Source organism: Candidatus Mycobacterium wuenschmannii (assembly GCF_030252325.1).
In the GTDB taxonomy this organism is placed as follows: domain Bacteria; phylum Actinomycetota; class Actinomycetes; order Mycobacteriales; family Mycobacteriaceae; genus Mycobacterium; species Mycobacterium wuenschmannii.
The window spans coordinates 2511666-2627008 of the sequence record NZ_CP126981.1 but is presented as its reverse complement, the minus strand read 5'-3'; the positions used below and the strand labels follow the sequence as shown (position 1 = coordinate 2627008).

Sequence of the window (115343 nt, the reverse complement as noted above, 5' to 3'; positions counted from 1 at the left end):
AAGCCCAGCACCATGAATCCGGCGATCTGACCGATGCTCGAGGCGTGGATCGCCGCGAGTTCCTCGCCGCCGTGCCAGCCGATGGCCAGCAGCAGATACATCGTCAGGCCCTGGTAGATCACCTCGGGAAATTCGAAGTCCACCTTGAGCAGCGGAAGCATGAAGCCGAAGTAGAAGAACAGCAGCAGCGGCTTGAACAGGTTGTGCCCGACGTTACTCAGAAACTCATGAAGCAACATGGTCAGCCCCCTTGCCACCGTCGCCGGTCGATTTCACCATGCGTGCACCCGGTTTTGGGCCGGTTCGAGACCAAGCTCGATCAGCAGTTCGGTGGCGTCGGCGGCCTGCTCGCAGACCGTCGGCACCTCGCGACGCTCGCTTGCGCTGAAGTTCTCCAGTACGAACGCCGCCGGATCCTTGCGCCCGGGCGGGCGGCCGATCCCGATCCGCACCCGCTGAAAGTCCTTGGTGCCGAGCGCATTCGCCACCGACCGCAGCCCGTTGTGACCGCCTTCGCCACCACCGATCTTCAGCCGGATCTGGCCGAACTCGATGTCGAGCTCGTCGTGGATGATCACCACGTCGGCGGCCGGTACTGAGTAGAACTTGGCCAGCGGGCCCACCTGGCGGCCGGACTCGTTCATGTAGCAGCGCGGCTTGGCGAGCACGATCGACTGCCCGCCAAGCCGGCCGGTGGCGACTTCCGCGCCGGACTTCTTGTGCACCTTGAAGTTCGAGCCCAGCCTGGCGGCGAGCACGTCGGCAACCATGAACCCGAGATTGTGCCGCGTCTGCGCATAGTTCGGTCCGGGGTTGCCCAGACCCACCACCAATTGTGGGCCGGCCACGGCCTACTCGGATTCGGACTCGGCCTCGGACGCCTCGCCCTCGTCCTCGCCCTCGGCTGCTTCGCCCTCGGCGGCCGGCTCCTCGCCCTCGACCGCCTCGCCGGCGCCTTCGGCCTCGAGGTCCTCTTCCGTCGGCGCGACGACCACGTTGACGACCAGGCTGTCCGGGTCGGCGATCAGGTTGACGCCCGCCGGCAGCAGGATCGCGCCCGCGGTGAACTGGGTGCCGGCCTCGGCGCCCTCGACCGACACGGTCAGCGACTGCGGAATGGACAGCGCGTCGGCCTCGATCAGGATCGTGCTGGTCTCCTGGGTGACCAGCGTGCCCGGGACTGCGTCGCCGACGATTTCGACGTTGACCTCCACGGTCACCTTCTCGCCGCGGCGCACCACGAGCAGGTCGGCGTGGGTGATGGAGCGGCGGATCGGGTGAATGTCCAGCGCCTTGGTCAGCGCCAGCTGCTCCTTGCCCTCGATGTCGAGGGTGAGCACCGCGTTGGTGCCGGAGTGGCGCAGCACGGCGGCGAAGTCGTGGCCGGGCAGTGCCAAGTGCTGCGGGTCGGTGCCGTGGCCGTAAAGGACGGCGGGAATCCAGCCGTCGCGGCGGGCGCGGCGCGATGCGCCCTTACCCGTTTCGGTCCGTACCTTGACGGCGAGCTGGTTCTGAGACTTGGCCATTGGTATTGCTGCTCCTGTGTGAGATACCGAGGCACGGCCAGGAGTCGCGACGAATGTCGGTCCCCGTCGATAACGGCAGCCCGTGCTGAGCCGCCCTCGCCGTGACGCCTGGTCAGGCTAGCGCATCAGCACCTCAGAGCGGAAATTTGGTGTCGGTCAGCCGCTCGGACAGCTCCCACAGCGCACCGGCGGTGGCGTCCCGTTTGGCCAGCGGGCTGCGGCCTACCGCCTTGGTCCGGCCGAACATCCCGAACGCCGGGCCGATGAAGCTATCGCCGGCGACGTCCTGCGAGATCGCGTACAGCGACTGGCGGGCGCCGAAGTCGGCGTCGGTGGCCAGCTTGTTGCCGACGGCCATCAGCGCGTCACCGATCCTGCTGCCGGAATGGCCCTGCAAGTTGGTGTGCGAATAGCCGGGGTGGGCGGCCACCGCGCGCAGCGTCGAGCCGGCGGCCTGCAGGCGGCGTTGCAACTCGCTGGTGAACAGCAGGTTGGCCAGCTTGGACTGACCGTAGGCCACCCACGCCGAGTAAGGCCGTGACGTCCAGTTCAGGTCCCGCAGGCTGACGTAACCCATGTAGTGCATGAGGCTGGACACGGTCACCACCCGGTCGGTGACCTTGGGCAGCAGCAGGTTGGTCAGCGCGAAGTGACCGAGGTGGTTGGTGCCGATCTGGCTCTCGAATCCGTCGGAGGTGACGGCGTGCGGGACCGCCATGATGCCGGCGTTGTTCACCAGCACGTCGACGCTGTCGACCCCCTCGGCGAACTGCCGCACCGACGCCAGGTCCTGCAGGTCGAGCTGGCGGACCTCGACGTCGCCGGTCATCTCGCGGGCGGCGGCCTCACCCCGGCCGGCGTTGCGAACGGCGAGGATCACCTGCGCGCCGGCCCGGGCGAGCTCGCGCGCCGTGACCGCGCCCAGCCCGCTGTTGGCGCCGGTGACGATGGCGGTGCGCCCGGCGAAGGACGGCAGGTCTGCGGCGGTCCAGGTGCTCATGGCACACACAGTAATCCGGCGCGGCGCTACTTTGCCGCGACGGTGAACCCTCGAATGATCGTCTCGATGTCGACCGCGTCGGTCACGGCCTTGTCGGCCAGGCTGGTGATCGCGAGCTGGACCAGGTAACGCTCGGGGTCGTCGCCGTTGCCGTGGGCGATGACGATCCGGTTGATGGTGTGCAGCCTTTGGTCACCGAGGTTGTAGCTGCCCTCGACCATCGACGACGGAAAGCCCTTGAAGTCGGCGTCCGACGACTCGAGCTGCTTGAAGTTCTCCGCGAGGCGGGCATCGTCGTTGCCGTGCTTGACCAATTCCTTGGCGTCGAACTCGCCGCCGAGCTTGAACACGATCAGCATCGCGTTGGGAAACGCGTCGGCCTTGGCGATCAGCTCGGTGGTCGGCGGGATGTTCGGCCGGTTGATCCGCTGCCAGCCCTGCGGCGTCGGGATCGACACGGTCACGTCGGTCAGCTCGGTCGGTTCGACCGGCGATCCCGAGACGCCGGCGCTCGACAGATACTGCGAGAACGGCACCGGGCGACCGGTCGGCTCTGCGCTGGTGGTCGTCGGTGTGGTCGACCAGATCGACTGGTAGTCAGGGTTTTTCGGCCCGCATCCGGACGCCGCCAGCGCAACCGCCGTCAGCGCCGCGGCGAGGCGGGCCGAATACCTCACAGGATCTCGCGGACGTTGTCGACCGGGCGAGCCAGCCGCGTGCCTTTCGGTGTGACAACGAACGGCCGCTCGATCAGGATCGGGTGTTCGGCCATCGCGTCGAGCAACTGGTCGTCGCCGGCGTCCGCCAGATTCAGTTCGGCATAGAGCGATTCGCGCTTGCGCACCGCGGCGCGCACCTCGATGCCGGCGGCCCGGATCATCGTGGCGATCTCCGTGCGTGACGGCGGGTTCTTCAGGTACTGCACGACCTCGGGCTCGATGCCGTTGTCCCGCAACAACTCCAGGGTCTTGCGCGACGTGCTGCACTTCGGATTGTGGTAGATGACGGTGTCCCGAGCCATCTAGGCGTCTCCGTCGAAAAGCCCTGTGACGGAGCCGTTTTCGAAGACGGCACGAATGGTGCTGGCCAGCAGCGGGGCAATGGACAGCACGGTGAGTTGCGGGAACCGCTTCTCCTCGCCGATCGGCAGCGTGTTGGTCACGATGACCTCGCGGGCGCCGCACGCCGCCAGCCGCTCGGCGGCCGGGTCGGACAGCACGCCGTGGGTGGCCGCGATGATCACGTCCTTTGCGCCGTCGTTGTGCAGCAGCTTCACCGCGCCGGCGATGGTGCCACCGGTGTCGATCATGTCGTCGATCAGCACGCAGGTCTTGCCCTGCACTTCGCCGACCACCCGGTTGGACACCACCTGATTGGGCACCCGCGGGTCCCGGGTCTTGTGGATGAAGGCCAATGGCACGCCGCCCAGGGCGTCGGCCCATTTCTCGGCGATGCGCACCCGGCCGGAGTCGGGGGAGACCACGACCATGTTGCCGCCGGCGTAGTTGTCGCCGATGTATCCGGTGAGCAGGTTCTGTCCGCGCATGTGGTCGACCGGGCCGTCGAAGAAGCCCTGGATCTGGTCGGTGTGCAGATCGACGGTCACGATCCGGTCGGCACCGGCCGTCTTGAGCAGATCGGCGACCAGCCGGGCCGAAATCGGTTCGCGCCCACGGTGTTTCTTGTCCTGACGCGCATACGGGTAGAACGGCAATACCGCGGTGATCCGCTTGGCGCTGCCGCGCTTGAGCGCGTCGATCATGATCAGCGATTCCATCAGCCAGTCGTTCACCGGCGCGGGCGCCGACTGCAGGACGAACGCGTCGCAGCCGCGCACCGACTCGTTGAAGCGGACGAAGATCTCGCCGTTGGCGAACTCCCGGGCGGTCTGCGCGGTGACGTGGGTGTCGAGCTCCTTGGCGACCTGCTCGGCCAGCTCGGGATGGGCGCGTCCCGAGAAGAGCATCAGATTCTTGCGGTTATCGGTCCAGTCGTAGCTCACGTGCTGCCTTTACGGATTCGAATCGGATGGCTGCCATGGAAATACTAGGTGGTCTCCGTCGGCGTCGACGTCGACTTATCGTCGCGGGCGCGCTCGGCGGCCTGAGCCGCGGCGCTACCCGGCCGTTTGCGCTCGACCCAACCCTCGATGTTGCGCTGCTGGCCACCGGAGACCGCCAGCGCGCCGGGCGGAACGTCTTCCCGCACGACCGTGCCGGCGCCGGTGTAGGCGCCGTCGCCGACCGTGACGGGCGCGACGAACATCGTGTCGGAACCGGTGCGCACGTGCGACCCGACGGTCGTGCGCTGCTTGGACGTGCCGTCGTAGTTGACGAAGACGCTGGACGCGCCGATGTTGCTGTGTTCGCCGATGTCGGCATCGCCGACGTAGGTCAGGTGCGGCACCTTGGTGCCGGCGCCGATGACGGAGTTCTTGGTCTCGACGAACGCGCCGAGCTTGCCGTCGGCGCCCAGCACCGACCCGGGCCGTAGATAGGTGAATGGGCCGACCACGGCGCCGTCGCCGATGGTGGCCTCGGTGCCGTGGGTGCGGACCACCGCCGCGCCGTTGCCGACCGCGACATCGGTGAGCGTGGTGTCCGGCCCGATCGTGCAGTGTTCGCCGACGCGGGTGCCGCCGAGCAGCTGCGTGCCGGGCTGGATGACGGTGTCGCGGCCGATGGTCACGTCTACGTCGATCCAGGTGGTGGCCGGGTCGACGACGGTGACGCCGGCCAGCTGATGGGCCGACACGATGCGCCGGTTGAGTTCGGCGCCCAACTCGGCCAGCTGCACCCGGTTGTTGACCCCGGCGACCAGCGAGCTGTCGTCGACGTGGCGGGCCTGCACCACCTGGCCGTCCTGGCGGACGATCGCGATCACGTCGGTGAGGTAGAGCTCCTGCTGTGCGTTGTCGGCCGACAGCCGGCTCAGCGCCGAGTGCAGCGCGGCGATGTCGAAGGCGTAGACGCCTGCGTTGACTTCACGGATCTCCTGCTGCGACGGGGTCGCGTCGGCCTGCTCGACGATCGCGATGACCTCGTGGTCCTGGGTCCGCAGCGTGCGGCCGTAGCCAGTCGGGTCGACCAGCGTGGTGGTCAGCACGGTGACCGCCGCGCCGCGCGCGTTGTGCGCGGCGACCAGGTCGGCCAGGGTGTCGGCGTCGAGCAGCGGGATGTCACCGGAGGTGACGACGACGACGCCGTGGAAGTCGTCGGGCAACGCCGACAGCCCGCACAGCACCGCGTGCCCGGTGCCGAGCTGCTGCTCCTGGGTCGCGGTGTCGATCGGCCGGCCCAGCGTCTCGGCCAGCTCGCCGATGGACTCGGCGATGCGCTGGTGGTCGCGGCCCAGCACGACGACCAGGTGCTGCGGCGCCATCTTGGCGATCGCGTGCAGCGAGTGGGCCAGCATGCTGCGACCGGCCAGGGTGTGCAACACCTTGGGAATGTCCGACCGCATCCGGGTGCCGGCCCCGGCTGCCAGGACGAGGACCGCTGATTCGCCGTGGGTCGTCATCCACCCTCCTCGCTGTGCCGCCACCGGTTCAGCGTGTCATTATCCGCACGTCTCCGGCAAAACCGGCCGCCAATGCAGGATTCGGCAATGAACGCCGCGATGGACAATAATCATGTGGTGGACCGACGACGAACCGCGCAGGCCAGCCCCTCGCCGATCGAGGCACTCAAGCAATTGCCCGCCCTGGTTCTGCTGGAGCGGATCCCGGTCCCCACGCTGGCGGTGCTGCAGGACGGCACGATCGTGTTCGCCAATACCGCGTTCGCCGAGATCCTGGGCCGGGCCCCGGAAGAAGTCGTGGCGCTGCGGTTCTACGACATCTTCTATGGCGCGCTGGAGAACGAGTCGGTGCTCGAGTTGGTCGACGGCCTGGCGAACATGGTCGTCGAGCTCGCGCACAAGGACGGATTCTCGGTGCGGGCGCTGATGAGCAAGTCCGCGCTGCGGAGGGCCGACGACGAGATCGCACTGGCGACGTTCCAGGACCTCACCGAGGAATTGTGGGCCAACGAGCAGTGAGTCAGTTCGAGATGTCGTGCTCGACGTGGCGCAGCGCCTCGCGCGCCAGGAACTCGCGGTAGTACCCCAATGACGTCTCGGTGACGATGGCGGGAAAGAGCAGCTCCCACATCTGTGTCAGCCGGCGGACCAGGTCGTTGTCGTTGCCGTTGCCGGTGTTCTGACCCATCATCCGGGCGCCGAAGGTCGCGCCGATGATCGCCTCGCTGACCATCTTCGGGTCGAGGTCCTCGCGAATGTCACCCTCGGTGATCGCGCGTTGCGCCTCGGTCGTCATCGCCGTGATCCAGGCGCCGTAGGCGGAGCTGGCGTTGTCGTTGAACTTGCCGAAGGCGAGCGTCAACTGCTCGGCGGTCCGCACCACCTTGTTGGTGGCGAACAGATCCGCGGTGACGAAGGTGCCGTGCAGGATGTTCTCCAGGGCGGGGGAGAAGGAGTCCGACATCGCGCCCAACTCGGACACCACGAGGTTGGCGCCATCCTCGATGATGGCCGACGCGAGCGCCTCCATCGAATCGAAATGGTGGTAGAAGGCGCCTTTGGTCATCCCCGTGCGCTCGATGATCGCGCCCCGATCGGCCGAGGCGAACCCCACCTCGGTGAACACATCGACTGCGGCGTCGAGGATCTTGCGTCGCGTCGCTTCCGATCGGACTTGCCGGGCCATCGCCTAACACCTCCCGAGTTCGGCGCCAAACCCTAACAGGCTGGTGGACGCCTCACGAATTGTCGACTGCGGGGTGGACCACCTCATAGTCAATTCGAACCCGCCAGCGTCGACGTGCTCCCGATCGCCAGCTTGGTGCGTCGCTTGATGAACTGCCGGAAATAGTCGACCCGCTCGGGCCGGACGAATCCCGGCAGCATCAGCGCCCACATCTTCTCGAAGTCGGTGAGGAAGAGACCCGGTTCGTCCAGGTCAGCGGTCTGTCGCAGGCCCATGTACGACGAAGCCACCAGCCGGCCGACGTCCTCGGGCTCGCACTGCTCGAGCACGTCGCCTTCGCCGATGCCGCGCCGCACGGCAACGGTCAGGTTGTCGATCCAGTGCCGGTGCAGCTTGGTCTGCAGCCCCTCGACCCGGCCGATCGACTCGACGAGATGCAAAGCCGCCCGCGAGATGTCCTCACCGATGTCCCGCACGGCGAGCTGGTAGGAGAAGTCGATCAGCGTCTCGAGACCGGACAGCTTTCGGGCCAGCAGATCCGCGATGGTCTCGTCGGAGCGGGTGATCTGGTCCTCGATGATCGCCAACGCCAGCGCGTGCTTGGAACGGAAGTGGAAATACATTGCGCCCTTGGTCAATTCGGCTTCGGCGAGCACGTCGTCCAGGCCGACCTGATGGTAGGGCAGACGGGCGAACTGACGCGCGGCGGCGCGCAGGATCTGCTGGCGTGTGGAGTCGGCGCGGGTGTCGCTCGTCTCGCTCATTCTCAGCCCACCTAGTAATCCGCCGCGTAAGCCTCACAACGGGCCCCTAGGTCTCGAGGCGTTGTTGGTTGAGCTTAATTCAACAGGTATCCACAAGTCGCGATAGACGCGGCACGCGGACTGGGCGGGCCGTACTGACACTCGTCGGTTTGTGGCCTGTGCAAGCTAGCAGCGGTTGACCGAGTTAAGCAAGTGTTAACGACATTCAGTTTGGCTATGGCTTCACACCATCCAAAAAGTATGCAATAGTCCTCAGATCAAGAACGTGAGTTTGTTCCACCGAGAGCGTGTACGAGATCGATGAGTGTTGGTGAGGAGAGCACATGTCGTACGTAACCACACAGCCGGAATCGCTGGCCGAGGCCGCCGACAGCCTGGCCGGAATCGGTGCCGGGGTGAAGGCTGAGAACTCTGCGGCCGCCGCTCCGATCGTCGGCGTTCAGCCGCCGGGAGGCGATCAGGTCTCGATCCTGACCGCCGCGCAGTTCGTCGCGCACGCCGCCACCTACCAGCAGGTGAGTGCGCAGGCCGCGGCGGTGCACGACATGCTGGTCAACGCGCTGCAAGCCAGTTCCGGCTCGTACGCCGCGACCGAAGCCGCCAATGCGGCGGCGGCGCGCTAGGCCGCGACCATGGATTTCGGTGCACTACCGCCCGAGATCAACTCGGGGCTCATGTACGCCGGGTCGGGGTCGGGGACGATCCTCGGCGCCGCGTCGGCCTGGGACGGGTTGGCCTCTGAAATGCGTTCGGCGGCAGCCTCATACGAGTCGCTGATCAGCGCGCTGACCACCGGCCCATGGCAGGGCCCGTCGTCGCAGGCGATGGCCGCGGCGGCCGCGCCCTACGTCTCCTGGGTCAGCACGACGGCCGAGCAGGCCGAACAGGCGGCCGGCCAGGCCCGCACGGCGGCGGCCGCCTATCACGCGGCGTTCGCGATGACCGTGCCGCCGCCGGTGATCGCGGCCAACCGCGCACAACTGTTCGCGCTGATCGCGACCAACTTCTTCGGGCAGAACACGCCGGCGATCGCGGCCACCGAGGCCCAGTACATGCAGATGTGGGCGCAGGACGCGACGGCAATGTACAGCTACGCCGACAGTGCCACTGCCGCTTCGGTATTCACGCCGTTCAGTGCGCCGCCGACCGTCGCCAACACCGAGGGCCTGGCCAATCAGGCCGCCTCGGTGAATCAGGCCGCCGGCAACTCGTCGGGCTCGGTCACCCAGACCATCACCAACGCGTTGCAGAGCCTGACCTCGCCGGCGGCGTCGACGTCGTCCGACTCGTGGCTGACCGACATTCTCAACGCGCTGGGCCTCACCGGGTCGTCGACGAGCTCGACGGGCAGCGGAATCGTCAACCCGATCACCGGGGCGATCGACAGTGGCTCGCTGATCCAGCAGCTCGTCGCGCAGTACGCGATTCTTCCGGGCTTCTTCGCGATGCAGATGGGCGTCACCGGCCTCGCCCCGATGATCTACACGGGCGAGACCCAGGCCATGACCGCACCGCCCGCGGCGGCAGCCGCCGGCGAAGGTGCGGCCGCGGCGGCCGAGGGCGCCGCGCAGGGCGCGGGTGCGGCCGCCGCCGAAAGTGCGATGGGGTCGGGGTTCGGCGCGCAGGCGTGGGCCGGCGTGGGCGAAGGCGCTCAGCTGGGCCAACTCTCGGTGCCGCAGAACTGGTTGTGGTCCGCGGCCCAGCCGATGGACGCGGTGGTCCCGATGGGCACGCCCATCCTGATGCCGGCCACCGGCGCCGCCGCCGCAGAAGGCGGTTCGCCGATGTTGCTCGGCGGCCTGCCGCGGGCCGCGGCGGTGGGTGCCGCGGCCGGCGCCGGGGCGGCGGCGGTCAAGTACGGAACCCGCTCGAGGGTGATGGCGCGCCCGCCGGCGGCCGGATACCCCGCGGAAGAAGCCGCCCGGGTGGAGCCCGCGGCGTCCAATGGGCAGGCGTCGAACGGCCATGCGCCGCACGGCTATCGCCCGGCGATCGTCTACGTGCCGGCCAACGGCACGGCCCCGGCAAACAACTGATGTTTCGAGAATCTAGGAGAGAGCAATGCCTTCACGTTTTTTGACCGATCCGCACGAGATGCGTTCCATGGCAGGCCGTTTCGACGTGCACGCGCAGACCGTCGAGGACGAGGCCCGCAAGATGTGGGCCTCGAGCACCAACATCGCCGGGGCCGGCTGGAGCGGCTCGGCGCAGGCCACGTCGCACGACACCATGGGCCAGATGAACACGGCGTTCCGCAACATCGTCAACATGCTGCACGGGGTGCGGGACGGACTGATCCGCGACGCCAACCACTACGAGAGCCAAGAGCAGGCCTCGCAGCAGATCCTGTCCAGCTAACCCGTCATCGAAAAGGCTTAGGAGAACACTCATGTCGATCAGTTACCAGTTCGGTGATGTCGATGCCCACGGCGCGCTGATCCGCGCCCAGGCCGCTTCCCTGGAGGCCGAGCACCAGGCCATCGTCCGCGATGTGCTGGCCGCCGGTGACTTCTGGGGCGGCTCGGGTTCGGTGGCCTGCCAGGAGTTCATCACCCAGTTGGGCCGCAACTTCCAGGTCATCTACGAACAGGCCAACGCCCACGGCCAGAAGGTGCAGTCCGCCGGCAACAACATGTCGAGCACCGACTCGGCGGTCGGCTCCAGCTGGGCCTGACGGGCGCAAGGAACGCATAGTCTGCTGAACCGTGTGTTCCGTACCGAAAGTATGAAAAACTGGCTTGAATGGCGGCCCCCGAGATTCTCCGCTCGGGGTTCGCGCCCGAACGGCCTGCCCGGTCTGACGCGGCGGGAGGCGCCGTGACAACCCGGTCGCCGGCTCGCTTTAGGCTCAGGTCAGCATATCTGCGACATTTGCTGGAGCGACGCGTCGACACCGCGGACTTCGGCCGATTCCGGGCCGCGAACCGGTTCGACGCACTCGACGGTCTGCGCGCGCTGAGCGTGATCGCGGTGGTGTGGCACCACACCTCCGGATCGACGGGTGGCACCCTCGCCGCCAGGGGCTACCTGGGGGTGGACTTCTTCTTCGCGATCAGCGGCTTCCTGATCACCACCCTGTTGCTCCGCGAGTTCGATTCGACGCGGCGGATCTCCCTGCGCAAGTTCTACGCCCGGCGCGCGCTGCGTATCTTCCCGCTCTACTACGCGACGCTGCTGGTGTACGTCGCGCTCGTCGCGGCTACCCGCCGCCACGACGCGGACGGCCGGGAGTTCGTCGAACACCTACCGGCGTTCCTGACCTACACGTCGAACTGGTTCGTCGACCTGGGGCACGCGAACTCGGTGATCTTCTACTTCGCCTGGTCGTTGGCGACCGAGGAGCAGTTCTATCTGCTGTGGCCGCCGCTGCTCGTGGCGGCGTTGACCCTGGGTCGTCGGAGAATCTGGCTGCCTCTCGCGGTTCTGGTTGTGCTGGTGACGATTTCGCAGGGGACCGGCCTGATCGCCGACGCGACGGCGCTGCCTGGTCGCATCGCGGCCAGCATGTCGCTGCCGATCCTGCTGGCGTCGGCACTGGCGCTGATCGTGGGTACCCCAACCGGATACGCCGTCGTGGCCAACGTGCTCGCCCGGATCTGGTCGGCCCCGCTCGCGGCCGTGGCGTTGATCGTCGCGGTGGCGCTGGATGCGCCGCAACCGGCCACCCAGTGCCTGATGGTCGCCGTCGTCGTCAGCACCTGCCTGGTCGGCTGGACGCCACTGCATCCGGCCCTGCGCTGGCGTCCGCTGGCGTTTGTGGGAGTGATCAGCTACGGCGTGTACCTCCTGCACATGCTGAGTGCGAACGTCGCGCGCCGCGCGCTGCATCTCGACCATGGCAGGCTGCTCTTCGCCGCCACGCTGCTGCTGGTGACCCTGGCGGCCTACCTGAGCTTCCGGTACTTCGAGAGCCCCCTATTGCGGCTCAAGCGCCGCTTCGAGACCGGCGCGCAGCGGGGCGGCGACGAACTGTCCCGGATCGCCGCCGGGCCGGCCGCGCACTGACTTCTGGGCGACCCCCTCGGTTTGCTGTGGCTAATCCGCTCACGGCCTGTCGAGACCCTCACCTGGGTCTTCCTGGCCCGGCCTTGGCGGCCGCCGCAGTGAAAGTCGAGATGCAGAACAAGGAGTTTGGTATGAACTTCACATCATCCCAAAAGTATGTATACTGCCTTCTATGGTGAAGGTCGGTTTGTGGAAGCCGACTCGGGGAAAGGGTCGACAAAGATGAAGGTTGTCCTGTTCTGCGGCGGTTACGGCATGCGCATGCGAACTGCCGAAGACGACGTCGTGCCCAAGCCACTGCAGATGGTGGGGCCTCGCCCGTTGGTCTGGCACGTGATGCGGTATTTCGCGCACTACGGCCACACCGAGTTCATCCTGTGCCTCGGCTACGGCGGGGCCAAGATCAAGGACTTCTTCCTCAACTACCGCGAGGTGGAGTCCAACGACTTCGTCATGAAGTCGGGCAACGTCGAACTCTTCGACTCCGACATCGACGACTGGACCATTACGTTCGTCGACACCGGCCTGGAGTCGCCGATCGGCGAACGGCTGCGGCGGGTCCGCAAGTACCTCGGCGACGACGAGTACTTCCTGGCCAACTACGCCGACGTGCTGACCGACGCACCCCTCGACCAGATCATCGAGAACGCCACCGCCGCCGACGCCACCGCCTCGATGGTGGTCGTGCCGCCGAAGTCGTCGTTCCACTGCGTCGACATCACCTCCCAGGGCGACATCAAGGACATCGCGCCGATCGAGCGCTTCCCGATCTGGATCAACGGCGGCTACTTCGTGCTCAAGCAGGACGTCATCGATTTGATCCCGGAGAACGGCGACCTCGTCGCGGACGCGTGCATGGCGCTGACCGGCACCGGCAAGTTGATCGGCTACCGACACGACGGCTTCTGGCGGCCGGCCGACACCTTCAAGGAGCGCGCCGAACTGGACGCCAACTACTACCGGGGAGTGCACCCCTGGATGGTGTGGAACAACGACGCTCCCGCGGAGAAGTCCGCATGATGTCGTTGACGCCGATCAACCTCAATTCCGTGGCGGTCATCGGCGCGCACTGCGACGACATCGTCATCGGGGCCGGCGCGACACTCACCGAGATCGCCCGCGACAAGCCGGATCTCGTGATCCACGCGCTGGTCCTGACCGGCGGCGGAACCATCCGCGAGGTCGAGGAGAAGAACGCGTTCGCGGCGTTATGCCCGACGGCGGATGTCCGCCTGACGGTCGCCGATCTGCCTGACGGTCGGCTGCCGGACAACTGGGGAACGGTGAAGCAGACGCTCGCCGACTTCCGCCGCACCTGCGAGCCGGACATGGTCCTGGGCCCGCAGCGCGCGGACTACCACCAGGACCACCGGCTGCTGGCCGAGCTGATCCCGACCGAGTTCCGCGACCACCTGGTGCTGGGCTACGAGATCCTGAAGTGGGAGTCGGACCTGCCGAATCCCACTCTCTACCTTCCGGTTTCGGACGACGCGGCGCAGCACAAGACGCGCATGCTCGCCGAGTGCTATCCGTCGCAGGCCGGCCGCGGCTGGTTCGACGACGAGGCCTTCCTCGGCCTGATGCGGGTGCGCGGCGTGCAGTGCCGCTCTCGCTACGCCGAGGGTTTCACGATCGAAAAAGCCGTGCTGGATACCGAATCCGACTACTCGGTCAACTAGCGGCAACCACGGACGACAAGGGGATACAACAGTGCGCGTGCTGGTCACCGGCATCGAAGGCTACCTGGGGTGCTTGCTCGCCCCCGTGCTGATCGAGGACGGCCACGAGGTGGTCGGCCTGGACACCGGCTACTACAAGACGGGCTGGCTGTGCCGCAGCCAGCTGGCCGGCGTCGCGGCCCCCGTCGCACCGACCACGCTGGTCCGCGACATCCGCCACGTCACGGTCGACGATCTGCGCGGCTTCGACGCGATCGTGCACATGGCCGAGTTGAGCAACGACCCGATCGGCGACCTGATCGGTGACGTCACCTACGAGGTAAACCACCACGGCAGTGTGCATTTGGCGGACCGCGCCAAGCAGGCCGGAATCAGCCGCTTCATCTACATGTCGTCGTGCAGCGTCTACGGCATCGCCGACGGCACGGTCGACGAGACCAGCCCGATGAACCCGCTCACCCCGTACGCCAAGTGCAAGGCGCTGGTCGAGCGCGACGTCAGCGCGTTGGCCGACGACGAGTTCTCGCCGGCATTCCTGCGCAATGCAACGGCTTTCGGCGCCTCCCCGCGGATGCGGTTCGACATCGTGCTCAACAACCTGGCCGGGCTGGCGTGGACCGAGCACGAGATCAAGATGACCAGCGACGGCACCCCGTGGCGTCCGCTGGTGCACGCGCTCGACATCGCCCAGGCGATCCGGTGCGCGCTGCGCGCCGACCGGCAGGCCGTGCACAACCTGGTCGTCAACGTCGGTAGCGACGAGAACAACCGGACGGTCCGCGAGATCGCCGAGACGGTCAGCGCCGAATTCCCCGGTTGCGAACTGTCTTTCGGTCCGCCGAGCGCCGACAACCGGAGCTACCGGGTGGCTTTCGGCAAGATCCGCGAGGTCTTCCCGGACTTCCGTGCCGAGTGGGATGTCGCCGCGGGAGCGGCTCAGCTGCACCGCGTGTTCGACAGCATCGCGATGGACCCCGAGACCTTCAACGGTCGTGGGCACACCCGGCTCAAGCAGATCCAGTACCTGCTCAAGTCCGGACAGGTCGACGAGCGTCTCTTCTGGATGGGAGAGCCGTGATGAAGTACACCCCGACCGACGTCGACGGCGTCATGATCGTCGACATCGAGCCGCACCGCGACGACCGTGGCTTCTTCTCGCGTTCGTTTTGCGCCGACGAATTCCAGGAGTTCGGCCTGCCGCCCGGCGTGGTGCAGACCAGCATCTCCTACAACTACGCCCGGGGAACGCTGCGCGGCCTGCACCGTCAGGTACCGCCGTACGCCGAGGCTAAGCTGGTGCGCTGCACCCGCGGCGCGATCGCCGACGTCGCCGTCGACGTGCGTCCCGAGTCGCCGACCTACGGCAAGCACGTCATGGTGCAGCTGAGCGCCGACAACCGCCGCGCGCTGTTCCTGCCCCCGTTCGTGGCCCACGGTTTTCAGACCCTGGCCGACAACACCGAAGTCTTCTATCAGATGAGCGGCCCGTACCAGGAGGGCGCGGGTCAGGGATTCCGTTGGGATGAACCGGAATTCGCGATCGACTGGCCGCTGCCGGTCACCGTCATCTCCGACAAGGATGCGCACTGGCCGCTGCTGCGCCCGGTCAGCCGACTGACCGGGACGCTGCGGGTCCCGCAGGGCCGGGCCGCGTCATGACGGCCCCCGCGGTGGCGGTGCGCATGGTGGTCAGTGGCAGCATCGTCGAGCGTCGTGACGCCGACGAGGTGCTGTCGATCATCGACTCCCGGCTGCGCTCCGGGTCGTCCACCGGCCTCGCGGTCGGCTCGGTCAATCTCGATCACCTGCACCACTTCCGGACCGTCAGCGCCGCGCCCAGCGGTCAGCTGGAATGGCTGCTGCTCGCCGACGGCATGCCGATCGCCTGGCGCGGCCGAATCCTGACCGCGCGTGATTGGCCGCGGATCACCGGTGCCGACCTGCTCCCCGAGGTGCTCGCGCTCGCCGAGGCCGGCGGCAGCCGCGTCGGCTTCTTCGGCGGCAGCGCCGAGGCCCACCGACGGTTGGTCCAGCGGCTGGCCGAAACGTATCCCGCACTGGCCATTTCAGGCATGTGGTCACCCGACGCGGCAGAGATCGACGCGCGTTCGGAGCTGCTGAAGGCCGAGATCCTTTCGGCGCGTACCGACATCCTCATCGTCAGCCTCGGCAAGCCGCGCCAAGAGCAGTGGATCGACCGGCACGGTGCCGGGACCGGCGCGCGCATCTTCCTGCCCAGTGGCGGCGCCATCGACTTTCTGGCCGGCGGCCAGCTGCGGGCACCGGCCTGGATGCAGCGGGCCGGGCTGGAATGGCTCTACCGGCTCAGTCGCGAACCGCGCCGACTGGCCCGCCGGTATCTACTGCAGGGCCCCGGCGCTCTGCTGCGTGCCGCGCGTGCCCAACTGATCTGCTACCCAGGCGTGTCCTACGGCGGAGTCGAATCGTGACGACATCGACTTCGCCTCTGGCGGGCCAACGTTCGAGGCCGCTGCCCAGGCGCGCGGCCGAGGCCCCGGCCCCGCCGTGCCACTCCCGCCGACCGTCGAGCCGGCCCGGCGCTGGCAGAACTGGTACTCGTCCCGACTGCGCGTCACCGACACCGTGATCGTCTGCGCCGCAGTAGCGCTCGCGCAGGTCGTCCGGTTCGGCGACTCGCCGAGAGTGTCCGGCTATCCGGGCCCGTTGATGACGATCTTCTCGGTCGTCTTCGCCGTGCTGTGGCTGACGTCGCTCGCCATGTTCAACGCCCGGTCGATCCGCATCATCGGCGGCGGAATCGAGGAGTACCGGCGGATCATCAGCGCCTCGTTCTGGACATTCGGCATCATCGCGATGGCCACACTGCTGGCGAAGATCCTGCTGGCCCGTGGCTATCTGGCGGTGGCGCTGCCCGCGGGCACCTTCGCGCTGTTGGTGAGCCGGGTCTGGTGGCGGCGCCACATCGCGGCCCAACGCGCCCGCGGCAAGTTCCAGACCAAGGTGCTCGCGATCGGTGACCGCAAGGCCGTCACCCACCTCGCGGAGGAATTGACGCGCAACGCGGGCGACGGCTATGTGGTTGTGGGCTGCGGGATTCCGGGATACGGACCCTCGCGCGGCAAGAAGCTGATCATCAACGGCCGCGATGTCCCGATCCTCGGCGACGACGCCCATGCGGTCGCCGCGATCGGGCACTGCGGCGCGGACACGGTGGCGCTGACCGGAACCGAACGGTTCGGGGTGCAGGGCGTCCGGCAGTTGATGTGGCGGCTCGAGACCATGGACGTCGACCTGGTGATGGCGCCGGGCGTGATGGACGTGGCGCAGGGCCGGCTGGCGCTTCGGCCGGTGGCCGGCTTCCCGCTGCTGCACGTGGAGAAGCCGCAATACAAGGAGGCCAAGCGATTCCAGAAGCGGGCCTTCGACTTCTGCTTCGCGCTGGCCGCGGTGATCGGCACCTCGCCGTTGCTGATCGCCGCCGCGATCGCGATCAAGCTCACCAGCAAGGGGCCGGTCTTCTACCCCTCCGAGCGCATCGGTCTGGACGGCAAGCCGTTCAAGATGTTCAAGTTCCGCACCATGGTCGACGGCGCCGACCAGCAGATCGATCAACTGCTCGCGCTCAACGAAAGCGCCGGCGGGGTGTTGTTCAAGATCCGCGAGGACCCGCGAGTCACGGCCGTGGGCAAGGTACTTCGCCGCTTCAGCATCGACGAGCTACCCCAGTTCTTCAATGTCCTCACCCAGGACATGAGCGTGGTCGGGCCGCGGCCGCCGCTGCAGCGCGAGGTCGCCAAGTACGACGGCGACGTGAAGCGGCGCATGCTGGTCAAGCCCGGCGTGACCGGCCTGTGGCAGGTCAGTGGCCGCTCGGACCTGTCCTGGGACGAGTCGGTCCGCCTGGACCTGTCCTACGTCGACAACTGGTCGATGACCAGTGACGCGCTGATCATCGCCAAGACGCTCAAGGCCGTGCTGGCCAGCGACGGGGCGTATTGATGACCGACACCGCAACGAAAGTGTCACTGAGCGTGCCGGATTCGGAGATTCCGCACGCCCGCATCGCGCATGCGGTCTCGATCCAACTGGTCTGCCGCGTGCTGGGCATGCTCGCATCGGTGTTCTCGGTCGCGATGACCGCGCGTTACCTGGGCCCGGGGCGGTACGGGCAGCTGACGATCGCCATCGCGTTCGTCGGCATGTTCACCAGCCTGGCAGATCTCGGCACCGGCACCGTCGTGGTGCGGCGCGTCACCTCGGGCCGCGGCGACCTCGAGCGGTTGGTTCGCGTCAACAGCGCGCTGTCCCTAGTCTACTGCGTCCCGCTGGCGGCGCTGGCCACCGTCGCCGGGCTGCTGGTGTACCGCGACGCCGACGTGCGCATCATGTTGGTCGTCTCCTCGGCGCAACTGCTGATGCTCACGCTCACCACGCGATTCGAGCCGATCTTCCAGACCACCGTGCGGTTCTCGGCGGTCGCGCTGTCCGACGTCGTGAGCCGGCTCGCCACCCTCGGCGCGGTTGCGTGGCTGGTCGCTACGCACCACGGGGTCATCTGGTTCGCGGTCGCGCAATTGATTCCGCCCGCACTGCAATTGGCGATCCAGGGGATCGCCGCGGCCCGCCACGTCACGCTGCGGCCGGCCTTCGCGCCGCGCGAGGCCGCCGACCTGCTCCGCGAAAGCCTGCCGCTGCTGGGCGTCATGGTGATCGGGGTGCTGTACTGGCGCGCCGACGGCGTGATCGTCTCACTGGTCAGCACCCACGCCGAGGTGGGCGTGTACGGCCTGGCCTACACCATCGCCTTCAACACCGAGGCGCTCTCGGTGTTCTTCCTCAAGTCGACGCTGTCGACGGCGACGTCGCTGTTCGCCCGCGACGTGTCCGCGTTCAACGGATTCCTGCGCCGCAGTGTCGAATTGATGAGCTTCCTGGCCGTACCGGTCGCCGTGGTCGGCGCGTTGTTGGCAGGCCCGCTGGTCAAGCTGTTCGGCGAGCAGGAGTACGTGAGTCGCGGCGCGCCGACTCTGGCGTTGCTGTTCGTCGCCGTCGCGCTGCGGTTCGTCACCGGCACGCTCGGCCAGGGCCTGTTCGCGTGCCACCAGCAGAAATTCTTCTTCCGCTGCTTCGTGGTCTGCCTGTCGTTCAACGTCGCGCTGAACCTGTTGCTGGACAGCCACTTCGGCGCGGTCGGTGCGGGCGCGTCGCTGGTCTGCACGGAACTGTTCGGCTTCGTGGTGACCAGCTGGTGGCTGCACCGCACCTGCGGCTATCGCACGCCGACGACCTTCATGCTCCGCCTGGCACTGCCCGTGGCGGCCAGTGCCGTTGTGGTGCTGACGCTTTCGGGCTATCACGTACTTCTCATTCTGGCCGCTGCAGCGATCGTCTATCTGGCGGTCAACATGGCGATCGGTCCGGTCGATTGGTCGAGTCTGACCTCGCTACGTCGGAAGCAGGTGTTCGCATGACACGCGTAACCGACCGGGCCTATCTGAAGCGCCCGGACCGCGGTGTGCCCCCGCCGCGGTCCGGGCCCCCCCTCGTGGCGGTGATCGTGACCTACAAGAGTCACGAACTACTCGAGCAGTGCCTGGCCAGCCTCGATCAGCACATGCCGGCCTTGCCCGTCTACGTCTACGAGAACAGCGGCGCGGACTACCCGGGGCGCGAAGAACTGGCCGCCCGCCACCCGGACGTGCACTGGGTGTTCGGCCCGGTGAACATCGGCTACGCCGCCGCGCTCAACGCGTTGGTGGAGCACACGCCGCCGGCGTCGGATCTGTTGCTGCTCAACCCCGATGCCCGCCTGCTCGGGCCGCTGACCCGCACCCCGGAGTTGCTCCGGCAGCCCGGCGTCGCCGCCGTCTCACCGATGCTGCTCGACGAGTCGATCGGCGGACCACAGCCGTGGGACCACGTCAGCCGGCATGCCACGCTGACCCGCGCCCTGGTCGCGGCGACCGGGTACAGCCCCGCGCTGCGCGGCACCTCGCTATCGCACCTGTACGCCCGCAAGCCGGCCGAGTCGCTGAGCATCGACGGCTACATGGCCGGCGCGTGCATCGCGTTCAAGCGCGCGGCGTGGAACCAGATCGGCGGCTTCGACGAGGAGTTCTTCCTCTACGGCGAAGAGGCCGACTGGCAGCACCGGGCCCGCGCGGCGGGTTGGCGTCTGCTGATGGCCGACGAACTACCCGTCGAGCACGGCAATCCGGCGCTCGACAAGAAGGCCGCCGGGCCCGGCGCCACCCACGGTGCCGAGGTGTTGCCCATCGAGCGCCTGCGCAACAACGACATGCTGCGGGCCAATGCCGCGCTGCTGCTGGAGCACCAGCACGGCGTGCACACGGCCGATGTATACCTGGCCGGCACAACGCTTTTGGACCGCATTCAGCGGTCCAAGCGGACCATCCGCCGTGGGGCCATCGCCGCGCAGCGCCGCACCGACCGGCCGACCGTGGTGATCACCACCAACCGCCTGGTGTACGGCGGCGCGGAGCGCCAGAAGGCGCTGCTGGCCGGCGAACTACAGCGTCGCGGTTACCCGGTGACCATGGTCTGCGTCCAGCGTTTCGGCCCGCTGATCAAGGAGATCCCGCACGGTGTCCGGGTGGTGCGGCAGCCGTGGTGGGCACCCGCGCTCGACATTCCCGACGGTCCCGCGGTGCTCATCAGTGGCGACACCAACACCGAGACGGGCTTCGCGACGTTGTGGCGGGCGGGCGGCCGCGGTCGGCGCTGGCTGGTCGCCCCGCATGTGCCACCCGAGCAGGACCGGCGGATCTACTCGCGGCCGTTGACTGCTGCCATGTCCCGATCCGATGCTTTTGTCGTTCTGGCGCAACGTCATTGGGAGATGATGGTGGCGCAGCACCGGCTTCGTGGCCGGCACTTCGTCGCACCCAACGGCGTACCGGCCCCGGAGGTCCCGGTGCGCCCGGTCCGGGCCGCCGGCGAGCCGCCGCATCTGGTCATGCTCTCGCGCATCCTCGAGCACAAGAACCCGCAGGTGCTGATCGAGGCGCTGCACGGGCTGGCCCACCTGCCGTGGAAGCTGTCGATCTTCGGCGACGGCCCCGATCGTGAACGGTTGCAGGCCGGCACCCCGGCCGAATTGGCCGACCGGGTGCGCTGGCGGGGTTGGTCCGCCGGGCCCGGCCCGGCGCTGTCCGATGCGGACTTGCTCTGTGTACCAAGCCGTTCGGAAGCTTTCCCGATGGCGATCATCGAGGCGATGGGTCGCGCGGTTCCGGTGGCGGCCTCCGCGGTGTGTGCGATCCCGGAGATGCTGCACTTCGGCGCTGCCGGCTTCGTGGTGGAGCCGATCACGGTCTCGGCGTGGCGGGCCCAGCTGGCCGACATCCTGACCGATCCCGGCGTACTGCCGGCGGTGGGACAACGAGGGTACGAGCACATGCAGGCGCACTACACCGTCGGCGCCATGACCGACGCCTACGTCGATGCCATCGAGGCGGTGCTGTGAACCCGTATCGCCCGTCATTCCAAACACATTGGCCTGAAAGGGGGGAACTGTGATGTTCCGTTCGCGGTTGACGAAGCTTGTCCCATCGCCGTTACGCAGTGGCAGAGCGGTCGCCGCCGAGGGCCGTCCGACGTTCGAGACGGTGATCTTGGGTGGCGGACCCGCGGGTACCGGCTCGCTGGTGTGGGCGGCGCAGAACAGTCAGCTCGGTGCGTGGCTGAATCGCGGTGTCGCCGTTGTGGAACGGAGCGCCTCCGGGAGTTCGCTGGGTCAGTACGCGCTCAACGCGGACTCGCCCGGGCGCTCGTTTCTGGAATGCCTGGACGGCTCGGAGTGCGAGCCGCCGCTGCTCGAGGTCCGCCGTGACCCGGTCACCCGGGAGATGGAGGGGTGGCGTACCGGCCACCCGCCGCTGGAGTTGGTCGACCGATTCGAGCGACGCGTCCACGCCGCGATCAGCGCGGAGATCGACCGCCACCCCGCCAGCCGCGTCTACGCCGATTCCACGGCCCGCGCGCTCTACCTCCAGCCCGACGGGTCGGTCGTCGTGGTGATCAGTACGGCCGATGGCGAACGCGAGACCATCCATGCCGCAAGCGCTGTGATGGCGTTGGGCGGGCAGCCGAACACGTCCTGGGGCGCGGTCGAGCAGGCCACCGGTGCCGATTTCGAGCGCTGGCGGCACAAGATCATCTCGAGTCATCAGTTGTTGAAGCACGGCGCCGCCGAACAGGTAGGGCAGTTGCTGGTGAGTAAGGACCGGCCGGTCCGCGCCGTCATCGTCGGCGGATCGCACAGCGCTTTCTCGTCGGCGTGGATGTTGTTGGACCGCATGCCCGATGTGCGTTTCGACACGCGCGGTGTGCAGATTCTGCACCGCAGCGAGCCGCGGGTCACCTACTACTCCCGAGCCGAGGCGGAGGCGGACTCCTACCGCTTCGCCGAGACCGACGTCTGTCAGGCCACCGGACGGGTGCACCGGTTGGGCGGCCTGCAGGGCGACGGCCGGCAGATGTGGCGGCGGATCCACGGCAAGGACGGAATGGCGCCGGACAACCGCGCAGTGCTGCGGCCGATGGCGGACCTGCCCCGTGCCGAGCTGGTCGACCTGCTCGAGGGAGCGGACCTGATCGTCTCGGCGTTCGGCTACCGGCTGGCCACGGTCCCGGTGTTCGACAAGGACGGCTACCCGTTACCGCTGGCGAAAACCGGCCCCTCGGTGGGGTCGGACGCACGCCTGCTCGACGCCGACGGACGCGCGATCCCCGGCCTATTCGGGGTCGGGCTCGGCAGCGGCTTCACGCCGTGGGGCGGCATGTCGGGCGAGGCCTCGTTCACCGGTCAGCAGAACAGTCTCTGGCTCTATCAGCACGGGCTGGGAGAGCTGATCCACAACGGATCGCATCAGCATGCGCAGGAGTGGGCGACCGCACACGCCCGCGACGAGAAAGGTTCCCGGGCAACGGTATCCACCGATGGCGACGACGCCGTGCCCATGGATGAAGTGAGGATTCGATGAAGTGCCGTTTGTGTGACTCGGAGCGACTGGTCAGCATCTTGGACCTCGGCGCCACGCCGCCGTGCGAGAAGTTTCTCAACCCCGACGAGCTCGACCTGCCCGAGCCGACCTTCCCGCTGCACCTGCGGCTGTGCGAAGACTGCCTGCTGCTGCAGATCCCCGCGCTCATCACACCGCAGGAGACCTTCACCGAATACGCCTATTTCTCCTCGTTTTCGGACAGCTGGGTGGACCACGCGAAGACCTTCGTCAAGCAATCGGTCAAGCGGCTCGGGCTGTCGTCCGACTCGCTGGTGGTCGAGGTCGCCAGCAACGACGGCTACCTGCTGCAGCACGTGGTCGCCGCGGGCATCCCCTGCCTGGGCATCGAACCGTCGGTGAACGTGGGCGCCACCGCCCGGGGACGCGGCGTCCCCACCGTCACCGAGTTTTTGGACGAGACGCTGGCGCGCAAGGTCCGCGAGGAGTACGGCCCCGCGTCGCTCGTTGTCGCCAACAACGTCTACGCGCACATCCCGGACCTGCGCGGGTTCACCCGCTCGCTCCGCACACTGCTGGCCGACGACGGCTGGCTGAGCATCGAGGTGCACCACGCGCTTCCGCTGGTGCGCAACGCGCAGTTCGACACGATCTATCACGAGCACTTCCAGTACTACACGCTGCTGTCCGCGACGCGTGCGCTCGCGACCGCCGGCCTGACGGTCGTCGACGTCGAACTCTTGCCGACTCACGGTGGCTCCCTGCGGATCTGGGCTCAGCCGACCCGGATCGCCGCACCACCCAGCGAACGGGTGGTGGAGGTGCTGCGCACCGAGAAGGCGGCCGGACTGCACCGCGCGCAGGGATACCAACAGTTGCGTCACCGCACCGAGACGCTGCGGCAGAACCTGCTGCGGTTCCTCTTGCAGGCCCGGGCCGAGGGCAAGCGCGTGGTGGGGTACGGCGCACCGGGTAAGGCCAACACCCTGCTCAACTACTGCGGCATCCGCAGCGATCTGCTGGAGTACATCGTCGACCGCAACCCCTACAAGCACGGTCGCTACACGCCGGGCACCCGCATCCCGATTCGCGATCCGAAGTCCATCGCCAGGGACCGCCCGGACGTGGTGCTCGGCCTGCCGTGGAACCTGGAAACCGAACTGCGCCAACAACTCAGCTATATCCAGGAATGGGGCGGCGAACTGGTGTTCCCGCCGAGCCTGCAGAGCTCGAGCCTGCTGGTGACGAATGGGGCGGGGGCTCTGCTGGCATGAGTGTGTGTCGCGGTTGCGGCAGCACCGACCTGACTCGAGTTCTCGATGTCGGGAAAGTGCCTGCCGCGGACCACTTTCCGTTAGCCACCGAGCCAGTGCGCTCGGAGGAGTCCTCGCATGCGTTGGCGATGGATCTGTGCGGCGGCTGCGGCCTCGCGCAACTCAGCGACGACGACACCGTGACCGACGAACCGCGCGGCATCGAGCCGGAGGCGTTGCGGGACCAGGCCGCCCTGGCCGTCAGGCGGGTCGCCGACGCCGGCTGGCTGCGCGGGGGCACGGTGCGCGAATTCGGCAGCCCGCACGGCGGCACCTGGCTGCCGCTGCTGGCGCAGCGCGGTTTCGCCGAAGTCAGCGGCGGCAACATCGCCGATGTGGTGCTCGATTCGTTCGGCATCATGCACGATGCGGACCAGCGGGAGGCGTTCCAGCTGCGGGCCAAGGCCACCGCGCCCGGTGGTGTATTGCTGCTGCAGTTCCACTCGTTGCACACGATCGTGGCCAAGGGGCAGTGGAATGCTTTGCGGCACGGGCACTTCGCGTACTACTCGATGCACGCGCTGACCAGACTGCTGCGTGCGGCCGGCATGCGCATCGCCACGGCCTGGGAGTTCGATCTCTACGGTGGCACCGTGCTGGTCGCCGCGGTGCACGGCTCGGTCGAACCAGATCGGAGCGTCACCGAAATCCTGCGCCGCGAAAGCGACTTCGGCATCGCCGAGACCGCCGTGGTGGGCCGCCTGCAGCGGGTCGCAGAAAGCCATGCGGCCCGGCTGCGCTACTGGCTGGAGGCTCAGGCACGCAACGGACGCCGGGTCTACGGGTACGGCGCATCGTCGCGCGTGCCGGCCCTGTTCAGCATCGCCGGCGTCGACCGGCGTCTCGTCCTCGGCATCGCCGACGCCTCGCCGGGCAAGCAGGGCCGGCGCATCTCGGGAACCGACGTGGCCATCATCTCGCCGGAACAACTCGTCGACGCGGATCCCGACTGCGTCTTCCTGACCATTCCGGAACTGTACGAGGAGGTAACACGACGGTACTCACAGCTCAGCGGACGTTGGTCCCTCGAACCCATCGCAGCGTTGTGAATCCTCCACGGGTGCTGTGGCTTTCACCTCGGATGCGGCCGCTGGCGCGGGTGCATGCCGAGGCGCTGCGACGCCGGGGCGTCGAGGTGATGCTGGTGACGTCTGACCAACATCCGGAATCGGACGCCCCGCGCGACTACGAATTCGTGGTCGAGCCACGCTTCCGCACCGCCTCGAGTTGGCCGGTCACCGTCGCCGCCTGGAACGAGGTGCGCGACTACCGGCCGGACGTGGTGATCGCCGAGTCGGTCCGCGATCCGCGTTGGATGGCGTTGGGCGCCAAAGCTCCACGCATCCAGCTCGTTCACGACCATCGCGGTCACGATGCGATCCAGCACCGTCCGCTGCTCAAGCGCGCGGTGTTCGACCGATGGGGTGCGCGCTCGGCGGCCACCATCACCTACAGCAGCTACGTGGCCGCGGCCGTGGCCACCCGTCGCGACGTGCTCGGCACCCCGGTGCACGTGCTGCCGCTCGCCAGTGATCTCGACCCGACTTTGGTTCCGCCGCTGGCGGATCCGGAAGCGCGGCGCGACTTCGTCATGGTCGGCCGGCTGAGCCCGTACAAGAACATCGACGTCGTCCTGGAGGCGTGGCAACGGCACGTCGACGGCGGCAGCTGGCGCGGCGACGAGCTGGTGCTGATCGGCGACGGCCCGCTGGTCCTCCAGTCGCTGCCCGAGTACGTGCGGTGGCGGCCGGGCCGATACCGCTACGCCGAGGTGCTGACCACCCTGGCGGCGGCCAAAGGCTCGGTGGCGCATTACCGGCGTGCGTCGCAGAGCGGTGTGCAGGTGCTGTCGATGCAATTGGGCGTGATGCCCATCGTGTCCACCGTCGGCGGTCTGCCGGAATACCAGCCGCCGGGCTGCCCGCCGCTGGGCGTGGACGACGTCGCCGGCCTGACCGCCGCTTTCGACGAGCTGGCCGACCCGTTCACCGCGACGCTGCGGGGCGCCTCGGCCGCCCGGCACTACGCCGACAAGTTCACCGTCGACCTTGTCGCCGATGGCCTGATGAACGTCATCAACGAAGTCCTCTCCAACCGACTCAACTGAATCCGACCCAACCGCAGGAGAACGCCATGAGCTCAACAGCTGGACCATCGACAGCCGACACCCGGACCCTCGCGCAGCGCGTCGTCGGCCGGCTGTCCGACCTGACCATCGCGAACCTGCTGCCGTCGAAGTCGGCCAACCTGCGCCAGTGCGCCCGAGATGACATGTGGGACGTCTACTTTCGCGAGGCCGAAGGGCAGTTTCACGAGCAGTGGGTCGGGACCATCCGGCCGCTGATCGAGGACTTCGATTTCGAGACCGTCCTGGAGCTGTCGCCGGGCGCCGGTCGTAACACCGAGAAGCTGAGCGAGCTCACCTCCAGGCTGATCGCGGTCGACTACAACCAGCAACCGTTGGAGCAGACCAAAGCCCGGCTCGACGCGCTCGGCACCCGGTGCGAGATCACCTACCACCAGAACAACGGATGCGATCTGCGGATGGTGGACGACGCGTCGGTGACCGCGATCTATTGCTGGGACTCGGCCGTGCATTTCGACAAGAGCGTGCTGTCGGCCTACATTCGCGAATTCGCCCGCGTGCTCAAGCCCGGCGGGTCCGGCTTTTTGCACCACTCGGATCTGGGCGATCGTGCGCACAAGAGCATCAAGCGCAACTCGCACTGGCGCAGCAACGTGAGCAAGGAACTCGTCGCCGAGCAGTGCCGGGTCAACGGCCTCACGGTGGTTCGTCAGCAGCCGGTGCCGTGGCCGCCGATCGTGGACTGCGCGACGATCTTCCGCAAAGACCTCTAGCCCAGAATTCACGAACGGCCGAGCGGGGGAGGTAAAGGTGGCACGGCCATTTCGGTTCATCGCGCCGATGCCGAGGTTCGACACACCGGCGACATGGCGCGACGAGATCCGGCGGATCGAGGACATCGGGTTCAGCACGGTCGCTGTCGCCGAACACATCAGCGGCTGGCAGATGGAGCCGGTCGTCGCGCTGACCGCCGCCGCGGAGGCGACGTCGTCGCTGCGGCTGCTGAGTCTGGTGATGTGCAACGACTTTCGACATCCGGTGCTGATGCACAAGTCGATGGCGATGCTCGACGTGCTGTCCAGCGGCCGGGTCGAGATCGGCCTCGGCGCCGGCTGGCTCGACGATGACTTTCGGCGCATCGGCGTGCCGATGGACTCCCCGGCAGAACGCATCGACCGACTCGGCGAGTCGGTGCGACTGCTCAAGGAACTGTTCGCCGAAGGGGCGGCGGACTTCCACGGAAAGCATTACACCGTAACGGAACTCGAAGGACTGCCCAAGCCGATTCAGCGCCCGCATCCGCCGCTGTTGATCGGCGGCGGCGGTCCCCGGGTGTTGCGGCTGGCGGCGCGGCACGCGGACATCGTCGCGATCCATCCCAGGATGGCCGCGGGCGCGCTCGGCCCCGACGTGGCCGCCGACCTCTCTGCGGAGCAGGTGGAGAAGAAGATTCGGCTCGTCGAGAAGGAGATCTGCGCGGTGGGACGCGCGATTGACGACGTCGAGATCCAATTCAACGTCTATCTCACCGATCTCGACGGTCACCCGTCGTCGCGGTCGTCGTTCAACGCGCACCTGCGCGCCGATCCGGATCTCTACGCGCATTCGCCCGCTGTTCTGTCGGGCAGCGTGGACCGCTGCTGCGACCTGCTGGTCGAACGGCGCGAACGGTTCGGTATCTCGTACATCCAACTGAAGTCCGACATCGAGTCAGCGGCGCCGATCGTGGCGCGACTCGCCGGAACCTGAGCCAGATCATGAAGGAGCAACCTGCCGTGGGAGATCTCGAAGAGTTCGCCGAGGAACGTCGCCGCAACATCGCGAGGTTGGGCGGCGACGAGGTGCTCGCCAACGACGCCGTATCCATGACCGAGACGCTGATCCGGCAGCGCTACGTCTTCAACTTCGACTGGCTCGGGTTGCCGATCATCCAGTTCCCGCCGGATATCATTGCGCTGCAGGAGATCTGCTGGAAGCTCAAGCCGGCCGTCGTGATCGAGACGGGTATCGCGCGCGGCGGCTCGCTCGCCCTGTACGCCTCGATGATGCAGCTGCTCGGATCGGACGGCTTCGTGATCGGCGTCGACGTCGACATCCGCAGGCACAACCGCGAGGCCATCGAGGCCCACCCGCTGGCCAATCGCATCAAGCTGGTCGAGGGGTCGTCGACCGACCCCGACACCGTCGCCACGGTGAAGTCGATGGTCGGAAATCGTGGGCCGGTGCTGGTGGTGCTGGACTCACTACACACCAAGGACCACGCGCTCGCGGAGCTCGAGATCTACTCGCCCCTGGTCACACCGGGATCCTTTGTCATCGTGCAGGACACCGCGATCGAGGTGCTCTCCGAGGACGTCTACCCGGACCGGCCGTGGCATCACGGCAACTCGCCGGCCAATGCCGTCGACGAGTTCTTGGCCCGACCGGACTGTCGGTTCGTCGTCGACGAAGACTACGCGTCGAAGCTGGTGTTCACGTCCACGCCCGGCGGATTCCTGCGCTGCGTCGCGTGATGGACTGCAGAACTTAGGATTTGACCGTCTGCAGGTAGACGCTGAACATGTGCCGGTAGAGCCAGCCGAGCAGCGGCAGGGCAGCCGCCGGGGCACCCGGCAGACGATCGCCGATCTTCTGCTGCGAGGAAGCCTTTGCCTCACAGCGCAATCCGTGCCGCTCGATGGTCGCGACGCTGGAGCGAACGGACCGGTAGAAGGTCTCGTCCTCACTGAACCGTCCGAAGATCTCGGCGCGCTCGCGCACGGAGAACTCGGTGAAATATGGTGCCGCCAGGCCGAGACGCAACGCCGCGGAGACCGCGGCACGGCGCAACGGCCCCTTGGGCAGCCAGTGCACCACCGGCGCGCGCAGGTGACTTTCGATGGGACGCCACTTGGCATCCCAGATGTGCAGACCACCGGCGCCGGGCGCCGACACCCGGGCCACCTCGGCCGCGAACGCACCGAGATCGGCGACGTGTTCGAGAACCTGGTCGGATAGCACCACGTCGAACGCGCCGTCGTCGAACGGATAGCTGAAATCGGGGTTCATCGGCCGCAGCCGCGCGGGGTCGGCGCCGACGCGGGTGAGGTACTCACGGCCGCGGTCGATGTAGTCGGCCGAGACGTCGGTGCCGTACGCGTCGAAGCCCGCGTCGCACAGCCAGGCGACGGTGTCGCCGCGTCCGCAGCCGACGTCCAGGACCCGCAGTGCCGCAGGATTGATACCGCGCTCGCGCAGTTGATGTTTCAGGTAGCGCTGGACGTAGTCGGTGGGAACGATCGGCGATTCGATGAGGTGGTTCTTGCTGTCCTCGTCGTGCTCCGCGAAGTTGGGTAGCAGACCCTCGCGCGTGATCGTCATGACCAGGCAACCGGCAGGCCGGCCAGCGACTCCGGTCTGCGCACCGCGCAGAAGTCGTGGACGTATCCGTCCGGCATGGCGAACGGGTGAAACTCTCCCGAGCGGACCATGGACATCTGGTCGCGCTCCACGTCGAACTCGGCGATGGGCCGCAACGCCGTCGGGGTCACGTAGAACACCTGGTAGTCCAGCGCCTCGAGTTCGGCGAACACGCCGCCGATCGGCGCGCTGAGATGGCGTTGCTCGATCTCGATCAGGATCGACGGCCCGCTACGCCGGAAAAGCGATGCGCCACCGCGCAATACCGACAGCTCGTGGCCCTCGACGTCGATCTTGACGAAGTCGACGTCGACATCGATCGCGTCGTCGAGTCGCACGGTCGCGACGTCGATGGTCTCGACGTCCACCCCCTGGCCGTCGAATCCGTGCGACAGACTGGCCTGGGCGGTCACCAGCCGGGACTGCTGGCGGGGTACTTGCAGTTGGGCGTGGCCGGGGGCGTCGGACACCGCCGACGGGCTGAAGTGGACGTGCGGTCGCGCGGCCGCCAGCCTGCTCAGCATCGGGGCATTCATCGGATGCGGTTCAAAGCTGTAGACCCGGCCGGACGTCCCCACCCGGTGGGCGAGGTGATACGTGAACAGTCCCCAGCTCGCGCCGACATCGACGACCGTCGCGCCGCGGGGAGCGCAGCGGTCCGCGAACGCCAGGGCTAGGTCCCGGGCCTGCCGCCGGCGCCAGAGCGCCTCGGTGGTGGCGGCCATCGCCGGGCGGCCGAGGTACCGGCCGATGTTGCGCACCGTTGCATATCTCGCAGCCCAGTTGGCTGCGTCATCGCGCAGCGCACGGTGGTTTGTCACCGACACCATTCTCAGCGCCCTCCCGCGGTAGCCCGTCCGGACGAGGATACCAGAAGTAGATAAAAAGATTGGTAATCATTCAAAAAGTATGTAGACTGCGGAGCGAGTCGGTTACCGGTCTGGGTGAGGACATATGACTTCAGCGAATGCGCTCAGGGTGCTGTGGTTGTCGCCCGGAATGCGCCAGTTGGCGCGGGTGCGGGCGGAGGCGTTGCGCGAACGGGGAATTGACGTCCTGCTCGTGACCTCCGACCAGTACTTCCCGAAGTCGGATACCCGTGACTACGAGCTGGTGCTCGATCCGCAGTTCCGCAAGGCCGCGACGTGGTCGCCGCATCTCGCGGCGTGGCGCCGCGCCCGGCGGTATCGACCCGACGTCGTCATTACCGAGCTGGTCACCGATCCGCGCTGGATCGCGTTGGCCGGCAAAGCTCCTCGCGTTCAGCTGGTGCACGACGACCGCCCACACGACCCGGACGAACAGCAGCCCGCCTACAAGCTGGCGGTGTTCGACCGCTGGGGCGCCGGGTCGGCGGCAACCGTGGCCTTCAGCGACTACGTCGCCACCCAGATCGCCGACCGGCGCGACGTCGCCGGCACCGACGTGCGGACGGTGCCGCTGTGCAGCGACCTCGACGCACACGAGGTGCCGCCGCTTGTTCGTGCCGACGGGCGGCGCGACTTCGTGATGCTCGGCCGGCTCAACCCCTACAAGAACGTCGACGTGGTGCTGCAGGCCTGGGAGCGACACGTCGCCGGGAAGCATTGGCGCGGCGATGATCTGGTGTTCATCGGCGACGGACCGGCGATGAACCGCGACCTGCCCCGGCACGCCCGCTGGATGTCCGGCAAGTATCGCTACAGCGACATCGTCGGGACGCTGGCCGCGGCGAAGGCGTCGCTGGCGCCGCACCGGCGCGCCTCGCAGAGCGGCGTGCAACTGCTGTCCATGCAATTGGGCGTGATGCCGATCGTGTCCACCTCCGGCGCACTGCCGGAGTTCCAGCCGCCGGGCTGCCCGCCCGTCGACGTCGACGACGTCGCGGGGCTGGCAACGGCTTTCGACACGCTGGCGAGCGCCCGGACCGCGGCGCGCTACGGCGCGGCCGCAGCGCGGCACTACGACGAGAACTTCACCATCCATCACAGCACCGAAGGACTGCTGAACGTGCTGACCGATGTCATGACGTCGACGGTTGCGACGTCGGCGCCGGAACCCGTTCGCGCCCAGGTTTAAGGGGAAGACCACATGCCCGTCGCCGTCTCGGCCAAACGTTCGCTCGCGCCATTGGTCAAAGCCGTTGCGCCCCGGCCGTTCTACCGCCGCAAGTACCGCATCCTGCGCGAGCTTGCCGCCTCAAACGCCGAGATCCAACTCGTGCAGTCGCTGTGCGATCCGAACCGCGTCTCGCTCGACATCGGGGCCGACGTCGGCGAATTCAGCATCGCGATGGCGGCGTCGTCGCGCTCGGTGGTCGCGTTCGAGCCGCGGCCGGCTCAGGCCCGTGCCCTCGTTGCCATGTTCGACGCGGCGGCCGCGCCGGTGCGCGTCGAGGCGATCGCGCTGTCCGACACACCGGGTACCGCGGCGATGCGGGTGCTGGAACTGGACCCGGGCCGCAGCACCATCGACACCGGCAACTCCCTGACCGATGCCGACGGCAGCCCGGTGCAGACCATCGACGTGCCGGTCAAGCGGCTCGACGACCTCGATCTGGGCGACGTCGGGCTGGTCAAGATCGACGTCGAGGGCCACGAACTCGCCGTGCTGCGCGGGGCCGCCGGTACGCTGCGTCGCTGCCGGCCGACGCTGGTCGTCGAGGCCGAAGAGCGTCACCACGCCGGTGCCGTTGCGGCCATCACCGAGTTCCTGTCCGGGCTCGGCTACGCCGGCCACTTCACGGTGGCCGGAAACCGCTTGCCGATAATCGAATTCGACGCCGCCCTGCATCAGGATCCGGCCAACATCGCCAGCTGGAAAGACGGCTGGGCGACGCGCGGAACCTACGTGAACAACTTCGTGTTCGCGGCGTCCTGAGGCGCTGGGCTGGCCAGTTCGGTCCACAGCAGGGCGAGCCGCTCGTACCAGCGATCGATCCCGAAGTCGTTGGCCCTACGCCGCGCCGCCGCGGCCAGCGCGGCCCGCTGCGGCTGGTTCCGGACCAGAGCGGACAGCGCTTCGGCGATCTCACCGGGCGAACCGGGTTGCACCACAACACCGTTCACGCCGTCGCCGACGGCCTCGCCGATGCTGCCGACCAGAGTGGTCACCGGGACCAGGCCCCGCGCCATCGCCTCCAGCAACGCCATCGGCAAGCCCTCGTCGTAGCTGGGCAGCACGAAAAGATGAGCGCTGCTCAGCAATTCGTCACGGGCCGGCGCATCCAGCCAACCGGCGACATGAATCGTCTCGCCGAGGCCCGCGGCGGCGACCGCCGCGCGCACCTCGTCCACCTCGCCGTCCCCGGCGAGGGTCACCCGCAACCGGCTCCGGACGTCGCCGTCCAGTTGGTCGACCGCGGTGATCAGGTCGTAGCTGCCCTTGCGGACACCGAGTCGGCCCAGCGCGACGGCATGCACCGACGCCACGCCCTCGTGGGTGACCGGGTGAGCGGGAATCTGAACCGCGTTGTGCAGTACGCCGATTCGATCCTCGGAAAGCTTCAACCGGGCGGTGTACTCCGAGACGTGCCGGTCGCCCAGCACCAACCAGCGGTCCGCGACCAGCAGGCGTCGAACCACCGCCCGACCGGCCGCGGGAAGGCGGTCGAACCAACCGCCGAAGTCGTAGCTGTGGCCGTGGATCACCGACGGCACGCCCGCGCACCGGGCGGCGGCCAGCGGCAACGCCTTGCGGATCACGCTGCCGCCGTGCGCCAGATGGACGTGCAGGACGTCGACCTTGCCGGTCGACACCAGCCACGCCGAGCGCAGCATGCCGGAGAGGCTGGTCGCGAACCGGTACCACCGTGTGCCTTCGACGTAGGTCGGCACGGTGGTGACGGCGAACCGGCGATCGGGTTGCGTGGCCATCAGTGCGATCACCGTCGCCATGCCGCCTCGGCTGGCGGCGCCGGCCGGGGCCGGTCCCACGACGAGCACCCGCAGAGTCATTGCGCCGAACCGGCTTTGAGATCGCTGCGCGGGATGTCGAGCGTGGCGATCGGATACCAGCCCGATCCGTCCCGGCCGTCGCGAGCGAGTCGCATCGGCGGGTAGTTCACCACGTGCGTCGCCCCCGGTTTGTGGTGTCGCCATTCGGCGGCGGCTTGCACGGTGTAGTGCCCGGGGGGCAGGCCGGCCAGTTCGACACGGACCGTCTCGGAGGTGGATTCGGGAACCGGCTGCGAGCTGTCGGTGTCGTCGGAGTGCACCAGGTCTTTCAGCGCGACGTGTGAGGGGATGGTGCGGACGACCGCGCCGGAGAAGTCCACCACCCGGTACCCGGGCGTCCACTTCTCGATCGCGGCGGCGGCGCCGTAGTTGGTCCACGTCGCGGCGATCGTCGCAACCCGGTCGCGCACCGACTCGGATCCCGCCCGCGCCGACACCGAATAGCGGTAGCCCGCAATCACATTGGCCTGCGCCCACTGAAGATACAGGCTCGGGTCCATCGCCTTGTCCGACCGGCTGTCGGGGAAGTTGACGCTCGAGGTCATCGCCACGTGGTACTTCACGATGTCGCGCAGGGACTGCTGGTAGTAGCTCGGCAGGTCCTTCGCCCGGCCGTCGGTCAGGTCGGCCCACTCGGTGATCACCGGCGCCGTCGCGAACCGCTTGCGCACCACGTCGATGAACGGGTTCTTCTGCAGGACGTACTGGGAATAGGGGTTGGTGGCCCATGCCGGCATCGGCGAGTACATCCCCAGTGCATTGGTCCGGATGCCGACCGGCGAGTCCAGTCGCTTGGTGATGTTCGGGTCTTCGAACAGCTCCCGCATGATCTCGGGATTGTTCGAGGTGACGTCCATCTGGGTGTGCGGGAAGGACCGGGCGTGCGCGGCGACGAGGCGACGGATCGAATCGAGTGTGATGGTCTGGTCGCGAAAGACTGCGTAGTAGCCGAGTTCCTTCATGCTGTCTTCTTGCGACGGGCCGGGTGCCTTCAGGGTGTCGCGCACGTAGGAGATGTGGTTCTCGCTGAAGTCGCCATAGCCGGAGAACTCGAACACCGAGAGCCGCTCGTCGGTGTCGTAGCGGCGCCCCAGCGCTTCGATCAACTTCTCGAAGCCGTCCAGGTAGTGCGGGTCGTTCCAGTTCGGGACCACCTGGGTGATCCTGGGCGAGCCGGTGGCGGGTCCGGGATAGCTGGTGCTGGAGCCCGGAAACGCCCGAATCCAGTCCGGGATCTCGATATTCGTGTTGTCCGGGTACTGCGCGTTGCAGCACGAGTTGTACGAGTAGACCTGAAGCATCAGCCGCGCACCGTGGCTGGCCGCGTCCGTCAGCGCCTCGTCGATGACGTGAAAGTCGTACTTCTGCTCGTCGGCGGCGTCAGCGGGCAAGGTGGCCGGATCGATCGGTTGCAGTTGCCGCCAGGACAGTCGCAGGCTCGCGTCGTGGGTTGCGGGCCACGCGGGATAACGCTTGTCCGCGGGGTTGCCCTGCGGGAACAGGGTTTGCTGCAGGTCCTCGTACTGCCCGCGAAGCGGATTGACGACTTCCTGGGTGTCGATCGCGATGCTCGGCGACGCGATGGCGATCAGCGATTCGCGTTGCGCGACATCGTGTGTGTCGCAGCCGCCGACCGCCAGCAGCGCGCAGGCCAGCACGAGCAGGAGGTTGCGTGGACTACGCCGCATCGAGAACCTCGGCGGATTGCGGAAGTGGCTGCAGTTCAATGGTTTCCGCGTTGGCGGCCTGGTCGCGCTTGGTTGCGCGGTCCGCGTTCGCGAACGCCAGTGCCGAGCCCAACGCCATGCCCAGCACCAGCGCGCTGGCCGGCTCTTCGGGAAGCGGTGCAACGTTGCAGATCACCAATAGTCCGAGGCTGACCGCCACGCTGGCCTTGGCGAGGCTGGAGGTGCTACGCAGTCCGCGAATCAGCGGGGTCAGCGCGAACCACACGAACGCGGACATCCCGACCGCCCCGGTCTTGCACAGCCACCAGAGATAGAAGTTGTGCGCGTAGGTGGTGCCCAACGTGGCGGTGAACCAGTTCGGGTCGTTACCGAACGGCATCTGGTACGCGTAGCCGAGCCCGTGCCCGAACACCGGTGCCTCGCCAATGGCGTGATTGAGCTTCGCGTTCTCCCGCAACCGGTCCAGGGTGGATTCGTCGACGGCGAGCGCATCGGTCGACACCCCACCGAGCACCCGGTTGTTGTAGCCGGTGATCTGGGTGCTGAGCCAGGCGCCGGCCGGCGAATGCTGCAGCAGGAACAGGGCGCCCGGCAGCGTGATCGCCAATAGCGCTGCGCCCCAGAGCAACAGCGTGCCGGTTCGGCGCAGGGTCGGCCAGCCCATGTTGGTGAGGATTGCGACCAGCGCGGCCACGCCGATGGCGAGCAGCGTGCTGCGGGCGAAGGTCAGCGCGGTGATGATCAGCGCCGGCGGGAAGAACACGAACCACGCCGCGGTGCGCCCGCGGCCCAGGATGTGCAGGGCGACCAATGTGGTCAGCGCGGCGATCGCGGGCGTCTCCGCGGTGGTGATGATCCGGTTGGTGTCGACGGCGCCCGCCATGTCCGCCATGCTCTCCGAACGACCCGCAAGCTGAATGCTGTGGAACGATCCGGCGATCACCATGCCCGCCGAGAACCACAGCGTCGCCGCGACGGCGTAGATCGTTCCCTTGATGTAGTCGGCGTAGACGATCAGCAACGCGAGCACCAACCCGACGACCAGCTCCACCATGTACATCGCCTCGTGGACGACGCGGTCGGTGGCATTGTCGGCGGCCAGGCCTACCTCGGTGAAGAAGACGATCGTCAACAGAAACATCGCCGGCAGGCGGAACATCGAAAGTTTCGGGCGGACAATGGGAATCAGATAGCAGAGCGCGAGGATCAGCGCCACGTGGTACGCGTACACCGGAATCGGGCCGAAGACCTTGCCGATATGCAACCCCTCGGGCAGTGCCGCGAAGGACAGGAAGAGCGCGACGCTGACCATGATCTGTGGCTTGACCCAGTACAGGACCAGGCAGAACAGCGCGCCGATCAGGAGCAGGCCGTAGACCGTGGTGCGCACCGCGAGGATGCCGAAGACGAAGCAGCCGAACAGGAATGCCGCCACCGTGGCGGTGTCGATCACCCTCCGTTCGCGGCTGTCCCGGACATACAGGATCATGCCGACCCGCTGATGACCAACGCTCGGGACGGCTTGCGGTGGTAGGCCCGGACGGCCGCTTTGGTGTAGCGCGGCATGCGGGCATCGGTCAACACGGTGCCGACGACATTGATCCCCGCCGAACGCATCACGTGCAGCGCGTCGGTGACCTCGTCGAAGGTGGTCCGCCCGGCGCGCACCACGAGCACGGTGGCCTGCGCGGTGTCGGCCAGCAGACCCGCGTCGGCGGTGGCCAGCACCGGCGAGCTGTCGATGATGGTCCGGTCGAAGCGGGTCGCCAGATCCTGCACCACAGTGGCGAGTTGGGTGCTGCGGGCCAGAATGTCGTCCTCGCGGGCGTTGCGCGAGGCGACCATGAAGACCTTGTCGACCGATGTCGCGGAGACCGCGTCCATCGGGGCGACGTCGCGGTCGGCGAGGATGTCGGCGAGGCCGATGCCGGACTTGACGCCCATCACCCGGGCCAGCGCCGGCTTGCGGATGTCGCCCTCGATGACCAGGGCGCGCTCGCCGAGCTCGGCGAAGGCGCTCGCCAGGTTGAGCGCCGTCGTCGTGGTGCCCTCGCCGCCGAACGGCGCGGCCACCAGCACCCGATGGGTCTGTGGCTCGAGCACTTTGAGCAAGCGCGTGCGGAAGGCGCGCACCGCGTCGTCGAAGGAGCCGTCGGCGCCGAACCGGGAGGCGATCTTCGGGCGGGCCGGCAGTTCGGCGAGCGTCGGAACGCCGGACAGCTCTTCGAGTTTCGTGCGGTCGCGGACGCTGCGGTCGGTGGCCTTGCGCGTCAGCGCGACACCGACCCCGAGCAACACGCCGGCCACCAATCCCATCGCCATGTTGCGTGACGGCACCGGCTTGACCGGCACCTGCGGAATGCCCGGGCGCTCAACGACTGTCGCCGTCGCCAGCGGCAGCGGCTGACGTGCCGCGTCCGGCGCCGGTGCCGGTGACTGCGGGGCCGGGATGTCCGCCGCCGCATCGAGTTGGGTGTCGGGGGAGGGGCGCGGCGTGTCCGAGGCGTCGGGGCGCGGCAGCCGTGGGTGCACCGGGGGACGCGGCCCTTCACCCAGCGTCGGCACCATCGCGGCGAACTGGTCGGCCATCGCGCCGGCGAGCGCGGCGACCCGGACCGGGTCGGTGTCCATCACGGTCAGGTTCAGCAGCATGGACTTCGGCGTCGATGCCACGTGCGTCTGGCTGACCAGGGTGTCGGGGTCGACCGGGACGTGGAGCTGGCGCACCGCACGTTCGGCGACCGCGTGCCCGCCGGCAACCTGGCCGTAGGAGGCCAGCCGGTCCTGAGCGGCCTGGGTGGCGTAGTAGACGTCGGTCAGGTTCTGCGCACCCGAGAACGAGATCAGAATCGTGGCCGACGACTGGTAACTCTTGGTCTGCACCGCGGTCAGGAAACCCGCCCCCACCAGGCACGCGAGTAGCGCGCCGACGACGAGTTTCCAGCTTCCGACAATCGTGCCGATAAAGGTACGGAAATCCATGCCTTGCCCCTAGATCAGTATGCTACGAACTGATACACATACATAATGACCGGATCTAAGGTTAAAAGCAAACTTTTAGAATCATTCCGACCGATATAGCAAGTCTGCAGTTTGTTGGCTCGGTTGCCCGGGGTTTAGATGACGGCCCGGGTGAGGGCCTCTTCGTCGGTGAAGAACGGCATCGGGACCCGACGTGCCGCCAGCAGCGCTTCCATGGTCTCCGCGGTCACCGGCCGGGAGAACAGGTATCCCTGCGCACGCCGGCAGCCGTGGTGCATCAGCGCCTTCGCCGCGGCGGGGGTTTCGACGCCCTCGGCGATCAGGTCGAGATCGAAGGCCTCGGCCAGCCCGATGATCGCACGCACGATCGCCAGGTCGTTGACGCTGGAGCCAAGGTCGCGGACGAAGCGCGGATCGATCTTGAGCGCGTTCACCGGCAACGACTCGAGGTGCGATAGCACCGCATAGCCCGTGTCGAAGTCGTCGATGGAGGTCTGCACGCCGAGCTCGTTCAGCTGGGTCAGCGTGCGGGTGGTGCTCTCGACGTCGTTGACGACGGCGCGCTCGGTGATCTCCAGGCACAACGACCCGTCGTCCATGCCGAACTCCGCCACGGTCTCGCCGACCATCGCCACGAAGCCCGGCGTGGTGAGCTGCAGCGGCGAGACGTTGACGCGCAGCGACGCGCTGTGGCCCACGCCGCGCGAGCGCCAGCCACTGAAATCGGCGCAGGCGGTCCGCAACACCCAGCGGTCGAGGTCGCCGGCGAGGTTCATCGACTCGGCCACCCCGATGAAGGAGTCCGGCAGCAGCACCCCGCGGGCCGGGTGCCGCCAACGCACCAGCGCCTCGGTGGCCACGATCGCGCCCGTCCACAGGTCGACCTCGGGCAGGTAGCGCAGCAGCAGGGAGTCGTTGCGTGGGTCGCCCTGCAGGTGGCCCCGGATGTCGTTGCGGATCAACCGCTTGAGCGAGTTGTCGCTGGCCGTGATGATTCGGTTGCCGCCCGCGCGCTTGGCCGTCAGGACGGCCTCGTCGGCCCGGTGCAGCAGGTCGGCGACGAGATCGCGGCCCGGCATGCCGGATGCCACGCCAACGCTCACGGTCCGGGTGATGGTCTGGTCGTCGATGGTCAGCCGGTCATGCACCGTGTTGCGGATGCGGTCGGCGAAGACCTCCGCGGCATGGGTCGTCATTGGCTTGTTCGGAACGACGACGAACTCGTCACCGCCCAGCCGGGCGACCACACCCTCGTCACCGGCGCAGGCGCGTAGGCGATCGGCGAAATTGCGGATGAACCAGTCGCCGGCGGCATGGCCGAGGGAGTCGTTGATCGCCTTGAGGCGGTCCAGGTCGATGTAGAGCACCGCGACCGGGCCGGTCCGGCGCGGCGCTAGGCGATCTGTCAGGTGCGCGAGCAGCGCCCGACGGTTGCGCAGGCCGGTCAGATCGTCGTGCTCGGCGAGGTGGCGCAGCCGTTCCTCGGCGGAGATCCGGGCCTGGAACTGGGTAAACAGCGAGGCCACCGTCTTGATGGTGTGCCGGGCCTCTGCCTTCCACTTGCGGCCGCGGCACTTGACGAAGCCCAGCACGCCGGTGGTCAGGGTGCCGGCGATCAGTGGCGCGGCAGCGACCATCGGCGGGCCGGTACGGCCGCCGGCCACCAGCGGGCACGCGGACATGCCGTCGTCGTAGTCGCGATGCACGGTCACCAGTTCCTTGCCGTTGTCGCAGACCGCCAGCGCGGGGTGGTCGCTGCTGAACGAGACGACGGCAAACGGGTCGGGATCCCCGACACCCGTGCGCGGCGGCCATTCCGCGGCCAGCACCGAGGCGCGGATGTTGTGGTCGCTGTAGCGCAGGAAGGCGTACCGCAGGTCGAAATGCTCGACCAGCTGCGCCAGCACCTTTTCGCTGGCCCGGGGTGCGGTCTCGGCCGTCGCCTCGAGTAGCTGGTTGGCGATGGAGGTGATGAGCGCCAGATTGGCCGGCACAAGGCCTCCAATCCGCGATGAATATGTTCCAGCCGAATCGTCCGATAAATCGGAAACCACTCGGGCACTGCCTATTTGGCGTCATCGACAAGACAGTTAGTTCAGATATTGAATATTACATAGACTGAGCTAAATCTGAAGACCCGCTGAGGGATGCTCAGGTCACATTCCAGATTTCGCCGCCCGGAGCGGTAATACTGCTCATTGCAGCCGACCCCTGCGCGCGCTGACCGGAACCACCTCACGAAAGCAGCGGTGACCCGCCCTATGCCTGACATCTCGTATCCGACACCTGACGGGCCGGGGTCCGGTTACCTCGCCGTTCCCAGCGGTCCGGGGCCCTGGCCCGGTGTGGTCGTGGTCCAGGACATCCTCGGCTTGACGTCGGACCTGAAACGCATCACCGATCGATTCGCCGATTACGGCTACCTGGCACTTGCCCCGGCGCTCTACCGCGACCACGGCCCCAAGATCACCTGCATGTTCAGCGTCATCCGGTCCAATTTCACCGGCCGCGGCTCTGCCTTCGCCGATCTGCGTGCGGCGCGCGACCATCTCGCGGCCGAGTCACGCGGCACCGGCCGGGTGGGCGTGGCGGGATTCTGCATGGGCGCCGGACTCTGCCTGCAGATGGCGCCCAGCGGTGTGTTCGAAGCCGCCGCTTCCAGCTACCCCGTACTTCCGAATCCCATCGAACAGCTGCGACAGTCGTGTCCGGTCGTCGCGAGCTTCGGGACCAAAGACCCGATCGCGAGGCGCGGCTCCGCGGCCAAGCTCGAGGCCGTCCTCCGCGAAGGCGACGTGCCGCACGACATCAAGGAGTACCCCGACGCCGGCCACAGCTTCATGAACGATCACGACGTGCCCGCACCCTTTCGCGTCGTCGCAGGCATTGCCGGAATCGCCTACTCCGAGCCCGAAGCCGAGGACGCGTGGCGGCGCATCACCGAGTTCTTCGGAAAACATCTCGCCTAACCCGGCCGGCGCGCTCGCACTCTCGCGCGGATCGGTCCACCCGCGATCATGGTGAAGTGCAGGGCGAGCGGGAACTCGTCGTCCAGGGAATGGATGTCGAATTCACGAACGATGCCTGCCAGCGCGAGGGTGACCTCGAGTACCGCGAAGTGATCGCCGATGCACGAGCGCGGCCCACCGCCGAACGGGATGTACTGCCAGCGATCCAGGGCCTTGAACCGTTCCGGGCTGAACCGATCGGGGTCGAATCGAAGCGGGTCCTCCCACAGGGCCGGGTCGCGTTGCACCGCCATCCGTCCGACGATCAGCATGGTGCCCTCCGGCACCAGATAGCCGCCCACCGCGATGTCCCGGCACGCCATCCGCGTTCCGGTGGGCGCCGGCGGGCATAGGCGCAGCGACTCGCGGACGACCTGGACGGTATAGCTCAGCGCGGGGAGATCGTCCGGAGTCAACTCCCGCTCGGGCAGCGCCGCGACTTCGGCGGCGACCCGGTCCTGGAAGTCGGGATTGCGGCCCAGCGACCACAACGAGTGCGTCAACGTGGTGGCGGTGGTGTCGTGGCCGGCGAACAGGAAAATGATCAGTTCGTTGCAGATCTCTTCGTCGGTCAGACGATCGCCCGTCTCCGGGTCCTGGACGGCAAGCAGGGCCCGCACCAAGGGGGCCTCGCGTGTCGGGTCGGCGCGACAATCGTCGAGAATCTCGCGGGTCAGGGCGTGCAGTTGGGCACTGGCCGCCCGGGCCCGGCGGCGTGCGCTGGTCGGTAGCCAGGCGGGTGCGCGGACCGGGCGCGTCGCGCGCTGGATCGCATAGGTCAGGGCGACGCGCAGCGGCGTGGTGATCTGATCGGCGCGTTGCTCGAGATCGAAACCCAACACCGTCCGGCCCAGGGCGGACATGGTCAGCGCGCGGCACTCGGCATCCAGATCGACCTCGACGTCCGCGCCCCAACGCGTGTGGACCATCTCCGCGGCCTGCGCCATGTGGCCGGCGAACTCGCTCACGCGCTGCTTGGTGAACAACGGTTGGAGCGTGCGTCGGCGCGGCTTCCACAACTTGAACGGTAGATCAGCCAGGTTGGGCCCGATGGCACGACGAAGCTCGTTGAACACCGGGGTCGTCTTGTCGACCGAATCGTCCTTGCTGCTCAACACATCTCGGATCGCCTCCGGCGAGGTCGCCAGCACCATCGGGGGCATCAGGCGGCGGGGCCCCAACGTGAACGCCGTTACCGGGCCGCCGGCGTCGCGCAGTCTTTCCGCGCCGGTGCTGAACTCTTTGATCGCGGCAAGGCGTTGCCGGAAGGGCAGCGGATTCACAGGCGGACTGGGCAGTGAATGCAGCGCGTCGTGCGACGCGCGAGCCTGAACCATGTCACCCTCCCCGAAGATCTGTCAGCGCAATGACCGTGCAGTAATGCCGATGCCCGGCCGCCTATGGGATTGCGTTGCGCCGCAGTTGAACTCGACTCATGCTGCGTCGACTCACGGCCGACGGTGGCGGGGCCTCGCTGAACCGGAGCACGAGCACCAGCGCCTCGTCGTCACCGGTCGCGGTCAACTTCATGAAATCGCGGTAGAGACTGAGCAATTCGTCGGCGTACCGAGGCGACAGCGCGGTGAACTCCTCGCGGGTGCGCGCGTGAATGAACACCGGCGACAACGGCTGGACGCTGATGCCGGCCCGCTGCGCGAGAATCCACAACGCCTCGGTGGCGGACCCACCCCGTGCGTAATCGGTCAGGCTGTCCCCGGCCACGGTGATGACCGCCAGCCCGGAGCTGGCGCTGACGCGATCATGCATGTCCGCGCCGAGCGCCGTACCCGCGTCCCACTCGGCGAGGTGCGCCATCACATCGGATCGCCGGAGAATCTCGAGCATCGCCTCGCCACCGGCGCCGAGTTCGAGTGTGTGGACGTCGAGTCCCGTGTCGAGATCGGGATCCCCGGCCAGCCGGAGTTCGGCGAACATCTCGTCGTGCAGGTGTGGGGTGAGGTAACGGATGCGGTCGGCTGCGGCGAAAAGCGCTGCCGCATGAGACAGTTCGGCCTGTTCGGTGATCAGGTGGAGACGGGCTCCCTCGCGGTGCGCGGCGTCGGAGAGCAGTTCGGCGATCGCGTCGTCGATCGGCTTCGCGATGCCGCGGTGCCGATTGGTCTCGCGTGCCAGCATCGGTCGGTACAACTCGGCCAGCGCGGGGTCGTCGCCGTCCTGGAGAATCAGGTTGGCGCGCAACGGGGTTCCGTCGATGTTCTCGGCGATGTCGGCGGGACCGAGAACTCCGTGCGCGGCGGCGGCGACCCTGACATTGAACAGGGCCGCGCCCGCCGCGAGGGCGCTGCCCCGTAGCCCCACATCCATCGCCGACTGGTATTCGGGGGCGATGCTGATACTGATCTGCGATGCGTCCGCCTCGATGCGCCAGGGTTGGCAGTTCCCCCCGGACGGCGCACGCACGGCCGCCGCGACGATCGGATCATCGATCGTGGAAGTCGTTGGCGAGCTGGCGGTTTCGGGCTCAGCCGACGGATTCGACGGTTCCTCCAGGTGCTCCAGTGCCCATCCGAGGTCGATGCGGCACCGGCCGGAGCGCATCGGCTCGCCCAAGCCGATGCGGCGCACCGCCTCGGCCACCGCCGCGCCGCCGTGGACGACCTCGGATGCCAGCTGCGGCCAGGTGGACAACGTCTGATCGATCTCGATGAGCGAAGCCGTGGCACGAGACGACAGCTTCTCGGCTTGGAGGTGCCGCAGCATGTAGGGAATCTTGTCCCGACTGCTCATGTCCGGCAGCAGACCCACCTCCAGGTCGCCTACCAGCCCATGCAGGATCGGACGCTCGGGATCATGATCGAAGCGTTCGACGTCGATCATCCCGCGGTCGCTGGTCGCCATCACGACGGGGATGCCCCGGTCGCGCGCGCCGAGGCGGGCGATCGCCTTCATCTCGAGCGAATCACATTCCTCCACAAGGACATCGAGTCCGTCCAGGAACGGGCCGACCGTTTCGACCGTGAGCCCGGTGTCGAACACCTCTACGCGCAGATAGGGATCGAGCTCCGCGATCCTGCGCGCCGCCACGTGTGCCTTGTTGACCCCTAGATCGAACACCGTGGCGGGCACGCGGTTCAGGTTCGACAATTCAAGGTGATCGAAGTCGGCAAGTCGGATGGTGCCGAACAGGCCTTCGAGCGCGAGGGTGTGGGCGATCACGTGACCGACGCTGAGACCCGCGACGCCGATGGTCAGCGAACCGAGCCGGGCTTGTTCCTCGACGGTGATGTTGTTCCTGTTGCGGTCGAATCGCAGCGCCCGAAAGGCCATCGGACCGAGGATTGCGACGACGCTGCGCCGCCACGGGTAGTAGGCCCAGCGGATGCCCTCGGCCAGGATCGCTTCGGCGGGTGTCGGTCGCAGCTTGTTCAGACCCGCGATCTGCTCGTCGGCCTGGTCCACGAATTCAATCGCGGGGTCGGCGCGCAGGGCGGCCAACGTCTCGCCGTCGGCAGGGTTGGCGGGGTCGAGAATGTGTGCCGCGTGAGCGATTCGGTCGGGGTCGATCACGCGTGCCCTCATCTCGGTGGTGGGAGTGCCAGACCCGCCGGCACCTCCGCCGGCGTCTCTCGCCGGTATAGCTTAGCTGTGCTCGCTTATAGTCCGATGCAGCTCAGACAGTCGTTTCGCCCGGCCCGTCGGTATAGTCGAGAGAGCGAAAACTAGACCGAATCTATTTGCGGTTACGTCAATCAAAGCTACGGTATTTGACATGTCCGGCGGCCTGGATGACCTGGTGACGACGGCGGCCGCCCAACTCATGGCGGCCACCGCGGCCGACTATTCCGCTGTCAGCCAACAAGTGGTTGCCACGCTGGTGGACCGCCTGGCCGTCGACATCGGCTTTCTGCGCCGCACCGACCACGCGATCCGAGCGACGATTCTCGTTGCCGAATGGCCGCCCCGGCCCGTGATTCCCGATCCCGATCCGATCGGTGTGGTGTACTTTGCGGAGGCTGACTCGGTGTTCGCGTTGATCGAAACCTACACGGAGCCTTACGTTTTGCGGCCCCAGCCGGCGAACTCCGACTACCAGCGCAGCATCGCGGAGAGCGGCGGCGCCCCCGAGACGTCGATGGCCGCCGTCCCGTTGCTCTCGGGCGACCTCACCACCGGAACGCTCGGCTTCGTGAAGTTGGGCGACCGCGAGTGGTTGCCCGACGAACTGAGCGCGCTGCAGGCAATCGCCGCTCTGTTCGCCCAATTGCTCGGCCGTGTCGATGCCGAGGAGCACATGCGGTTCCTCGCCAACCACGACGAGCCGACGGGGCTGCAGAACCGCCGCGCGCTGATCGCGCATCTCGATGAGCGGCTGGCCGAGGGCGAACTCGGTCCGGTCGCGGTGCTGCAGATCGATGTCGACCGGTTGAAGGTCATCAACGACCACCTCGGCCAGGTCGCGGGCGACCGTTACGTCAAGGCCTTCGCCGGACTCTTGCGGGAAACCGTCCAAAACACCGCCGCCATCGCCCGATTCGGCGGTGACGAGTTCGTAGTCGCGCCGTTTGGGCCGATGGACGAAAGCACGGCCGAGGCATTCGCGCAACGCGTGCAACGTGCCGTCAGCCAACAGATCGAAATCGACGGCGAGAAGGTCAGCCGAACCGTGAGCATCGGGATCGCGGTCGGGGAACCGGGCGTCGACACCACGTCGACGGTCCTGCGCCGCGCGAACCAGGCGCTGTCGGCGGTCAAGAGCGCAGGCGGACGCGAAATCGCCAGATTCAGCCACGACCTGTCGGACAAGTACGCCATCCGTAACGACATCGAGTTGCAGCTGGAGGGCACGATCGACAGCGGTAGCGGAGCCCTGGTGCTGCACTACCTGCCCGAGTTCGACATGCGCACCGGTGAAGTGCTCGGCACCGAAGCACTGGTCCGCTGGCAACACCCGACTCGCGGCCTGATGATGCCGGAGTCGTTCATCAGCGTCGTCGAGTCGATCAACCTGGCCGGCCGGCTCGGCCGACTGGTCATGCGCTCGGCTTTCGAGCAGTTCAGCGGCTGGCGCTCGCGCGGCATCGGGGAGCATGCCGTGCTGCGGGTGAACGTGTCCCCGGTGCAGCTGGTCGCCGAGGGCACGGTCGACCTGGTGGCGGCATCGCTCGACGCCTTCGGTCTCGACTCGGACTCGGTCTGCCTGGAGATCACCGAAAGCGTTGTGGTGCAAGACATCGACGCCACCCACAAGACACTCGCCGGACTCAAGGACATCGGCGTGCGGATCGCCATCGACGACTTCGGCACCGGATACAGCGCGCTGGCGTACCTGAAATCGCTGCCGGTCGACACGCTCAAGATCGATCGCGGTTTCGTCCGTGAACTCGGCACCGACGAAGGCGACCAGGCCATCGTGCGCTCGATCATGTCCCTGGCCGACGCCTTCAACCTCGAGGTCGTCGCCGAGGGTGTCGAGACCGCGGCCGCGGCACGGACCTTGCTCGACTTCGATTGCTATCGGGCGCAAGGCTTTCTGCTGTCCCGCCCGCTCGAGGCCGATGCGATGGAGGCGCTGCTGGCGCAGCGTTACGTCCCGCTGGACTTCAACCGCGCGTGACCGATCAGGTAGCCGCCGACGCTCGCTGATCGAACGCCGAGGTACCGTCGAAACGACGAGCCAGAAACTGGGTCTCGGTGAGGATCTTCGAAACCTGTTCCGGCTTGGCGTGATTGACGAAATCGTTCCTGTCCCACCACATCATCTTCGTTTGGTAGCGCTCGCTGGGGTAGGGCGTCGCGGGTATGGACGACACCACTCCACCGGATGACCGCCAGCGGTTCAGCGCGTAGGCCGCCGCGGTGGCCATGCAGAACTGATTTCCCAGCAGCGTCATCATGTGGAAGGCGCTGCGCGCCATCGCCTCGGTGATGCGGTGACTGCGTTCGGGATCGTCGGTCGCCCACGCGGATTTCATCTCTAGAATCCCGAACGGCGCCCGATCGTCGATCATCTGACGTACCGCGTGCTGGCTGGGCTGGCCCGCCCACTCGACGAGCGCGTGCGAGTCCTCGGCGGACTGCAGCGGTCCGATCGCTCGCAGGCCCGCCACGGTGCGCCCGGCCTGATCGACGACGGCGAAGAACATCACTGTGTCGGCCCCGCTGCGCAACGCCTCGGTGTCGAGTGCGCACTCGACGCTGTGCTTGCGGTAGTTGCGCAGCGCGCCGCCGGCGTATTCGGCCCACAGCACCCGGTCAGCTGTGGGGGTGGACACGACCAGCGTGCAGTCGATATCGGGGTCGTGCCATTCGAGGCTCTCGTGGAGCTTGAAGCCGTCCGCGTAGGGGCCGCTGAACGAAGCGATCGACATGGGTATCACCCGGCCTGGTGTTCGCTGGAGGAGCGTGCCCACAACGATTTTCGGTGACGGTCATCGCCGGCCGTCCGCTGGAGGCGCGCCGGCGCGCTGCTGAAGTGGAAGCCACCCCGGTGGAAGCTCGTCAGAATGAACTCCGCAGCCGTTGTGTGATCCATCGAAACATTGGTCATGTGGGACCCTTCCCTCGCGAGGGGCCGACTTCCAGTTTGTTTCGTGGCACAAATAGTGCTCATAGAATGAGTCGGGGCTTTTTCATAAACCTCGCACTCGACAAACTCGATGAAACCGATATTCAGTTGTTGAAATGACCGAAAAAATCCAATGATCTGAGTCTCATTTGAGGTCCGGCCGGTTGGACGATACTACATTTTCTAGCCCTTGACCTGCAACGCCGCGCCCGCAACCGGCCGACGCGCGCGACCGTTCGGATGCTTGACAATTCCATTCGAAATCGTTCGAACAAATGCTGTTAAAGCGACGCGAACGTGAAGGAAAACGTTCCGAAGCGCCGTTCGAATTCCCAGCATTCGGATGCGGGTGGATCAATCCCAGCAGAAACCGGCGGAAATTACGCTTCTGCTCTCAGAAATGACTAAGGAACTGCCTGGTGGCGTCTCGAGGGGACGGACGGCGGTGCCGACCTGAGACGACCTGCGGTGCGGGACCGGCGCGCCCGAGAAGCTCCGTCGCCAGGACTCGAACCTGAACTGTCTGAACCAAAATCAGAAGTGCTGCCGATTACACCACGACGGATTGCTGCGACCAGCGGTGAAGACCGCGTTCACTCTAGACGACCCCGAGGTCCGATCGTGGACGGCAACCGAGAGATAACCTGTTGGACGTGGCCGCGCCGGATAAGGAACCCAAGGCTCCCCGCACCCGGATGACCGGGAGCGAGCGCCGCCACCAGCTCATCGACATTGCGCGATCGCTGTTCGCCGAGCGCGGCTACGAGGGCACGTCGATCGAGGAGATCGCTCTTCGTGCCAACGTCTCCAAGCCGGTCGTCTACGAGCATTTCGGCGGTAAGGAAGGCCTGTACGCGGTCGTCGTCGACCGCGAGATGTCGGCGCTGCTGGACCGCATCACGTCCTCGCTGACCAACAACCGGTCCCGGGTGCGGGTCGAGACGGTGGCGCTGGCGCTGCTCACCTATGTCGAGGAACACACCGACGGGTTCCGGATCATGATCCGCGACTCGCCCGCATCGATCAGTTCAGGCACCTACTCCAGTCTGCTCAACGACGCCGTCAGCCAGGTCAGCTCGATCCTGGCCGGCGACTTCGCGCGCCGCGGGCTGGACTCCGACCTGGCCCCGCTGTACGCGCAGGCGCTGGTCGGATCGGTGTCGATGACCGCTCAGTGGTGGCTGGACACCCGGGAGCCGAAGAAGGAAGTCGTTGCCGCCCATCTGGTCAACCTGGTGTGGAACGGCCTGACCCATTTGGAAGCGGACCCGCACCTGGCCGAGGAGTAGCTGGTACGCCCCGTCCCCAAATCCCATGGCGCTGCGGACCCTTGACAGCGATCGGCCAGAAAACGACGACGCCGGGCACCCATAGAATGGGTCCATCATGACCGCAGGGGGAACCATAACCACCGATACCCCGATTGCGGGCCTGGTGGAGATGGCGCTCCGCGCGCCCACGCTGCAACGACTGATCGACCTGGCGGCCGACCGCCCCAAGGACATGGCACTGGTCGGTCCTGCCAGCGCTCGGCTGTTCGTCGGCTGCGCACTGGCCCGTCAGGGACCGTTGCTCGTCGTCACCGCGACCGGGCGGGAGGCCGACGATCTGTCGGCCGAGTTGCGCGGCGTCCTCGGCGACGCCGTCGCGATGTTCCCGTCCTGGGAGACGCTGCCGCACGAGCGGCTGTCGCCCGGCGTCGACACCGTCGGCGCACGGATGATGCTGCTGCGCAGGCTCGCTCACCCGCAGGACGCGCAGCTGGGCCCGCCGCTGCAGGTGGTGGTCACCGCGGTCCGGTCGCTGCTGCAGCCGATGGCGTCGCGGCTGGGACTGGCCGAGCCGCTGACCCTGGCCGTCGGCGACGAGGCGGCGTTCGAGGACGTCATCACCCGGCTGGTCGAGCTGGCTTACACCCGGGTCGACATGGTCGGCAAGCGCGGCGAATTCGCGGTCCGGGGCGGGATTCTCGACGTCTTTCCACCGACCGCCGAGCATCCCGTGCGGGTGGAGTTCTGGGGCGACGAGGTCAGCGAGATGCGGATGTTCTCCGTCGCCGACCAGCGGTCGATTCCCGAGATCGACGTCGACACGGTGGTCGCGGTCGCCTGCCGCGAGCTGCTGCTCACCGACGGCGTTCGGGCCCGGGCGGCCGAGCTGTCGCGTCAACAGCCGCCCGCCGAACACGGCGTGACCGGCGGCGTCGGCGACATGCTGGCCAAGCTCGCCGAGGGTATCCCCGTCGACGGCATGGAGGCGCTGCTCTCGGTGCTGAGTCCCGACCACGTGACCTTGCTCACCGATCAGTTGGCCGAGGGCACGCCCGTGCTGGTCTGCGACCCGGAGAAGGTCCGCACCCGCGCGGCCGACCTGATCAAGACCGGCCGGGAGTTCCTCGACGCGTCCTGGTCGGTGGCGGCGGTGGGCGGCGATTCGCCGATCGACGTCGAGCAGCTCGGCGGCTCGGGGTTCCGCGAACTCGACGAGGTGCACGACGCCGCACGCGCGGCGGGCCACCCGTGGTGGACGCTCTCGCAGCTTTCCGACGAGTCGGCGATCGAACTCGACATCCGCGCCGCGCCGTCGGCGCGCGGCCGGCAGCGCGACATCGACGAGGTCTTCGCGATGCTGCGCGCCCACGTGGCTACCGGCGGGGCCGCGGCGGTTGTCGCTCCTGGCGCCGGGACCGCGCACCGCGTCGTTGAGCAGCTGGCCGAATCCGACACCCCCGCAACGATGTTGGATCCCGGAGCCGAGCCCACGCCGGGCGTCGTCGGCGTACTCAAGGGGCCGTTGCACGACGGGGTGGTGTTCCCGGACGGTGGCCTCGTGGTCGTCACCGAGACCGACCTGACCGGCAACCGGATGACCGTTACCGACGGCAAACGCCTTGCCGCCAAACGCCGCAACACCGTCGACCCGCTGGCGCTGACCGCGGGCGACCTGGTGGTGCACGACCAGCACGGCATCGGCCGCTTCGTGGAGATGACCGAACGCACGGTCGGCGGAGCGCGTCGGGAGTACCTGGTGCTCGAGTACGCATCGAGCAAGCGGGGCGGCGGGTCGGACAAGCTGTACGTGCCGATGGATTCGCTCGACCAGCTGTCCAGGTATGTCGGCGGGCAGGCGCCGTCGCTGAGCAAGCTGGGCGGCAGCGACTGGACGAACACCAAAACCAAAGCGCGCAAAGCGGTTCGGGAGATCGCCGGTGAGCTGGTGGCGCTGTACGCGAAGCGGCAGGCCACCGCCGGTCACGCGTTCGGCCCGGACACCCCGTGGCAGGCCGAGATGGAGGACGCGTTCGGCTTCACCGAAACCGTGGACCAACTCACCGCGATCACCGAGGTCAAGTCCGACATGGAGAAGCCGGTCCCGATGGACCGGGTGATCTGTGGCGACGTCGGCTACGGCAAGACCGAGATCGCGGTGCGAGCGGCGTTCAAGGCGGTGCAGGACGGCAAACAGGTCGCGGTGCTGGTGCCCACCACGCTGCTGGCCGACCAGCATCTGCAGACCTTCACCGCGCGGATGGCGGGTTTCCCGGTCCGCGTCAAGGGACTGTCCAGGTTCACCGAGCCAGCCGAATCCCGCGCTGTCATAGACGGTTTGGCCGAGGGCACGGTCGACATCGTGATCGGCACCCACCGGTTGCTGCAGACCGGGGTGCGGTGGAAAGACCTCGGCCTGGTGGTCGTCGACGAGGAGCAGCGCTTCGGCGTCGAGCACAAGGAGCACATCAAGTCGCTGCGCACCCACGTCGACGTCCTGACCATGAGCGCCACCCCGATCCCGCGCACGCTGGAGATGAGCCTGGCCGGGATCCGGGAGATGTCGACGATCCTGACGCCGCCCGAGGAGCGCTATCCGGTGCTGACCTACGTTGGCGGACAGGATGACAAGCAGGTGGCCGCGGCGCTGCGACGTGAGCTGATGCGCGATGGGCAGGCCTTCTACGTGCACAACCGGGTCAGCTCGATCGACTCCGCCGCCGCCCGGGTGCGGGACCTGGTGCCGGAGGCGAAAGTCGCTGTCGCGCATGGGCAAATGCCGGAGGAGTTGCTGGAGACCACGGTCGAGGGCTTCTGGAATCGCGAGTTCGACATCCTGGTGTGCACCACGATCGTCGAGACCGGTCTGGACATCTCCAACGCCAACACGCTGATCGTCGAGCGGGCCGACACCTTCGGGCTGTCCCAGCTGCACCAGCTGCGGGGCCGGGTGGGGCGCAGCCGTGAACGGGGCTACGCCTACTTCCTGTATCCGCCGCAGAATCCGCTCACCGAGACCGCCTACGACCGGCTCGCCACGATCGCCCAGAACAACGATCTGGGCGCGGGCATGGCGGTGGCGATGAAGGACCTCGAGATCCGCGGTGCCGGAAATGTGCTGGGCGCCGAGCAGTCCGGGCACGTCGCCGGGGTCGGCTTCGACCTGTACGTCCGCCTGGTCGGCGAGGCGGTCGAGGCGTACCGCGCCGCGGCCGACGGGCAGACCGTTGTGGGCACCGAGGAGCCCAAGGACGTGCGGATCGACCTGCCGGTCGACGCGCACCTGCCGCCGGACTACATCGCCAGCGACCGACTGCGGCTGGAGGGATATCGGCGGCTGGCCGCCGCGGCCGACGATGCCGAGGTCGACGCCGTCATCGAGGAGCTGACCGACCGGTACGGCGCGCTGCCGGAGACCGCCGAGCTGCTGGTGGCGGTCGCCCGGCTGCGATTGGTCTGCCGCGCCGCCGGTATCACCGAGGTGTCGACGGCTTCCGCTGCGACACTGCGGGTTTCGCCCCTTGTCCTGCCCGACTCCGCGCAGGTGCGGTTGGCCCGCCGGTACCCGGGCGCGCGCTACCGCGCCACCACGTCGACGGTGCAGGTGCCGATCCCGCGAGCCGGTGGCGTGGGCGCGCCGCGCATTCGCGACCTGGAATTGATTCAGTTCGTCGGCCAATTGGTCGCCGCGCTGGTCGGCAAACCGGAACAATCGACCTCATGACCGTGATTCTGGTCGACCCGCGACGGCCGTCGCTGGTGCCAGTGGAGGCCATCGGGCTGCTCACGGGCGAGGTGCAGTACACCGAGGAGATGCCGGTAGCGGTGCCCTGGTCGCTGCCCGCGGCGCGCCCGGCGCACACCGGGGAGGACGCGCCGGTGCTGCTGTCCTCGGACCCGGACCATCCCGCGGTTACGGCCCGGCTGTCCGCCGGCGAGCGGGTGATCTCCGCGCCGGCGCGGCAGCCCGGGGATCGGTTGATCGACGCCGTCGCGATGATGGACAAGCTGCGCACGGCGGGGCCGTGGGAGAGCGAGCAGACCCACGATTCGCTGCGCCGGTACCTGCTCGAGGAGACCTACGAGCTGTTCGACGCGGTCCGCAGCGGCGACGCCGACTCGCTGCGCGACGAGCTCGGCGACGTGTTGCTGCAGGTGCTGTTCCACGCCCGCATCGCCGAAGATGCGCCGGCGCATCCGTTCACCATCGACGACGTCGCCGATGCGCTGCTGCGAAAGCTCGGCAATCGGGCGCCGGGAGTCCTTGCTGGGGAATCGATTTCACTGGACGAACAGCTGGCCCAGTGGGAGGAGCGCAAGGCACAGGAGAAGCCGCGCGGCTCGGTGGTGGACAACGTGCCCACCGGGCAGCCGGCATTGGCGTTGGCGCGCAAGGTGATTCAGCGAGTCACCAAGTCGGGCTTTCCGGTGGACCTGATCCCGTCGGACATCACGTCGATCACCGTGACCGCCGACGCCGATGCCGAGGACACCGTGCGCACCGCGGTACTGCAGTTCATGGACACCGTGCGCGGCGTCGAAAAGGCGGTCGCCGCGGAGCGTCGCTCGGCGGACGTTCCGGCGGAATTGGACGCGCGACCCCCGGCGGAGTCGATCACAGAAGCGGAGTGGCGCGCGTGCTGGCCTGCCGAGGGCGCCGACGGCTGACGCCGTATTTGACGCGCGCGACACAACCGCGGTGCAGCGGTGATGTTCGACACGCCCGGCGGTTCGGCCGGATCCCGGCTAATCGCAGCTGAGCCGCACGTCATCGACGCTGGCCACGCGGGTGTAGCCGGCACCCGGCGGTCGGGGCGCGATGATGCACCCGAATCGCGTGGGACCATGGTCGGGAAGTCCGGTTTTAGGGGTGTGTCGTGTCGCGGGTCCGCTGGCTGCGCGCGTTGGCCGTCGTGGGTGCAACGTCGCTGCTTTTGGCTTCCAGCTGTAGCTGGCAGCTCGGTCCCATCATTCTCAAAGGAGTCCCGCCGCCTACCGGCGCCATCGTGCCGCCGGTCGACACCTACGCCAAGGGCCGCCCAGCCGACCAGCTGCACAAGTGGGCCGCCGAACGCGCGCCCGCGTTGCACATCCCGGTGACCGCGCTGGAGGCGTACGGCTACGCCGCGCGAGTGGCCGAGGTGGAGAACCCGCACTGCCACATCGCCTGGACGACCCTCGCGGGCATCGGGCAGGTGGAGAGCCATCACGGCACCTATCACCACGCGACGCTGTATCCCAACGGCGACGTGCGCCCGCCGATCCGCGGTGTCGTGCTCGACGGCACCAACGGCACGATGCGCATCATCGACAACGAGCCGCCCCTCGTCGACGCCGAGGCGGGCGGCATGGCCGGCGAACCGGACACGGTGCGGGCGATGGGGCCGATGCAGTTCATCCCGGAGACCTGGCGGGAGTACGGCGTCGACGCCAACAACGACGGCAAGATCGACGTCGACAACATCGACGACGCGGCGCTGTCCGCGGCCGGCTACTTGTGCTTCCGTGGCAAGGACCTCGCCACGCCACGCGGCTGGATCACCGCCCTGTGGGCCTACAACGACTCCGACGTCTACGCTCGCGCAGTGCGCGACGCGGCTACCGCCTATGCCGCAGGGCACTCCCTCTGAGCAGGCTTTAGGCTCTCTAAGCTAGGGCAGGCTGTAACCGTCACGACGCAAGGAGAACCAGTGCCGATTATCGAGCAGGTCGGGGCCCGCGAAATCCTCGACTCCCGCGGCAACCCGACCGTCGAGGTCGAGGTGGCCCTGATCGACGGGACGTTCGCCCGGGCTGCGGTGCCGTCCGGCGCATCGACGGGCGAGCACGAGGCCGTCGAACTGCGCGACGGCGGCGACCGCTACGGCGGCAAGGGCGTCAAGAAGGCCGTGCAGGCCGTGCTCGACGAGATCGCGCCCGCGGTGATCGGCCTCAACGCCGACGACCAGCGACTGGTCGACCAGGCGCTGCTGGACCTCGACGGCACCCCGGACAAGTCGCGGCTGGGCGCCAACGCCATCCTCGGTGTCTCACTGGCGGTGGCCAAGTCCGCCGCCGACTCGGCCGAGCTGCCGCTGTTCCGCTACCTGGGCGGCCCCAACGCGCACATCCTGCCGGTGCCGATGATGAACATCCTCAACGGCGGCGCGCACGCCGACACCGCGGTCGACGTCCAGGAGTTCATGGTCGCGCCGATCGGCGCGCCGAGCTTCTACGAGTCGCTGCGCTGGGGCGCCGAGGTCTACCACGCGCTGAAGTCCGCGCTGAAGAAGCAGGGCCTCTCCACCGGCCTGGGCGACGAGGGCGGGTTCGCTCCCGACATGGCCGGCACCAAGGCCGCGCTCGACGTGATCAGCCAGGCGATCGAGTCCACCGGACTCAAGCTCGGCGCCGACGTGGCGCTGGCCCTGGATGTTGCGGCGACCGAGTTCTACACCGAGGGAACCGGATACCAGTTCGAGAAAAAGACCCGCACCGCTGACGAGATGGCGCAGTTCTACGCCGAACTGCTCGACGCCTACCCGCTGGTGTCCATCGAAGACCCGCTCTCCGAGGATGACTGGGACGGCTGGGTGGGCCTGACCAACGCCATCGGCGATCGGGTGCAGATCGTCGGCGACGACCTGTTCGTCACCAATCCCGAACGGCTGGAAGAGGGCATCGACAAGGGTGCCGCAAATGCGTTGCTGGTCAAGGTGAATCAGATCGGTACCCTGACCGAGACGCTCGACGCGGTCGCGCTGGCCCACCACAGCGGCTACCGGACGATGATGAGCCACCGCAGCGGCGAGACCGAAGACACCACGATCGCCGACCTGGCGGTGGCGGTCGGCAGCGGCCAGATCAAGACCGGCGCCCCGGCCCGCAGCGAGCGGGTGGCGAAGTACAACCAGCTGCTGCGCATCGAGGAAGCTCTCGGCGACGCCGCCCGCTACGCCGGCGACCTGGCGTTCCCCCGGTACACGCCCTAGTCCGGCAGCCCATGCCCGAATCCAAACGGCCAGAACCGAAGCGGCGCACACCGGCGTCGCGTCCGGGTCGGCCCGCTGCGTCGGGAGGGGGCAAGCCGCGCAAGTCGACGGCGGCGCGGCGGGGTCCCACCGCGTCGACGCGCGCGATGCCAGAGGTCGTCGAGCCGATCAAGCAGGCCATCGCCGAGTCGGCCGAGCAGCGCTCCGACCAACGGCTCGGCCTGACCGCCCGGCGGGCGGCGATTCTCGCGGCGGTGATCTGCGTGCTGACGTTGACCATCGCGGGCCCGGTGCGGACGTACTTCGCCCAGCGCACCGAGATGAAACAACTGGCTGCATCGGAAGCCTCACTGCGACACCAGATCTCGGAGTTGGAACAACAGAAGGGCAAGCTCGGCGACCCGGCCTTCATCGCGGCGCAGGCGCGCGAACGCCTTGGCTTCGTCATGCCGGGCGAGGTTCCCTATCAGGTGCAACTGCCCCCGGGCGCCGCGCTGCCGACCGACCCGGGGTCGCAGCCGAAGGCGGCGCCGAGCGGCGACCCCTGGTACACGTCGCTCTGGCACACCATCGCCGACAACCCCCACGGGCCGCCGGCTCCCAGTCCCGTACCGCCCGGCCCGCCGCCGCCCGGTCCCGTGCCGCCCAGCCCGCCGCCGCCCGGTGGTTGATCCCGCCGACCTCGAGGCGGTCGCCCGTCAGCTCGGCCGCGAGCCGCGCGGAGTACTCGAGATTGCCTACCGCTGCCCCAACGGCGAGCCTGCCGTCGTCAAGACAGCCCCGAAACTGCCTGACGGAACTCCTTTTCCGACGCTGTTCTATCTCACCCATCCCGCGCTCACGGCGGCCGCGAGCCGGCTGGAGACGACCGGAATGATGCGCGAGATGACTGATCGGCTGCAGGCCGACGCCGACTTGGCGGCCGCATACCAGCGCGCCCACGAGGCCTATCTGGCCGAGCGCGATGCCATCGAGCCGTTGGGCACGACGTTTTCCGGCGGCGGCATGCCCGGCCGGGTCAAGTGCCTGCACGTGCTGATCGCGCACTCGCTGGCCAAAGGGCGTGGCGTCAACCCGTTCGGCGACGAGGCGCTGGCGGTGCTGGCGGACGAGCCGTCGATGGCCGGGATTCTGGCACCGGGGGAGTGGAGCTCATGACGCAAGTCGCCGCGATTGACTGTGGGACCAACTCGATTCGGCTGCTGATCGCCGAGGCGTCGGGTGGTCGGCTCACCGACGTCCACCGTGAGATGCGCATCGTCCGCCTCGGCCAGGGTGTCGACGCCACCGGGCAGTTTGCGCCGGAGGCGTTGCAACGCACCCGTTCCGCGCTGGTCGATTACGCGGCGCTGTGCACCGTGCACGGCGTCGACAGGATCCGGATGGTGGCGACGTCGGCCACCCGGGACGCGGGCAACCGGGACGTCTTCTTCGCGATGACGGCCGAAGTCCTCGGCGACGTGGTGGCCGGCGCCGTGGCCGAAGTCATCACCGGCGTCGAGGAGGCCGAGTTGTCGTTCCGCGGCGCGGTCAACGAATTGGATTCCGCCGCTGGACCGTTCGTCATCGTCGACCTGGGCGGCGGCTCGACCGAAGTGGTGCTGGGCACCGACACCGTGGAGGCGAGCTTCTCCGCCGACATCGGCTGCGTCCGGTTGACCGAGCGTTGCCTGCATTCCGATCCGCCGACCACCGCCGAGGTGGCCGCCGCACGCGACGTGGTGCGCGAACGACTCGGCGAGGCGCTGCGGGCGGTTCCGGTGCAGCGGGCGCGCACCTGGGTCGGAGTGGCGGGCACGATGACGACCGTCGCCGCGCTGGCCCACGGCATGTCGAGCTATGACTCTGCGGCGATTCATCTTTCGCGGGTCGGCACCGACCGCCTGCTCACCGTCTGCGACGACCTGATCGCGATGCCGCGGGCGCAACGCGCGGCGCTGGGGCCGATGCACGAGGGTCGGGTCGACGTGATCGGCGGCGGCGCGATCGTGATCGAAGAACTGGCCGTGGCGCTTCGGGAGCGTGCCGGGATCGCGGAGTTGACGGTCAGCGAGCACGACATTCTCGACGGCATCGCGCTGTCGATCGCCGGCTGACCTACTGCCCGAACGAGATCTGCAGTAGGTGCTTCTTCTGCTCGGCGTAGTCCTGCTCGGTCAATAGGCCCGCATCGCGCTGTTGGGTGATGTCGCGGATCGCGGCCGCGACGCCGGTCATCACGGTGCGCGGCGCGGGCGTGGCTTCGGCGTCGTCATCGTCGTCGGCCGTAGCCGCCGACTCGCTGCCGACGAGGCGGACCGGTCGGCCGTTCTCCGCGACGGCACCCGCGGCGCCCGGGGGGCCGGCCATGGCCTGGCCGGCCATGCCACCAATTCCCATCTGGTTGACCGTGTTTGCCGCACCCGCCTCCGCGGCCGGGGCCGCGGCGGCATTCGCTCCGGCCAGTGGCGATGTGAACGCAGCGGGCTTCACCTCGGGTGCGGCGACGGTCCAGTTCGACGGCACGGACAGGCCGCCGACCATATTGGCCTCGCCCAGACCCGCCGAGACCGTAGACGCGCCGGCGCTGAGGGGGGCCGGAAACGGTTGCACCGGAGCCGGACCCGTTCCGAAGATCGCCTCGCCGTTCCAGCCGCTGACGACCTGATCGGTGTGCAGACCAGTGGAGGTCGCCGATATGAGGGGCACCAGGTCTACCGGTCCGGCGGCGATTCCGATCGGCAGAATCGTGGTGAACAGGGCCAGGTTGCTGGGCACCGAGAAGAAAACCGTGATCAAGTCGGCCAACGTGTCCAGCGGGTCGGTCGCGGCGGGAGCGGCCGCCGAGTCGGCCGTCGCCAGGCCTTGCAATGCCTGAGGAACTGCGGAAAATGCTTGTTGCGCAGACGAAACCGCGCTCTGCGCGTTTCCGGCCGCGGTATTGACGGCTTGCCCGACGGCGGCGGCCTGACTGGACGACGACGCGGGGTCGGTGGTCTGCTGGGGCTGAGTGAAGGGCGCCAGCGCGGTCGCGGCCGCCGAGGATGCCGCGTAGCCGTACATCGCCACGGCATCCTGTATCCACATCTCGGCGTACTGGACTTCGGTGGCGGCTATCGCCGGCGTGTTCTGCCCGAAGAAGTTGGTCGCCACCAACGTCGCCAGCAGACTGCGGTTGGCCGCGATCACCGGGGGTGGCACCGTCATCGCGAACGCGGTCTCGTAACCGGCGGCCGCGGATTGCGCTTGGGTAGCCGATTGTTCGGCCTGGGCGGCGGTGGCGCTGAGCCATTCGACAAAGGATGCGGCCGCGGCGTTCATCGACGACGACGACGGGCCCGACCAAGCCCCGGACGTCAGCTCCGACACCACCGAGTGATAGCCGCCGGCCGCGGTGTACAGCTCGTCAGCGAGTGCCATCCAGGCTTGCGCAGCGGCGAGCATCGGCCCCGATCCAGGACCGGAATACATCCGGCCGGAGTTTATCTCCGGCGGATAGAGCCCGAAATCCATTGCTGCGCATTCCCTTAATCTCGAAAACCTGGGCCAGATGAACGACGTCTCCGCCAGACGGAGGGGGACGTATCAGCGACCAAGCAGGCGGTTCTTCTGCTCGGTGTATTCGGCGTCGGTCAGGATTCCCTCGTCGCGTAGCTTGGTGAACTCGCGCAGCTCCGCCGCGACTCCGGTGATGACGGTTCGAGGCTTGGCGCATGTGGCGTCGTCGTCACCAGTTGTCTTGCGGTCGGGGGTTTTTGCCGCCTCATTGGGTCGAGCTACCGCGCTCTTGGCGGCCCGCGCGCCACGTCCGGCGCCGGCGCCGACAGTGCCGGCCATGGCACGTCCGGCCATGCCTGCCAGCGCCATTTCGCTCAGGGTGCCTCCGGACGCGCCCGACAGCGGTTCCGCGACAGCGGCCGCCGGCAGCGCCGGCAACGTCACCGCGGTCGGACGCACCGCAGGGGTGGCGATGGTCCACGTCGGCGGCACCGAAAGGGCGCCGACGGTGTTGGCCTCACCCAAACTGGCCGCCATGCTGGGTGGCGGCACGGTGCCCACCGGCAGGTTGAGCAGCGGCGCCGGGAATGCCTCCACCGGCGCCGGTCCGTCGTCGGGCCATGCCTGAACGCCGGCCCAGCCGCTGACGATGTCGTCGGTGTGGGTACCGGTCAAGGCGCTGACGACGTCCAGGGGCAGGGCGACCACCCCGAGACTGCCCAGCGGTATGTCGGCACCGAAAGTTGCCAGGCTGGCCGGCAGGTCCAGGAAGATCGCGATGAGGTTGCCGAGCGTGTCCAGTGGATCGCTTGCGGCGGGCGCTGCGGCGGCACTCTGCAGCGCGCTGGGTACCGCGGAGAACGCCTGCTGGATGGCGTTTTGGGCGTTGCCCGCGGCTGTTCCGGTGGCCTGGCCGACCGCGGCCGACTGGCCGGCCTCCCCGGTCGGGTTGGTGTTCTGTTGCGGCGGAACAAAAGACGGCAACTGCGTCGCGGCGGCCGACGAGGCCGAGTAGCCGAACATCGCGGCGACGTCTTGGGCCCACATCTCGGCGTATTGCGCTTCGTTCGCCGCGATGGCCTGGGTGTTGATCCCGAACACGTTGGTGGCGACCAGGGTCGACAGCAGACTGCGGTTGGCAGCGACCATCGGCGGTGGCACGGTCGCGGAGAACGCCGACTGGTAGGCGGCGGCCGCCGACCTGGCCTGCGCACCGGTCTCTTCGGCCTGCGCTGCTGTGGCGTGCAGCCAGGCCACGTACGTTGCTGCCGCCGCGCTCATCGACGCCGACGCCGGACCCAGCCACGGGCCGGCCGTCAACTGCGAGACCACCGATTGATAGGAGTTGGCCACCGAATGCAGTTCACCGGCCAGCGCGTCCCAGGCCTGGGCCGCGGCCAGCATCGGCGCCGACCCCGCGCCCGCATACATCAGGGCGGAGTTGACCTCAGGCGGGTAATTCCCGAATTGCATTGCTCGCCGACCCCTCTAATTCACCGCGGTCGAGCCGGCCGGGCCTTCAACCGTCGCCGTCGACTGAATGGTGGCACGCGCGGCGACCGATGTCGCTCGCGCGCTCGGCGCGTCGTGCGAGCATCCACGCGTGAGCAGCAACGAATGCTCGCGACATCCCGGCCCCACGCTCACCGATGGCATTGCTTCCCTTTCCGCGTCATCGTCGGGCATTGGCTCGAATTCCGCTTCACCAACTGACTGTCTTTGCTGGTAGACATGCCATTATCAGGTTTTGACAGGAGATAGACAATTCGATGCCGCCGCGCATTCACATTGCGCGGCGGCAAGCATCGTTATCTCTCAGGTTAATCCTGTGTATTTCTCAGGTTAACCCACTCGTCGGCGGTCGTTTTTGCACCCGGACCGCTAGTTCGGCCCCTACTTTAAGGGTTCACCGGCACATTCGACTCGTTGGGACGGCCGTCTCCAGGGAGTTAGCAGGTGGCCGTAAGGATGTTGTAAAGGTTTTGCTGAATGGCACTCAGCCGGTGCGGGCCTGCCGGCCGACGTCGACGTTCTCGGCGATAGCGGACCCGTCCACTACCTCCTCGGGGGCAGCCTCGACCACCACCGGATGCTGCGGCGGCAGGCCCTTGCGCAGGGTGGCCACCAGGTCCCGGTAGGGGCCGACGAGATAGACCGTGTCGCCGTCGCGGAGCTCGTTCTCGTGGCGCGGCTGCAGGTCGATGGGGGAGTCCTGGCGGCAGATCGCGATCACCCGGGTGCGGCTGGACAGGTCGCCCATCGGCATGCCGTCGAGTTCGCTGCCCTCGGCGACCAGCATCGCCCCGACCATGAACGAGCTCTGGCCGATCGAGAAGGTGCCCAGCACCTCGACCCCCATCGCGGCGCCGATGAACCACGGCGCGGCCAGCGCCACCGACGACCGGACGTTCTCGAAGCCGAACCGCTGCGCGACCGCTAGGCCCAGCGCGCGGTCGTACACCCGCAGCACCACCGAGATGTCGGCCCGCTTGTTGGCCTTCGGCACGACCTTTGGCCCCAGCATCTCGGCCAGCACGATGCCGGTCTCGATGTTGATCATGTCGTCGCGGGTCAGCACCGCCACCGCCCGGGCCCGTTCGACGCGGGCGGACTGCAGGGTCTGCTTGAGCGTCGCGTCGCCGAAGATCACCGGCACGTCCAGTGCCCGCGCCGCGGACAGGAATCGGTTGTTCTCGTTGATCTCGATGACCGCGACGTCGTAGCCGGCCTCGATCAGGTCCGAGATCACCCGCATGCCCAGCGCGCTGAGCCCGACCACGATCACGTGGTTGCGCAGATGGCGCATCCGCGGCCGCGCGGAGGCGAACACGAAGCGCCGCGACAGCAACACATCGGCGATGAATGCGACCAGCAGCGCGATGGTGGTCGCCCCACCGAACATCAGCATGGCGGCGAACATGCGCAGCCAGGTCTCCTGATGCGCGAAGCTGAAGTCGCCGTAGCCCGTGGTGGTGATCGTCTCGATGGTGAAGTACAGCGCGTCCACCCAGGACATCCGTGGGTGCTGATAGTTGAAGCGCAACAACAACATCGAGATGACGACGAGCGTCAGGGCGGCGGCCAGTGCGGGATAGAAGGCCGGGTTGAAGTCGTTGACGACGGCGCGGACCGCATCCGTAACGCGGCGCAACCCGGCGCGTTGCGACCGCGTCCCGACCGGCAGCCGGATTTTGATGCCGCGCTCGGCGGACTCGTCGGCCGTTCCGATCATCACCGCGCGGTCGCCGGCCAGCACACGTTGATTGCGGGTCGGACAGACCTCGATCTCGCCCGGGCTCGACGAGTTCTCGCCGTGGATGATCGCCACCGGGGCCAGTTCGCCGTAGATCTCGCGGAGCGTGGCCGCACGCGGTGCCTCGCTGCCGGAGACAAGGAACTGGGTGCCGGCCGCCTCGAACGGGTGCGTGCGGCGCGACAGGCATGCCTCGACGATGAACGGCGCGGTCAACTCGGCGACGTCGAGAATCGCGCCGGGCCCGTTGTCGGCGGCCACCGCGGCGCGCAGCACATCATTGGCCAGTCGCGCGACGACTCGCACGGACGGGTTGGAACGTCGTGCCAGCAAAGCGATTTCGAGGTTGGCGGCATCGTCGTCGCCGGCGCACACCACGGCGAGCGCATCGGCGATGTTGGCGTTGTCGAGCACGTCGCACATTGTGCTGAGTTCGTCGTTGCCCAGCCGCACGACGGTCGCGCCCGCGCTTTCCAGCTCTTCGATGATCGTGGTGGCCAGCGCATCGTCACCGCTGACAATGATGTGATGCTGCATTCTCTCGGCTTTGCTCACGTTGTTACCGAACAGGTTACACCACAGCTATACGACATCTCGTCACAACGCACGATTTTGCTGACGCGCCGGGTGTCTCGCGCTTCGCGGGCTAACATGTTCTGCCGCAACAACTCTCATACCTCGAACCGATACCCCATGCCCGCCTCGGTGAGCAGGTGGGCGGGGTGCGACGGGTCGTCCTCGAGCTTGCGTCGCAGCTGCGCGAGAAACACACGCAGATAATGGGTTTCCGTCGCGTACTTGGGCCCCCAGACCTCGCGGAGCAGTTCCTCGCGGCCCACCAGTTTGCCGCGGTTGCGCACCAGCATCTCGAGCATGCCCCACTCGGTGGGCGTCAGGTGGACCTCCGCGCCGTTCTTGATCACCTTCTTCAGCGACAGGTCGACCAAGAACGACTTGGTCTCCACCACGGGGTTGTCCGCGCCGGTGGCCACCGCCGCCCGGCGCACCGCGGCGCGCAGCCGGGCCAGCAGTTCGTCCATGCCGAACGGCTTGGTCATGTAGTCGTCGGCGCCCGCGTCGAGCGCGCCGACCTTGTCGGAGGAGTCGGTGCGCGCGGACAGCACGATCACCGGTGCCGTCAGCCAGCCGCGCAGGCCGGCCAGCACCTCGATGCCCGACATGTCGGGCATCCCGAGATCCAGGATCACCACCTGCGGGGGATGCTCGGCGGCGACGGTCAGCGCCCGCGATCCGGTCGGCGCGGTGACCACCTCGTAGCCGCGCACCGACAGGTTGATCCGCAGCGCCCGCAGCAACTGGGGGTCGTCGTCGACGACCAGAACTCTTGTCACGAGCGCCACTCCTCAGCATCGCGACCGCTGACGCAGCGCTCTGCATCGTCGATGGCGCGTGTCATCAGCGATGGTCCTGCAGCGGCGCGGCCACGTCGACCAGTATCGTCAGGCCGCCGCCGGGGGTGTCGCTGGCCGTGATGGTGCCGTCCATCGCCTCCACGAATCCCTTGGCCACCGACAGGCCCAGCCCCAGGCCGGTGGTGGTATCGAAGTCGCCGAGCCGCTGGAACGGCTGGAACATCTGCTCCGCGGCGCCCTTGGACACGCCCGGCCCCTCGTCGACGATGTTGATCAGCACCCGCGGCCCGACCTGGCCCGCGTTGACCCGAACCACACTGGCCGGCGCGTAGCGCAGGGCGTTGTCGATCACGTTGGACAGCACCCGCTCCAGCAACCCCGCGTCGCCCATCGCGACCGTCCCGCCGACCTCGACCTTGACCCGGTCGATGCTGGCCCGCCCGTAGATCGTGCTGCGGCCGCCGATCCCGACCAGCGCACGCTGGACCACCTCTTCGAGGTAGACCTCGGTGAGCTCGGGCCGCACCACCCCCGCGGCCAGCCGCGAGGAGTCGAGCAGGTTGGCCACCAGCAGGGTCAGCTGGTCGACCGACTCCTCGACGGTGGCCAGCAGTTCGCCGGTGTCCTCGGGGGAGAACCAGACGTCCTCGGCGCGCAGGCTGGACACCGCCGCCTTGGCCGCGGTCAGCGGCGTGCGCAGGTCGTGGCCGAGCGCGGACAGCAGCAGCCGGCGCAGCTCGTCGGCCTCGGCCAGCGACTTGACCTTGCCGGCCTCCTCGGCCAGCTCGCCACGCTTGACCAGCCCGGCCGCCTGGGTCGCGACCACCGACAGCACCCGGCGGTCACGGCCGGTCAGGCCGCGGCCGGTCATCAGCATCCAGAACTCTTCGTCGCCGACCTTGACCGCGGTGTCTGCGGCGTCGACCGTCACGCACGACTCGGTGCCCACGCCGGCGACCGGCACCAGCCGGCCGTCCAGCTCGCGTACCAGGCACACCGACCGTTGCGAGTAGGCCTCGCGCACCCGCTCCAGCAGCGCGTTGAGGTCGGCGCCGCGTAGCACCGACGCGGCGAACAGCGACAGAAGTTCGGCCTCCTGGCTGGCCCGTCTGGCCTCGCGGGCCCGGCTCGCGGCGGCGTCCACCAGCACCGCGATCGCCATCGCGACCCCGAGCAGGATCATGATCGTCAGCGCGTTGCTCAGGTTCTTGACCGCGAACGAATAGCGCGGCTCGGTGTGGAAGTAGACCAGCAGGGCCCCGGACAGCAGCCCGGACAGCACCGCGGGCGCCACCCCGCCGAACAGCGCGACGCCCACCACCCCCGCGAAGAAGAGAGCCGATTTACCGCCGACGTCCAGGGTCGGGTCCAGTCGCATCGTGATGGCCAGGATCGTCAGCGGCAGCACGACGGCGGCCAGCCAGGACACCACCTGGCGGACCCGCGGCGGGACCGGTGAGAACGCCAGGCCGCGGTTGGCCGCCTCGTGGCTGACCATGTGGACGTCGATCTTGCCGGAGTTCTTGATGGTGGCCGCGCCGATGCCCTCGCTGAAGAAACTCGCCCACCGGGAGCGTCGTGACGTGCCGAGCACCAGCTGGGTGGCGTTGGTCTCGCGGGCGAAGTCGAGCAGCGCGCCGGACACGTCCTCGCCGACGACGGTGTGCACGGTGGCGCCGATGCTGCCGGCCAGCTCGCGCACCTTGCCCATCTCGCGGGGCGACACCCCGGACAGTCCGTCGCCGCGGACGACGTGTACCACCATCAGCTGCGCGCTGGACTTCGAGGCGATACGAGATGCCCTGCGCACCAACGTTTCCGACTCAGGCCCTCCGGTGACCGCGACGACCACGCGCTCGCGGGCTTCCCAGGTGTCGGTGATCTTCTTGTCGGCACGGTATTTCGCCAGCGCCGAGTCGACCTGGTCGGCCAGCCATAGCAGCGCGATCTCGCGCAGCGCGGTCAGATTGCCGGCGCGGAAGTAGTTGGTCAGCGCCGCGTCGATGCGTTCCGACGGGTAGACGTTGCCGTGAGCTAGTCTGCGCCGCAACGCTTCCGGCGTGATATCGACCAGTTCGATCTGGGCGGCTTTGCGAACGACTTCGTCGGGCACGGTCTCGCGCTGTTCGACACCGGTGATCTGGGCGACGACGTCGTTGAGGCTCTCCAGGTGCTGAACGTTGAGCGTCGAGATCACCGTGATGCCGGCGTCGAGCAGGGCTTCGATGTCTTTCCAACGCTTTTCGTGGGTGCTGCCCGGAATGTTGCTGTGGGCGTACTCGTCGACCAGCGCGACTTCGGGCTTGCGGGCCAGCACCGCCTCGATGTCGAGCTCGGGGAAGGTGCTGCCACGGTAGGAGATGTCATGCGGGGGAATGACTTCGATCCCCTGGAGGAGTTCGCCTACCTTCTTGCGGCCGTGCGTCTCGACGACGGCCGCGACGACGTCGGTGCCCCGCTCCAGCCTGCGGTGCGCCTCGCCGAGCATGGCGCAGGTCTTCCCGACGCCCGGGGCCGCGCCGAGGTAGATGCGCAACTCGCCGCGACGCTTCGGGTGCACCCGGTGAGCCAGCGGGTCATCGTAGGCGGCCGGCTCGTGCGTGGAGGTCACCTCGCCATCATCCACCGGCAGGGTCAAGACTTCACCGGCGATACGCGATCCAGTTCGAGGTTCACCGCGAGCACGTTGACCACCGGCTCGCCGACGAAGCCCAGCATGCGGCCGTGCTGGTTGTGCCGGACGGCGTCGCGGACCTGCCCGACGCTGACGCCGCGGGCCCGGGCCACCCGGGCCACTTGGAGTTCGGCGTAGGCCGGGGAGATGTCGGGATCCAGCCCGCTGGCGCTGGCGGTGACCGCGTCAGCAGGCACCTCCGGTTGTTCGGGCGCCGAACCGCGAATCGGAACCAGCCGGCCGACCGAATAGTCGCGGCCGTACTGAGCGCACTGCACGACCACGCCCTCATACAGCCGCTGGAACACCATGGCGGGCGGGCGGCCGGGTTTCGAGCAGGGCTCGTTCACGCTGACCACCGTCACGGGGTGGGTGACGTTGCCCACCCGGTCGCGCGGCCCGATCACCGACAGTACGGCGCCGACGCCGCCGCCCGTGCAGAACGGCCGTGAGCCGTCGACCTTTTCGAGCCGGCCGATCGCCAGGCTGCGCGAGCACACCTGGGTCAGCAGGCTCGGCTTGAAGCCGGCGCCGGACGGGTCGGCGGGGGTGTCGACGATGCTCTCGGGTCCCAGGTTGCTGCCGCCCGAGGCGGTGGGATCGTAGCCCGCGCCTGCCGCCGACGGTCGGCTCTGGAAGTAGCGGGGCAGCGGGTTGCCGTTCTTGTCGGTGAAGGACTGGCCAATCATCTTGCTGCCCATAGCTTTTCCGCTGACATCGACGATCGATCCATCGGCCTTGTGCTGCAGCCCGGGCAGCTGGGCGACGCCCCAGACGACGAGCGGGTAAGCGATGCCGGTGATCACGGTCAGCGCCAGCAGCGCGCGTAGCGCCGCCCAGTGCTGCCGAAGCACGTTCGAGAGGTTCATCGCTCAGCCCATCCCCGGAATGAATTGCACGGCCAGGTCGATCAGCTTGATCCCGACGAACGGGGCGACGACCCCGCCCAGCCCGTAGATATAGAGGTTGCGGCTCAACAACTTCGACGCGCTGCTCGGGGTGTACTGCACGCCCCGCAGCGCCAACGGGATCAGCACCACGATGATGATCGCGTTGAAGATCACCGCCGACAGGATCGCCGACTGCGGGCTGTGCAGCCGCATGATGTTGATCGACGCCAGCCCCGGGAACAGCGAGACGAACATGGCGGGAATGATCGCGAAGTACTTGGCGATGTCGTTGGCGATCGAGAACGTGCTCAGCGCGCCGCGGGTGATCAGCAGCTGCTTGCCGATCTCGACGATCTCGATGAGCTTGGTCGGATCGGAGTCCAGGTCGACCATGTTGCCGGCCTCTTTGGCCGCGCTGGTTCCGCTGTTCATCGCGACGCCGACGTCGGCCTGCGCCAAGGCCGGCGCGTCGTTGGTGCCGTCGCCGGTCATCGCGACCAGCCGGCCGCCCTGCTGCTCCCGCTTGATCAGCGCCAGCTTGTCTTCTGGGGTGGCCTCGGCGAGGAAGTCGTCAACCCCGGCCTCGTCGGCAATTGCCTTGGCGGTCAACGGGTTGTCGCCGGTGATCATCACGGTGCGGATGCCCATCTTGCGCATCTCGTCGAACCGGGCCCGCATGCCGTGCTTGACGATGTCCTTGAGGTGGATGACGCCGAGCACCTCTGCCTTGGCGTCGCGATCGCTGACCACGCCCACCACCAGCGGAGTCCCGCCGGCCGCCGAAATGCCGTCGACCACGTCGCCCAGCGCGTCGGGGATGTCGCCGCCCTGCTCACGAATCCAGTTCGTCACCGAGTTCGCCGCGCCCTTGCGCAGTTGCCGCCCATCGATATCGACGCCCGACATCCGGGTCGTCGCGGTGAACTCGATCCACTGCGCGTGGGCGAGTTCGCCGGGTGGGCGCTCCCGCAGGCCGTAGGTTTCCTTGGCGTACACCACGATTGAGCGCCCTTCCGGCGTCTCATCGGCCAGGCTGGACAACTGCGCCGCATCGGCGAGGTCCTCGGGGGTGACACCGCCCACCGGGATGAACTCCGCGGCCTCCCGGTTGCCGAGCGTGATCGTGCCCGTCTTGTCCAACAGCAGTGTGTCGACGTCGCCGGCGGCCTCGACCGCCCGGCCCGACATGGCCAGCACATTGCGCTGGATCAATCGGTCCATGCCTGCGATGCCGATCGCGGACAGCAGCGCGCCGATCGTGGTGGGAATCAGGCACACCAACAGCGCCACCAGGACGACGCCGTCGACGCCGTCGTTGGTCAGCGCGGCGGTGTCGGCGACGCCGGGGGTGTTGATCTTGGAGTAGATCGCCAGCGGCTGCAGGGTCACCACCGCGAACAGAAAGATGATCGTGAGCGCGGCCAGCAGGATGTTGAGCGCGATCTCGTTCGGGGTCTTCTGCCGGTTCGCGCCCTCGACGAGCGCGATCATCCGGTCGATGAAGCTCTTGCCCGGTTCCTGGGTGATCTTCACGACGATCCGGTCGGACAGCACGGTAGTGCCGCCGGTCACCGCGGACCGGTCGCCGCCCGACTCGCGGATCACCGGCGCCGACTCGCCGGTGATCGCCGATTCGTTCACCGACGCAATGCCTTCCACGATCTCGCCGTCGCCCGGGATGGTCTCGCCGGTCTCGACGACGACGATGTCGCCGCGCTGCAACTCGGGCGCCCGCACGTCTTCCTCGGTGCCCGCCTTGCCCGGCGCCCAGCCCCTGAGACGGCGGGCGATGGTGTCCGCCTTCGACTTACGCAGCGTGTCGGCCTGGGCCTTGCCCCGGCCCTCGGCAACCGCCTCGGCGAGGTTGCCGAAAAGCACTGTCAGCCATAGCCAGAACACGATGAGCCAGCCGAACCAGGACTCGCTGCGGACGGTGAGCACGCTCGACCAGACCGCGCCGATCTCCACGATCAGCATCACCGGGTTGCGCCACAGCGTGCGCGGGTCGAACTTGCGCACCGCGTCGGGCAGCGCCTTGAACAACAGCCCGGGGTCGATCAGCCCACCCTGGATCGGCGCGGGGCCGCCGTGGTGCTGGCGCTGCGGCCGGTTGGACCTCGCCTTGACCGCCGTGGAGGTTGATGTCATCTCAATGGATCCCTTCGGCGAGCGGCCCGAGCGCCAGAGCCGGCAGGAAGGTCAAGGCGCACAACACGACCGTCACCGCGGCCACCAGGCCGACGAATTGGGGCCGGTGCGTCGGCAGCGTCCCCGGCGACTCCGGGATACGGCCCTGACGGGCCAGCGATCCGGCGAGCGCCAGCACCAGAATCATCGGCACGAACCTGGCCAGCACCATCGCCAGCCCCAACGCGGTGTTGAACCAGGTGGTGTTCGCGGACAAGCCGGCGAATGCCGAGCCGTTGTTGTTCGCCGCCGAGGTGAATGCGTAAAGGATCTCCGAAAGGCCGTGTGCCCCGGCATTGTTCATCCCTGCCCGCGGGCCCGGCAGAGCCATGGCGACCCCGGTGCCGACCAGCACCAGCAACTCGGTGACGGGGAAATAACTTGCCGCCAGCTTCATTTCGCGCGGTCGGATCTTCTTGCCGAGGTACTCCGGGGTCCGGCCGACCATCAGGCCCGCGACGAACACGGTGAGGATTGCCATGATCAGCATCCCGTACAGACCCGAGCCGACGCCGCCGGGTGCGACCTCGCCGATCTGCATGTTGAACAGCTGGATCAGCCCGCCCAGGCTGGTGTAGGAGTCGTGCGCGGAATCGACTGCACCCGTTGACGTCAGCGTGGTTGCGTCGGCGAACACCGCGGAATTCGCGACGCCGAAGCGCTGCTCCACGCCCTCCATCGCCGCCCCCGCGGCCGTCGGTACCGTCCCGTGGTGGCTGAGTTCGAACACCTCGATCGAGCACAGGCTGAAGGTCGCCAGCACGCCCATCACCGCGACGATCGCGTAACCCTGCTTGGTGTTGTCCACCATCCGGCCGAAGGTGCGGGGCAGTGAGAAGCTGATCGCCATCATCAGGAAGATCTCGACCCAGTTGCTCAGCCTGGTCGGATTCTCGAACGGGTGCGCGGAGTTCGCGTTGTAGAAGCCGCCGCCGTTGGTGCCGAGTTCCTTGATGGCCTCCTGGCTGGCAACCGGACCGCCGGTGATGGTCTGCTGCGCGCCGTTCAGCGTGGTGACCACCTGGTCGTGCAGATGGAAGTTCTGGATGGCGCCGCCGGCGATCAGCACGATCGCGCCAATGAACGCGATCGGCAGCAGGATTCGCACGGTGCCGCGAACCAGGTCGACCCAGAAGTTGCCGATCTCGTGCGTCCGGCTACGGGCGAAGCCGCGAACCAGGGCGATCGCGACGGCCATACCGGCTGCGGCGGAAACGAAGTTCTGCACGGCCAACCCGGCCATCTGCACCAGGTGGCCCTGCGTCGACTCACCCGAATAGGCCTGCCAGTTGGTGTTGGTGACGAAGCTGATCGCGGTGTTCCACGCCAGCGACGGCGTCATCTTCGTGGCCGGGTCGTGCAGGTGCAGCGGCAACTTGTCCTGCAGCAGTTGGAAGAAGAACAGGAACAGCACGCTGACCGCGGAGAACGCCAAAAGGCTTCGCGCATAGGCGTACCACGGCTGTTCGGCCTCGGGGTCGGCGCCGATGACGCGGTAGACGACCTTCTCGACCCGCCAATCTTTCGGCGAGGAGTAGACGCGGTACATGTAGTCCCCGAGCGGCACGTGCACTGCGATCAGTGCCAGCACCAGCAGGGCGATCCCCGCGGTGGATGTGCTCAACCTAGAACCTCTCCGGGAAGAACAACGCGGCGACGAGGTAGACGGTCAGGGCTGCGGCGAGCCCCAGTCCGATGACGTTGTCGTAGCTCATCGACGCCACTCCTCCTCATCGCTGCGCTCTGCATCGTCGTTGTCGTAGCTCATATGCCTGCGCCTACAGCTTCTCGACCAGCTTTTGCGCCCAGCCCAGAATGGCGAATATCGCCACCGTCAGCAGGACGTAGGCAACCACTGCCATCGCTTCTCCGTTCGTGACAAGCCGGTCTGGTCGATCGGCGATCGAGGTTTGGTCCCGGCATGCAAATTTAGTCTCGACGATGAGGTCTGGAAAGAAGTTAAGCGCGTTCGATGGGTAATGCGCTGCCGCTAACGCTTTCTTTACAGTGTGTCGGCGATTCTTGTTTGCGGGAAGCGATGCAACGACGCGATCAGCTGGCGCTAGCGGTGGATTGCCGTTTGCTGACTACGGTGTGATTCGGACTACTTCGCGAGTGGCAGGCGCACGCGGAAAATGGTTCGGCCGCGGGCGGATTCGGCCACCACCGTCCCGTCGTGGGCCTTGACGATCGAGTCGACAATGGCCAGGCCGAGCCCGTTTCCGCCGAGTTCGGTGGACGCATCCTTGGCTCGCACGAAGCGATCGAACAGATGCGGAAGCAATTCGGGGTCGATGTCGGGACCGTCGTTGGCCACCGTCAACTCGGCATACGGCCCACCGGTCCGGTAGCGGTGACACGTGATCGCCGCCGTCACCGACACGCCCTCCGGCGTGTGCACCCAGGCGTTAGTCAGCAGGTTGCTCACCAATTGGTGCAGCCGGTCGGAGTCGCCGATCACCCAGACCGGGTCGTCGGGTAGGTCCTTGATCCACTCGTGGCTCGGCGCCGCGACCGCCGCGTCATTGAACGCGTTGAGCACGATGTCGGCCAGGTCGACCTCTTCGGTGCGCAGATCGTCGCCCTCGCCCAACCGGGACAGCAGTAGCAGTTCGTCGACGAGCGAGGTCATCCGCCGGGCCTCCGCCTCGATGCGGGCCAGCGCGTATTCGGTGGTCGGTGGCAACGCCTCGCTGTCCTGGCGGGTGAGCTCGGAGTAGCCCGAGATGGCCGCCAGCGGCGTCCGGAGCTCGTGGCTGGCGTCGGTGATGAATTGCCGCATGCGCCGGTCGGATTCGGCTCGGTGCGCGAGCGCGCTGTCGACGTTGTCCAGCAGCCGGTTCAGGGTGTGCCCGACGATGCCGACCTCGTTGTCCGGGTCGGTGTCGTCGGGTTGGACGCGGGGACGGATGCGATGGTCGTCGCCGGTGAGCTGCGTGCCCGCGACCTCCGCGGCGGTCACCGCAACCCGGCGCAGCGGCCGCAGGGCATAACCGACCACCAGGGCGGTGAGTCCCGACGTCACCAGCAGCGCCGCCACCGAAAGCACTGTCTCGCTGATGATTCGGCGATTGATAGTCTTGTTCACCAGATCCAGCGACACCCCGACCATCAGCACGTCCCCGGAGGCCGTGGTCTGGCTGCTGACCCGGTACGGCCCGAGACCGCCGAGTTTGGTGTTGTGAATCTCGTTGTCGTGCAGGGGCAGCCGCTTGATGGCGGCGATGACATCGGGAGTCGCGGGCCGCGGGTCGTTCTCGAAGAAGACCGCAGACCCGATCACATTGCCGCCGCGGAGCACCGCGATGACGTTGAGCGGGTTCTGTTCGGTGAACCGCAGCATCGCGTGCTCGATGTCGCGATTGCGGCTGATGTCGCCGGCCCGGTACCGGGCGTACGAGTGTTCCAAAGCGTCAAGCGATTCGGACACTTCCGTGTCGTTCATCGCGTTGACGTAGGACCGCAGGCTCAGCACCGAGATGGCGCCGACCACCAGGATCACGACGGTGACCACTGCCGAAACGCCCAAGACCAGCTGATGACGTAATGTGCGCGGCCGCCACCACGGAGTCTTTGGGGCTCCGGTCATTCCACTGCTACCTCGGGGTTAAGCCGGTGAGCGGAGCATGTACCCGACACCTCGAACAGTGTGGATCATCGGCTCTCTGCCGGCGTCGATCTTCTTCCGTAGGTACGAAATGTACAGATCGACGATGCTGGTGCGCCCGGCGAAGTCGTAATTCCAGACTCGGTCCAAGATCTCGGTGCGAGTCAGCGCCCGGCGCGGGTTGCGCATCAGGAAACGCAGCAGCTCGAATTCCGTTGAGGACAGCGAGATCAACGAACCGGCGCGGTGCACCTCGTGGCTGGCTCCGTCGAGCGTGAGATCGCCGATCGTCAGGCTTTCCTCCGCGGGCGGGGCGAGGTGGTTCGACCGCCGGAGCAGGCCACGGAGCCGAGCGACCAACTCCTCGAGGCTGAACGGCTTGGTCATGTAGTCGTCGGCGCCGGCCGTCAGGCCCGTCACCCGGTCCATCACCGAATCGCGCGCCGTAAGGAACAGGGTGGGCGTGTAGGGGCCCGATTGGCGGACGCGGTGCAGGATTTCGAGCCCGTCGATGTCCGGCAGCATGATGTCGAGCACCAGCACGTCGGGTTCGACGTCGTCGAACTTGTTGACGGCTTCACGGCCATTGTGGGCGACCTCTACGCTCCAGCCCTCGTAGTGCAGAGCCATTTTCACGAGGTTGGTCAACGCCGGCTCGTCATCGACGAGCAGGACGCGGATCGGAGATCCATCGTCCCGGCTGATCCGGGGAAGCTGACCTAGAATCGCCTGACGCGGCCGCTGGTGCTCGCGCGTTGCTGTGGTTCCTGACATAACCGCCATAGTTCTAGATTCTCCCTCCCCCACAGCCCATTGTCACGAAGCTCATACTGATCTCAAATGTAGCGTCTAGGCGTGTGACCTGCGTCAACGCGCGGTGTCTCGCGCCGGAGACCGCTCGGTGCCCCGAAAATGCTTGTGGCCCGCACACCTTGGGTGTGCGGGCCACAAGTGGTCGTGCGGGGTGTCAGGCCCAGCTGGAGCCAACAGCCGAGTCGGTGCTCGACATGTTGTTGCCGGCGGACTGCACCTTCTGGCCGTGGGCGTTGGCCTGTTCGTAGATGACCTGGAAGTTACGACCCAACTGGGTGATGAACTCCTGGCACGCGACCGAACCCGAGCCGCCCCAGAAGTCACCGGCAGCCAGCACATCGCGGACGATGGCCTGGTGCTCGGCCTCCAGGGAAGCGGCCTGGGCGCGGATCAGGGCGCCGTGGGCATCGACATCACCGAACTGGTAACTGATCGACATGACTGTTCTCCTAAGTAGTTTCGGTGGTCGGCTAGCTGGACAGGATCTGCTGCGAGGCCTGCTCTTGGCTCTCGTAGTGGTTGGCGTCGCGGATCAGTCCGTCACGGACCCCGTGCAGCATGTTGACGATGTTGCGGAAGGCCGTGTTCATCTGGCCCATGGTGTCGTAGGACGTGGCCTGCGCCGAGCCGCTCCAGCCGGCCCCGGCGATGTTGGTGCTCGAGGCCCACATCTTGCGGGCTTCGTCCTCGACGGTCTGGGCGTGGACGTCGAAACGCCCTGCCATGGCGCGCATTTCGTGCGGGTCGGTCATAAAGCGAGTGGGCATGTGTTTCTCCTTGTTGATGTGGAATATCTGGTATAGGGCGGCGACGTCGTCGCCCTGCGGGTTCTTAGATGAGCACCTTCGGCATGACCTTGGGCTTGACGCCGTAGCGCGGTCCGCTCAGGCCCATGCCCGACTTCGCGCCGGCCGAAGCCATGCCGGGCATGACGCCCGGTGCTCCGCCGGTGCCGGTCGCGCTCGCGTCGGCGGCGGCGGTCCATCCGCTGCCGGACAGCACGCTCTCGTTGGCGGCGAGGGTGACGGGAGCGTTGCCGGCCCAACTCGTCGGTACCGACATCCCGCCGACCGAGCCCGCGGAGCCCATCCCGGCAAGCGTTGCGCCGCCGCCCAATCCGGACGTCGAGCCGGCCAGCGTGGTGCCGAAGCCCAGCCCGGCGCCGAGCGGCGTGACGTCACCGATCGTGACACCGAACGGAGCCCCGGAGATGAAGTGGTTCAAGGTACCCAGTGCCGTACCCATGGTCGCCAGGCACCAGGAGTTCGTCACGTTGAAGGTGTTGAAGCTGTTGGAGAAGAACGGGATTCCCGCCGTGCCCTGAATTGCGGTCAGCAGGTCGCCGATCGTTGCCGCGGGCGCGGCGGCTCCCGGCTGAGCTGCCGCCGCCGAGGCGTTGGTCAGCTGGCTGAGCACGCCGTTGGCACCCGAGTTCGCCGCATTGCTGCCGACGGCGTTGCTCACCGCGGAGTCCTGAGCCCCCGCGCCGGCAGGATTAACCGACTGCGGTGGTTCGGTCAACGGGGTCAGCTGTGAGGTGGTCGCCCCGGTCGCGGCGTACGTGCTCATCGCGGCGGCGTCCTGCGCCCAGAACTCGCCGTACATCGCCTCATTGGCGGCGATCGCCGGCGTGTTCTGCCCAAGGATGTTGGTGGCCACCAGAATCGCGAGCTGAGCGCGGTTGGCGAAGACCACCGGTGGTGGGATCGACGCGGAGAACGCCGCCTCGTAGGCCGCCGCCGAGGCGGTGGCTTTCGCGGCCGCCTCCTGCAACAGCGCGGACGTGGTTTGCAGCCATTCGATGTTCTGCTGGGCGGCCGCCGCCATCGCGGTGGACGACGGGCCTTGCCATTCCGAGCCCACCAGTGACGAGACCACCGACTCATAGGCGGTCGCGTTCGTGCCCAACTCGGAGCTCAGGCCGCTGAACGATGCGGCCGCAGCCATCATCGGTCCTGCGCCGGCGCCAGAGTAGATGAGCGTGGAGTTGACCTCTGGGGGTCGCGCTGCGAAATCGAAAACCATTTTACGGGTCCTGTCTATTGAGTGGTATGAGGTCGAATGGTGTTGAGGCCGAACAACGTTGGCGGCAGCGGGCTACGTGACGGTCGGCTTGGGAACCAGCGGCATGACCTTGGGCTTGACGCCGTAGCGCGGGGCGCCGAAGCTCGAGCCGCCGCGGCCTCCGTTCGCGACAGCCGGCATACCGGCGATCCCGTTGGTCCCGCCGGCCGTTGCCGGTGCGCCGGTGCCGAAGGTCTGCGACGCCAGGGTGACGGGCGCGCCTCCCGCCGCCGGGATACCCGCTCCGCCGGCCCAGCCCGGCGGCACCGAAAGCGCGCCGACCGACGATCCCGCGCCGGCCCCGGCCAACACCGGCGCCGATCCGATGCCGCCCGCACCGGCGATGCCTGCCGCGGGGGCAACGTCTCCGGCCAACGCCGTACCCAGCCCGCCGATGTCGGCGCCTGCCGTTGCCGGCCCGGCCAGCGCGGTGAGCAGTCCACCACCGCCGAGCGAGATGAAGACCGACATGGCGGATGCGTAGTTACCGACGTTGATGTTGGCCAGGTTGGCGATGTTGCTGCTCAGGAAGCCGACCAGAGGATCGTTGAGCATGAAGCTGTTGAAGCTGTTGATGCCGTTGACCAGGTCGTCGAACGCGTCGGCGGGCTGCGCGGCGGCCGACGTGGCGTTGCCGGCCCCGTTTGACAAGGCGTTCGCGGCCGCGCCGGCCTGGTTGGCCGACTCGGTCTCCTGGTACGACCCCGATGTCTGGCCGAGCAGCTGGTTGAACTGCTGTTGAATGGCCTGAGCCTGTTCGCTCACCGACTGATAGAGCGTGCCGTACGTGGAGAACGCAGCCGCCTGCAGGATCGACACCTCGTCTGCAGCAGCGGGGAGTACGTCGGTTGTCGACGCCGCTGCGCCGGCACTCTCCGCGGCGAACGAGCTGAAGATCGCCTCAAGTTGCGTCGCGGCGGCCGATATTGCGGCGGGCTGCGTATTCACGAAGGCCATGTATGTCTCCTGGTGTAAAAAGCCGACCCGGTGTCGGGTCGGCCACGATGATCAATGCGTGGGTGTAGGTCGGGCTCCGCTGGCGTCCACGGGACAACCTTCGCGGAGCCGCGGGTCCCTTGCCCAGCGGGTTAATTGCTTCTTAACAAGGAGGCTTAATTTTTAACAAGACCCAGACGTCGTCCTGCGGCAACAGGTCTCGGATGGAATCTGGCGTTAACACGCTAGATTCGTCGCTGGCCCCCATAGCCCAATTGGCAGAGGCAGCGGACTTAAAATCCGCCCAGTGTCGGTTCGAGTCCGACTGGGGGCACGATGACCCGTTCCGGTCATGTTGTGTTCTGGTGCGAGACAAAGGGTTCTCACATCATCAAACACTCGCCGGGAGCTCGACGCGACAAATCTTGACGATATTTTTGCGCTCGCCGAGCCGTCGCCAGACCTGTCGCTGCCGCGGTCATGGAAGCCCGCCCGCGCATATAGTTTCCCGGTGGTCAATCCGAATCCCGCCGCCGAGGACGGCCAAGACTCGGGCGCCTCGGCGCCGACGGTATTCATCGCCACCCCGATGTATGGCGGCACGGCAACGGCTACCTACACCTGGTCGCTCGCGCAGACCCCAGTGATCTTCATGCGCAGTGGGATTGGCCTGCTGTACCAGTACCGAACACGAGACGCGCTGGTGACTAATTCGAGGAATCATCTGGCAACGCAATTTCTCGAGACGCAGGCCACCCACCTGATGTGGATCGATGCCGATATCGGCTTCAACGGCCTCGACATCGTCAGCATGTTGGTCGCGGATCAGGACATCGTGTGTGGCATCTACCCCAAGAAGGGCATCGACTGGAAGCGCGTCGCGCAGGCCGCCAATGACGGTGTGCCGCCCGAGGAGCTCCATCGGCACACCGGCACCTTTGTGGTCAAGCCACTCGCGAAAGCCGACGAAAACAGGGTGGCCGACTCCGATGAAGTAGTGGAAATCGCCGCTGGGGGAACTGGATTCATGCTGATCAAGCGAGCAGTCTTTGAGGCACTACAGGACCATGTCCCGTCCTACGAGATCGGCGGGGCGACGGTGAAGGAGTTCTACGCGACCGACATCGATCCTGAGACGCGCCAGTTGATCGGCGAGGATTATTACTTCTGTCTGCTCGCGCGCAGCCATGGGTTTGGGGTATACGCGGCGCCCTGGGTTCGGTTGTCGCACACCGGACCTTACGAGTACGCCAGCGAATTGCAACCGAACTGGCTAGTCAACCCAGGTATCTGAAGGTAGACGCCTAGCCGCGATTACCGAATATGTATGTGCCCGTGTGGTTTAGATTGACCCAGAGCGCGGCATGGATCTTGAAGCCGCGATCGCGCGCCAGTTTGCAGAAGTGGTAGTCCTCGGACAACAGGCTGTTGCCCGCGTCGGGGTCGATGCTGACAGCGTAGAACTCCTTCAATTCGATACCCGGGGTGGAACCGTCCACGTAGGACGCCGTGCCGTCGGCAAGAGCCTCGAACACCGCTCGCTTGATCAGCATGAATCCGGTTCCGGCATTGGCGATTTCGATAAGACCATCGGACGTCAAGCGATCCGGGGAACGGTCTATCAGGTTCAAGACCATTGACCGCTCGTGTTCGTGCAGACGCTCGGGTGGCACGCCCTCAGACGCCGCCTTCGCGACCGCGGGCCAGAGGATCTCCTTTTTCGGGTAGATGCCGCAGACGATGTCCTTGTCGGCCCGGACCATCTTGACGATGTCGATGGGATCGAAGCCTATGTCTGCATCGATCCACATCAGATGTGTCGCGGCTGAGTCGAGGAACTGATGAGTCAGGTAGTTCCGTGCGCGCGTCACGAGACTGTCGTTGACTGCGACGCTGAAATCCAGGCCGATGCCGTGTTGGGCAAAGACGGCCGGACTGTGGGCGAGCGACATGGTGAAGGTGGCCGCGGCCATCCCGCCGTACATCGGTGTGGCGATGAACACTCGCGGACCGGCCGTCGCCGGCCCAATGTCGAGACTCCGCGACGACGACTCTTCGGAGGTCACATCAATCTCCCAACCGGCCCGCGTCGAGCGCCATTGCGACCAAGTCCACGCGCCACAACGTCTGGAACAAATGAACGACGAAAGCGTCCATGTCGGGTGTGCGCTCGCCTGTTGCGCCGTGCTGAGCCAGAGCCGATTCCACGATCTCGCGGATCGACTGTCGCCCGTCGACCTGCTGGATGAACGGCAGCTGCACCCGGTTGAGGGTGATTCGTGAACTGGGCCAGTAGATCTCGTTGTTGGCCAGCCCGCAGCGGTATCGGAACACCGGAATGTAGTCGAGAGCCGCGGGGTCCGAGAAGTCGATTGCATAGCTGCTTTTCGGCCGTTGCGGATGACAGGCCATGAAGAAGTGGCAGCCGTTCATGGTCTGCAGGCGCTCCATCACCGACCAGATCTTGTTCTCGGGCAACGCATTAAGGGTCGGCAGGTATGTCGGTCCCTGGCCGACAACTTCTTGTGGATAGTACGGCGTCTTGTGAAACCACCCCTGAAATGCCAGCCCTGCCGCGTCCACGAAGTCGACGCACTCGTCGACGGTGTAACTGCGTGCGCGACCGTGCAGGAAGGTATCCACCAGGGCGGCATCATCTCTGAGATCCGTGGCCCGTCGGAGATAGCCGTTGACGGGATGGTCCTCTGGCAGCGCCGCGAGGGTGTCCTTGACGATCTGGACCGACGCCTCGTCCTGGCCGAGTCCGATGTCGCGAAAGACGGACTCCAGCAATTCAACCCCGATGCGACCATGCTTGCCGTAGAGCATCAGCGCCATGACCCCGTCCGAACGCAGGCAGCCGGCAAGGGATTTCAGGCCTGCAAGGGGATCGGCCATGTGATGCAGCACGCCGGTCGACACGACCAGATCGAATTGCTTTCCGAGGGTGGACAATTCCTCGATGGGTAACCGGTGCAGGCGCAGGTTGTGCAGGCCGTGCTTGTCTTTGAGGTACTGCTGGTGATCCAGCGAGTGCTGGCTGATGTCGACCGCCACCACGGTCGCGCCGGGGTTGTTGAAGGCGAAGACCGCCGCCTGGTTGGTGCCGCACCCGCCGATCAGGATGTCGAGGCCGGGTTGGTACTCCCGGTCGGGCCACAGCACCCGATGCGCGTGCGCCGGGTCGTACCACTCCCAATTGGACACGGTCCAGGTAGCGAGGTCGGCGATCGGAGGTGGGTAGCGCCACCGTTCGTACTGACGGCTGACCACGTCGTCACGCGTGTCGTCGTTCACGTCAGCGGTGACTCCTTCGCTGTGGTCCGGCAATCGGTTCGGATTATCAGCCACCCCCGGTAACCCGGCAATCGGTGGGCGACACGCGGCGCTCGGGCCCTTGTGATGTACGACTCTTTTGCAAGGAACATTAAGAAACCCGCACCGGCATACACCTCGTTTTCAGGTCATTTTCGGTTCGCGAAAAGTATGAACTACCTGGCGCAACCGGTTGCGGTGTTTGCTCTGTGGAAGTGGTTGCGGCACTGGGCGAATATTGCTTAAGGACGCTCTGAGTTAATGGCGTGACGTGGGTGACAATCGATGAAAATGCGTAATTCCCCTGGTAATTTCAGCAACTAGACTCGACCCGACGCAGCGCGAGAAGCGCACGCAAGTACGGATCTGAGGATGCGGCCCGCGGAAGGTATCGGACCGCGCGAAGCGTTTACCGCTCAGATGCCGAAGTCCGCCCACCACGGACCAACAAGGAAGCTGGTACCACTGTGAGCGAATCAGTTCCTGCCCTGAACAAGGCCGACGGGTTCACCGTCACCGGCGCGATCGCCGCCGGACGCGGCGCGGTGAGCGGCATGGCCGTCAGCGCCGACGGCGGTCTGCTGACCGTCACGCACTACGGCGACGACAGCGTCTCGCTGATCGACACCACCGACGCAACCGCCCGATTGACCGTCACCGACGTCGACGAGCCCACCGCCGTCGCGATGTCCGGCGCCCGGGCCTACGTGAGCAGCGTGTCCAAGGCCCACGACGAGGTGCTGGCCTTCGACACCCACGCCGAGCGCATCGTTGCCAGCTACCCGGTCGGGTTCGGCATCACCGACTTGGCGGTCAGCCCGAACGGGCGGGTTGTCTATGCCGGCCGCACCGGTGCAGAAGGCGCCGACGTCGTCGTCCTGGACACCGCGACCGGCAAACAACAGTCCATCGGCCTCGACGCGGCCTCGGTCGCGTGCGTGCGGGTGAGCGCGGACGGTCGCCGGCTCTACGTCGCGGCCAATAGCGCGTCGACCTCGGCGCTCGTGATGATCGACACCCGGCGCAACCGGGTGCTCAGCACCGTCGACATCGGTTCTCCCATCCGGGACATCGCACTCAGCCCGGACGGCGCCGTCGCCTACATCGGCAGCTGCGGCCCCGACTTCGGCACGGTGCTGGACATCGTCGACACCCGGAGTTCGGCGGTCAGCGCGACGTACAAGATCGGCGACGCCGCGGCCTCGCTGGCGCAACTGACCCTGAGCCGCAACGGCGAGCGGGCCTACCTGGTCGGCGACCAGCATGTGACCGTGTGGTCGACCCTGACCCAGGAGGTGCTCGGCATCATCACCGTCGGCGAGGAGCCGTCGGGCGCGGTCGAAAGCACCGACGGCACGCGCCTTTACATCGGCGACTACGCCGGCACGGTCACCGAACTGGCCATCTCCGCCGCCGCCGCGCAGGTCGGCGGCCTCACCACCGGCGACGAGTGGACCGCCCCGCACGGTTGGGCCGTCTCCGACCTGCGGATGCTGGAGCCGACCCTGGCCTAGGGGCTGCATCGCCGATCGAGCGTGCAATGATCGCCACGAGGGCGGGCGCTTGGCGGGCCTGCCCGGGTAGCACGGCGCAACCTGAGGGCGGTCCAGCGATGTACAGCACCATGCACAGCTTCCCCTTGACGATCACCGCCATCCTGCGGCACGCGGTTCGCGTGCACGGGGCGCGCAAGGTGTTCACCGCAACCGGCGACGGTTACCGCGAATGCACGTACGCCGAACTCGGGCAGCGGACCGCGCAGTTGGCAAATGCCTTGCGGCGCATCGGTATCGACGGCGATCAGCGGGTCGCGACCTTCATGTGGAACAACGTTGAGCACCTGACCGCTTACACCGCAGTGCCGGCCATGGGAGCGGTGCTGCACACCCTGAACATCCGGCTGTTCCCCGAGCAGATCGTCTTCGTGGCCAACGAAGCCGAGGACCAGGTGGTGCTGGTCGACGTGTCGCTGATCGACCTGCTTGCGCCGATTCTCGGCGAACTCGAGACCGTGCACACGGTGATAGTCGTCGGCGACGGCGACACCTCCGCGCTCGAGCAGTCAGGCAAGACCGTGTTGCGCTACGCCGATTTCGTCGACGGCGAGTCGACCGAGTTCGACTGGCCCGACGTCGACGAAAACTCTGCTGCCGCAATGTGTTACACCAGCGGAACGACCGGCAACCCGAAGGGCGTCGTCTACAGTCACCGGTCCAGCTACTTGCACACGATGGCGATCTGCACCAGCAACGGGATCGGCATCGGGTCCAGCGATTCGGTGCTGCCGATCGTGCCGATGTTCCACGCCAACGCCTGGGGGCTGCCGTTTGGCGCGTTGATGGCCGGCGCCGACCTGGTGCTGCCCGATCGGCACCTGGACGCCAAGTCGCTGGTCGACATGATCGAGACGCTGCGACCGACCATCGCCGGCGCTGTGCCCACAATCTGGAATGACGTCATGCATCACCTGGAGAAGAATCCGGGCCGCGACGTGTCCTCGCTGCGCATCGTGCCCTGCGGCGGCTCGGCGGTGCCGGTGTCGCTGATGCGCACCTTCGAGGACCGGCACGGCGTCCAGATCCGCCAGCTGTGGGGCATGACGGAGACGTCGCCGACAGCCAGCATGGCCTGGCCGCCGCCGGGCACCCCGGAGGATCAGCACTGGGCGTTCCGTGCGACGCAGGGGCAGCCGTTGTGCGGGGTGGAGGCCCGGATCGTCGATGACGACGGCAAGGTGCTGCCCAACGACAACGAGGCCGTCGGGGAGGTGGAGGTCCGCGGCCCGTGGATCACCAGCTCCTACTACCAGGGCCACGACGAGTCGAAGTTCGACAACGGCTGGCTGCGTACCGGCGACGTCGGCCGCCTCGACGAGCACAGCTTCATCACCCTGACCGACCGCGCCAAAGACGTGATCAAGTCCGGCGGCGAGTGGATATCCTCGGTCGACCTGGAGAACGCCCTGGTCGCGCACCCGGACGTGGTCGAGGCCGCCGTGGTCGCGGTGCCCGACGAGCGCTGGCAGGAACGCCCGCTGGCCGTCATCGTCGCCGGTGAGGGATCCGGACTGAGCGCCGATGACCTGCGAAAGTTTCTGTCCGACAAGGTAGTTCGGTGGTGGCTGCCGGAGCGCTGGACGTTTGTCGACGAGATCCCGCGCACCAGCGTGGGTAAATACGACAAGAAGACCATCCGATCCCGCTACGCCGACGACGTCTACGAGGTCAGCGAAGCGCGAGACTGAAAGGACCGCGTAGATGAGCCTGCGGGTCGTGCAATGGGCAACGGGGTCGGTCGGGGTGGCCGCCATCAAGGGCATCCTCGAACACCCCGACCTCGAGCTCGCCGGGTGCTGGGTGCATTCGGAAGCCAAGGGCGGCAAGGACGTCGGCGACCTGGTCGACTGGTCCCCACTCGGCGTGACGGCCACCAACAGCGTTGACGAGATCCTGGCACTGGACGCCGATGCGGTGATCTACGCACCGCTGCTGCCCAACGTCGACGAAGTGGCGGCCCTGCTGCGTTCGGGCAAGAACGTCGTCACGCCGATCGGATGGTTCTATCCCGGCGCGAAGGAAGCGGCTCCATTGGAGGAAGCCGCCAAGGCCGGGGGTGTCACGCTGCACGGCGCCGGCATCGGCCCCGGCGCCGCGACCGAGCTGTTCCCGCTGCTGCTCTCGGTGATGTCTACCGGGGTGAATTTCGTTCGCGCCGAAGAGTTTTCCGATCTACGCACCTACGGCGCGCCGGACGTGCTGCGCTACGTGATGGGCTTCGGCGGCGAGCCGGACAAGGCGCTGACCGGACCGATGCAGAAGATTCTGGACGGCGGGTTCTTCCAGTCCGTCCAGTTGGTGGTCGACAAGATCGGCTTCGCGGCCGACCCGCAGATCCGCACCACGCAGGAGATCGCGGTGGCCACCGGCCCGATCGACTCGCCGATCGGGATCATCGAGGCCGGCCAGGTCGCGGGGCGCCGTTTTCATTGGGAGGCACTCGTCGGGGACACCGTTGTGGTCCGGATCACCGTCAACTGGCTGATGGGCGAGGAAAACCTGGACCCGCCTTGGTCTTTCGGGCCCGAGGGGGAGCGCTACGAGATCGAGGTGCGCGGCCACCCGGACACCTTCGTCACGGTCAAGGGCTGGCAGCCGGAGAGCGTCGCGGAGGGGCTCAAGAGCAATCCCGGGGTGGTGGCGACCGCGGCGCACTGCGTCAACGCGGTGCCGGCGACCTGCGCTGCGGCCCCGGGCATTCAGACGTTCTTCGACCTGCCGCTGCTCACCGGCCGGGCCGCACCCGGGTTGTCGCGGTAGCCCCCGCCGATGTGCCGACTGTTTGGGCTGCACGCCGGGACGAACATTGTCACCGCGACGTTTTGGCTACTCGACGCTCCCGACAATCTCGCCGAGCAGAGTCGGCGCAATCCGGACGGCAGCGGGCTCGGGGTGTTCGACGGCCAGGGCCGGCCGCAGGTGCACAAGCAGCCGATCGCCGCCTGGCAGGACGCGGAGTTCGCCACCGAGGCGCACGATCTGACCGGCACGACGTTCGTCGCGCATGTCCGCTACGCAACCGCCGGGTCGCATGACGTCGTCAACACCCATCCGTTCCTGCAGGACGGCCGCATCTTCGCGCACAACGGCATCCTGGAAGGCCTCGACCCGCTCGATGCCCGGCTGCGTGAATTAGGCACTGCGGAAATGGTTTTGGGGCAGACCGACTCCGAGCGGGTGTTCGCGTTGATCACCGCGTCGATCCGGGCCCACGACGGCGACGTGACCGCCGGACTGATCGACGCGATGCGCTGGCTGGCCGACAACGTGCCGATCTACGCGGTCAACATTCTGCTCAGCACCGCCACCGACCTGTGGGCACTGCGCTACCCGGAATCGCACGAGCTGTACGTTTCGGATCGCCGCACACCGGCCGCTCACCATCGGTTCCACCTGCGCACCAACCGGATTCGCGCCGACTCGGCCGCCCTGCATCAGCAGCCGTCGGTGGTGTTCGCCACCGAGCCGATGGACGACCCAGGACGGTGGCGACTGATCGAGCCGGGGGAACTGGTGCACGTCGACGCCGACCTGCACGTCACCCGGCATCTGATCCTGCCGGATCCGCCGCGACATCTGCTGCGCGCGGACGAACTCAGTCCCGCCGCCCGGTCCTCGTTGCACCCGGTGGTCCGATGACCACCCGCGCCCTGGTGCTCGGCGGCGGCGGTGTCGCTGGAATTGCTTGGCAGACAGGCATTCTGCTTGGCATCGCCGACGAGTCGCGCGCCGCGGCACGGGCGTTGCTGGACTCTGACGTCCTGCTCGGTACCTCGGCGGGTTCGGCGGTGGCCGCGCAGATCGGCAGCGGGCTCTCCCTGGCGGAGCTGTTCGCCCGCCAGGTCGACGAGGCGTCCGCCGAACTCGACCCCGGTGTCGGGATCGACGGCATCGCGGAGCTGTTTCTGGCCGCGCTGTCGGATCCCGACGCCACGCTGGCAGAGCAGCGAAAGCGGATCGGCGCGGTGGCGCTGGCCACCGACACGGTGTCGGAAGCCGTGCGGCGCACGGTGATCGAGCACCGGCTGCCATCCCACGACTGGCCGGAGCGGGTGTTGCGGATCACCGCGGTCGACGCCGTCACCGGCGAGTTGGTGGCCTTCGATCGTGAATCCGGGGTCGAGCTGGTCGACGCGGTGGCCGCCAGCTGCGCGGTGCCCGCGGCGTGGCCCCCGGTGTCGATCGGTGGGCGCCGCTTCATCGATGGCGGTGTCGGCAGCACGATCAACCTGCATGTTGCCGACGACTGCGGCTCCGCGGTCGTGCTGATTCCCGCCGGCGAGTCCACGCCGTCACCGTTCGGAGCCGGCGCTGCAACCGAACTCACGGCATTCCCCGGCGAGGTCCTCGGTCTGTTCGCCGATGAGGCGTCGTTGGCGGCGTACGGCGAGAACCCGCTCGATCCGCGCTGTCGTCCGCCGTCGGCGCAGGCCGGTCGCACGCAGGGCCGTCGGGTCGCCGGGGCGGTCGCCCGGTTCTTGGGCGTGTGAGCCTAGGCGTGTGAGCCTCGGGGTCAGGTGACCCGGCGACCGAGGTCTACCGTGTCCAGCGCCTCCGCCGCCAGGGTCTGACCGACCTCGATCACCTCGGCGGCGCGATGGAACTCCAGGCTGCGGCAGGCCGACCGGGGCACCTCGATCAAGAGATCCGGCGGATAGGCGGCCAGCGTGTGGCGGGCCAGCGCGGCCTGGGCGATGTCGATGGTCCGGTTCATCACCTCGAAGCTGCCGAGCTTGGGCACCTCGGGCTCGTCGACCGAGTAGTCCGAGGCCGGGTCGTCGCCGCCGTCGTGGTCGTCCTGGTTCGAGGCCCCGAACCGGCTGAGGACGTTGCGCGCGGTCTGGGAGTCGAACAGCGCCGACGTGCTGCTCAGCACCCGGTTCAGCCACTCACCGGACGACTTCGGGTCGGGTTCGGGCTCGTCGCCGGATTCGCTGCCCGACAGGCTCACCGCGATGGTCAGGTCGGCGTTGACCGCGGCGATCGGCGCCATCGGCAGCGGGTCGAGGATGCCGCCGTCGGCCAGCAGGCGTCCGTCGACGGCGTGCGGTGAGATCACCCCGGGGATGGCGATCGACGCCCGGATCGCCTCGTCGACCGGCCCGCGCTGCAACCACACCGGCTTGCCGGTCAGCAGATCGGTGGCCACCGCGGTGTAGGGAATCGGCAGTTCCTCGATGGTGACCGCGCCGAGGATGTCGCGCACGGCGTCCAAGATCTTCTCGGCGCGCAGCACCCCGGCCGCGGTCAGCGTCGGGTCGAGCAGTCGCAGGATCGCCCGCTGCGTCAAAGACATTGCCCAGTCGGCGAATTCGTCCAACCGGTCGGCCGCCTGCAACCCGCCGACAAGTGCACCCATCGAGGAACCGGCTACCCCGACGATCTGATAGCCGCGGTCGTGCAGTTCGTGGATCACTCCGATATGGGCGTACCCGCGGGCGCCGCCACTGCCGAGCGCCAATGCCACCCGCGGGCGGGGGGCGTCGAGCCGCCCGGGCGCCGGCTCGGACGTGATGTCTGGGTCGGTCATGGCTACATCTTTGCCTGCGTGCCGCAGGTTTTAACAATCGTGATTCGAACTAGCCCGACTCAGCCGCACTCGTTGCCGGCGGCTGCCTGGGCCGCGACGATCACCCCGGCCTGGCGCGCCAGCGGCAGCGCGGCCCAGGCGATGTTCCAGGTGCCCGGGCCGACGACGCCCGGCACCTGCACGGCCGCCAGATAGTCCTCGGCCAGCGTGCGGCGGTCACCGGGGTGGGCCTGCATCCACACCGTCGCCGCGTGACAGGCCTGGAAATACTCCTCTTCGGTCGAGTGCGCCGGTACATCGATCTTGGTCGTGACGCCCGCCGGATTCGTCGAGACGGCACCCGGCGCCGGAGCGGCGGGCGCGGTGGTGCGGGACGGCGGTGCCGGGGCGGGCGCCGGGGCGGGACCGCGGGTCGAACATCCGGCCACGGCCGCGGCGACGGTCAAGAGGACGGCCGCGATCCACGTCGAGGGGTCAGTCGGGCGCGGCCACACCTGGTCAATCTATGCAACACTGGCGGCCGTGATGCAGCGAACGCGGTTTTGGGAGTGTTGTCGGCCCTAATCCACCGCCGACCCCTCAATACGCCCGCTCGCTTTGGAGTTCTCCCGCATGGTTTCTGCAAACCTTGTCGCTGCGCCTGCCCCGACCCGACCACCGTCGCGGCTGCGATCCGTTCCCGGCCCGACCCGCCTGCGACTCGCCGACCTACTGCACATCACCGACCGCACCGCCGACGACGTACTCAGCGGTCGCTACGACAACGTGGTTCCGCCGGGCGGGGTGCCGTCCGACGACCGATGGTTCGCGCGGCTCTACGGCGACGACGAAGTCGACGTCTGGCTGATCAGTTGGGTGCCGGGGCATCGCACCGAGCTGCACGACCACGGTGGGTCGCTGGGCGCAGTGACGTTGCTGTCCGGATCGCTCGACGAATTCCGTTGGGACGGAGATCAACTGCGCTGCCGACGACTTCGGGCGGGCGATCAGGCCGCGTTCCCGCTGGGCTGGGTGCACGACGTGGTGTGGGCGCCGCCCGGTCCGCGCGCATCGGTCACCGCACTGTCCGGGCCGCAGCAGCCGTCGCTGAGCGTGCACGCCTATTCCCCGCCGCTGACCGTGATGTCGTACTACGAGGTGACCGCCCAACAGCGGTTGCGGCGCAAGCGAACTGAACTGACCGACCAACCGGAGCAGTCATGAGCCGGATCGACGATGTCCTGGAGTCGGCGCGAAAGCGGTTGCGCCGGTTGACTGCCGACGAGGTGCCGGCGGCGCTGCGCCGGGGTGCGCTGCTGGTCGACATCCGGCCGCAGGCCCAGCGTGCGCGGGAAGGCGAAGTCCCGGCGAGTTTCGGTGCGCTGGTGATCGAGCGGAATGTGTTGGAGTGGCGCTGCGATCCGACCAGCGCCGCACGGCTGCCCGAGGCGGTCGGCGACGACGTCGAGTGGGTGCTGCTGTGCTCGGAGGGATACACCTCCAGCCTGGCCGCGGCCGCGCTGCAGGACCTCGGCCTGCACCGCGCCACGGACGTGGTCGGCGGCTACCACGCGCTGATCGCCGCCACACTCAGTTCCGTTTAGCCGCCGCCCCCGCCGCCGTCGGCGCTGTGGTTGTACCACCAGTCGTTGTAGTCGTTCGGGTTGTAGTACTCGCCCTGGTGGACGGGCGCCGGACCCGGATTCGGGTCGTCCGGCGGGTCCGCCACCGCTGACGCCGATAGGCACACCGCGGCGATCGGTATCGCGGCCAGCACCCCCGTCACCGCGATCTTGGCAGCTGTCCAGGTCATCGACCACTCCCTCCACGGGATTCGTATCCGTGGATAGTGCCATCAAACGCAGGGCTTACTCATACACAACGCACAACCGTCCGCGTCCGTTCATCTGGTGTTAGCCGTCGCTGGCGTGCAGCAGTGGTCGCAGCCTCGCAGTCTTGTCCGCCGTCCATCCGGGCGGCTGTAGCACCGCCGCCCACCCGTCGGCGACATCGCCGACGTAGTCGTGGCCGTGTCCGGCCGGAACGTCTTGTGCCACAGCCATATCGGCGGAGACCTGAAGGAACGTCACCACCGGAATCCATCTCGTCTCGGGCAGCACGTCGTAACCCCGCCGTTCGCGGAACCAGTCCGGCTCGCTGAACAGCAGGCCGGGGTGCCACCACGCGATCGGGTCGGAGGCGTGCTGTAGATACACCACCCGCGGCGTATTCCATTGCGGGTCAGGGCGATCCAGGTCCTGCGGCCTTGCCACGAAGCGGACATGGTGTCCGTGGTCGTAGATCGGCAGCCATTCCGGTGAACCGCGGTCGCGGGTCGCGGTCAGATCTGTCCAGATGGTGTTCTTGAACGTCGGCCCGGAGAACAGGGCGCCGTCGGTGCGGGCGAGCACGTTGTTGAGGCTCATGAACGGCGCCTCGCCGCCGAAAGAGCCCAGGCTCTCTCCGAATACGACGAGTTTGGGCCGGTGACCCTCCGGTAGCCCGCGTACCAGTCGGTCGACGGCCTCGAACAGCGCCTGCCCCGCGTGGCGGGCGTTCTCCTTGTCCACCAGGAACGACAGCCAGCTCGGCAGGAACGAGTACTGCATGCTGACGACCGCACTGTCGCCGTTGTACATGTACTCCAGCGCATCCGCCTCGGCCTCGTTGATCCAGCCGGTGCCGGTGGTGGTCCCGACGGCGACGACGGCGCGCTGTAAACCGCCCGCGCGCTGCAACTCTCGCGCGGCCAGTTCGGCGGCGGCGGTGATGCCGTCGGCGGAGTCCAGCCCGGCGTAGGCCCGGATCGGCTCGGTCGCCGGGGCGCCGTTGAACGCCGCGAGTTGCTCGACGCTCGGCCCGCCGCGAACGAAGATGCGGCCCTGGTGCCCAAGCGACTCCCAGGACACCAGCGATTGCGGACCGCCCGAGCGCAGCGGCGTCGGGGGCGCGGCGGTGTCGGGGTCCATCTCGTCGTTGACCGTGGCGAAGGTGTTGTTCATGGTGCGCATCGCGAACTTCACCACGACGCCGTTGAGCACCGCGATCGTCAGCACCAGCAGCAGCGATACCACGACCACGGCCGAAACCCGCGGCGGCGCAAAACGATCCAGCCGTAGGTCGAGGAAGTGCACCAGCCGCCGGAGGAGCTGGCCGGCTTCGACGACACCGAACAACACCAGCAACGACAGCGCGGAGGTCAACGGATAGTCCAGCCGGGCAAGGTGTTTGACGCCCATCAGGTCGCGCACCGGTCCTGCCAGACGTGAAACCAGACGATCATCGCGACCATGCCGAACACACCGACGCCGATCAGCACCCGCCAGGCCACCCGGGGTGCGGGCGGGCTGGAATCCTGGGACCGCATGAATCGGACCAGCCACACCGCGAAAACCCCGATGGCGTAACCGGTCGCGCCGGCGATGCCGCTCACCAGCCCCTGGAACAACGGCCCCCGCGGTAACAGCGACGGCGTCATCGAGAACCAGAGGAACACCAGCCCGACGGCGGTGCCGGTGAACGTGTAGTGCCGGACCCACCACGCCTTTCGGCGCTGCGGCTCCGACCCGCTCATTGCAGTGTCTTTACCGGTGGGTGAAGTTCGGCGGCCGCTTCTCGACGAACGCCGCCATGCCCTCGGACTGGTCGTCGGTCGCGAAAGTCGAATGGAACAGCCGACGTTCGTAGAGCAGGCCCTCGGTCAGCGTGCTCTCGAAGGCGCGGTTGACCGCCTCCTTGGCCATCCGGGACGCCGACCGCGACATCTGCGAGATCGTGGTGGCGACGGCCTTGGCCTCGGTCAGCAGGTCGGCGGCGGGCACCACGCGCGCCACCAGGCCGCTGCGCTCGGCCTCCTCGGCGCCCATGTTGCGTCCGGTCAGGATCAGGTCCATCGCCTTGGCCTTACCGATGGCCCGGGTCAGCCGCTGCGACCCGCCCATGCCGGGCAGCACGCCGAGCTTGATCTCCGGTTGCCCGAACTTGGCGCTGTCCGCGGCAATCAGCACGTCGCACATCATCGCGAGTTCGCAGCCGCCGCCCAGGGCGTAGCCGGCCACCGCGGCGATCGTCGGCGTGCGCACCGCGGCCAGCTTGGCCCAGGGCGCGAAGAAGTCGGCGTCGAACACCTCGGAAAAACTGAGGCTGGACATCTCCTTGATGTCGGCGCCGGCGGCGAATGCCTTCTCCGACCCGGTGATGATTATCGCCCCGATGCCTGGGTCGTCGTCGAATTCTGCTGCCGCGCTAGTGACTTCGTCCATCACCTGACTGTTGAGCGCGTTGAGCGCCTTCGGCCGGTTGAGCGTGATGATGCCGACCCGGTCTTCGCGCTCGACGAGGATTGTCTCGTAACTCATTGCTGCCTCCTAGAACGTCAGTTCGTCGTCGACGGGTGCGAAGTACGCCGCGACGTCGGACTCGGTCACCCGCGCCAGCGACGCCGGCGACCACTTGGGGTTGCGGTCCTTGTCGACCAGTTGGGCTCGGATGCCCTCGACCAGATCGTGCGAGCGCAGCGATGCCGAAGACACCCGATAGTCCTGCGCCAGAACACCTTCCAGCGTGTCGAGTGTCGCGGCCCGCCGCACCGCTTCCAATGTCACCGACAGCGCGACGGGGGAGCGGGTTTCGATCAGGTCCGCGGCCTTGGTGGCGGCTTCGGCGCTGTGTCCGCGCAGTGCCGCGACGATGTCGCCGACAGTCTCACCGCCGTAGCACTCGTCGATCCAGTCCCGTTGCGCGGCAAGCTCACTGGCGGGCGGCTCGACAGTGTGGGTGGCGATCGCCTGCTCGACGCCGACCTCGGCGATGGCCTTGGTCAGTGCGTCCAGTTGGTCGTGCGGCACGAAGTGGTCGGCGAAACCGAGGGCGATCGCGTCGGCGCCGGAGAACGGTGCGCCGGTCAGCGCGGCGTGCAGACCCAGCGAACCCGGTGAACGCGAAAGCAGGTAGGCCCCACCGACATCGGGGATGAAGCCGATCCCGACCTCGGGCATGGCCATCTTGGTGGTGTCGGTGACCACCCGGGTGTTGGCGTGTGCTCCGACGCCCACCCCGCCGCCCATCACGATGCCGTCCATCAGCGAGACGTACGGCTTCGGGAACCGGCCGATCTGCGCGTTGACCAGATACTCGTCGTGCCAGAACCTGCGCGCGTCGGCGCCGTCGGCTCGGGCGCTGTGGTAGATCGCGACCACGTCGCCACCGGCGCACAGCCCGCGCTCGCCGGCTCCGGCCAGCACGACCGCGCTGACGTCGGAGTCCTGCGCCCAGGCCGTCAGCACGGCGCCGAGGCGAGAGACCATGTTCTGGTTGAGCGAGTTGATCGCCTTGGGCCGGTTGAGGGTCAGATAGCCGATGCCATTGTCGATGTGGCTGAGAATGTCGTCGGATTCGTCCGTCACGCGCGCAGTCTCCCATCGATGAATCGTCTTTGAATGCCTGATCGAAAGCTGTTCGTGGCCTGCTAGGCAATCTAGATCGTTACCCTCGTCGCAGCGCCCGCGGGTAAGGTTTATCGCGAGTAGCTCCCGCCGGGAACACGGCTGGACTACCGTTCGTTGATCAGTTGTTCGCAAGCTCAGAAACCACAGCTCACGAGAGGAACCGACGGTGCGGGAGACCAGTAACCCGGTATTTCGCTCGCTGCCCAAGCAGCGTGGCGGATACGCGCAGTTCGGGAGCGGCGTCGCGGGCGCCGCGACCCAGTCAGTTCACCAGGCTGACCCCTATGCTCCGTACGCCGACGAGCGGTCCGGCGTTTCACGTCCGCTGACGATCGACGACGTCGTCACCAAGACCGGCATCACCCTTGCGGTGCTGTCCGCCGTCGCGGTCGTCTCCTACTTCTTGGTGGCGCGTGACATCGCGCTGGCCACCCCGTTCACCTTCGTCGGCGCGTTCGGCGGGCTGGGCGTCGTGCTGATCGCCACTTTCGCTCGCAAGCAGGACAGCCCGCTGGTCGTGTTGAGCTACGCCGCGCTGGAGGGCTTGTTCCTGGGAGCGCTCTCGTTCGTGCTGGCCAACTTCACCGTGGGCAGCGCCAACGCCGGATCCATGATCGGGCAGGCGGTCCTGGGCACGGTCGGCGTGTTCTTCGGAATGCTCGTGGTCTACAAGACCGGTGCGATCCGCGTGACGCCGAAGTTCACCCGCATGCTGGTTGCCGGCATGTTCGGTGTGCTGGCCCTGATGCTGGGCAACCTGGTGCTAGGCATGTTCGGCGTCGGCCACGGCGAGGGCATGGGCCTGCGCAGCGGCGGCCCGTTGGCGATCATCTTCTCGCTGGTCTGCATCGGCCTCGCGGCGTTCAGCTTCCTGATCGACTTCGACGCCGCCGATCAGATGATCCGCGCCGGCGCCCCGGAGAAGGCGGCATGGGGCATCGCGCTGGGCCTGACCGTCACCCTGGTCTGGCTCTACATCGAGATCCTGCGTCTGCTCAGCTATCTGCAAAACGATTAGCTGTAGACCAACCAAAAAAGCCGGCACGCGTGCGTGCCGGCTTTTTTGATGCGTTGACTCTGCGCTGAGGGCGCACCCCACTCGCACTTCTGCGCCGTGGACGCAGAGTCAACGCCGTTGTCGGTGTGCCCCGGCAGCATGCCCGCATGGATCAGGGCAGGGGGCCGTTCATCGGCAGCGAGGCGCTCGCCGCCGGTGACCTGAGTCGGTACGAGCTGCGCCGCTACTACCGCGCGCTGCTGCCCGGGGTCTACCTCGACAAGCGGGTATCGCCAACGCTGCAGGAGCGCACGACGGCCGCCTGGCTGTGGTCGAGGCGGCAGGGAGTGGTCGCCGGTTCGGCCGCCGCCGCGATCCATGGGAGCAAGTGGGTCGACGACGGTGTCCTGGTCGAGTTGATCTGGCGCAACGCCCGAGCGCCGCGAGGGGTCCTGACGCGTCACGATCGTCTGTGTGACAACGAATTCGAATGCCGCGACGGACTGCTCGTCACGACACCGGAACGCACCGCCTTCGACATCGGCCGCCGGGAGAGTCTGGGCCGCGCCGTCGCGTCCCTCGACGCACTGGCCGCGGCGACCGATTTCAAGGTCCGCGATGTCCAGGAGCTGGCCGCGCGTCATCGCCACACGCGCGGTCTCGGTCGACTCGCGAGGGCGCTGGATCTCCTCGACGCGGGAGCCCAGTCGCCGAAGGAGACGTGGCTGCGGTTGTTGTTGATCAGCGCAGGCTTCCCCAGGCCGCAGACCCAGATCGCCGTTCCGGGCGCGGACGGCTTTCCGCGCTACTTCCTCGACATGGGCTGGGAGGACATCAAACTCGCCGTGGAGTACGACGGTGGGCAGCACTGGACCGATGCGTGGCAGTACGAAAAGGACGTGACACGGCAGGAGTACCTGGCAGGCATCGACTGGACCGTCGTCAGGGTGGTGTCACGGCACCGGGCGTCCGACGTCGTCCGCCGGGTCCAACGCGCCTGGGATGCGTTGAGTCTGCGCTGAGGGCGCACCCCACTCACACTTCTGCGCCGTGGACGCAGAGTCAACGCCGAGGAGCTAGTTCAGCCGCTCGATGATCAGCGCCATGCCCTGGCCGCCACCGACGCACATGGTCTCCAGGCCGTACTGCTTGTCGTAGGTCTCCAGGTTGTTCAGCAGCGTGGTGGTGATGCGCGCGCCGGTCATGCCGAACGGGTGGCCCAGGGCGATCGCGCCGCCGGACACGTTCAGCTTGTCCTCATCGATACCCAACTCGCGAGCCGAGCCGAGTACCTGGACGGCGAACGCCTCGTTGATTTCGAACAGGTCGATGTCCTTGACCGACATGCCGGCCCGGGCCAGCGCCTGCTTGCTCGCCTCGATCGGCCCCAGTCCCATGATCTCCGGCGACAGGCCGCTGACGCCGGTGGCGACGATGCGGGCCAGCGGCTTGAGGCCAAGCTCCTTGGCCTTGGTGTCGCTGGTGATGACCACCGCGGCGGCGCCGTCGTTCAGGGGGCAGGCGTTACCCGCGGTGACCGTGCCGTTGGGCCGGAAGACCGGCTTGAGCTCGCTGATCTTCTCGTAGGTGGTGCCGGCCCGCGGGCCGTCATCCTTGCTGACCGTGCTGCCGTCGGGCAGCGTCACGGGGACGATCTCGCGGTCGAAGAAGCCGCTCTTGATGGCCTCCTCGGCGCGGTTCTGGCTGCGCACACCCCAGTGGTCCTGGTCCTCGCGGCTGACGCCGGTCAGCAGCGCGACGTTCTCCGCGGTCTGGCCCATCGCGATGTAGACGTCCGGGATGTGGCCGTCGGTGCGGGGGTCATGCCACTCGTCGGCACCGGCGGCCGCCGCGACCGAACGCTCTTGCGCCTCGTCGAACAGCGGGTTCTTGGTGTCCGGCCACGAGTCGGAGCTGCCCTTGACGAACCGCGACACGGTCTCGACGCCGGCGGAGATGAACGCGTCGCCCTCCCCGGCCTTGATCGCGTGGAAGGCCATCCGGGTGGTCTGCAGCGACGACGAGCAGTACCGGTTGACGGTGGTGCCGGGCAGGAAGTCGTAGCCCAGTTCGACGGCGACCGCGCGGGCCAGGTTGTAACCGGCCTCGCCGGCCGGCTGACCGCAGCCCAGGATCAGGTCGTCGATCTGGTGCGGGTTGAGCCCCGGCACCTTGTCCAGGGCGGCGCGCACCATCTGCGCGGCCAGGTCGTCGGGCCGCATGTTGACCAGCGACCCCTTCATCGCGCGCCCGATGGGCGAGCGGGCAGTTGAGACAATGACGGCTTCCGGCATGACGGCTCCATCTACGAGGATCAGGTCTGGCCCCGAATCTAGCCCCGAGAGCCCGCACGACGTTAAACGGCCTAGCCGGAGGCGGGAGCGACGATCGGCGCGGGCACGCCGGTGGTCGGCCGCCGCCACAGCCGCGACAGCAGCCGGAGCATCGAGTAGCCGGGGCCGGCTTCGGTGGCCGTCGCCGACGGCAGTGCGGGCACCGGGGCGCCGGCCCAGTCTCCCAGCGCGTGGCACAGCGCCGGCAGCAGCTGGCTGGCCGCCAGGGCGTAGCCCGCGGCCGAGGGGTGGAACTGGTCGTCGGACAGCATCAAGTGCGACGAATGCTTGAACTGGTCGTTGACCAGCGACGCCAGCGGCACCGGCACGCCGCCGGCGGACCGCACCGCGCCGGACTGAGCGCGGGCCAGCCGCAGGCCGAGGGTGCGCACCGTCCAGCGCAGCGGTTGCGGAATCGCCTTGACCACACCGAAATCCGGGCAGGTAGCGACCACGACCTCGGCGCCGCTGGCGCACAGTCGGCGGACGGCGGCACCGAGCCGTCGGGCGGAGGCGCCGATGCCGTTGAGCGCGGTGACGTCGTTGGCGCCGATCAGGATCACCGCGGCGTCGGGGGGTGGCCCGGCCACGAACATCGCGTCGACTTGTCCGGACAAACCCTTGGAGGTGGCACCGACAATTGCCTTGGTGCTCAACCGGATTCGCTTGCCGCTCTGTTCGGCCAGCCCGCGGGCAATCAAGACGCCGGGCACTTCGTCGGCGCTGCGACAGCCATACCCGGTCGCGGTGGAGTCGCCGAAGATCATCAGATGCAGGTCGAAATCCATGCCGCGCTGCCAGCGGTCGACAGGGCCGCCGCCGGGGGAGTACACACCATCGGCGCGGGGCGGGACGTCCCAGGATTTGGGGATGACGCTGCGCGCCTTCGCCGCCTGCCCGATCAGCAGATTGCGCGCCCCCACATAGGCGGTGCCGGTTGAAGCCAGCGCACCCGCTGCGGCCAGCGCGACCATCGAACCCCGCGGCGCGCGTCGTACCACGCGTCCAGTTTAAGTGTCGATTTGATGACGGTCGGCTGCCCCTCCGTTTGGGACGTCACGGGTCGGGGCAATCTCGGCATCGAATCAGACTCTTTGATTGTTGAAGTTCTTTAAAGTGTCAAGCTAAGTTCTCGAGGTCGTTGGCTCAGCATCATGAGACCTCGTCGACATGCACTACAACGGCGTAGGAGTGTTGAACATGACCGCACCGAGCAAGGTCTCAGGCTCGCCCCGGACCCCCGTTCGTGCCCGTGACGTGTTGCGGGCCCGGAGGTTTCCCCTCACCGACGGCAAACCCGTCGAAGTAATCGAGAGTGGGCCCAGTCTCCCCGGCATGGTGGCCGCCCTGGCCTGCAAGCTGACCATCCGTCCGGCCCTGGGTGTGGTCAGTTACATCCCGTTCGTGCCGTTCCCGTTCGGCATCATCGACTTCGCCTGCCGGGCGTTACTGCCCGGACCGGGAACCGTCCGGAAAACCGTTGAGTTGCCGCACTGCAACGCGCAGCTGGTGCGCGCCCCCGGGGTGCTGCCGGCCGACGGCAAACGGCGCGTGGTGCTGTATCTGCACGGCGGTGCGTTCCTGACGTGTGGGGTCAACTCGCACGGCCGAATTGTCAACGCGCTCTCCAAGTTTGCCGATGCGCCGATCCTGGTGGTCAATTACCGGCTGATCCCGAAGCACTCCGTCGGGCAGGCGCTCGACGACTGTCACGACGCCTACCGGTGGCTTCGGCTGCGCGGATACGAGCCGGACCAGATCGTGGTGGCCGGCGACTCCGCCGGTGGATACCTGGCTCTTGCCCTGGCGCAACGACTTCAGCAGGCGCACGAGGACATCGCGGCGCTGGTGGCGATATCGCCGCTGCTGCAGCTGGCCAAGGAGCCCAAGCAGACGCACCCGAACATCAAGACCGATGCGATGTTCCCCGCCAAGGCCTTTGACGCGTTGTTCACCTTGGTGGCCAAGGCGGCCCGCAAGCATGTCGTCGACGGCAAGCCCGAAAAGCTGTACGAGCCGCTGGATCACGTCGAACCCGGACTGCCGCGGACCCTGATCCACGTGTCCGGCTCCGAGGTGCTGTTGAACGACGCCCGGCTGGCCGCCAACGCACTCGCCCAGGCCGGCGTGCCGACCGAGGTGCGGGTCTGGCCCGGCCAGATTCACGACTTCCAACTGGCTGCGCCGGTCATCCCCGAGGCCCAGCGGTCGCTGCGGCAGATCGGCGAGTACATCCGCGAGGCAACCGGCTAGGCGAGGTCGCGTCGCACCTGAGACCATCTACGCATGCGGATCGCGCGGCACATCAGTGAACTCATCGGCAACACCCCGCTGGTTCAGCTGAATTCGGTCGTGCCGCCGGGCGCCGGCCGGGTGGTGGCCAAGGTGGAATACCTCAATCCCGGTCTGAGCAGCAAAGACCGGATCGCGGTGAAGATGATCGACGCCGCCGAGGCCAGCGGCGAGCTCAAGCCGGGCGGCACCATCGTCGAGCCGACGTCCGGCAACACGGGCGTCGGACTGGCCCTGGTCGCGCAGAACCGCGGCTACCGCTGCGTGTTCGTCTGCCCCGACAAGGTCAGCGAGGACAAGCGCAACGCCCTGCGCGCCTACGGCGCCGAGGTGGTGGTGTGCCCCACCGCCGTGCCGCCCGAGCACCCGGACAGCTACTACAACGTCTCCGACCGGCTGGTCACCGAGATCGACGGCGCATGGAAGCCCGACCAGTACTCCAACCCGCAGGGTCCGGCCAGCCACTACGAGAGCACCGGACCGGAGATCTGGGCCGACACCGACGGCCAGGTCACCCATTTCGTCGCCGGGATCGGAACCGGCGGAACGATCACCGGCGCGGGCCGCTACCTCAAGGACACCTCCGGCGGGAAGGTTCGCGTGATCGGCGCCGACCCGGAGGGCTCGGTGTATTCCGGCGGCACCGGGCGGCCGTATCTGGTCGAGGGCGTCGGTGAGGACTTCTGGCCGAAGGCCTACGACCCCAGCGTCGCCGACGAGATCATCGCGGTCTCGGACTCCGACTCGTTCAACATGACCCGGCGGCTGGCGCGCGAGGAAGCGCTGCTGGTCGGCGGCTCGTGCGGGATGGCGGTGGTCGCGGCGCTCAAGGTGGCCGAGCAGGCCGGGCCGGACTCGCTGGTCGTCGTGCTGCTGCCCGACGGCGGCCGCGGTTACATGTCGAAGATCTTCAACGACGCCTGGATGTCGTCCTACGGATTTCTGCGCACCCGGCTGGACGGGGCCATCGAGCCGACGGTCGGCGACGTGCTGCGCGGTAAATCCGGTCACCTGCCTGACCTCGTGCACACCCACCCGTCGGAGACCGTGCGCGACGCGATCAGCATCCTGCGCGAGTACGGGGTGTCGCAGATGCCCGTCGTCGGCGCCGAGCCGCCGGTGATGGCGGGCGAGGTGGCCGGCAGCGTCTCGGAACGCGAACTGCTGTCGGCCGTCTTCGAGGGCCGCGCCCACCTCGCGGATGCCGTGAGCCAGCACATGGGCCCGCCGCTGCAGATCGTCGGCGCCGGCGAACAGGTCAGCGCGCTGGCCAAGACATTGCGCGACCTGGACGCCGTCATGGTCGTCGAGGAGGGCAAGCCGGTCGGCGTGATCACCCGCTACGACCTGCTGGGCTTCCTGTCCAATGGCGTGTCGCGCAAATAACCGTGTCAGGAGAAAGTCACAGATGACCGAACAACCATCGTCGTTCCCGCCGCCCCCCGCCCGGCCCGAAGCTGCGTGGGCTGGCGCGCGAGCAGTACACACCGTGGGCGACGCGCGTCGCCGCCTACGTCGTCGACCACCTGCCGCTGCTGCTGATCCTCGGCGTCGGTTGGCTAGTGCTGGAGAACTCCATCGACAGCGCGTGTCTGACCAACATCACCACCGACTCCGTCGAGCAGATCTGCTCGATCGGATACTCGACGGTTGGACTCACCGTGATGTGGATTGCGGCGCTGACCGCGCTGGGCTATTTCATCTGGAATTTCGGCTATCGCCAGGGCACCACCGGCTCCAGCATCGGCAAGTCGGTGCTGGGATTCCGCGTCGTCAGCGAAAACACTGGGGAGCCAATCGGATTCGGCATGTCGGTGTTGCGGGCGTTCGCGCATGTGATCGACAGCGCGATCTTCTACGTGGGATATCTGTTCCCGCTGTGGGACGCCAAGCGGCAGACGCTGGCCGACAAGGTCATGGCCACCGTGTGCCTTCCGGTGGAACGGCCGGCCGCGGCAGGCTAGCTCACTAGGCTGGTCGACGATGAGCGCGCACGAGCATTTCGCCAAGGCAGGGCTGGCGACCAAGGCCATCCACGCCGGCTACCGGCCCGATCCGGCGACCGGCGCGGTGAACGCCCCGATCTACGCCAGCAGCACCTTCGCCCAGGACGGCGTCGGCGGTCTGCGCGGTGGGTTCGAGTACGCCCGCACCGGTAACCCGACGCGGGCCGCACTGGAGACGGCGCTGGCCGCGGTGGAGGACGGCCGTTTCGGCCGGGCGTTCAGTTCCGGGATGGCGGCCAGTGACTGCGTGCTGCGCGCGGTACTGCGACCCGGCGATCACGTGGTGATCCCCGACGACGCCTACGGCGGCACCTTCCGGTTAATCGACAAGGTCTTCACGCACTGGGGCGTCGTCCACACGCCGGTCGCGTTGTCCGACCTCGACGCCGTTCGGGCGGCGGTCACCCCACAGACCCGGTTGATCTGGGTGGAGACGCCCACCAACCCGCTGCTGTCGATCGCCGACATCGCCGGGATCGCCGAAATCGGACGGGAGTTTGGCGCAAAGGTGTTGGTGGACAACACGTTTGCCTCGCCCGCCCTGCAACAGCCGCTGACCCTGGGTGCCGACATCGTGCTGCACTCGACGACGAAGTACATCGGCGGGCACTCCGACGTGGTGGGCGGCGCGCTGGTGACCAGCGACGAGGAGTTGGACGCGGCCTTCGCCTTCCTGCAGAACGGCGCCGGCGCGGTGCCGGGGCCGTTCGACGCCTACCTGACCATGCGCGGCCTCAAGACGCTGGTGCTGCGGATGCAGCGACACAGCGAAAACGCTGCCGCCGTAGCGCAATTCCTCGCCGAGCACCCGGCGGTGGACACCGTGCTGTACCCCGGCCTACCGGGCCATCCAGGTCACCAGGTGGCCGCGCGACAGATGCACGGCTTCGGCGGCATGGTGTCGGTGCGGATGCGCGGCGGCCGGGCCGCGGCGCAGGCGCTGTGCGCGGGCACCGAGGTGTTCATCCTCGCCGAGTCGCTCGGCGGGGTGGAGTCGCTGATCGAGCACCCCGGCGCAATGACGCATGCCTCGACGGCGGGCTCGCAGTTGGAAGTTCCCGACGACCTGGTGCGACTGTCGGTCGGCATCGAGGACGTTGCCGACCTGCTGGCCGACCTGGAGCAGGCGCTGGGTTGATTGGCGGCGGGACGGGCCGTCAGGAGTGGTACGGCTCCGCGCTGACCAGCGTCACCTTGACGGTGTTGCCGTTGGGCACGGTGTAGCTGCGGGTCTCGCCCTCTTTGGCGTCGATCAGCGCGCCGCCCAGCGGTGACGCGGGCGAGTACACCTCGAGCTTGCCGTCGTGCACGGCCTGCTCGCGGGTGCCGATCAGGAACGTCTCGGTGTCGGACTTGTCGCCGTCGTAGTAGACCTTGACCACCGAGCCGGGCAGCGCGACGCCGGACTGCTTGGGCGCCTCGCCGACCTTCGCGTTGTTCAGCAGGTCCTGCAGCTGGCGGATGCGGGCCTCTTGCTGGCCCTGCTCCTCGCGGGCGGCGTGGTAGCCACCGTTCTCACGCAGGTCGCCCTCTTCGCGGCGGTCGTTGATTTCCGCGGCGATGACCGGACGATTCGCGATCAACTGATCGAGCTCGGCCTTCAGTCGATCGTGTGACTCCTGGGTCAACCAGGTCACCTGGGTGTCCGTCATCTCGTCGTGCTCCTTGTGGTGTCGGTTGGGCGGTATACCGCCTCGTCAGGCTGTCTGTCGTGCTGCCGGGCGGTCCCACCTCGGGTACTGCCGACCTCAGTAGTCGGGTGAACCCCCTGTGCGGCACATCTGGCCGCTAATGCAGCAATACACGGTCCCAGCCGGAACCGTGCATTCGAGCAGCCTACCACCGCCGCGACGGGGTCCGAGGGCATTTCCGCAGTTCGGCGTTTGTCGCCGGGGCGCCCGGTCAGGGTGCGCGCAGGTAGCCGGGCACATCGGTGCCGCAGCCGTAGATGTCGCCGACGACGGGCGGCTTGCTGGATTTGAGCACCGTGGTCACCTGCACCGTTGCCTGCGGCGACGGCCCGACCAGCACCTCGCGGCGGCCGGTTTCGCTGCCATCCTTGGCCCGCACCCGCACGATGCAGTCGACCGGGCGCGACGGGTCTTTTCGCGTCACGCTGATCGTTACCGAGACCGTCTGGCTGTCGATCAGTTGATAGCCGGCCAGCGTCCCCTCGACATCGCTGCGGCCCAGCCGCTGATAGCCGATGCCGGCGAGGATGACGCCGACCACGCCGACCACGGCCGCCAGGATCGCGGCGCGCCGCCGCGACGGCAGCGGCGCGCGGCGTTGCCCGTAACGGGTCTGCGGTGGCGCTGAGGAACCTTCGGTCATGATGTGTGGCTGTCGGTGCCGGGTGATCACCCGGCGTCCGGGATGGAACTATAGGCGCTATAAGACAGCACACAGTCAGGGAGCACGTGAGCGAACTGCGGTTGATGGCGGTGCACGCCCACCCGGACGACGAGTCCAGTAAGGGCGCTGCCACCCTTGCCCGCTACGCGGACGAGGGACATCGCGTTGCGGTGGTGACCCTGACCGGCGGCGAACGCGGCGACATCCTCAACCCGGCGATGGACCTGCCGGAGGTGCACGGTCGCATCGCCGACGTCCGCCGCGACGAGATGGCCAAGGCCGCCGAGATCCTCGGCGTCGAGCACACCTGGCTCGGCTTCGTCGACTCCGGCCTGCCGCAGGGGGATCCGCTGCCGCCGCTGCCGGAGGACTGCTTCGCGCTGGTGCCGCTGGAGGTGTCCACCGAGGCGCTGGTCCGGGCGATTCGCGAATTCCGGCCGCACGTGATGACCACCTACGACGAGAACGGCGGCTACCCGCACCCCGATCACATCCGCTGCCACCAGGTTTCGGTGGCGGCGTATGAGGCCGCCGGCGACTACCGGCGGTTCCCGGACGCCGGGCCGGTGTGGTCGGTGTCCAAGCTCTACTACAACCACGGCTTCCTTCGGCAGCGGATGCAGAAGCTGCAGGACGAGTTCGCCAAGCGCGGGCAGACCGGTCCGTTCGAAAAGTGGCTCAAGCACTGGGATCCCGCGCACGATGTGCACGCCGAACGGGTGACGACGCGCGTCGAGTGCTCGGCCTACTTCGGTCAGCGCGACGACGCCCTGCGCGCGCATGCCACCCAGATCGACCCCAAGGGCGACTTCTTCGCGGCGCCGATCTCGTGGCAGGCCGAGCTGTGGCCGACCGAAGAGTTCGAGCTGGCCCGCTCGCGGGTTCCGGTGCGGCTGCCCGAGACCGATCTGTTCGCCGGAATCGAGGACGAGCTGTGACGCATCTACACCTGGCCGCGATGACGCTGCTGGCCGAGGAGGGACCGCACAACAGCGGACCGGACTTCGGCAAGGCCAGCCCATTCGGCCTGCTCGTCGTGGTGCTGCTGCTGATCGCCGTGGTGTTCCTGGTCCGATCGATGAACCGGCACCTGAAGAAGCTGCCGGAGTCGTTCGACCCGCAGCATCCCGAGCCGGATCAGGCCGCCGACGACGGCACGATCGACCAGCCGCCGCATGAACCCGACAGGTAATCAGCTCGCCGGGGCCGCCAGTCCCTACCTCCGCCAGCACGCCGACAACCCGGTGCACTGGCAACAGTGGTCGCCCGCGGCGCTGGCCGAGGCCGCCGAGCGCGACGTCCCGATCCTGCTGTCGATCGGCTATGCCGCCTGCCACTGGTGTCACGTGATGGCTCACGAGTCGTTCGCCGACGACGAGGTGGCCGCGGCGACGAATGCCGACTTCGTCTGCGTCAAGGTCGATCGCGAGGAGCGGCCCGACATCGATGCCGTCTACATGAACGCCACCATCGCGCTGACCGGGCAGGGCGGCTGGCCGATGACGTGCTTCCTGACGCCGGACGGGCGACCGTTCTTCTGCGGCACCTATTATCCGAAAGATGCCTTCCTGCAGTTACTTTCGGCGGTCTCGGAGACCTGGCGGGAGCGCCGCGACGAGGTCGAGCGGACGTCGGACGACATTGCGGGCGAGCTGCGGGCACGGTCGGGCCAGTTCGGTGGTGGTCCGCCGGTCGACGCAGCGCTGTGCGACCACGCCGTCGGCGCGGTGCTGCATGACGAGGACTCCGCGCACGGCGGGTTCGGCGGCGCCCCGAAGTTCCCGCCGTCGGCGCTGCTGGAGGGCCTTTTACGGCACTGGGAACGCACCGGCTCACCGGAGGCGCTCGCCGCGGTCGAGCGGACCGGCAATGCGATGGCGCGCGGCGGCATCTACGACCAACTGGCCGGTGGCTTCGCCCGCTACAGCGTCGACAACGCTTGGGTGGTACCGCATTTCGAGAAGATGCTGTACGACAACGCCCTGCTGTTGCGGGCCTACGCGCACTGGGCCCGGCGCAGCGGCGTGCCGCTGGCCCGCAGGCTCACCGCCGAGACCGCGCGGTTTCTGCTCACCGATCTGCGCGACGGCGCGATGTTCGCCTCATCGCTGGATGCCGACGCCGACGGTCGCGAGGGCTCGACCTACGTGTGGACGCCCGCGCAGCTGGTCGAGGCGCTCGGTGACGACGATGGGCGTTGGGCCGCAACGGCTTTCGGGGTGACCGCTGACGGCACCTTCGAAGACGGTGCGTCGGTGCTGCAGCGGCCCGCGGACCCCGACGACCCGGCCCGCTTCGAGCGCGTTCGCACGGCGCTCCTGGCGGCGCGCCGGACGCGGCCGCAACCCGCCCGCGACGACAAGGTCGTCACCGCCTGGAACGGGTTGGCGATCACCGCGCTCGCCGAGGCCGCGGTGGCGCTCGGGTCGACCGAATTGGCCTCTGCGGCAGCAGATTGCGCCCGCGGACTGCTGCGCCTGCATCTGGTGGATGGTCGGCTGCGGCGGGCCAGCCTGAGCGGCCGGGTCGGCGACAGCGCGGCGATCCTGGAGGACCACGCGATGCTGGCCACCGGCCTGCTCGCGCTGTATCAGCTGACCATGAACCACGCCTGGCTGGCCGCGGCCACCGCACTGCTCGATATTGCGTTGGCGCACTTCGCCGATCGCGACAACCCGGGTCGTTGGTTCGACAGTGCCGACGACGGCGAGCAACTGCTGCTGCGCCCCGCCGACCCCTATGACGCGGCGACGCCGTCGGGCGCGTCGGCGATCGCCGAAGCGCTGCTGACCGCCGCACACCTCGCCGGCGAGGAGCGCTACCGGCAGGCGGCAATCGTGACGCTGCAAGCGCATTCACCGCTGCTGGCCCGCGCGCCGCGGTCGGCCGGGCACTGGTTGGCCGTCGCCGAGGCGGCCGCGCGCGGACCGTTGCAGATCGCGGTGGCGTGCGCCGGCCCGGACTCCCAGCTGCTGGTCGACGCGCGCAGGCTGGCACCGGGAGGCGCGATCGTCGTCGGTGGGGCGGTCGACTCCTCGACGCTGCTGGTCGGCCGCGACCGAGTCGGCGACGCCGACGCCGCCTACGTGTGCCGCGGTCAGGTCTGCGATCTACCGGTCACGCGCGTCGAGGAGCTCGCTCGGTCGCTCGCCCGCTGACAATGCGGGCCGCGACACGGCCCGCGGAGGAGGCGGGCCATCAGACCCTGCGCGGTAACGTCTCGACCCATGCCGAGTGCCGAACAGATCACCGCGGTGGTCAACCGCTACATCAGCCTGGTCAACGACGGAACCGCGGACGATCTCGTCGAGTTGTACGCCGACGATGCCACCGTCGAGGACCCGGTCGGCGGCGAGGTGCACATCGGCCGCCAGGCGATCCACGGCTTCTACTCGGCGATGGAGGCCGTTCAGCGGCACTGCGAACTGGTGACGCTGCGGGTTGCCGGCCACGAGGCCGCTTTCCACTTCAAGCTGACCGTCACCGCGGGCGACAGCAAGATGCTCATCGAGCCGATCGACGTGATGGTGTTCGACCGCGAGGGCAAGATCGCCGCGATGAAGGCCTATTGGTCGCCGGACAGCGTCACCCAGTTATAGCGGCAGGTCCACGTAGAACACCGCGAACCAGATCGCGATGTAATGACAGATCGCGGCCACCGCGGTGCAGGCGTGGAAGAACTCGTGATAGCCGAAAGTGTGGGGCCACGGGTTGGGCCAGTGCAGGGCGTACATGATGCCGCCGATGCTGTACAGCGCGCCGCCGACGGCGAGTAGCACCATCGCCGCCACGCCGGCGTTGTGCAGGATCATCGCGATGTAGAACGCCGACACCCAGCCCAGGATCAGATACAGCGGCACCCCGACCCACCGCGGCGCGGTCGGCCAGCACAGCTTGAGCAGCACCCCGGCCAGCGCGCCGCCCCAGACCATCCACAGCACCAGTTCGCCCGAGTCGTGCGGCATGGCCAGCATCGCGAACGGGGTGTAGGTGCCGGCTATCAGCACGAAGATCATCGAGTGGTCGAGCCGCTTCATCCAGGTGCGGGCCTTCACCGACTTCCAGTTGACCCGGTGATACACCGCGCTGGTGGTGAACATGCCCACCACCGCGAAGGTGTAGATGAACGTCGCCATTCCGGCCTCGAGGCCCTCCATCGGCCACGAGACGGAGATCAGTGAGGCGCCGGCGAAGACGGCAATCACCGCTGACACCAAGTGGATCCAGCCCCGGGCCCGCGGTTTGACCAGCGCCTGCGCGGTGTCCTTGACGCCCTCGGCGATGTGCTCGGCGACGTCTCCAACGGTGTGGGACGCACCGGCCTCGCCGGGCTTGGTGGCCACCTCGGTTTCGCGACTCAACGACACTCCTTAACCCCCGCCCGCCTCGTGGGGCCCACAGTAATCTGGTTCGCTGTGGAGATCATTCCGCCGCGCGTCAAGGAACCGCTATATCGCCTGTACGAGCTGCGGCTTCGGCAAGGGCTTGCCGCCTCCAAATCCGAGCTACCTCGGCACATAGCAGTTTTATGTGACGGTAACCGCCGCTGGGCCCGTGACGCGGGTTACGACGACGTCAGCTACGGCTATCGGATGGGTGCGGCCAAGATCGCCGAGATGCTGCGCTGGTGCCAGGAGGCCGGCATCGAAATGGCCACGGTCTACTTGCTTTCCACCGAAAACCTGCGCCGTGACCCGGCCGAGTTGGCCGCGCTGATCGAGATCATCACCGACGTCGTCGAGGAGATCTGCGCCCCCGCCAACGGCTGGAGCGTGCGCACGGTCGGCGACCTCGAGCTGATCGGCGAGGAGCCCGCGCGCCGGCTCCGGGACGCCGTCAACGGCACCGCCGGCAAGGGCAACTTCCACGTCAACGTCGCGGTCGGCTACGGCGGCCGCCAGGAGATCGCCGACGCCGTGCGCGGGCTGCTCGGCAAGGCGATCGCCGACGGTGCCAGCGGCGACGAACTTCTCGAAGCGGTCACCGTCGACGCCATCTCGGAGAATCTGTACACCTCCGGCCAGCCCGATCCCGACCTGGTGATCCGGACGTCGGGGGAGCAGCGGCTGTCCGGATTCCTGCTGTGGCAGAGCGCCTATTCGGAGATGTGGTTCACCGAGGCGCACTGGCCGGCGTTCCGCCGGGTCGACTTCCTGCGTGCGCTGCGCGACTACAGCCAGCGGCATCGCCGGTACGGCGTGTAAGACTGAGATATGGCTGCGCTCTCGGCGTTGGTGTTCTCGCTGAGCTGGTGGCTGGGGCTGTATCTGCTGGCCCGCAATCCGCGCAAGCCGGTCCTGGTGTTCTCCGCGGTGGGCCTGTGCAGTTTCGCGACGGCGGTCGCCCTGGACGCGGTCCGGCTCGTGACCCATTCCGCGGCGCTCGGCCACGTCGAGATCTATCTGGTGGCGGTGCCCGGCATCGCCTGGTTCGCGGTGCTCGTCGAACTCGCCCGGCCCGGCGACAGCGGGCGGGGGCGCTCCGTCGAGGTGCTGGTGGTCGGCGTGGTCGCGGCGCTGACGCTGCTCGCCGCGTCGCTGGCCGGCACGGTCGAGGGCCCCTTGCGGGCCGGGCACGTGCTGATGTGCGTGGTGATTTCGGTGTCCAACCTGTACGCGATGGTGACGGCGCTCGTGCGGCGCGCACAGAAGATCCCCGTGGTCGGGCTCATCATCACCGCGACGATGTTCTTCGCGCTGGCCAACGCGATCCTGATCATTCCGCTGGGCGTGGTACCGAGCTGGCTGGCGCTGGCGTCGACGGGCTGTGACGTGTTCTGCCTCGGCGTCGCGGTCGCGCTGTGGGACGCCTTCGACGAGGGCCAGGCGCTGCGGGCCGACATGTTGCGCTCGTTCACCGGCGCCGGTGTGGTCGTCACGCTGATCGGCGGTCAGATGCTGGTCGCGATCGCGCTGACCCGCAGCGAGAGCACCGCGCAGATCGCGCTGACCGTCTTGCTGTTCACCAGCCTGGCCATCGCGGCGTCGGTGCAGGTGCTGGCCGACCCGCTGGCCGGCCTGCTCGACCGGATGGTGTTCTCGCGGGCGCCTCTGCTGCGGGCGCATCGAGAGACGTTGCGCCGCACGCAGTCCGCGCTGCCGCTGCGGCTGGCCGACCCGCTCGACGACGTCGACGACGACAGCTTCGCCCGGCTGACCCGCCGCGCGCTCGGGCACTACGGCGACCTGTCCAAGTTGGTCGCCAACCCGTTGACGGCGCTGCCCTGCATCGACGAGCGGCTGGCCGCCCGCGGCGCCCCGGACCAGCCGCTGGAGCGGGCCATCGAACTCAAGGCACTGCTGGCCGACCGGATCGCCGCGCTCAAGCCGCGCGACGGCGGCGACTTCGGCACCAGCGAGCAGTGGCGGCACTACAACTCGCTGTATTTCCCTTACGTCGTCGGGGTGCGGGCCTATGCGCAGAACGCCACCGCCGCGGGCCTGGATCCGACCGCACGCCAGGCGTGGCAGTGGTTCGTCACCGACGTGCCGCAGCGCTCACTGCACAACTGGCAGAACGCCGCCGCGAAGTTGATCGCCGCCGACCTGCGCGGCAGGGTGGCCGTTTCCATCGAGTAGCGGACCTGACATCGTGGCGGCATGTCGCCGTCGAAAGTTCCGCCGCTGCCCGTCGTCCGCGCTGTCGATGCCCTTCGTCACCGGGTCGGGCAGCTCTACAGACGCCTGGTTCCCGCGCCGGTCGCGATGATGGAAATGATCACCAATGCCTGGGCCGCGCAGGCGATTACCGCGGCCGCGGATCTCGGTATCGCCGACGCGCTGGCCAACGGGCCGCTGACCGCCGACGAATTGGCCGCAGCGGTCGGCGCCGATGCCGACGCCGTCAGCCGGCTGCTGCGCGCGCTGATCAGCCGCGGCATCTTCCGGCAGCGCCGCGACGGCCGCTTTGACCTCACCCCGCTGGCCGACACCTTGCGCAGCGATGCCGAGGTGTCGGTGGCCGGGTTCGCCCGCTTCATCGGTTGCCCTGAGCATCGCGAGCATTGGAGCCACCTCACCGGCGCCGTCCGCACCGGCCGCGCCGTGATCCCGGAGCTGCGCGGCATGCCCGCCTTCGAGTACCTGCACAGCGACGAGCGCCTCGCCGCGATCTTCAACGACGCGATGACGAGCGGCTCCGAGCTCGCCATCGCGGCGGTGACCGCGGGATACGACTTCAGCCGGTTCGCGACGGTCGTCGACGTCGGCGGCGGGCACGGCCGGCTGCTGTCGGCGATCCTGACCGCAAGCCCGAAGTCGCTGGGCATCCTGTACGACCTGCCCGATGTGGTCGCCGGTGCGACGCGCACCGATCGCCTGCAGATCGCGGAGGGTTCCTTCTTCGAGTCCGTGCCACCGGGCGGCGACGCATACGTCCTCAAGAACGTGATCCACGACTGGACCGACGAGGACGCGGTGCGCATTCTGCGCAACGTGCGGACCGCCGCCGGCGTCGGAAACGTGGTGCTGCTCGTCGAGTTCGTCATCCCCGAGCACGACCGCGAATTCGTCGGCAAGTGGGCCGATCTCGAGATGCTGGTCGTGGCGGCCGCGCGTGAGCGCACCGCCGAGGAGTACGGCCGGATCCTGCAGCAGGCGGGCTTCGAGATGACGCGGGTGGTCGGAACCGCGTCGCCGTTCAGCCTCGTGGAGGCCCGAGCGGTGTAGCCGCCAGGGTCCTTAGCTCGGCTAGGTGCGGAATACGTGCGCTGGATCACCCGGTTGACCTGCGCATGGCAGTGCCTGGCAGTGCCGCGCGTCGATCTGGCAGTGGCGTCACGGCAGGCTCAGAGGTGTTCGACCCCCCATCGCAAGGAGTTCCGACATGACCGCTGTTACTCCACTGGCCACCCGGCCCTTCAACGACTCGACCGACTCCCTGTTGCGGTTCGCCATGCGACTCGACGCGACACTGTGCGGGGCGATCGGTCTCTTCATCGCCTTGATGGCGGACCCGATCTCGGCGCTCACCGGCCTGAGCTCCGTCACCGAATTCCTCGGCGGCGCACTGCTGGTCATCGTCGGGCTGGCGGTGTACGCCCTGGCCGCGTCGCCGGACCTGCACCGTGCCGGGATCGCCATCATCGCCGGCAACGTCGTGCTGGCGGTGGCCGCGCTGGTCGTGCTGGCAGTCGGCGCGCTGCCGCTGACCGAGATCGGCGTCGCCTCGACCCTGGCTGCCGCCGGCTACTTCGCGCTGATGGGTTACCTGCAGTACCTCGGAGTACGCCGCCTCCCGGCGTAGCTCCCGTCCCGCCGGTGCGGGGCGCCGCTGTCAGAGGTTGCGGCGTGCGTCCCCGCATCGGCCTTTTTGTCCCATCGAACGTCGACTTGTCGGGCCGAACTACAGGTGATCCGCCCGACAACTCGACGTTCGCGCAGAAGACTTATCCCGCAGCGACTTTCACCACGCGCGCGTGCATCGGGTCCGTCACGTACACGTTGCCGGCCGCGTCGACTGCTATGCCGCCGGCCGAGTTGAGTCCGGCGACCGGTAACTCGGTCTGACCCGTCGCACCAGGCGCCAGGGTCAAGACCTTTCGGGTGTTCGCGTCGGTGAGGTAGACCCTGCCGTCGCGAGCCACCGCGATGCCGTCGGGCTGGCTCAGGCCCGTGAAGGGAAGGGTGGTCTGGTTCGACCCGGCCAACTTCACCACGCGGTTGTCGTTGGTGCGGGTGTCGGTGACGTAGACGCCGCCGGCGCCGTCGACCGCCACCCCTTGAGCGAACTCCAACCCGGTGAAGGGCAGCACCGTCGGACTGGTTGATCCGGTGGCCAGCTTCTGGACCTGATGCTTGCGCCGGTCCGCGACGTATATGGCCCCACCGGCATCCACGGTCACCGCCCGCGGGTCGACGAGGTCGGTGAACGGCAACTCGCTCTGGACGTTGGTGCCCGCCTCCAGCTTGACCACCTTGCCAACGAACGGGTTTCCGTCGGTGAAGTAGGTGACGTAGACGCTGCCGCCACCGTCGACCGCGATGCCGGTGAGATTCTGCAGGCCGGTGAACGGCACCTCGGTCTGCGCGTCCGAGCCTGCGGCGAGCTTGACCACCCGGCGGTGGCCCGCGTCGGTGACGTAGACGTCGCCGTTGGCGGCGACCGCGACGGCGTTGGGATCGGTGAGGCCGGTGAACGGCAGGTCGGTCTGCCCGGCGGCCGACGCCGTCGGCGCTACGAGGCCGACGAGCGCCAGCGTCACCGCGAGCAGTCGGAGCATCACAGCTTGCGCAACCGCAACCGGTTGATGGAGTGATCGGCGTCCTTGCGCAACACCAGGGTCGCCCGTGGTCGGGTCGGCAGGATGTTCTCGATCAAATTGGGGCGGTTGATCGATCGCCAGATGTCGCGGGCCGCGATCTCGGCCTGCTGATCGGTCAGCCCGGAGTAATGGTGGAAATGCGACGCGGGGTTGGCGAACGCCGTCGAGCGCATCGCCAGGAATCGCGAGATGTACCAGCCCTCGATGTCCTCGATCCGGCCGTCGACGTAGAGCGAGAAGTCGAACAGGTCCGACACCATCAGCGTCGGCCCGGTTTGCAGGACGTTGAGCCCCTCCAGAATCAGGATGTCCGGGTGGCGGACCACCTGCTTGGCGTCCGGCACCCTGTCGTAGTGCAGGTGCGAGTAGACCGGCGCGCACACGTAATCCGATCCCGATTTCACCGAGGTGACGAACCGCATCAGCGCGCGGCGGTCGTAGCTTTCCGGAAAACCCTTGCGATGCATCAGGTTTCGCCGACTCAACTCGGCATTCGGGTAGAGGAATCCGTCGGTGGTGACCAGGTCGACGCGGGGGTGGTGATCCCAGCGGGCCAGCAGTGCCTGCAGCACACGGGCCGTCGTCGACTTGCCGACGGCCACGCTGCCGGCCACGCCGATGATGAACGGCACCGGCCGGTCGGGATTCTGCTGCGGCTCGCCCAGGAACTCCGCAGTGGCCTGGAACAGTCGCTGCCGGGCCGCGACCTGGAGGTGCAGCAGTCGCGCGAGCGGTAGGTAGACCTCTTCGACCTCGCGGAGGTTGACCTGCTCGCCGATACCGCGCAGACCGACGATTTCCTCTTCGGTCAGTGGCTGCGGCGTCGACATACGGAGCGCGCGCCACTGACGTCGATCGAACTCCACGTAGGGGCTCGGCTCGCTGGGCCGCGGCATGTCCCTCAGTCTTGCAGCTTCGGCCACGCCGTGGGCGGCTGGGATAGCGTTGGCGGGCGTGAACCCCGACGCGCTGATCCGCGAGTACCTCCTTCTCGGCTTGCGTTTCGACCGCGTCGAGGAGGGCTACGTCGACGCCTTCACCGGCGATCCGGCGCTGCGCCAGACGGTCGCGGCCGAGCCGGCACCCGACCCGGCAAACCTCGCCCGACAGGCCGTGCGACTGCTTCATGCGCTGCCGGATGTGCCGCGCGGCAACGGCTTCGACGCTCAGCGCGCCGACTTTGTGGGCGCCCATCTGCGGGCCCTGGAATGCGCGGCCCGCAAGTTCGCCGGCGAGGACATCGGGTTCGTCGACGAGGTGCACGCCTACTTCGACGTCCGCATCGCCAAGGGCGACCCGGAGGCCTACAGCCGGGCGCACGCCCGGCTCGACGAGGCGCTGGGCGGCACCGGTCCGCTGGCCGACCGGATGGAGGCGCACCGCGTCGGCGAGGAAATCCCGCCGGAGAAGTTGGCTGCCTGCATCGAGGCGTTTTCCAGCGCCCTGCGCGACCGGGTCCGCGCCGAATACCCGCTGCCGGACGCCGAGACGGTCGAGTACCAAGTGGTGACCGACAAGCCGTGGTCGGGCTTCAACTATTACCTGGGCGACTACCGCTCGACGGTCGCGGTCAACGCCGACCTCAAGCAGCTGATGTCCAACCTGCCTCGGTTGGTCGCCCACGAGTCCTACCCGGGGCACCACACCGAGCACTGCCGCAAGGAGGCCGGCCTGGTTCAGCGCCGCGGTCAGGCCGAGCAGACGATCTTCCTGGTCAACACCCCGCAGTGCCTGATGGCCGAGGGGCTGGCCGACCTGGCGCTGTACGCGGCGATCGGCCCGAGTTGGGGGAGTTGGGCCCGCGAGATCTACGCCGACCTCGGCCTGCGCTTCGACGGCGAGCGGGCGGTGGCGGTATCCGAGGCGTCGGCGGCGCTGGCGGGCGTGCGGCAGGACGCGGCGCTGATGCTGCACGACGAGCACCGCGATGCCGACGAGGTCGCCGAATTCCTGCGGCGCTGGCTGCTGGTCAACGACACCCGGGCCCGGCAGATGCTGCGGTTCCTGTCCTCGCCGCTGTGGCGGGCCTACACCAGCACCTACGTCGAGGGATATCGGCTGCTGCGCGGCTGGCTCGACGAGCGGCCAGCCGAGGTGGGCCTCGTGGAGCGTTTCGGTCGCCTGCTGGACGAGCCGCTGATCCCCTCGACGATGCCCGCATAACCCGGTGCAGCGTCCGCAACGTTCGCAAAGCGGGCACGTCAAAAGGCTCGTCTCCGCCGTTTAGACTGGCGGGGTGACTGCCGCACCCGACGCCCGTACCAAATCCGTGATGTCCGCGCCGCTGGCCGACGTCGATCCCGACATCGCCGAGCTTCTCGGCAAGGAGCTCGGTCGCCAGCGCGACACGCTCGAGATGATCGCGTCGGAGAACTTCGTGCCGCGCGCGGTGCTGCAGGCCCAGGGCAGCGTGCTGACCAACAAATACGCCGAGGGCCTGCCCGGCCGCCGCTACTACGGCGGTTGCGAGTACGTCGACGAGGTGGAGAACATCGCCCGCGACCGGGCCAAGGCGCTGTTTGGCGCCGACTTCGCCAACGTGCAGCCGCACGCGGGCGCGCAGGCCAACGCGGCCGTGTTGCACGCACTGATGTCGCCGGGGGAGAAGCTGCTCGGCCTCGACCTCGCCAACGGCGGTCATCTGACGCACGGCATGAAGCTCAACTTCTCCGGCAAGCTCTACGAGAACGCCTTTTACGGCGTCGACGCCACCACGCATCTGATCGACATGGACGTGGTGCGCGCGCAGGCGCTGGAGTTCCGCCCGAAGGTGATTGTCGCGGGCTGGTCGGCCTACCCGCGGACGCTGGACTTCGCGGCGTTCAGGTCGATCGCCGACGAGGTCGGCGCGAACCTGTGGGTCGACATGGCGCACTTCGCGGGTCTGGTCGCGGCGGGTCTGCACCCGTCGCCGGTGCCGCACGCCGACATCGTCTCGACGACCGTGCACAAGACGCTCGGTGGTCCGCGGTCCGGCCTGATCATGGGCAAGCAGGACTTTGCCAAGAAGATCAACTCGGCGGTCTTCCCCGGCCAGCAGGGTGGGCCGCTGATGCACGTGATCGCCGCCAAGGCCGTCGCGTTGAAGATCGCCGGCACACCGGAATTCGTCGAGCGTCAGCAGCGCACGCTGTCCGGCGCGCGGATCATCGCCGAACGCCTCCTGGCCGCGGACG

The 115343-nt window shown here is 67.7% G+C and carries 107 protein-coding genes, 2 tRNA genes and 1 pseudogene (2 of these 110 cut by a window edge); 59 read left to right on the top strand and 51 right to left on the bottom strand.

Going from position 1 to position 115343, the window contains the following annotated elements; genetic code table 11:
* The 8 genes from PT015_RS12375 to glmU form a co-directional block, all read right to left on the bottom strand.
* Positions 1-236: the beginning of a sodium-dependent bicarbonate transport family permease gene (locus tag PT015_RS12375; RefSeq protein WP_285191077.1), read on the bottom strand. Its footprint begins 964 nt before the window's first position; 236 of the gene's 1200 nt are visible here — the first part of the coding sequence; it begins with the start codon at positions 234-236; its stop codon lies off the left edge, out of view.
* Between the two features lie 36 nt (positions 237-272).
* Complete coding sequence (gene pth / locus PT015_RS12370; RefSeq protein ID WP_285184788.1) at positions 273-848, bottom strand: aminoacyl-tRNA hydrolase; 576 nt, start codon at positions 846-848, stop codon at positions 273-275.
* Positions 849-851: 3 nt separating this feature from the next.
* Entirely contained in the window at positions 852-1526 is a 675-nt protein-coding gene (locus PT015_RS12365) for a 50S ribosomal protein L25/general stress protein Ctc (protein ID WP_285184787.1), read from the bottom strand.
* 133 nt (positions 1527-1659) lie between these two features.
* Positions 1660-2526, bottom strand: coding sequence for an oxidoreductase (locus PT015_RS12360; RefSeq protein WP_285184786.1), 867 nt, complete (start codon positions 2524-2526; stop codon positions 1660-1662).
* Between the two features lie 26 nt (positions 2527-2552).
* Positions 2553-3203: an LpqN/LpqT family lipoprotein gene (locus PT015_RS12355; protein ID WP_285184783.1), complete on the bottom strand. Its 651-nt coding sequence runs from the start codon at positions 3201-3203 to the stop codon at positions 2553-2555.
* The gene (gene arsC, locus PT015_RS12350; RefSeq protein ID WP_285184782.1) at positions 3200-3547 is read right to left on the bottom strand and encodes an arsenate reductase (glutaredoxin); all 348 of its coding nucleotides are present in this window, start codon (positions 3545-3547) and stop codon (positions 3200-3202) included. Before arsC ends, PT015_RS12355 begins: the two co-directional genes overlap by 4 nt.
* Positions 3548-4528, bottom strand: a complete 981-nt coding sequence (locus tag PT015_RS12345) for a ribose-phosphate diphosphokinase (RefSeq protein WP_285184781.1) — start codon at positions 4526-4528, stop codon at positions 3548-3550. It abuts the gene before it with no gap.
* Between the two features lie 44 nt (positions 4529-4572).
* On the bottom strand, positions 4573-6045 hold the full coding sequence (glmU, locus tag PT015_RS12340) for a bifunctional UDP-N-acetylglucosamine diphosphorylase/glucosamine-1-phosphate N-acetyltransferase GlmU (protein WP_285184779.1): 1473 nt from the start codon (positions 6043-6045) through the stop codon (positions 4573-4575).
* A 156-nt stretch (positions 6046-6201) separates the two neighbouring features.
* On the opposite strand from glmU, the gene PT015_RS12335 reads away from it, so the two are divergent.
* Positions 6202-6564, top strand: coding sequence for a PAS domain-containing protein (locus PT015_RS12335; RefSeq protein WP_285191076.1), 363 nt, complete (start codon positions 6202-6204; stop codon positions 6562-6564).
* A 1-nt stretch (position 6565) separates the two neighbouring features.
* Here the strand turns inward: PT015_RS12335 and PT015_RS12330 are convergent, their stop codons facing one another.
* Positions 6566-7231 carry a TetR/AcrR family transcriptional regulator gene (locus PT015_RS12330; protein ID WP_285184778.1) on the bottom strand — a complete coding sequence of 222 codons (666 nt, stop codon included), beginning with the start codon at positions 7229-7231 and terminating at the stop codon, positions 6566-6568.
* 89 nt (positions 7232-7320) lie between these two features.
* Positions 7321-7995, bottom strand: a complete 675-nt coding sequence (locus PT015_RS12325) for a TetR/AcrR family transcriptional regulator (RefSeq protein ID WP_285184775.1) — start codon at positions 7993-7995, stop codon at positions 7321-7323.
* Positions 7996-8318: 323 nt separating this feature from the next.
* Here PT015_RS12325 and PT015_RS12320 point away from each other — a divergent pair, with 323 nt between their 5' ends.
* The 20 genes from PT015_RS12320 to PT015_RS12225 all read left to right on the top strand — a co-directional run bounded on the left by PT015_RS12320 (position 8319) and on the right by PT015_RS12225 (position 28557).
* Positions 8319-8618, top strand: coding sequence for a PE family protein (locus PT015_RS12320; RefSeq protein WP_285184773.1), 300 nt, complete (start codon positions 8319-8321; stop codon positions 8616-8618).
* Between the two features lie 9 nt (positions 8619-8627).
* On the top strand, positions 8628-10031 hold the full coding sequence (locus PT015_RS12315) for a PPE family protein (RefSeq protein WP_285184772.1): 1404 nt from the start codon (positions 8628-8630) through the stop codon (positions 10029-10031).
* A gap of 25 nt (positions 10032-10056) precedes the next feature.
* Positions 10057-10353, top strand: coding sequence for a WXG100 family type VII secretion target (locus tag PT015_RS12310; RefSeq protein WP_285184770.1), 297 nt, complete (start codon positions 10057-10059; stop codon positions 10351-10353).
* A 31-nt stretch (positions 10354-10384) separates the two neighbouring features.
* Complete coding sequence (locus tag PT015_RS12305; protein WP_285184710.1) at positions 10385-10669, top strand: WXG100 family type VII secretion target; 285 nt, start codon at positions 10385-10387, stop codon at positions 10667-10669.
* A gap of 197 nt (positions 10670-10866) precedes the next feature.
* Positions 10867-12000: an acyltransferase family protein gene (locus tag PT015_RS12300; protein ID WP_285184768.1), complete on the top strand. Its 1134-nt coding sequence runs from the start codon at positions 10867-10869 to the stop codon at positions 11998-12000.
* Positions 12001-12222: 222 nt separating this feature from the next.
* Positions 12223-13020, top strand: coding sequence for a glycosyltransferase family protein (locus PT015_RS12295; RefSeq protein WP_285184767.1), 798 nt, complete (start codon positions 12223-12225; stop codon positions 13018-13020).
* On the top strand, positions 13017-13679 hold the full coding sequence (locus PT015_RS12290; RefSeq protein ID WP_285184765.1) for a PIG-L deacetylase family protein: 663 nt from the start codon (positions 13017-13019) through the stop codon (positions 13677-13679). Before PT015_RS12295 ends, PT015_RS12290 begins: the two co-directional genes overlap by 4 nt.
* Before the next feature lie 31 nt (positions 13680-13710).
* Positions 13711-14757 (top strand): NAD-dependent epimerase/dehydratase family protein, encoded by a 1047-nt coding sequence (locus PT015_RS12285; RefSeq protein ID WP_285184764.1) that lies wholly within the window; start codon positions 13711-13713, stop codon positions 14755-14757.
* Entirely contained in the window at positions 14757-15338 is a 582-nt protein-coding gene (gene rfbC / locus PT015_RS12280) for a dTDP-4-dehydrorhamnose 3,5-epimerase (RefSeq protein ID WP_285184763.1), read from the top strand. Before PT015_RS12285 ends, rfbC begins: the two co-directional genes overlap by 1 nt.
* A complete protein-coding gene (locus PT015_RS12275; protein WP_285184761.1) occupies positions 15335-16129 on the top strand; it encodes a WecB/TagA/CpsF family glycosyltransferase in 795 nt (264 codons plus the stop codon). Before rfbC ends, PT015_RS12275 begins: the two co-directional genes overlap by 4 nt.
* 76 nt (positions 16130-16205) lie before the next feature.
* A complete protein-coding gene (locus tag PT015_RS12270; protein ID WP_285184760.1) occupies positions 16206-17660 on the top strand; it encodes a sugar transferase in 1455 nt (484 codons plus the stop codon).
* Entirely contained in the window at positions 17660-19132 is a 1473-nt protein-coding gene (locus tag PT015_RS12265) for a flippase (RefSeq protein WP_285184758.1), read from the top strand. Before PT015_RS12270 ends, PT015_RS12265 begins: the two co-directional genes overlap by 1 nt.
* Entirely contained in the window at positions 19129-21147 is a 2019-nt protein-coding gene (locus tag PT015_RS12260; RefSeq protein WP_285184757.1) for a glycosyltransferase, read from the top strand. Before PT015_RS12265 ends, PT015_RS12260 begins: the two co-directional genes overlap by 4 nt.
* A gap of 67 nt (positions 21148-21214) precedes the next feature.
* Positions 21215-22666 (top strand): FAD-dependent oxidoreductase, encoded by a 1452-nt coding sequence (locus PT015_RS12255; protein ID WP_285184756.1) that lies wholly within the window; start codon positions 21215-21217, stop codon positions 22664-22666.
* On the top strand, positions 22663-23919 hold the full coding sequence (locus tag PT015_RS12250; RefSeq protein WP_285184755.1) for a class I SAM-dependent methyltransferase: 1257 nt from the start codon (positions 22663-22665) through the stop codon (positions 23917-23919). Before PT015_RS12255 ends, PT015_RS12250 begins: the two co-directional genes overlap by 4 nt.
* On the top strand, positions 23916-25007 hold the full coding sequence (locus PT015_RS12245; protein WP_285184754.1) for a transferase: 1092 nt from the start codon (positions 23916-23918) through the stop codon (positions 25005-25007). The genes PT015_RS12250 and PT015_RS12245 overlap by 4 nt, the downstream gene beginning before the upstream one ends.
* A gap of 11 nt (positions 25008-25018) precedes the next feature.
* Positions 25019-26065, top strand: a complete 1047-nt coding sequence (locus PT015_RS12240) for a glycosyltransferase family 4 protein (RefSeq protein WP_285184752.1) — start codon at positions 25019-25021, stop codon at positions 26063-26065.
* 26 nt (positions 26066-26091) lie between these two features.
* Positions 26092-26817: a class I SAM-dependent methyltransferase gene (locus PT015_RS12235; RefSeq protein ID WP_285184751.1), complete on the top strand. Its 726-nt coding sequence runs from the start codon at positions 26092-26094 to the stop codon at positions 26815-26817.
* Between the two features lie 37 nt (positions 26818-26854).
* Positions 26855-27793 (top strand): TIGR03621 family F420-dependent LLM class oxidoreductase, encoded by a 939-nt coding sequence (locus tag PT015_RS12230; RefSeq protein WP_285184749.1) that lies wholly within the window; start codon positions 26855-26857, stop codon positions 27791-27793.
* Between the two features lie 26 nt (positions 27794-27819).
* Positions 27820-28557, top strand: coding sequence for a cephalosporin hydroxylase family protein (locus PT015_RS12225; protein ID WP_285184747.1), 738 nt, complete (start codon positions 27820-27822; stop codon positions 28555-28557).
* 13 nt (positions 28558-28570) lie between these two features.
* On the opposite strand, the gene PT015_RS12220 is transcribed toward PT015_RS12225, so the two are convergent.
* Positions 28571-29404 carry a class I SAM-dependent methyltransferase gene (locus tag PT015_RS12220; RefSeq protein WP_285184746.1) on the bottom strand — a complete coding sequence of 278 codons (834 nt, stop codon included), beginning with the start codon at positions 29402-29404 and terminating at the stop codon, positions 28571-28573.
* Complete coding sequence (locus PT015_RS12215) at positions 29401-30264, bottom strand: FkbM family methyltransferase (RefSeq protein WP_285184745.1); 864 nt, start codon at positions 30262-30264, stop codon at positions 29401-29403. The genes PT015_RS12220 and PT015_RS12215 overlap by 4 nt, the downstream gene beginning before the upstream one ends.
* Positions 30265-30421: 157 nt before the next feature.
* Here PT015_RS12215 and PT015_RS12210 point away from each other — a divergent pair, with 157 nt between their 5' ends.
* Positions 30422-31501: a glycosyltransferase family 4 protein gene (locus PT015_RS12210; RefSeq protein WP_285191075.1), complete on the top strand. Its 1080-nt coding sequence runs from the start codon at positions 30422-30424 to the stop codon at positions 31499-31501.
* 12 nt (positions 31502-31513) lie between these two features.
* A complete protein-coding gene (locus tag PT015_RS12205; protein WP_285184744.1) occupies positions 31514-32302 on the top strand; it encodes an FkbM family methyltransferase in 789 nt (262 codons plus the stop codon).
* On the opposite strand, the gene PT015_RS12200 is transcribed toward PT015_RS12205, so the two are convergent.
* The 5 genes from PT015_RS12200 to PT015_RS12180 all read right to left on the bottom strand — a co-directional run bounded on the left by PT015_RS12200 (position 32269) and on the right by PT015_RS12180 (position 40042).
* Entirely contained in the window at positions 32269-33378 is a 1110-nt protein-coding gene (locus PT015_RS12200; protein WP_285184743.1) for a glycosyltransferase family 4 protein, read from the bottom strand. The genes PT015_RS12205 and PT015_RS12200 overlap by 34 nt on opposite strands.
* Positions 33375-35066 carry a hypothetical protein gene (locus PT015_RS12195; RefSeq protein ID WP_285184742.1) on the bottom strand — a complete coding sequence of 564 codons (1692 nt, stop codon included), beginning with the start codon at positions 35064-35066 and terminating at the stop codon, positions 33375-33377. Before PT015_RS12195 ends, PT015_RS12200 begins: the two co-directional genes overlap by 4 nt.
* Positions 35056-36555 (bottom strand): O-antigen ligase family protein, encoded by a 1500-nt coding sequence (locus PT015_RS12190; RefSeq protein ID WP_285184740.1) that lies wholly within the window; start codon positions 36553-36555, stop codon positions 35056-35058. The genes PT015_RS12195 and PT015_RS12190 overlap by 11 nt, the downstream gene beginning before the upstream one ends.
* Positions 36552-38048 (bottom strand): polysaccharide biosynthesis tyrosine autokinase, encoded by a 1497-nt coding sequence (locus tag PT015_RS12185; protein ID WP_285184738.1) that lies wholly within the window; start codon positions 38046-38048, stop codon positions 36552-36554. Before PT015_RS12185 ends, PT015_RS12190 begins: the two co-directional genes overlap by 4 nt.
* Before the next feature lie 134 nt (positions 38049-38182).
* Positions 38183-40042, bottom strand: a complete 1860-nt coding sequence (locus PT015_RS12180) for a putative bifunctional diguanylate cyclase/phosphodiesterase (protein ID WP_285184737.1) — start codon at positions 40040-40042, stop codon at positions 38183-38185.
* A gap of 267 nt (positions 40043-40309) precedes the next feature.
* Here PT015_RS12180 and PT015_RS12175 point away from each other — a divergent pair, with 267 nt between their 5' ends.
* Positions 40310-41017: a dienelactone hydrolase family protein gene (locus PT015_RS12175; RefSeq protein ID WP_285184735.1), complete on the top strand. Its 708-nt coding sequence runs from the start codon at positions 40310-40312 to the stop codon at positions 41015-41017.
* Here the strand turns inward: PT015_RS12175 and PT015_RS12170 are convergent.
* Together PT015_RS12170 and PT015_RS12165 are read right to left on the bottom strand one after the other, a co-directional pair.
* On the bottom strand, positions 41014-42393 hold the full coding sequence (locus PT015_RS12170) for a cytochrome P450 (RefSeq protein ID WP_285184734.1): 1380 nt from the start codon (positions 42391-42393) through the stop codon (positions 41014-41016). The two genes, PT015_RS12175 and PT015_RS12170, sit on opposite strands and share 4 nt — an antisense overlap.
* Before the next feature lie 61 nt (positions 42394-42454).
* Complete coding sequence (locus tag PT015_RS12165) at positions 42455-44596, bottom strand: Rv1355c family protein (RefSeq protein WP_390887791.1); 2142 nt, start codon at positions 44594-44596, stop codon at positions 42455-42457.
* A 190-nt stretch (positions 44597-44786) separates the two neighbouring features.
* Here PT015_RS12165 and PT015_RS12160 point away from each other — a divergent pair, with 190 nt between their 5' ends.
* Positions 44787-46631 (top strand): putative bifunctional diguanylate cyclase/phosphodiesterase, encoded by a 1845-nt coding sequence (locus PT015_RS12160; protein WP_285184732.1) that lies wholly within the window; start codon positions 44787-44789, stop codon positions 46629-46631.
* 4 nt (positions 46632-46635) lie between these two features.
* Here the strand turns inward: PT015_RS12160 and PT015_RS12155 are convergent, their stop codons facing one another.
* Positions 46636-47385 carry a hypothetical protein gene (locus tag PT015_RS12155; protein ID WP_285184731.1) on the bottom strand — a complete coding sequence of 250 codons (750 nt, stop codon included), beginning with the start codon at positions 47383-47385 and terminating at the stop codon, positions 46636-46638.
* Positions 47386-47438: 53 nt separating this feature from the next.
* On the opposite strand from PT015_RS12155, the gene PT015_RS12150 reads away from it, so the two are divergent.
* Positions 47439-47702, top strand: a complete 264-nt coding sequence (locus PT015_RS12150; protein ID WP_285184729.1) for a hypothetical protein — start codon at positions 47439-47441, stop codon at positions 47700-47702.
* A 373-nt stretch (positions 47703-48075) separates the two neighbouring features.
* On the opposite strand, the gene PT015_RS12145 is transcribed toward PT015_RS12150, so the two are convergent.
* Positions 48076-48147, bottom strand: a tRNA-Gln gene (locus tag PT015_RS12145).
* A gap of 130 nt (positions 48148-48277) precedes the next feature.
* Between PT015_RS12145 and PT015_RS12140 the strand changes: the two genes are divergently transcribed.
* From PT015_RS12140 to PT015_RS12105, 8 genes are all read left to right on the top strand, one after another.
* Complete coding sequence (locus tag PT015_RS12140) at positions 48278-48871, top strand: TetR/AcrR family transcriptional regulator (protein ID WP_285191074.1); 594 nt, start codon at positions 48278-48280, stop codon at positions 48869-48871.
* A 97-nt stretch (positions 48872-48968) separates the two neighbouring features.
* Positions 48969-52574: a transcription-repair coupling factor gene (gene mfd / locus PT015_RS12135; protein WP_285184728.1), complete on the top strand. Its 3606-nt coding sequence runs from the start codon at positions 48969-48971 to the stop codon at positions 52572-52574.
* Positions 52571-53518: a nucleoside triphosphate pyrophosphohydrolase gene (locus PT015_RS12130; RefSeq protein ID WP_285184727.1), complete on the top strand. Its 948-nt coding sequence runs from the start codon at positions 52571-52573 to the stop codon at positions 53516-53518. The genes mfd and PT015_RS12130 overlap by 4 nt, the downstream gene beginning before the upstream one ends.
* A 209-nt stretch (positions 53519-53727) precedes the next feature.
* A complete protein-coding gene (locus PT015_RS12125) occupies positions 53728-54480 on the top strand; it encodes a lytic transglycosylase domain-containing protein (RefSeq protein ID WP_285184725.1) in 753 nt (250 codons plus the stop codon).
* A gap of 60 nt (positions 54481-54540) precedes the next feature.
* Positions 54541-55821 (top strand): phosphopyruvate hydratase, encoded by a 1281-nt coding sequence (gene eno / locus PT015_RS12120; protein WP_285184724.1) that lies wholly within the window; start codon positions 54541-54543, stop codon positions 55819-55821.
* Positions 55822-55832: 11 nt separating this feature from the next.
* Positions 55833-56492 carry an FtsB family cell division protein gene (locus PT015_RS12115; RefSeq protein WP_285184723.1) on the top strand — a complete coding sequence of 220 codons (660 nt, stop codon included), beginning with the start codon at positions 55833-55835 and terminating at the stop codon, positions 56490-56492.
* Positions 56485-56979: a DUF501 domain-containing protein gene (locus PT015_RS12110; RefSeq protein ID WP_285184722.1), complete on the top strand. Its 495-nt coding sequence runs from the start codon at positions 56485-56487 to the stop codon at positions 56977-56979. The genes PT015_RS12115 and PT015_RS12110 overlap by 8 nt, the downstream gene beginning before the upstream one ends.
* Positions 56976-57917, top strand: coding sequence for a Ppx/GppA phosphatase family protein (locus PT015_RS12105; RefSeq protein ID WP_285184720.1), 942 nt, complete (start codon positions 56976-56978; stop codon positions 57915-57917). Before PT015_RS12110 ends, PT015_RS12105 begins: the two co-directional genes overlap by 4 nt.
* Position 57918: 1 nt before the next feature.
* Here the strand turns inward: PT015_RS12105 and PT015_RS12100 are convergent, their stop codons facing one another.
* From PT015_RS12100 to PT015_RS12030, 15 genes are all read right to left on the bottom strand, one after another.
* Entirely contained in the window at positions 57919-59313 is a 1395-nt protein-coding gene (locus PT015_RS12100; protein WP_285184719.1) for a PPE family protein, read from the bottom strand.
* A 72-nt stretch (positions 59314-59385) separates the two neighbouring features.
* Positions 59386-60771, bottom strand: coding sequence for a PPE family protein, SVP subgroup (locus tag PT015_RS12095; protein WP_285184718.1), 1386 nt, complete (start codon positions 60769-60771; stop codon positions 59386-59388).
* A 523-nt stretch (positions 60772-61294) separates the two neighbouring features.
* Positions 61295-63088 (bottom strand): NAD-binding protein, encoded by a 1794-nt coding sequence (locus tag PT015_RS12090; RefSeq protein ID WP_285191073.1) that lies wholly within the window; start codon positions 63086-63088, stop codon positions 61295-61297.
* A 134-nt stretch (positions 63089-63222) separates the two neighbouring features.
* Positions 63223-63903: a response regulator gene (locus PT015_RS12085; protein ID WP_285184717.1), complete on the bottom strand. Its 681-nt coding sequence runs from the start codon at positions 63901-63903 to the stop codon at positions 63223-63225.
* Between the two features lie 64 nt (positions 63904-63967).
* A complete protein-coding gene (locus tag PT015_RS12080; protein ID WP_390888019.1) occupies positions 63968-66496 on the bottom strand; it encodes a DUF4118 domain-containing protein in 2529 nt (842 codons plus the stop codon).
* Positions 66497-66558: 62 nt separating this feature from the next.
* Entirely contained in the window at positions 66559-67467 is a 909-nt protein-coding gene (locus PT015_RS12075) for a potassium-transporting ATPase subunit C (RefSeq protein WP_285184716.1), read from the bottom strand.
* Between the two features lie 3 nt (positions 67468-67470).
* Positions 67471-69636 (bottom strand): potassium-transporting ATPase subunit KdpB, encoded by a 2166-nt coding sequence (kdpB, locus tag PT015_RS12070; protein ID WP_285184715.1) that lies wholly within the window; start codon positions 69634-69636, stop codon positions 67471-67473.
* A gap of 1 nt (position 69637) precedes the next feature.
* Positions 69638-71299 (bottom strand): potassium-transporting ATPase subunit KdpA, encoded by a 1662-nt coding sequence (gene kdpA, locus PT015_RS12065; RefSeq protein ID WP_285184714.1) that lies wholly within the window; start codon positions 71297-71299, stop codon positions 69638-69640.
* Between the two features lies 1 nt (position 71300).
* A complete protein-coding gene (gene kdpF, locus PT015_RS12060) occupies positions 71301-71390 on the bottom strand; it encodes a K(+)-transporting ATPase subunit F (RefSeq protein WP_285184713.1) in 90 nt (29 codons plus the stop codon).
* 389 nt (positions 71391-71779) lie between these two features.
* A complete protein-coding gene (locus tag PT015_RS12055; protein WP_285184712.1) occupies positions 71780-73264 on the bottom strand; it encodes a sensor histidine kinase in 1485 nt (494 codons plus the stop codon).
* Between the two features lie 18 nt (positions 73265-73282).
* A complete protein-coding gene (locus PT015_RS12050) occupies positions 73283-74065 on the bottom strand; it encodes a response regulator transcription factor (protein WP_285184711.1) in 783 nt (260 codons plus the stop codon).
* A 184-nt stretch (positions 74066-74249) separates the two neighbouring features.
* Positions 74250-74534: a WXG100 family type VII secretion target gene (locus PT015_RS12045; RefSeq protein ID WP_285184710.1), complete on the bottom strand. Its 285-nt coding sequence runs from the start codon at positions 74532-74534 to the stop codon at positions 74250-74252.
* A 31-nt stretch (positions 74535-74565) separates the two neighbouring features.
* A complete protein-coding gene (locus PT015_RS12040; RefSeq protein WP_285184709.1) occupies positions 74566-74862 on the bottom strand; it encodes a WXG100 family type VII secretion target in 297 nt (98 codons plus the stop codon).
* 64 nt (positions 74863-74926) lie between these two features.
* On the bottom strand, positions 74927-76120 hold the full coding sequence (locus tag PT015_RS12035) for a PPE family protein (RefSeq protein ID WP_285190839.1): 1194 nt from the start codon (positions 76118-76120) through the stop codon (positions 74927-74929).
* A gap of 72 nt (positions 76121-76192) precedes the next feature.
* A complete protein-coding gene (locus PT015_RS12030) occupies positions 76193-77116 on the bottom strand; it encodes a PPE family protein, SVP subgroup (RefSeq protein WP_285190838.1) in 924 nt (307 codons plus the stop codon).
* A gap of 239 nt (positions 77117-77355) precedes the next feature.
* On the opposite strand from PT015_RS12030, the gene PT015_RS12025 reads away from it, so the two are divergent.
* Positions 77356-77429: transfer RNA gene (locus PT015_RS12025), tRNA-Leu, on the top strand.
* 177 nt (positions 77430-77606) lie between these two features.
* Positions 77607-78389: a glycosyltransferase family 2 protein gene (locus PT015_RS12020; protein WP_285190837.1), complete on the top strand. Its 783-nt coding sequence runs from the start codon at positions 77607-77609 to the stop codon at positions 78387-78389.
* Between the two features lie 10 nt (positions 78390-78399).
* On the opposite strand, the gene PT015_RS12015 is transcribed toward PT015_RS12020, so the two are convergent.
* Positions 78400-79161, bottom strand: coding sequence for a hypothetical protein (locus tag PT015_RS12015; RefSeq protein WP_285190836.1), 762 nt, complete (start codon positions 79159-79161; stop codon positions 78400-78402).
* A gap of 1 nt (position 79162) precedes the next feature.
* Positions 79163-80392, bottom strand: a complete 1230-nt coding sequence (locus tag PT015_RS12010) for a class I SAM-dependent methyltransferase (protein WP_285190835.1) — start codon at positions 80390-80392, stop codon at positions 79163-79165.
* Between the two features lie 485 nt (positions 80393-80877).
* On the opposite strand from PT015_RS12010, the gene PT015_RS12005 reads away from it, so the two are divergent.
* The 5 genes from PT015_RS12005 to PT015_RS11985 all read left to right on the top strand — a co-directional run bounded on the left by PT015_RS12005 (position 80878) and on the right by PT015_RS11985 (position 86456).
* On the top strand, positions 80878-81924 hold the full coding sequence (locus tag PT015_RS12005) for a YncE family protein (protein WP_285190834.1): 1047 nt from the start codon (positions 80878-80880) through the stop codon (positions 81922-81924).
* Positions 81925-82022: 98 nt separating this feature from the next.
* The gene (locus PT015_RS12000; RefSeq protein ID WP_285190833.1) at positions 82023-83654 is read left to right on the top strand and encodes a long-chain fatty acid--CoA ligase; all 1632 of its coding nucleotides are present in this window, start codon (positions 82023-82025) and stop codon (positions 83652-83654) included.
* Positions 83655-83667: 13 nt separating this feature from the next.
* Positions 83668-84726: an NAD(P)H-dependent amine dehydrogenase family protein gene (locus tag PT015_RS11995; RefSeq protein WP_285190832.1), complete on the top strand. Its 1059-nt coding sequence runs from the start codon at positions 83668-83670 to the stop codon at positions 84724-84726.
* Positions 84727-84735: 9 nt separating this feature from the next.
* Positions 84736-85605, top strand: a complete 870-nt coding sequence (locus tag PT015_RS11990; protein WP_285190831.1) for a class II glutamine amidotransferase — start codon at positions 84736-84738, stop codon at positions 85603-85605.
* The gene (locus PT015_RS11985) at positions 85602-86456 is read left to right on the top strand and encodes a patatin-like phospholipase family protein (RefSeq protein WP_285190830.1); all 855 of its coding nucleotides are present in this window, start codon (positions 85602-85604) and stop codon (positions 86454-86456) included. Before PT015_RS11990 ends, PT015_RS11985 begins: the two co-directional genes overlap by 4 nt.
* Positions 86457-86479: 23 nt before the next feature.
* Here PT015_RS11985 and PT015_RS11980 read toward each other — a convergent pair whose 3' ends face one another.
* Both PT015_RS11980 and lpqV read right to left on the bottom strand, forming a co-directional pair.
* Positions 86480-87496, bottom strand: coding sequence for a patatin-like phospholipase family protein (locus tag PT015_RS11980; protein ID WP_285190829.1), 1017 nt, complete (start codon positions 87494-87496; stop codon positions 86480-86482).
* A 59-nt stretch (positions 87497-87555) separates the two neighbouring features.
* Positions 87556-87990, bottom strand: coding sequence for a lipoprotein LpqV (gene lpqV, locus PT015_RS11975; RefSeq protein WP_285190828.1), 435 nt, complete (start codon positions 87988-87990; stop codon positions 87556-87558).
* A 118-nt stretch (positions 87991-88108) separates the two neighbouring features.
* On the opposite strand from lpqV, the gene PT015_RS11970 reads away from it, so the two are divergent.
* The gene (locus tag PT015_RS11970; protein WP_285190827.1) at positions 88109-88699 is read left to right on the top strand and encodes a cysteine dioxygenase; all 591 of its coding nucleotides are present in this window, start codon (positions 88109-88111) and stop codon (positions 88697-88699) included.
* On the top strand, positions 88696-89079 hold the full coding sequence (locus PT015_RS11965; protein WP_285190826.1) for a rhodanese-like domain-containing protein: 384 nt from the start codon (positions 88696-88698) through the stop codon (positions 89077-89079). Before PT015_RS11970 ends, PT015_RS11965 begins: the two co-directional genes overlap by 4 nt.
* On the opposite strand, the gene PT015_RS11960 is transcribed toward PT015_RS11965, so the two are convergent.
* The 4 genes and pseudogenes from PT015_RS11960 to PT015_RS11945 all read right to left on the bottom strand — a co-directional run bounded on the left by PT015_RS11960 (position 89076) and on the right by PT015_RS11945 (position 92880).
* Entirely contained in the window at positions 89076-89288 is a 213-nt protein-coding gene (locus tag PT015_RS11960; protein ID WP_285190825.1) for a hypothetical protein, read from the bottom strand. The two genes, PT015_RS11965 and PT015_RS11960, sit on opposite strands and share 4 nt — an antisense overlap.
* Positions 89289-89388: 100 nt before the next feature.
* Positions 89389-91049: pseudogene (locus PT015_RS11955) on the bottom strand (alpha/beta hydrolase).
* A gap of 10 nt (positions 91050-91059) precedes the next feature.
* Complete coding sequence (locus PT015_RS11950; protein WP_285190824.1) at positions 91060-91833, bottom strand: enoyl-CoA hydratase; 774 nt, start codon at positions 91831-91833, stop codon at positions 91060-91062.
* Between the two features lie 9 nt (positions 91834-91842).
* A complete protein-coding gene (locus tag PT015_RS11945; protein ID WP_285190823.1) occupies positions 91843-92880 on the bottom strand; it encodes an enoyl-CoA hydratase/isomerase family protein in 1038 nt (345 codons plus the stop codon).
* A 208-nt stretch (positions 92881-93088) separates the two neighbouring features.
* On the opposite strand from PT015_RS11945, the gene PT015_RS11940 reads away from it, so the two are divergent.
* Both PT015_RS11940 and PT015_RS11935 read left to right on the top strand, forming a co-directional pair.
* Positions 93089-93940, top strand: a complete 852-nt coding sequence (locus PT015_RS11940) for a Bax inhibitor-1/YccA family protein (protein ID WP_285190822.1) — start codon at positions 93089-93091, stop codon at positions 93938-93940.
* A gap of 146 nt (positions 93941-94086) precedes the next feature.
* Positions 94087-94941 carry a DUF559 domain-containing protein gene (locus PT015_RS11935; RefSeq protein ID WP_285190821.1) on the top strand — a complete coding sequence of 285 codons (855 nt, stop codon included), beginning with the start codon at positions 94087-94089 and terminating at the stop codon, positions 94939-94941.
* 54 nt (positions 94942-94995) lie between these two features.
* Here PT015_RS11935 and PT015_RS11930 read toward each other — a convergent pair whose 3' ends face one another.
* Positions 94996-96213 (bottom strand): acetyl-CoA C-acetyltransferase, encoded by a 1218-nt coding sequence (locus tag PT015_RS11930; protein WP_285190820.1) that lies wholly within the window; start codon positions 96211-96213, stop codon positions 94996-94998.
* Between the two features lie 71 nt (positions 96214-96284).
* Positions 96285-97226, bottom strand: a complete 942-nt coding sequence (locus tag PT015_RS11925) for an SGNH/GDSL hydrolase family protein (RefSeq protein ID WP_390888018.1) — start codon at positions 97224-97226, stop codon at positions 96285-96287.
* A gap of 226 nt (positions 97227-97452) precedes the next feature.
* Between PT015_RS11925 and PT015_RS11920 the strand changes: the two genes are divergently transcribed.
* The 4 genes from PT015_RS11920 to PT015_RS11905 all read left to right on the top strand — a co-directional run bounded on the left by PT015_RS11920 (position 97453) and on the right by PT015_RS11905 (position 101688).
* Complete coding sequence (locus PT015_RS11920; protein ID WP_285190818.1) at positions 97453-98505, top strand: alpha/beta hydrolase; 1053 nt, start codon at positions 97453-97455, stop codon at positions 98503-98505.
* Positions 98506-98538: 33 nt separating this feature from the next.
* The gene (locus PT015_RS11915) at positions 98539-99930 is read left to right on the top strand and encodes a cystathionine beta-synthase (RefSeq protein WP_285190817.1); all 1392 of its coding nucleotides are present in this window, start codon (positions 98539-98541) and stop codon (positions 99928-99930) included.
* A gap of 71 nt (positions 99931-100001) precedes the next feature.
* The gene (locus tag PT015_RS11910; RefSeq protein ID WP_313825893.1) at positions 100002-100508 is read left to right on the top strand and encodes an RDD family protein; all 507 of its coding nucleotides are present in this window, start codon (positions 100002-100004) and stop codon (positions 100506-100508) included.
* A 19-nt stretch (positions 100509-100527) separates the two neighbouring features.
* Positions 100528-101688, top strand: a complete 1161-nt coding sequence (locus PT015_RS11905) for a cystathionine gamma-synthase (RefSeq protein WP_285190816.1) — start codon at positions 100528-100530, stop codon at positions 101686-101688.
* A 19-nt stretch (positions 101689-101707) separates the two neighbouring features.
* Here the strand turns inward: PT015_RS11905 and greA are convergent, their stop codons facing one another.
* A complete protein-coding gene (greA, locus tag PT015_RS11900; RefSeq protein WP_285190814.1) occupies positions 101708-102202 on the bottom strand; it encodes a transcription elongation factor GreA in 495 nt (164 codons plus the stop codon).
* A gap of 250 nt (positions 102203-102452) precedes the next feature.
* The gene (locus tag PT015_RS11895; RefSeq protein WP_285190813.1) at positions 102453-102884 is read right to left on the bottom strand and encodes a DUF4307 domain-containing protein; all 432 of its coding nucleotides are present in this window, start codon (positions 102882-102884) and stop codon (positions 102453-102455) included.
* Between the two features lie 86 nt (positions 102885-102970).
* Between PT015_RS11895 and mca the strand changes: the two genes are divergently transcribed.
* The 4 genes from mca (at position 102971) to PT015_RS11875 (ending at position 106504) form a co-directional block, all read left to right on the top strand.
* Positions 102971-103843, top strand: coding sequence for a mycothiol conjugate amidase Mca (mca, locus tag PT015_RS11890; protein ID WP_285190812.1), 873 nt, complete (start codon positions 102971-102973; stop codon positions 103841-103843).
* 20 nt (positions 103844-103863) lie between these two features.
* Positions 103864-104097: a hypothetical protein gene (locus PT015_RS11885; RefSeq protein WP_285191070.1), complete on the top strand. Its 234-nt coding sequence runs from the start codon at positions 103864-103866 to the stop codon at positions 104095-104097.
* Positions 104081-106063 (top strand): thioredoxin domain-containing protein, encoded by a 1983-nt coding sequence (locus PT015_RS11880; protein WP_285190811.1) that lies wholly within the window; start codon positions 104081-104083, stop codon positions 106061-106063. The genes PT015_RS11885 and PT015_RS11880 overlap by 17 nt, the downstream gene beginning before the upstream one ends.
* 69 nt (positions 106064-106132) lie before the next feature.
* Positions 106133-106504 (top strand): nuclear transport factor 2 family protein, encoded by a 372-nt coding sequence (locus tag PT015_RS11875; protein ID WP_285190810.1) that lies wholly within the window; start codon positions 106133-106135, stop codon positions 106502-106504.
* On the opposite strand, the gene trhA is transcribed toward PT015_RS11875, so the two are convergent.
* On the bottom strand, positions 106499-107188 hold the full coding sequence (gene trhA, locus PT015_RS11870; protein ID WP_285191069.1) for a PAQR family membrane homeostasis protein TrhA: 690 nt from the start codon (positions 107186-107188) through the stop codon (positions 106499-106501). The genes PT015_RS11875 and trhA overlap by 6 nt on opposite strands.
* Before the next feature lie 132 nt (positions 107189-107320).
* Here trhA and PT015_RS11865 point away from each other — a divergent pair, with 132 nt between their 5' ends.
* From PT015_RS11865 to PT015_RS11850, 4 genes are all read left to right on the top strand, one after another.
* Positions 107321-108109 (top strand): (2Z,6E)-farnesyl diphosphate synthase, encoded by a 789-nt coding sequence (locus tag PT015_RS11865; RefSeq protein WP_285190809.1) that lies wholly within the window; start codon positions 107321-107323, stop codon positions 108107-108109.
* Positions 108110-108118: 9 nt separating this feature from the next.
* Complete coding sequence (locus tag PT015_RS11860) at positions 108119-109483, top strand: hypothetical protein (RefSeq protein WP_285190807.1); 1365 nt, start codon at positions 108119-108121, stop codon at positions 109481-109483.
* Between the two features lie 21 nt (positions 109484-109504).
* Positions 109505-110572, top strand: coding sequence for a methyltransferase (locus PT015_RS11855; protein ID WP_285190806.1), 1068 nt, complete (start codon positions 109505-109507; stop codon positions 110570-110572).
* Positions 110573-110729: 157 nt separating this feature from the next.
* Positions 110730-111149 (top strand): hypothetical protein, encoded by a 420-nt coding sequence (locus tag PT015_RS11850; RefSeq protein WP_285190805.1) that lies wholly within the window; start codon positions 110730-110732, stop codon positions 111147-111149.
* A gap of 142 nt (positions 111150-111291) precedes the next feature.
* On the opposite strand, the gene PT015_RS11845 is transcribed toward PT015_RS11850, so the two are convergent.
* Positions 111292-112125: an NHL repeat-containing protein gene (locus tag PT015_RS11845; protein WP_285190804.1), complete on the bottom strand. Its 834-nt coding sequence runs from the start codon at positions 112123-112125 to the stop codon at positions 111292-111294.
* The gene (coaA, locus tag PT015_RS11840; RefSeq protein WP_285190803.1) at positions 112125-113063 is read right to left on the bottom strand and encodes a type I pantothenate kinase; all 939 of its coding nucleotides are present in this window, start codon (positions 113061-113063) and stop codon (positions 112125-112127) included. Before coaA ends, PT015_RS11845 begins: the two co-directional genes overlap by 1 nt.
* A gap of 58 nt (positions 113064-113121) precedes the next feature.
* Between coaA and PT015_RS11835 the strand changes: the two genes are divergently transcribed.
* Together PT015_RS11835 and glyA are read left to right on the top strand one after the other, a co-directional pair.
* Positions 113122-114330, top strand: a complete 1209-nt coding sequence (locus tag PT015_RS11835; protein ID WP_285190802.1) for a DUF885 domain-containing protein — start codon at positions 113122-113124, stop codon at positions 114328-114330.
* A gap of 109 nt (positions 114331-114439) precedes the next feature.
* On the top strand, positions 114440-115343 hold the 5' portion of the coding sequence (gene glyA, locus PT015_RS11830; RefSeq protein WP_285191068.1) for a serine hydroxymethyltransferase. Its footprint extends 371 nt past the window's final position; the window shows 904 of its 1275 coding nt (coding positions 1-904); the start codon lies at positions 114440-114442; the stop codon falls past the right edge of the window.

Excerpts from the sequence above, each read along its gene's own strand:
- PT015_RS12365 (WP_285184787.1), bottom strand. The coding sequence starts at position 1,526 with ATGGCCAAGTCTCAGAACCAGCTCGCCGTCAAGGTACGGACCGAAACG.
- PT015_RS12360 (WP_285184786.1), bottom strand. The coding sequence starts at position 2,526 with ATGAGCACCTGGACCGCCGCAGACCTGCCGTCCTTCGCCGGGCGCACC.
- arsC (WP_285184782.1), bottom strand. The coding sequence starts at position 3,547 with ATGGCTCGGGACACCGTCATCTACCACAATCCGAAGTGCAGCACGTCG.
- glmU (WP_285184779.1), bottom strand. The coding sequence starts at position 6,045 with ATGACGACCCACGGCGAATCAGCGGTCCTCGTCCTGGCAGCCGGGGCC.
- PT015_RS12330 (WP_285184778.1), bottom strand. The coding sequence starts at position 7,231 with ATGGCCCGGCAAGTCCGATCGGAAGCGACGCGACGCAAGATCCTCGAC.
- PT015_RS12325 (WP_285184775.1), bottom strand. The coding sequence starts at position 7,995 with ATGAGCGAGACGAGCGACACCCGCGCCGACTCCACACGCCAGCAGATC.
- PT015_RS12320 (WP_285184773.1), top strand. The coding sequence starts at position 8,319 with ATGTCGTACGTAACCACACAGCCGGAATCGCTGGCCGAGGCCGCCGAC.
- PT015_RS12315 (WP_285184772.1), top strand. The coding sequence starts at position 8,628 with ATGGATTTCGGTGCACTACCGCCCGAGATCAACTCGGGGCTCATGTAC.
- PT015_RS12310 (WP_285184770.1), top strand. The coding sequence starts at position 10,057 with ATGCCTTCACGTTTTTTGACCGATCCGCACGAGATGCGTTCCATGGCA.
- PT015_RS12305 (WP_285184710.1), top strand. The coding sequence starts at position 10,385 with ATGTCGATCAGTTACCAGTTCGGTGATGTCGATGCCCACGGCGCGCTG.
- PT015_RS12295 (WP_285184767.1), top strand. The coding sequence starts at position 12,223 with ATGAAGGTTGTCCTGTTCTGCGGCGGTTACGGCATGCGCATGCGAACT.
- PT015_RS12290 (WP_285184765.1), top strand. The coding sequence starts at position 13,017 with ATGATGTCGTTGACGCCGATCAACCTCAATTCCGTGGCGGTCATCGGC.
- rfbC (WP_285184763.1), top strand. The coding sequence starts at position 14,757 with ATGAAGTACACCCCGACCGACGTCGACGGCGTCATGATCGTCGACATC.
- PT015_RS12275 (WP_285184761.1), top strand. The coding sequence starts at position 15,335 with ATGACGGCCCCCGCGGTGGCGGTGCGCATGGTGGTCAGTGGCAGCATC.
- PT015_RS12265 (WP_285184758.1), top strand. The coding sequence starts at position 17,660 with ATGACCGACACCGCAACGAAAGTGTCACTGAGCGTGCCGGATTCGGAG.
- PT015_RS12260 (WP_285184757.1), top strand. The coding sequence starts at position 19,129 with ATGACACGCGTAACCGACCGGGCCTATCTGAAGCGCCCGGACCGCGGT.
- PT015_RS12250 (WP_285184755.1), top strand. The coding sequence starts at position 22,663 with ATGAAGTGCCGTTTGTGTGACTCGGAGCGACTGGTCAGCATCTTGGAC.
- PT015_RS12245 (WP_285184754.1), top strand. The coding sequence starts at position 23,916 with ATGAGTGTGTGTCGCGGTTGCGGCAGCACCGACCTGACTCGAGTTCTC.
- PT015_RS12235 (WP_285184751.1), top strand. The coding sequence starts at position 26,092 with ATGAGCTCAACAGCTGGACCATCGACAGCCGACACCCGGACCCTCGCG.
- PT015_RS12220 (WP_285184746.1), bottom strand. The coding sequence starts at position 29,404 with ATGACGATCACGCGCGAGGGTCTGCTACCCAACTTCGCGGAGCACGAC.
- PT015_RS12205 (WP_285184744.1), top strand. The coding sequence starts at position 31,514 with ATGCCCGTCGCCGTCTCGGCCAAACGTTCGCTCGCGCCATTGGTCAAA.
- PT015_RS12200 (WP_285184743.1), bottom strand. The coding sequence starts at position 33,378 with ATGACTCTGCGGGTGCTCGTCGTGGGACCGGCCCCGGCCGGCGCCGCC.
- PT015_RS12195 (WP_285184742.1), bottom strand. The coding sequence starts at position 35,066 with ATGCGGCGTAGTCCACGCAACCTCCTGCTCGTGCTGGCCTGCGCGCTG.
- PT015_RS12190 (WP_285184740.1), bottom strand. The coding sequence starts at position 36,555 with ATGATCCTGTATGTCCGGGACAGCCGCGAACGGAGGGTGATCGACACC.
- PT015_RS12185 (WP_285184738.1), bottom strand. The coding sequence starts at position 38,048 with ATGGATTTCCGTACCTTTATCGGCACGATTGTCGGAAGCTGGAAACTC.
- PT015_RS12175 (WP_285184735.1), top strand. The coding sequence starts at position 40,310 with ATGCCTGACATCTCGTATCCGACACCTGACGGGCCGGGGTCCGGTTAC.
- PT015_RS12170 (WP_285184734.1), bottom strand. The coding sequence starts at position 42,393 with ATGGTTCAGGCTCGCGCGTCGCACGACGCGCTGCATTCACTGCCCAGT.
- PT015_RS12165 (WP_390887791.1), bottom strand. The coding sequence starts at position 44,596 with ATGAGGGCACGCGTGATCGACCCCGACCGAATCGCTCACGCGGCACAC.
- PT015_RS12160 (WP_285184732.1), top strand. The coding sequence starts at position 44,787 with ATGTCCGGCGGCCTGGATGACCTGGTGACGACGGCGGCCGCCCAACTC.
- PT015_RS12155 (WP_285184731.1), bottom strand. The coding sequence starts at position 47,385 with ATGTCGATCGCTTCGTTCAGCGGCCCCTACGCGGACGGCTTCAAGCTC.
- PT015_RS12140 (WP_285191074.1), top strand. The coding sequence starts at position 48,278 with ATGACCGGGAGCGAGCGCCGCCACCAGCTCATCGACATTGCGCGATCG.
- mfd (WP_285184728.1), top strand. The coding sequence starts at position 48,969 with ATGACCGCAGGGGGAACCATAACCACCGATACCCCGATTGCGGGCCTG.
- PT015_RS12130 (WP_285184727.1), top strand. The coding sequence starts at position 52,571 with ATGACCGTGATTCTGGTCGACCCGCGACGGCCGTCGCTGGTGCCAGTG.
- PT015_RS12115 (WP_285184723.1), top strand. The coding sequence starts at position 55,833 with ATGCCCGAATCCAAACGGCCAGAACCGAAGCGGCGCACACCGGCGTCG.
- PT015_RS12105 (WP_285184720.1), top strand. The coding sequence starts at position 56,976 with ATGACGCAAGTCGCCGCGATTGACTGTGGGACCAACTCGATTCGGCTG.
- PT015_RS12100 (WP_285184719.1), bottom strand. The coding sequence starts at position 59,313 with ATGGATTTCGGGCTCTATCCGCCGGAGATAAACTCCGGCCGGATGTAT.
- PT015_RS12095 (WP_285184718.1), bottom strand. The coding sequence starts at position 60,771 with ATGCAATTCGGGAATTACCCGCCTGAGGTCAACTCCGCCCTGATGTAT.
- PT015_RS12090 (WP_285191073.1), bottom strand. The coding sequence starts at position 63,088 with ATGCAGCATCACATCATTGTCAGCGGTGACGATGCGCTGGCCACCACG.
- PT015_RS12075 (WP_285184716.1), bottom strand. The coding sequence starts at position 67,467 with ATGAACCTCTCGAACGTGCTTCGGCAGCACTGGGCGGCGCTACGCGCG.
- kdpB (WP_285184715.1), bottom strand. The coding sequence starts at position 69,636 with ATGACATCAACCTCCACGGCGGTCAAGGCGAGGTCCAACCGGCCGCAG.
- kdpF (WP_285184713.1), bottom strand. The coding sequence starts at position 71,390 with ATGAGCTACGACAACGTCATCGGACTGGGGCTCGCCGCAGCCCTGACC.
- PT015_RS12055 (WP_285184712.1), bottom strand. The coding sequence starts at position 73,264 with ATGACCGGAGCCCCAAAGACTCCGTGGTGGCGGCCGCGCACATTACGT.
- PT015_RS12050 (WP_285184711.1), bottom strand. The coding sequence starts at position 74,065 with ATGGCGGTTATGTCAGGAACCACAGCAACGCGCGAGCACCAGCGGCCG.
- PT015_RS12045 (WP_285184710.1), bottom strand. The coding sequence starts at position 74,534 with ATGTCGATCAGTTACCAGTTCGGTGATGTCGATGCCCACGGCGCCCTG.
- PT015_RS12040 (WP_285184709.1), bottom strand. The coding sequence starts at position 74,862 with ATGCCCACTCGCTTTATGACCGACCCGCACGAAATGCGCGCCATGGCA.
- PT015_RS12035 (WP_285190839.1), bottom strand. The coding sequence starts at position 76,120 with ATGGTTTTCGATTTCGCAGCGCGACCCCCAGAGGTCAACTCCACGCTC.
- PT015_RS12030 (WP_285190838.1), bottom strand. The coding sequence starts at position 77,116 with ATGGCCTTCGTGAATACGCAGCCCGCCGCAATATCGGCCGCCGCGACG.
- PT015_RS12000 (WP_285190833.1), top strand. The coding sequence starts at position 82,023 with ATGTACAGCACCATGCACAGCTTCCCCTTGACGATCACCGCCATCCTG.
- PT015_RS11995 (WP_285190832.1), top strand. The coding sequence starts at position 83,668 with ATGAGCCTGCGGGTCGTGCAATGGGCAACGGGGTCGGTCGGGGTGGCC.
- PT015_RS11990 (WP_285190831.1), top strand. The coding sequence starts at position 84,736 with ATGTGCCGACTGTTTGGGCTGCACGCCGGGACGAACATTGTCACCGCG.
- PT015_RS11985 (WP_285190830.1), top strand. The coding sequence starts at position 85,602 with ATGACCACCCGCGCCCTGGTGCTCGGCGGCGGCGGTGTCGCTGGAATT.
- PT015_RS11980 (WP_285190829.1), bottom strand. The coding sequence starts at position 87,496 with ATGACCGACCCAGACATCACGTCCGAGCCGGCGCCCGGGCGGCTCGAC.
- PT015_RS11970 (WP_285190827.1), top strand. The coding sequence starts at position 88,109 with ATGGTTTCTGCAAACCTTGTCGCTGCGCCTGCCCCGACCCGACCACCG.
- PT015_RS11965 (WP_285190826.1), top strand. The coding sequence starts at position 88,696 with ATGAGCCGGATCGACGATGTCCTGGAGTCGGCGCGAAAGCGGTTGCGC.
- PT015_RS11960 (WP_285190825.1), bottom strand. The coding sequence starts at position 89,288 with ATGACCTGGACAGCTGCCAAGATCGCGGTGACGGGGGTGCTGGCCGCG.
- PT015_RS11950 (WP_285190824.1), bottom strand. The coding sequence starts at position 91,833 with ATGAGTTACGAGACAATCCTCGTCGAGCGCGAAGACCGGGTCGGCATC.
- PT015_RS11935 (WP_285190821.1), top strand. The coding sequence starts at position 94,087 with ATGGATCAGGGCAGGGGGCCGTTCATCGGCAGCGAGGCGCTCGCCGCC.
- PT015_RS11930 (WP_285190820.1), bottom strand. The coding sequence starts at position 96,213 with ATGCCGGAAGCCGTCATTGTCTCAACTGCCCGCTCGCCCATCGGGCGC.
- PT015_RS11925 (WP_390888018.1), bottom strand. The coding sequence starts at position 97,226 with ATGGTCGCGCTGGCCGCAGCGGGTGCGCTGGCTTCAACCGGCACCGCC.
- PT015_RS11920 (WP_285190818.1), top strand. The coding sequence starts at position 97,453 with ATGACCGCACCGAGCAAGGTCTCAGGCTCGCCCCGGACCCCCGTTCGT.
- PT015_RS11915 (WP_285190817.1), top strand. The coding sequence starts at position 98,539 with ATGCGGATCGCGCGGCACATCAGTGAACTCATCGGCAACACCCCGCTG.
- PT015_RS11905 (WP_285190816.1), top strand. The coding sequence starts at position 100,528 with ATGAGCGCGCACGAGCATTTCGCCAAGGCAGGGCTGGCGACCAAGGCC.
- greA (WP_285190814.1), bottom strand. The coding sequence starts at position 102,202 with ATGACGGACACCCAGGTGACCTGGTTGACCCAGGAGTCACACGATCGA.
- PT015_RS11895 (WP_285190813.1), bottom strand. The coding sequence starts at position 102,884 with ATGACCGAAGGTTCCTCAGCGCCACCGCAGACCCGTTACGGGCAACGC.
- PT015_RS11885 (WP_285191070.1), top strand. The coding sequence starts at position 103,864 with ATGACGCTGCTGGCCGAGGAGGGACCGCACAACAGCGGACCGGACTTC.
- PT015_RS11880 (WP_285190811.1), top strand. The coding sequence starts at position 104,081 with ATGAACCCGACAGGTAATCAGCTCGCCGGGGCCGCCAGTCCCTACCTC.
- PT015_RS11875 (WP_285190810.1), top strand. The coding sequence starts at position 106,133 with ATGCCGAGTGCCGAACAGATCACCGCGGTGGTCAACCGCTACATCAGC.
- PT015_RS11860 (WP_285190807.1), top strand. The coding sequence starts at position 108,119 with ATGGCTGCGCTCTCGGCGTTGGTGTTCTCGCTGAGCTGGTGGCTGGGG.
- PT015_RS11855 (WP_285190806.1), top strand. The coding sequence starts at position 109,505 with ATGTCGCCGTCGAAAGTTCCGCCGCTGCCCGTCGTCCGCGCTGTCGAT.
- PT015_RS11850 (WP_285190805.1), top strand. The coding sequence starts at position 110,730 with ATGACCGCTGTTACTCCACTGGCCACCCGGCCCTTCAACGACTCGACC.
- PT015_RS11845 (WP_285190804.1), bottom strand. The coding sequence starts at position 112,125 with ATGCTCCGACTGCTCGCGGTGACGCTGGCGCTCGTCGGCCTCGTAGCG.
- coaA (WP_285190803.1), bottom strand. The coding sequence starts at position 113,063 with ATGCCGCGGCCCAGCGAGCCGAGCCCCTACGTGGAGTTCGATCGACGT.